110 protein-coding genes, 3 tRNA genes and 1 pseudogene (2 of these 114 only partly in view) are annotated in these 111,821 nt (G+C 57.8%); 60 read left to right on the top strand and 54 right to left on the bottom strand.

Going from position 1 to position 111,821, the window contains the following annotated elements:
• The 4 genes from ACR0C3_RS01715 to ACR0C3_RS01700 form a co-directional block, all read right to left on the bottom strand.
• Positions 1–203 carry the beginning of a DUF4381 domain-containing protein gene (locus tag ACR0C3_RS01715; protein WP_170764212.1) on the bottom strand. Its footprint begins 271 nt before the window's first position, so the window shows 203 of its 474 coding nt (coding positions 1–203); its start codon is at positions 201–203; the stop codon falls past the left edge of the window.
• Positions 200–1,147 carry a DUF58 domain-containing protein gene (locus ACR0C3_RS01710; protein ID WP_480756834.1) on the bottom strand — a complete coding sequence of 316 codons (948 nt, stop codon included), beginning with the start codon at positions 1,145–1,147 and terminating at the stop codon, positions 200–202. Before ACR0C3_RS01710 ends, ACR0C3_RS01715 begins: the two co-directional genes overlap by 4 nt.
• A 20-nt stretch (positions 1,148–1,167) precedes the next feature.
• Positions 1,168–2,145, bottom strand: coding sequence for an AAA family ATPase (locus ACR0C3_RS01705; RefSeq protein ID WP_170641528.1), 978 nt, complete (start codon positions 2,143–2,145; stop codon positions 1,168–1,170).
• Between the two features lie 166 nt (positions 2,146–2,311).
• The gene (locus tag ACR0C3_RS01700; RefSeq protein ID WP_475216082.1) at positions 2,312–3,397 is read right to left on the bottom strand and encodes an AI-2E family transporter; all 1,086 of its coding nucleotides are present in this window, start codon (positions 3,395–3,397) and stop codon (positions 2,312–2,314) included.
• A gap of 139 nt (positions 3,398–3,536) precedes the next feature.
• Between ACR0C3_RS01700 and ACR0C3_RS01695 the strand changes: the two genes are divergently transcribed.
• From ACR0C3_RS01695 to ACR0C3_RS01685, 3 genes are all read left to right on the top strand, one after another.
• The gene (locus ACR0C3_RS01695; protein ID WP_480756833.1) at positions 3,537–4,403 is read left to right on the top strand and encodes a YihY/virulence factor BrkB family protein; all 867 of its coding nucleotides are present in this window, start codon (positions 3,537–3,539) and stop codon (positions 4,401–4,403) included.
• The gene (locus tag ACR0C3_RS01690) at positions 4,400–6,289 is read left to right on the top strand and encodes a cytochrome c3 family protein (RefSeq protein WP_480756832.1); all 1,890 of its coding nucleotides are present in this window, start codon (positions 4,400–4,402) and stop codon (positions 6,287–6,289) included. Before ACR0C3_RS01695 ends, ACR0C3_RS01690 begins: the two co-directional genes overlap by 4 nt.
• Before the next feature lie 152 nt (positions 6,290–6,441).
• A complete protein-coding gene (locus ACR0C3_RS01685) occupies positions 6,442–6,579 on the top strand; it encodes a hypothetical protein (protein ID WP_170373664.1) in 138 nt (45 codons plus the stop codon).
• Here the strand turns inward: ACR0C3_RS01685 and ACR0C3_RS01680 are convergent.
• Positions 6,576–7,298 (bottom strand): RlmE family RNA methyltransferase, encoded by a 723-nt coding sequence (locus tag ACR0C3_RS01680; RefSeq protein WP_170373665.1) that lies wholly within the window; start codon positions 7,296–7,298, stop codon positions 6,576–6,578. The two genes, ACR0C3_RS01685 and ACR0C3_RS01680, sit on opposite strands and share 4 nt — an antisense overlap.
• Positions 7,298–8,410, bottom strand: a complete 1,113-nt coding sequence (locus ACR0C3_RS01675) for a Ppx/GppA phosphatase family protein (protein ID WP_170373666.1) — start codon at positions 8,408–8,410, stop codon at positions 7,298–7,300. The genes ACR0C3_RS01680 and ACR0C3_RS01675 overlap by 1 nt, the downstream gene beginning before the upstream one ends.
• A 180-nt stretch (positions 8,411–8,590) precedes the next feature.
• On the opposite strand from ACR0C3_RS01675, the gene ACR0C3_RS01670 reads away from it, so the two are divergent.
• From ACR0C3_RS01670 to ACR0C3_RS01645, 6 genes are all read left to right on the top strand, one after another.
• Complete coding sequence (locus tag ACR0C3_RS01670; RefSeq protein WP_480756830.1) at positions 8,591–10,477, top strand: PhoX family protein; 1,887 nt, start codon at positions 8,591–8,593, stop codon at positions 10,475–10,477.
• Positions 10,478–10,723: 246 nt separating this feature from the next.
• Entirely contained in the window at positions 10,724–11,020 is a 297-nt protein-coding gene (locus tag ACR0C3_RS01665) for a virulence factor (protein WP_480756829.1), read from the top strand.
• 26 nt (positions 11,021–11,046) lie between these two features.
• Positions 11,047–11,973, top strand: a complete 927-nt coding sequence (locus tag ACR0C3_RS01660) for a methylenetetrahydrofolate reductase (protein WP_170459269.1) — start codon at positions 11,047–11,049, stop codon at positions 11,971–11,973.
• A gap of 9 nt (positions 11,974–11,982) precedes the next feature.
• Complete coding sequence (locus ACR0C3_RS01655) at positions 11,983–13,044, top strand: methyltetrahydrofolate cobalamin methyltransferase (protein WP_480756828.1); 1,062 nt, start codon at positions 11,983–11,985, stop codon at positions 13,042–13,044.
• A 126-nt stretch (positions 13,045–13,170) separates the two neighbouring features.
• Entirely contained in the window at positions 13,171–13,998 is an 828-nt protein-coding gene (locus ACR0C3_RS01650; protein ID WP_480756827.1) for a polyphosphate kinase 2 family protein, read from the top strand.
• 64 nt (positions 13,999–14,062) lie between these two features.
• Positions 14,063–14,136: transfer RNA gene (locus tag ACR0C3_RS01645), tRNA-Gly, on the top strand.
• A gap of 10 nt (positions 14,137–14,146) precedes the next feature.
• Here ACR0C3_RS01645 and ACR0C3_RS01640 read toward each other — a convergent pair.
• Both ACR0C3_RS01640 and ACR0C3_RS01635 read right to left on the bottom strand, forming a co-directional pair.
• A complete protein-coding gene (locus ACR0C3_RS01640; protein WP_480756825.1) occupies positions 14,147–15,067 on the bottom strand; it encodes a class I SAM-dependent methyltransferase in 921 nt (306 codons plus the stop codon).
• The gene (locus tag ACR0C3_RS01635) at positions 15,027–17,072 is read right to left on the bottom strand and encodes an ASKHA domain-containing protein (RefSeq protein ID WP_480756824.1); all 2,046 of its coding nucleotides are present in this window, start codon (positions 17,070–17,072) and stop codon (positions 15,027–15,029) included. Before ACR0C3_RS01635 ends, ACR0C3_RS01640 begins: the two co-directional genes overlap by 41 nt.
• 219 nt (positions 17,073–17,291) lie before the next feature.
• Here ACR0C3_RS01635 and guaB point away from each other — a divergent pair, with 219 nt between their 5' ends.
• The 3 genes and pseudogenes from guaB to ACR0C3_RS01620 all read left to right on the top strand — a co-directional run bounded on the left by guaB (position 17,292) and on the right by ACR0C3_RS01620 (position 22,375).
• Positions 17,292–18,740 carry an IMP dehydrogenase gene (gene guaB, locus ACR0C3_RS01630; RefSeq protein WP_170374314.1) on the top strand — a complete coding sequence of 483 codons (1,449 nt, stop codon included), beginning with the start codon at positions 17,292–17,294 and terminating at the stop codon, positions 18,738–18,740.
• 75 nt (positions 18,741–18,815) lie between these two features.
• Positions 18,816–19,973 carry an RsmB/NOP family class I SAM-dependent RNA methyltransferase gene (locus tag ACR0C3_RS01625; protein ID WP_480756822.1) on the top strand — a complete coding sequence of 386 codons (1,158 nt, stop codon included), beginning with the start codon at positions 18,816–18,818 and terminating at the stop codon, positions 19,971–19,973.
• Positions 19,974–20,083: 110 nt separating this feature from the next.
• Positions 20,084–22,375, top strand: a pseudogene (locus ACR0C3_RS01620) (ATP-binding response regulator).
• A 3-nt stretch (positions 22,376–22,378) separates the two neighbouring features.
• Here ACR0C3_RS01620 and ACR0C3_RS01615 read toward each other — a convergent pair.
• Positions 22,379–22,972, bottom strand: a complete 594-nt coding sequence (locus tag ACR0C3_RS01615; protein WP_480756820.1) for a sulfotransferase family protein — start codon at positions 22,970–22,972, stop codon at positions 22,379–22,381.
• 192 nt (positions 22,973–23,164) lie between these two features.
• Between ACR0C3_RS01615 and recA the strand changes: the two genes are divergently transcribed.
• From recA to ACR0C3_RS01595, 4 genes are all read left to right on the top strand, one after another.
• A complete protein-coding gene (gene recA / locus ACR0C3_RS01610) occupies positions 23,165–24,232 on the top strand; it encodes a recombinase RecA (RefSeq protein ID WP_480756819.1) in 1,068 nt (355 codons plus the stop codon).
• A 178-nt stretch (positions 24,233–24,410) separates the two neighbouring features.
• Positions 24,411–27,083, top strand: a complete 2,673-nt coding sequence (gene alaS / locus ACR0C3_RS01605; RefSeq protein ID WP_480756818.1) for an alanine--tRNA ligase — start codon at positions 24,411–24,413, stop codon at positions 27,081–27,083.
• 1 nt (position 27,084) lies between these two features.
• A complete protein-coding gene (locus ACR0C3_RS01600) occupies positions 27,085–27,372 on the top strand; it encodes a DUF1330 domain-containing protein (RefSeq protein WP_170705000.1) in 288 nt (95 codons plus the stop codon).
• A gap of 339 nt (positions 27,373–27,711) precedes the next feature.
• Positions 27,712–28,335, top strand: coding sequence for a transglutaminase-like cysteine peptidase (locus ACR0C3_RS01595; RefSeq protein WP_480756816.1), 624 nt, complete (start codon positions 27,712–27,714; stop codon positions 28,333–28,335).
• Positions 28,336–28,457: 122 nt separating this feature from the next.
• On the opposite strand, the gene ACR0C3_RS01590 is transcribed toward ACR0C3_RS01595, so the two are convergent.
• From ACR0C3_RS01590 to ACR0C3_RS01565, 6 genes are all read right to left on the bottom strand, one after another.
• Positions 28,458–28,997 carry a hypothetical protein gene (locus ACR0C3_RS01590; protein ID WP_480523704.1) on the bottom strand — a complete coding sequence of 180 codons (540 nt, stop codon included), beginning with the start codon at positions 28,995–28,997 and terminating at the stop codon, positions 28,458–28,460.
• Between the two features lie 289 nt (positions 28,998–29,286).
• The gene (gene typA, locus ACR0C3_RS01585) at positions 29,287–31,104 is read right to left on the bottom strand and encodes a translational GTPase TypA (RefSeq protein WP_170548782.1); all 1,818 of its coding nucleotides are present in this window, start codon (positions 31,102–31,104) and stop codon (positions 29,287–29,289) included.
• A gap of 76 nt (positions 31,105–31,180) precedes the next feature.
• Positions 31,181–31,516, bottom strand: coding sequence for a DMT family transporter (locus ACR0C3_RS01580; RefSeq protein ID WP_170373682.1), 336 nt, complete (start codon positions 31,514–31,516; stop codon positions 31,181–31,183).
• 373 nt (positions 31,517–31,889) lie between these two features.
• A complete protein-coding gene (locus tag ACR0C3_RS01575) occupies positions 31,890–33,047 on the bottom strand; it encodes an HD domain-containing protein (protein ID WP_480756814.1) in 1,158 nt (385 codons plus the stop codon).
• Positions 33,044–33,289 carry a hypothetical protein gene (locus ACR0C3_RS01570; RefSeq protein ID WP_170373684.1) on the bottom strand — a complete coding sequence of 82 codons (246 nt, stop codon included), beginning with the start codon at positions 33,287–33,289 and terminating at the stop codon, positions 33,044–33,046. The genes ACR0C3_RS01575 and ACR0C3_RS01570 overlap by 4 nt, the downstream gene beginning before the upstream one ends.
• Positions 33,289–33,942 carry an alpha/beta hydrolase gene (locus ACR0C3_RS01565; RefSeq protein ID WP_170373685.1) on the bottom strand — a complete coding sequence of 218 codons (654 nt, stop codon included), beginning with the start codon at positions 33,940–33,942 and terminating at the stop codon, positions 33,289–33,291. The genes ACR0C3_RS01570 and ACR0C3_RS01565 overlap by 1 nt, the downstream gene beginning before the upstream one ends.
• A 175-nt stretch (positions 33,943–34,117) precedes the next feature.
• On the opposite strand from ACR0C3_RS01565, the gene iscR reads away from it, so the two are divergent.
• The 10 genes from iscR to ACR0C3_RS01515 all read left to right on the top strand — a co-directional run bounded on the left by iscR (position 34,118) and on the right by ACR0C3_RS01515 (position 42,538).
• Positions 34,118–34,576 (top strand): Fe-S cluster assembly transcriptional regulator IscR, encoded by a 459-nt coding sequence (gene iscR, locus ACR0C3_RS01560; RefSeq protein WP_170373686.1) that lies wholly within the window; start codon positions 34,118–34,120, stop codon positions 34,574–34,576.
• A 51-nt stretch (positions 34,577–34,627) separates the two neighbouring features.
• Complete coding sequence (locus tag ACR0C3_RS01555) at positions 34,628–35,671, top strand: cysteine desulfurase family protein (protein ID WP_170373687.1); 1,044 nt, start codon at positions 34,628–34,630, stop codon at positions 35,669–35,671.
• Positions 35,672–35,689: 18 nt separating this feature from the next.
• Positions 35,690–37,210, top strand: coding sequence for a Fe-S cluster assembly protein SufB (sufB, locus tag ACR0C3_RS01550; protein ID WP_480756813.1), 1,521 nt, complete (start codon positions 35,690–35,692; stop codon positions 37,208–37,210).
• Between the two features lie 26 nt (positions 37,211–37,236).
• Complete coding sequence (locus ACR0C3_RS01545; RefSeq protein ID WP_480756811.1) at positions 37,237–38,016, top strand: FkbM family methyltransferase; 780 nt, start codon at positions 37,237–37,239, stop codon at positions 38,014–38,016.
• 67 nt (positions 38,017–38,083) lie between these two features.
• Positions 38,084–38,839 carry a Fe-S cluster assembly ATPase SufC gene (gene sufC / locus ACR0C3_RS01540; protein WP_170373689.1) on the top strand — a complete coding sequence of 252 codons (756 nt, stop codon included), beginning with the start codon at positions 38,084–38,086 and terminating at the stop codon, positions 38,837–38,839.
• Positions 38,839–40,119 (top strand): Fe-S cluster assembly protein SufD, encoded by a 1,281-nt coding sequence (gene sufD / locus ACR0C3_RS01535; RefSeq protein WP_480756810.1) that lies wholly within the window; start codon positions 38,839–38,841, stop codon positions 40,117–40,119. Before sufC ends, sufD begins: the two co-directional genes overlap by 1 nt.
• 1 nt (position 40,120) lies before the next feature.
• Positions 40,121–40,606: a YIP1 family protein gene (locus ACR0C3_RS01530; RefSeq protein ID WP_170688649.1), complete on the top strand. Its 486-nt coding sequence runs from the start codon at positions 40,121–40,123 to the stop codon at positions 40,604–40,606.
• Positions 40,603–41,163: a Yip1 family protein gene (locus tag ACR0C3_RS01525; protein WP_475216035.1), complete on the top strand. Its 561-nt coding sequence runs from the start codon at positions 40,603–40,605 to the stop codon at positions 41,161–41,163. The genes ACR0C3_RS01530 and ACR0C3_RS01525 overlap by 4 nt, the downstream gene beginning before the upstream one ends.
• 11 nt (positions 41,164–41,174) lie before the next feature.
• Entirely contained in the window at positions 41,175–42,395 is a 1,221-nt protein-coding gene (locus tag ACR0C3_RS01520; protein ID WP_480756808.1) for a cysteine desulfurase, read from the top strand.
• Between the two features lie 66 nt (positions 42,396–42,461).
• Positions 42,462–42,538 (top strand) — tRNA-Arg (locus ACR0C3_RS01515).
• Positions 42,539–42,775: 237 nt separating this feature from the next.
• On the opposite strand, the gene mepK is transcribed toward ACR0C3_RS01515, so the two are convergent.
• The gene (gene mepK / locus ACR0C3_RS01510) at positions 42,776–43,345 is read right to left on the bottom strand and encodes a peptidoglycan L,D-endopeptidase MepK (protein ID WP_170688652.1); all 570 of its coding nucleotides are present in this window, start codon (positions 43,343–43,345) and stop codon (positions 42,776–42,778) included.
• Positions 43,346–43,702: 357 nt separating this feature from the next.
• Here mepK and ACR0C3_RS01505 point away from each other — a divergent pair, with 357 nt between their 5' ends.
• The 4 genes from ACR0C3_RS01505 to ACR0C3_RS01490 are packed head-to-tail and all read left to right on the top strand — an operon-like array spanning position 43,703 to position 47,944.
• Positions 43,703–45,307 carry a L,D-transpeptidase family protein gene (locus ACR0C3_RS01505; RefSeq protein WP_480756806.1) on the top strand — a complete coding sequence of 535 codons (1,605 nt, stop codon included), beginning with the start codon at positions 43,703–43,705 and terminating at the stop codon, positions 45,305–45,307.
• 37 nt (positions 45,308–45,344) lie between these two features.
• Complete coding sequence (gene lpxD / locus ACR0C3_RS01500) at positions 45,345–46,436, top strand: UDP-3-O-(3-hydroxymyristoyl)glucosamine N-acyltransferase (RefSeq protein WP_170717990.1); 1,092 nt, start codon at positions 45,345–45,347, stop codon at positions 46,434–46,436.
• A 32-nt stretch (positions 46,437–46,468) separates the two neighbouring features.
• Positions 46,469–46,726, top strand: a complete 258-nt coding sequence (locus ACR0C3_RS01495) for an acyl carrier protein (protein WP_170373697.1) — start codon at positions 46,469–46,471, stop codon at positions 46,724–46,726.
• Between the two features lie 9 nt (positions 46,727–46,735).
• Positions 46,736–47,944: a beta-ketoacyl-[acyl-carrier-protein] synthase family protein gene (locus tag ACR0C3_RS01490; RefSeq protein ID WP_170479505.1), complete on the top strand. Its 1,209-nt coding sequence runs from the start codon at positions 46,736–46,738 to the stop codon at positions 47,942–47,944.
• 57 nt (positions 47,945–48,001) lie between these two features.
• On the opposite strand, the gene ACR0C3_RS01485 is transcribed toward ACR0C3_RS01490, so the two are convergent.
• Complete coding sequence (locus ACR0C3_RS01485) at positions 48,002–48,607, bottom strand: invasion associated locus B family protein (protein ID WP_170548754.1); 606 nt, start codon at positions 48,605–48,607, stop codon at positions 48,002–48,004.
• 447 nt (positions 48,608–49,054) lie between these two features.
• On the opposite strand from ACR0C3_RS01485, the gene ACR0C3_RS01480 reads away from it, so the two are divergent.
• On the top strand, positions 49,055–50,602 hold the full coding sequence (locus ACR0C3_RS01480) for a helicase HerA-like domain-containing protein (RefSeq protein WP_480756804.1): 1,548 nt from the start codon (positions 49,055–49,057) through the stop codon (positions 50,600–50,602).
• Between the two features lie 32 nt (positions 50,603–50,634).
• Here the strand turns inward: ACR0C3_RS01480 and ACR0C3_RS01475 are convergent, their stop codons facing one another.
• The 7 genes from ACR0C3_RS01475 to ACR0C3_RS01445 form a co-directional block, all read right to left on the bottom strand.
• Positions 50,635–50,892, bottom strand: a complete 258-nt coding sequence (locus ACR0C3_RS01475; protein WP_425082780.1) for a hypothetical protein — start codon at positions 50,890–50,892, stop codon at positions 50,635–50,637.
• Between the two features lie 184 nt (positions 50,893–51,076).
• Positions 51,077–52,390 (bottom strand): branched-chain amino acid ABC transporter permease, encoded by a 1,314-nt coding sequence (locus ACR0C3_RS01470; protein ID WP_480756803.1) that lies wholly within the window; start codon positions 52,388–52,390, stop codon positions 51,077–51,079.
• A complete protein-coding gene (locus ACR0C3_RS01465) occupies positions 52,387–53,397 on the bottom strand; it encodes a branched-chain amino acid ABC transporter permease (RefSeq protein ID WP_480756802.1) in 1,011 nt (336 codons plus the stop codon). The genes ACR0C3_RS01470 and ACR0C3_RS01465 overlap by 4 nt, the downstream gene beginning before the upstream one ends.
• Positions 53,397–53,780: a hypothetical protein gene (locus tag ACR0C3_RS01460; RefSeq protein ID WP_480756801.1), complete on the bottom strand. Its 384-nt coding sequence runs from the start codon at positions 53,778–53,780 to the stop codon at positions 53,397–53,399. The genes ACR0C3_RS01465 and ACR0C3_RS01460 overlap by 1 nt, the downstream gene beginning before the upstream one ends.
• Positions 53,781–53,782: 2 nt before the next feature.
• Positions 53,783–54,613: an ABC transporter ATP-binding protein gene (locus ACR0C3_RS01455; protein WP_480538503.1), complete on the bottom strand. Its 831-nt coding sequence runs from the start codon at positions 54,611–54,613 to the stop codon at positions 53,783–53,785.
• Positions 54,610–55,398 carry an ABC transporter ATP-binding protein gene (locus ACR0C3_RS01450; protein ID WP_480756800.1) on the bottom strand — a complete coding sequence of 263 codons (789 nt, stop codon included), beginning with the start codon at positions 55,396–55,398 and terminating at the stop codon, positions 54,610–54,612. The genes ACR0C3_RS01455 and ACR0C3_RS01450 overlap by 4 nt, the downstream gene beginning before the upstream one ends.
• A 127-nt stretch (positions 55,399–55,525) precedes the next feature.
• Complete coding sequence (locus tag ACR0C3_RS01445; RefSeq protein WP_170458188.1) at positions 55,526–56,707, bottom strand: ABC transporter substrate-binding protein; 1,182 nt, start codon at positions 56,705–56,707, stop codon at positions 55,526–55,528.
• A 151-nt stretch (positions 56,708–56,858) separates the two neighbouring features.
• Between ACR0C3_RS01445 and ACR0C3_RS01440 the strand changes: the two genes are divergently transcribed.
• Together ACR0C3_RS01440 and ACR0C3_RS01435 are read left to right on the top strand one after the other, a co-directional pair.
• Entirely contained in the window at positions 56,859–57,959 is a 1,101-nt protein-coding gene (locus ACR0C3_RS01440; RefSeq protein ID WP_480756798.1) for a PQQ-dependent sugar dehydrogenase, read from the top strand.
• Between the two features lie 101 nt (positions 57,960–58,060).
• Entirely contained in the window at positions 58,061–58,567 is a 507-nt protein-coding gene (locus ACR0C3_RS01435) for a GNAT family N-acetyltransferase (protein WP_480756796.1), read from the top strand.
• 6 nt (positions 58,568–58,573) lie between these two features.
• Here ACR0C3_RS01435 and ACR0C3_RS01430 read toward each other — a convergent pair whose 3' ends face one another.
• Positions 58,574–59,578: a GlxA family transcriptional regulator gene (locus ACR0C3_RS01430; RefSeq protein WP_170548735.1), complete on the bottom strand. Its 1,005-nt coding sequence runs from the start codon at positions 59,576–59,578 to the stop codon at positions 58,574–58,576.
• A gap of 168 nt (positions 59,579–59,746) precedes the next feature.
• Between ACR0C3_RS01430 and ACR0C3_RS01425 the strand changes: the two genes are divergently transcribed.
• Positions 59,747–61,117: a class II 3-deoxy-7-phosphoheptulonate synthase gene (locus tag ACR0C3_RS01425; protein WP_170373710.1), complete on the top strand. Its 1,371-nt coding sequence runs from the start codon at positions 59,747–59,749 to the stop codon at positions 61,115–61,117.
• A 54-nt stretch (positions 61,118–61,171) separates the two neighbouring features.
• On the opposite strand, the gene ACR0C3_RS01420 is transcribed toward ACR0C3_RS01425, so the two are convergent.
• The gene (locus ACR0C3_RS01420) at positions 61,172–61,858 is read right to left on the bottom strand and encodes a PAS domain-containing protein (protein WP_480756795.1); all 687 of its coding nucleotides are present in this window, start codon (positions 61,856–61,858) and stop codon (positions 61,172–61,174) included.
• Positions 61,859–62,100: 242 nt separating this feature from the next.
• On the opposite strand from ACR0C3_RS01420, the gene ACR0C3_RS01415 reads away from it, so the two are divergent.
• The 12 genes from ACR0C3_RS01415 (at position 62,101) to ACR0C3_RS01360 (ending at position 73,830) form a co-directional block, all read left to right on the top strand.
• The gene (locus ACR0C3_RS01415; protein WP_480756793.1) at positions 62,101–62,991 is read left to right on the top strand and encodes a YicC/YloC family endoribonuclease; all 891 of its coding nucleotides are present in this window, start codon (positions 62,101–62,103) and stop codon (positions 62,989–62,991) included.
• Between the two features lie 17 nt (positions 62,992–63,008).
• Positions 63,009–63,650 (top strand): guanylate kinase, encoded by a 642-nt coding sequence (gmk, locus tag ACR0C3_RS01410; RefSeq protein ID WP_170764283.1) that lies wholly within the window; start codon positions 63,009–63,011, stop codon positions 63,648–63,650.
• Positions 63,647–64,171 (top strand): gamma carbonic anhydrase family protein, encoded by a 525-nt coding sequence (locus tag ACR0C3_RS01405; RefSeq protein ID WP_480756791.1) that lies wholly within the window; start codon positions 63,647–63,649, stop codon positions 64,169–64,171. The genes gmk and ACR0C3_RS01405 overlap by 4 nt, the downstream gene beginning before the upstream one ends.
• Before the next feature lie 21 nt (positions 64,172–64,192).
• The gene (locus tag ACR0C3_RS01400) at positions 64,193–65,239 is read left to right on the top strand and encodes a sensor histidine kinase (protein ID WP_480756789.1); all 1,047 of its coding nucleotides are present in this window, start codon (positions 64,193–64,195) and stop codon (positions 65,237–65,239) included.
• Positions 65,240–65,423: 184 nt separating this feature from the next.
• Positions 65,424–66,464: a substrate-binding domain-containing protein gene (locus ACR0C3_RS01395; protein ID WP_170548721.1), complete on the top strand. Its 1,041-nt coding sequence runs from the start codon at positions 65,424–65,426 to the stop codon at positions 66,462–66,464.
• A gap of 85 nt (positions 66,465–66,549) precedes the next feature.
• Complete coding sequence (gene pstC, locus ACR0C3_RS01390) at positions 66,550–68,022, top strand: phosphate ABC transporter permease subunit PstC (RefSeq protein WP_480756788.1); 1,473 nt, start codon at positions 66,550–66,552, stop codon at positions 68,020–68,022.
• Entirely contained in the window at positions 68,019–69,350 is a 1,332-nt protein-coding gene (gene pstA, locus ACR0C3_RS01385; RefSeq protein ID WP_480756786.1) for a phosphate ABC transporter permease PstA, read from the top strand. The genes pstC and pstA overlap by 4 nt, the downstream gene beginning before the upstream one ends.
• Before the next feature lie 13 nt (positions 69,351–69,363).
• Positions 69,364–70,161, top strand: a complete 798-nt coding sequence (pstB, locus tag ACR0C3_RS01380; RefSeq protein ID WP_170373719.1) for a phosphate ABC transporter ATP-binding protein PstB — start codon at positions 69,364–69,366, stop codon at positions 70,159–70,161.
• A 16-nt stretch (positions 70,162–70,177) separates the two neighbouring features.
• Positions 70,178–70,885: a phosphate signaling complex protein PhoU gene (gene phoU, locus ACR0C3_RS01375; protein WP_170373720.1), complete on the top strand. Its 708-nt coding sequence runs from the start codon at positions 70,178–70,180 to the stop codon at positions 70,883–70,885.
• A gap of 12 nt (positions 70,886–70,897) precedes the next feature.
• Entirely contained in the window at positions 70,898–71,587 is a 690-nt protein-coding gene (gene phoB, locus ACR0C3_RS01370) for a phosphate regulon transcriptional regulator PhoB (RefSeq protein ID WP_170458202.1), read from the top strand.
• Positions 71,588–71,712: 125 nt separating this feature from the next.
• A complete protein-coding gene (locus ACR0C3_RS01365; RefSeq protein WP_480756783.1) occupies positions 71,713–72,942 on the top strand; it encodes an acyl-CoA dehydrogenase in 1,230 nt (409 codons plus the stop codon).
• A 120-nt stretch (positions 72,943–73,062) separates the two neighbouring features.
• Positions 73,063–73,830 (top strand): SDR family oxidoreductase, encoded by a 768-nt coding sequence (locus ACR0C3_RS01360; RefSeq protein ID WP_480756781.1) that lies wholly within the window; start codon positions 73,063–73,065, stop codon positions 73,828–73,830.
• Here ACR0C3_RS01360 and ACR0C3_RS01355 read toward each other — a convergent pair.
• The 4 genes from ACR0C3_RS01355 to ACR0C3_RS01340 form a co-directional block, all read right to left on the bottom strand.
• The gene (locus ACR0C3_RS01355; RefSeq protein ID WP_480756933.1) at positions 73,827–74,690 is read right to left on the bottom strand and encodes an acyl-CoA thioesterase; all 864 of its coding nucleotides are present in this window, start codon (positions 74,688–74,690) and stop codon (positions 73,827–73,829) included. The two genes, ACR0C3_RS01360 and ACR0C3_RS01355, sit on opposite strands and share 4 nt — an antisense overlap.
• A gap of 51 nt (positions 74,691–74,741) precedes the next feature.
• Positions 74,742–75,917 (bottom strand): serine hydrolase domain-containing protein, encoded by a 1,176-nt coding sequence (locus tag ACR0C3_RS01350; RefSeq protein ID WP_480756779.1) that lies wholly within the window; start codon positions 75,915–75,917, stop codon positions 74,742–74,744.
• Between the two features lie 66 nt (positions 75,918–75,983).
• Positions 75,984–77,009, bottom strand: a complete 1,026-nt coding sequence (locus tag ACR0C3_RS01345) for a phosphotransferase (protein ID WP_480756778.1) — start codon at positions 77,007–77,009, stop codon at positions 75,984–75,986.
• Positions 77,010–77,011: 2 nt separating this feature from the next.
• Entirely contained in the window at positions 77,012–77,830 is an 819-nt protein-coding gene (locus ACR0C3_RS01340) for an SDR family NAD(P)-dependent oxidoreductase (RefSeq protein ID WP_480756777.1), read from the bottom strand.
• Positions 77,831–77,935: 105 nt separating this feature from the next.
• Here ACR0C3_RS01340 and ACR0C3_RS01335 point away from each other — a divergent pair, with 105 nt between their 5' ends.
• The 3 genes from ACR0C3_RS01335 to ACR0C3_RS01325 all read left to right on the top strand — a co-directional run bounded on the left by ACR0C3_RS01335 (position 77,936) and on the right by ACR0C3_RS01325 (position 80,254).
• Complete coding sequence (locus ACR0C3_RS01335; RefSeq protein WP_480756776.1) at positions 77,936–78,937, top strand: NADPH:quinone oxidoreductase family protein; 1,002 nt, start codon at positions 77,936–77,938, stop codon at positions 78,935–78,937.
• A 115-nt stretch (positions 78,938–79,052) separates the two neighbouring features.
• Positions 79,053–79,502 carry a type II 3-dehydroquinate dehydratase gene (gene aroQ / locus ACR0C3_RS01330; protein ID WP_170466932.1) on the top strand — a complete coding sequence of 150 codons (450 nt, stop codon included), beginning with the start codon at positions 79,053–79,055 and terminating at the stop codon, positions 79,500–79,502.
• Entirely contained in the window at positions 79,499–80,254 is a 756-nt protein-coding gene (locus ACR0C3_RS01325) for a LuxR family transcriptional regulator (protein ID WP_170373729.1), read from the top strand. Before aroQ ends, ACR0C3_RS01325 begins: the two co-directional genes overlap by 4 nt.
• A gap of 362 nt (positions 80,255–80,616) precedes the next feature.
• Here ACR0C3_RS01325 and tsf read toward each other — a convergent pair whose 3' ends face one another.
• The 5 genes from tsf to ACR0C3_RS01300 form a co-directional block, all read right to left on the bottom strand.
• Positions 80,617–81,492: a translation elongation factor Ts gene (gene tsf, locus ACR0C3_RS01320; protein WP_170373730.1), complete on the bottom strand. Its 876-nt coding sequence runs from the start codon at positions 81,490–81,492 to the stop codon at positions 80,617–80,619.
• Between the two features lie 77 nt (positions 81,493–81,569).
• Positions 81,570–82,352, bottom strand: coding sequence for a 30S ribosomal protein S2 (rpsB, locus tag ACR0C3_RS01315; protein ID WP_170373731.1), 783 nt, complete (start codon positions 82,350–82,352; stop codon positions 81,570–81,572).
• Between the two features lie 166 nt (positions 82,353–82,518).
• Positions 82,519–83,373, bottom strand: coding sequence for a lyso-ornithine lipid O-acyltransferase (olsA, locus tag ACR0C3_RS01310; RefSeq protein WP_480756775.1), 855 nt, complete (start codon positions 83,371–83,373; stop codon positions 82,519–82,521).
• Positions 83,360–84,115: an L-ornithine N(alpha)-acyltransferase gene (gene olsB, locus ACR0C3_RS01305; RefSeq protein WP_480756774.1), complete on the bottom strand. Its 756-nt coding sequence runs from the start codon at positions 84,113–84,115 to the stop codon at positions 83,360–83,362. The genes olsA and olsB overlap by 14 nt, the downstream gene beginning before the upstream one ends.
• Positions 84,116–84,215: 100 nt before the next feature.
• On the bottom strand, positions 84,216–84,398 hold the full coding sequence (locus tag ACR0C3_RS01300; protein ID WP_480756773.1) for a DUF3553 domain-containing protein: 183 nt from the start codon (positions 84,396–84,398) through the stop codon (positions 84,216–84,218).
• 40 nt (positions 84,399–84,438) lie between these two features.
• On the opposite strand from ACR0C3_RS01300, the gene ACR0C3_RS01295 reads away from it, so the two are divergent.
• Positions 84,439–85,035 (top strand): histidine phosphotransferase family protein, encoded by a 597-nt coding sequence (locus tag ACR0C3_RS01295; protein ID WP_480756771.1) that lies wholly within the window; start codon positions 84,439–84,441, stop codon positions 85,033–85,035.
• On the opposite strand, the gene ACR0C3_RS01290 is transcribed toward ACR0C3_RS01295, so the two are convergent.
• The 9 genes from ACR0C3_RS01290 to ACR0C3_RS01250 form a co-directional block, all read right to left on the bottom strand.
• Positions 85,032–86,294 (bottom strand): glutamate-5-semialdehyde dehydrogenase, encoded by a 1,263-nt coding sequence (locus ACR0C3_RS01290; RefSeq protein ID WP_480756770.1) that lies wholly within the window; start codon positions 86,292–86,294, stop codon positions 85,032–85,034. The genes ACR0C3_RS01295 and ACR0C3_RS01290 overlap by 4 nt on opposite strands.
• A gap of 21 nt (positions 86,295–86,315) precedes the next feature.
• Positions 86,316–87,422 (bottom strand): glutamate 5-kinase, encoded by a 1,107-nt coding sequence (gene proB, locus ACR0C3_RS01285; RefSeq protein ID WP_480756768.1) that lies wholly within the window; start codon positions 87,420–87,422, stop codon positions 86,316–86,318.
• Positions 87,410–88,444: a GTPase ObgE gene (gene obgE / locus ACR0C3_RS01280; protein WP_170458227.1), complete on the bottom strand. Its 1,035-nt coding sequence runs from the start codon at positions 88,442–88,444 to the stop codon at positions 87,410–87,412. The genes proB and obgE overlap by 13 nt, the downstream gene beginning before the upstream one ends.
• A gap of 37 nt (positions 88,445–88,481) precedes the next feature.
• Positions 88,482–89,018 (bottom strand): GNAT family N-acetyltransferase, encoded by a 537-nt coding sequence (locus ACR0C3_RS01275; protein ID WP_170458229.1) that lies wholly within the window; start codon positions 89,016–89,018, stop codon positions 88,482–88,484.
• A complete protein-coding gene (locus tag ACR0C3_RS01270) occupies positions 89,015–89,623 on the bottom strand; it encodes a LysE family translocator (protein WP_480756766.1) in 609 nt (202 codons plus the stop codon). Before ACR0C3_RS01270 ends, ACR0C3_RS01275 begins: the two co-directional genes overlap by 4 nt.
• A gap of 96 nt (positions 89,624–89,719) precedes the next feature.
• On the bottom strand, positions 89,720–89,989 hold the full coding sequence (gene rpmA / locus ACR0C3_RS01265; RefSeq protein WP_039535512.1) for a 50S ribosomal protein L27: 270 nt from the start codon (positions 89,987–89,989) through the stop codon (positions 89,720–89,722).
• An 11-nt stretch (positions 89,990–90,000) separates the two neighbouring features.
• Positions 90,001–90,612 carry a 50S ribosomal protein L21 gene (locus ACR0C3_RS01260; RefSeq protein WP_480523632.1) on the bottom strand — a complete coding sequence of 204 codons (612 nt, stop codon included), beginning with the start codon at positions 90,610–90,612 and terminating at the stop codon, positions 90,001–90,003.
• A gap of 209 nt (positions 90,613–90,821) precedes the next feature.
• Positions 90,822–91,622, bottom strand: coding sequence for a DUF2059 domain-containing protein (locus tag ACR0C3_RS01255; RefSeq protein ID WP_480756765.1), 801 nt, complete (start codon positions 91,620–91,622; stop codon positions 90,822–90,824).
• Positions 91,622–92,464: a DUF2059 domain-containing protein gene (locus ACR0C3_RS01250; protein ID WP_480756763.1), complete on the bottom strand. Its 843-nt coding sequence runs from the start codon at positions 92,462–92,464 to the stop codon at positions 91,622–91,624. Before ACR0C3_RS01250 ends, ACR0C3_RS01255 begins: the two co-directional genes overlap by 1 nt.
• 123 nt (positions 92,465–92,587) lie before the next feature.
• On the opposite strand from ACR0C3_RS01250, the gene ACR0C3_RS01245 reads away from it, so the two are divergent.
• Positions 92,588–92,677: transfer RNA gene (locus ACR0C3_RS01245), tRNA-Ser, on the top strand.
• Positions 92,678–93,114: 437 nt separating this feature from the next.
• On the opposite strand, the gene ACR0C3_RS01240 is transcribed toward ACR0C3_RS01245, so the two are convergent.
• Entirely contained in the window at positions 93,115–94,386 is a 1,272-nt protein-coding gene (locus ACR0C3_RS01240; RefSeq protein ID WP_480756762.1) for a glycosyltransferase family protein, read from the bottom strand.
• A gap of 1,149 nt (positions 94,387–95,535) precedes the next feature.
• Between ACR0C3_RS01240 and ACR0C3_RS01235 the strand changes: the two genes are divergently transcribed.
• Both ACR0C3_RS01235 and ACR0C3_RS01230 read left to right on the top strand, forming a co-directional pair.
• Positions 95,536–96,090, top strand: a complete 555-nt coding sequence (locus ACR0C3_RS01235) for a hypothetical protein (protein WP_480756761.1) — start codon at positions 95,536–95,538, stop codon at positions 96,088–96,090.
• A gap of 175 nt (positions 96,091–96,265) precedes the next feature.
• Positions 96,266–97,294, top strand: a complete 1,029-nt coding sequence (locus tag ACR0C3_RS01230) for an alcohol dehydrogenase catalytic domain-containing protein (RefSeq protein WP_480756760.1) — start codon at positions 96,266–96,268, stop codon at positions 97,292–97,294.
• A gap of 63 nt (positions 97,295–97,357) precedes the next feature.
• On the opposite strand, the gene rpsI is transcribed toward ACR0C3_RS01230, so the two are convergent.
• From rpsI to ACR0C3_RS01215, 3 genes are all read right to left on the bottom strand, one after another.
• Complete coding sequence (gene rpsI / locus ACR0C3_RS01225; protein ID WP_039535473.1) at positions 97,358–97,843, bottom strand: 30S ribosomal protein S9; 486 nt, start codon at positions 97,841–97,843, stop codon at positions 97,358–97,360.
• 6 nt (positions 97,844–97,849) lie between these two features.
• The gene (gene rplM / locus ACR0C3_RS01220; RefSeq protein ID WP_170373746.1) at positions 97,850–98,308 is read right to left on the bottom strand and encodes a 50S ribosomal protein L13; all 459 of its coding nucleotides are present in this window, start codon (positions 98,306–98,308) and stop codon (positions 97,850–97,852) included.
• Positions 98,309–98,470: 162 nt separating this feature from the next.
• Positions 98,471–99,874, bottom strand: a complete 1,404-nt coding sequence (locus tag ACR0C3_RS01215) for an aminotransferase-like domain-containing protein (protein WP_480756758.1) — start codon at positions 99,872–99,874, stop codon at positions 98,471–98,473.
• Between the two features lie 99 nt (positions 99,875–99,973).
• On the opposite strand from ACR0C3_RS01215, the gene ACR0C3_RS01210 reads away from it, so the two are divergent.
• The gene (locus ACR0C3_RS01210; protein WP_170373748.1) at positions 99,974–100,201 is read left to right on the top strand and encodes a DUF1127 domain-containing protein; all 228 of its coding nucleotides are present in this window, start codon (positions 99,974–99,976) and stop codon (positions 100,199–100,201) included.
• 63 nt (positions 100,202–100,264) lie between these two features.
• Here the strand turns inward: ACR0C3_RS01210 and ACR0C3_RS01205 are convergent, their stop codons facing one another.
• Entirely contained in the window at positions 100,265–100,708 is a 444-nt protein-coding gene (locus ACR0C3_RS01205) for a PaaI family thioesterase (RefSeq protein ID WP_480756757.1), read from the bottom strand.
• 58 nt (positions 100,709–100,766) lie between these two features.
• Between ACR0C3_RS01205 and ACR0C3_RS01200 the strand changes: the two genes are divergently transcribed.
• From ACR0C3_RS01200 to gluQRS, 4 genes are all read left to right on the top strand, one after another.
• A complete protein-coding gene (locus tag ACR0C3_RS01200; protein WP_480756756.1) occupies positions 100,767–101,552 on the top strand; it encodes an enoyl-CoA hydratase in 786 nt (261 codons plus the stop codon).
• 256 nt (positions 101,553–101,808) lie between these two features.
• Positions 101,809–103,149, top strand: a complete 1,341-nt coding sequence (gene trmFO, locus ACR0C3_RS01195) for a methylenetetrahydrofolate--tRNA-(uracil(54)-C(5))-methyltransferase (FADH(2)-oxidizing) TrmFO (protein ID WP_480756755.1) — start codon at positions 101,809–101,811, stop codon at positions 103,147–103,149.
• A gap of 37 nt (positions 103,150–103,186) precedes the next feature.
• Positions 103,187–103,801 (top strand): class I SAM-dependent DNA methyltransferase, encoded by a 615-nt coding sequence (locus tag ACR0C3_RS01190; RefSeq protein ID WP_480756753.1) that lies wholly within the window; start codon positions 103,187–103,189, stop codon positions 103,799–103,801.
• Positions 103,798–104,667, top strand: coding sequence for a tRNA glutamyl-Q(34) synthetase GluQRS (gene gluQRS / locus ACR0C3_RS01185; protein WP_480756751.1), 870 nt, complete (start codon positions 103,798–103,800; stop codon positions 104,665–104,667). Before ACR0C3_RS01190 ends, gluQRS begins: the two co-directional genes overlap by 4 nt.
• A gap of 55 nt (positions 104,668–104,722) precedes the next feature.
• Here gluQRS and hisI read toward each other — a convergent pair whose 3' ends face one another.
• Positions 104,723–105,112 (bottom strand): phosphoribosyl-AMP cyclohydrolase, encoded by a 390-nt coding sequence (gene hisI, locus ACR0C3_RS01180; RefSeq protein ID WP_480756749.1) that lies wholly within the window; start codon positions 105,110–105,112, stop codon positions 104,723–104,725.
• Between the two features lie 48 nt (positions 105,113–105,160).
• On the opposite strand from hisI, the gene ACR0C3_RS01175 reads away from it, so the two are divergent.
• Positions 105,161–105,613 (top strand): iron-sulfur cluster assembly scaffold protein, encoded by a 453-nt coding sequence (locus tag ACR0C3_RS01175; RefSeq protein ID WP_170641649.1) that lies wholly within the window; start codon positions 105,161–105,163, stop codon positions 105,611–105,613.
• A 59-nt stretch (positions 105,614–105,672) separates the two neighbouring features.
• A complete protein-coding gene (locus ACR0C3_RS01170) occupies positions 105,673–106,311 on the top strand; it encodes a MarC family protein (RefSeq protein WP_170458257.1) in 639 nt (212 codons plus the stop codon).
• A 186-nt stretch (positions 106,312–106,497) separates the two neighbouring features.
• Here ACR0C3_RS01170 and ACR0C3_RS01165 read toward each other — a convergent pair whose 3' ends face one another.
• From ACR0C3_RS01165 to ctrA, 4 genes are all read right to left on the bottom strand, one after another.
• Positions 106,498–106,620 carry a hypothetical protein gene (locus tag ACR0C3_RS01165; RefSeq protein WP_256439826.1) on the bottom strand — a complete coding sequence of 41 codons (123 nt, stop codon included), beginning with the start codon at positions 106,618–106,620 and terminating at the stop codon, positions 106,498–106,500.
• 113 nt (positions 106,621–106,733) lie between these two features.
• The gene (gene recG, locus ACR0C3_RS01160; RefSeq protein ID WP_480756747.1) at positions 106,734–108,824 is read right to left on the bottom strand and encodes an ATP-dependent DNA helicase RecG; all 2,091 of its coding nucleotides are present in this window, start codon (positions 108,822–108,824) and stop codon (positions 106,734–106,736) included.
• Positions 108,821–111,073 carry an NAD-dependent DNA ligase LigA gene (gene ligA / locus ACR0C3_RS01155; protein ID WP_480756745.1) on the bottom strand — a complete coding sequence of 751 codons (2,253 nt, stop codon included), beginning with the start codon at positions 111,071–111,073 and terminating at the stop codon, positions 108,821–108,823. The genes recG and ligA overlap by 4 nt, the downstream gene beginning before the upstream one ends.
• Positions 111,074–111,198: 125 nt before the next feature.
• On the bottom strand, positions 111,199–111,821 hold the 3' portion of the coding sequence (ctrA, locus tag ACR0C3_RS01150; RefSeq protein ID WP_480756743.1) for a response regulator transcription factor CtrA. It continues 94 nt past the right edge of the window; the window shows 623 of its 717 coding nt (coding positions 95–717); its start codon lies off the right edge, out of view; its stop codon occupies positions 111,199–111,201.

The following is a 111,821-nucleotide window of genomic DNA, read 5'->3' as shown; positions in this document are numbered from 1 at the left end:
ACCAGAGCAGCACGTCGATAGGCGTTTGCGCGTCTGTGTTTGCGAACGACCGAGAACGCGGCGAATAAGACGATCAGCAGCAGGATTGCCAAAGCAGCCCATCCCCATGTCTGAGGCGTCATAGAAATGGGCGAAGGCTCGGGCGCGGGTTCGAGCATGTTCAGCAAGTCGACCAGAGATTTTCCGGTAGTGTCGATGCTCATCGCCGTGCTCCGCCATGTCCGAACAAGCGCAGCAACTGGTCCAGCGCCGGTTCCGAGGTCGTCAAGGGAACCACAGGGAACCCGTATCGGCGCGACCATTTGTGGAGCTGCGAAAGACGGTCCTCCATGGAGGCGCGGATTTTCGCGGAAAGCTCTGGATCGGAGCTGTCGATTTCGATCTGCGCGTCCCCGTCCGAGACGGTCAGTTTGAGGTCAGGTGCCAAGCTGCGCGATGTCGGATCGGCGACGTTGAACACGATCAGGTCGTTCGACGCGGCAAGACGGCGGAGCAGGGCTTCCGATCGGTCATCCAGCCCGTCGCAGTCCGAGAACAGGCAGATCAACCCGCTGGTTTGGCAGACACGCGCGGCCTCGGTCAGCATATCGTTCAAAGATAGGGTCGGTTCTGGCGTCAGGCCCGCATGCAGGCCAGAGTTGGCCGCCGCTATGGAAGACAACAGTCGCGTCAGGGCGGTTGCGCGGCGTTGAGGGCGATGTTCGGCCACGCTGGTATCGCTGAAGACGAGGCCGCCTACGCGATCTCCCTGACCCAACACGCGATGCGCTGCAATCGCTGCGGCCTCGGCGGCGATGACGGATTTCATGTAGGCGACGGTTCCAAAGAACATCGAAACACGCTGATCGACCAGCAACAGGGCCGGGCGGTCGCGTTCCTCGGTATAGACCCTCACATGGGGGTCTCCGGTTCGGGCGGTAACCTTCCAGTCGATGGTCCGGATGTCGTCACCGGGAAGATAGCCGCGCAGTTCTTCAAAATTCAGGCCACGCCCGCGCAGTCGCGAGGCATGCCGGCCATTCAGGATCGACCGCGCGGGTTGACGGGGCAACAGGCTGAGCGCTCGGGCGCGGGGGCCAAGACGCACAAGCTGGTCGGCATCCACATGGATGCGCGGGTCTTTGGAATATGGCGCAGTCTGACTCATGCGGCCGGTATCCTTAAGGGTCATGGCAACGCAACCAAACGCAACAGCTCGTCGATCACGTCATCTGCTGATTTGCCGGATCCTTGCGCCTCGAAGCTGAGGGTCACGCGATGGCGCAGCACATCATGGGCAATGGCACGGATATCGGCGGGGTCGACATAGTCGCGTTCGTTCATCCACGCGTGAGTGCGTCCGCATTTGTCCAACGCAAGAGAGGCGCGCGGGCTGGCGCCGATCTCGATCCAACTGGCCAATTCGGGGCTGAGTGCCTCGGGCGTGCGGGTGGCCTGCACGATATCGGCCATATAGCGATCCATTGCATCCGAAACGTGGATCTGTCCGATCTCGGAACGGGCATCAAAGATGGCATCCTGCGGGATCGCTGGCGGACGTTCTTTGGGGGCATCTTTGCCTGCGGCGATGTCCTCGCCACGTACGAGGCGGATGACCTCAACCTCATCCTCGACCGGAGGGTAGGTGATCTGCACATGCATCAGAAACCGGTCCATCTGCGCCTCGGGCAGAGGGTAGGTGCCCTCTTGCTCGATCGGGTTTTGGGTGGCCATGACGATGAACAGCGGCTCCATCTTGTGGGTTGTGCCGGAAACTGTGACCTGGCGTTCTTCCATCGCCTCAAGCAGAGCGGCTTGCACTTTGGCGGGTGCACGGTTGATTTCGTCGGCGAGGACGATGTTGGCGAAGATCGGGCCGGGTTCGAATTTGAATTCGCTGCCTTTGTCCGTTTGCTGATAAATCTCGGTCCCGGTCACGTCCGAAGGTAGCAGGTCCGGCGTAAACTGAATACGGCTGAACTGAGCGTCCATGTTCTTGGCCATGGCCTTGACCGCGCGCGTTTTTGCCAGACCCGGTAGCCCTTCGATCAGCAGGTTGCCGTTGGCTAGAAGACCGATCAACAGGCGATCAATCACCTCGGTCTGTCCAATGATCGACTGCGCCATGCGGGATCTGAGATCCATGATCTGATTGAGTGCGCTCATAAAAATATCCCGTTCCGGCCCGAAAGGCAGGCCGTGCAGCCTAGTACCTGCAGGGACCCGGATTCGGGATTTTCAAGTAATGAGAACATGTTATCAGCGCGACACCACGCAGACCAACAGGAATTCTGACTTCCTTATATTTGATTGTTTTTGCGAGGCGGCGAAACTAGCGAGAAACCGCGCCGTTGCTGTCATCCCCAAGCCTGCCATCTAGAGACATCAGGATCGCAACAGGCCTGAGCGCGGGGATATGGCTGAAGACGATCAGGATACAGACGGTTAGGGGGACGCTCAGGAAGGCTCCGATCAGGCCCCAAACGGTGGTCCAGAACATCAGGGCAAGGATGACCAGAAAAGTCGACATGTTCAGCGATCGGCCCAGCAACGCCGGGTCGAGGAAATTGCCGATCAGGAACTGGATGGTGCCGCAGCCCAGAACCACCACCAGAAACGGAGCGATGCTTTCGAATTGTACCAGGGCGATCATCGCGGGGAAGATGACGGCAATAATCGACCCGATCGAAGGGATGAAGTTAAGCGCAAAGGTCAGCACCGCCCATGTCTCGGCATATTCAAGGCCCAGCACGCGAAAGATGCTGTAGCTTATGCCCGCCGTGATCAGGCTGATCAGGGTTTTGACCCCGACATAGCGTTGCAGACTAAATGAGATCGCATCCAGCATGGCCGCGAATTCTCGACCGGTTTGCGGGTTGCCGGCCGCCATCTGGATTTTCTTTCGAAACGCTAAACGCTCGGCCATCAGAAACGCAACATAGAGGCTGATCAGGAAGAACTGGTTCAGCAGCGAGGTCGCGCTGCCCAGAAGGATGCGGGCGACATAGGACATGTCGATGCTGACCAGATTGTCCCGGATAAAACGCGTCACGTCGCTGCCGACTAATCCGGCGACGCGATTCACGGCATTGTCGAATTGCTCCTCATAGGTGCCGACGGTGCGGGCGAACTGGGTGGCCTGACTTCCGAGGATATACATAATCATGAACAAGCCAGCCAGAACGACGGTGACACCAGCTATGTTGGCGAGCCAAACGGGGACACGCGTCAGGGCGGCGATCCGGTCGCTCAGCGCGATGATCAGCACGTTGACCAGCAGAGCCATGGTCAACGGGATCAGGAATGCGGCTCCGGCGTATAATCCCAAAACCACAAGGGTTGCGACAATGCAGGTGTCACGCACCACAGGCAGTGTGGCGCGGGGGACTTCCTTGGTGGTGTTCGGGTCCAGAGGCATGTGCAAACCAGTTTGGCAAAAGGTGCTTGGTACGATCCTGCACAGGGCAATGAGTTTATGCAATGCGCTCAATTATTTATATGATTGATTTTCCGCTTGGGTGGCTTCTACCCGTAGGGTGCGCAGGGTAGAGTTCCCTATGTCCAGTGCTGCGAATCCCATATCAAGCCGTTTGGTAAAGGCGCTTTTCCTGGCCGTTCGGCGCTTTGGCGAGAAGAACGGCTTTATCATGAGCAGCCATGTCGCCATGTCGATGATGATGGCGCTTTTTCCGTTTGTTCTGTTTACCGTGGCGCTGGCGGGCGCCTTGTCTCAGGGCTATGTGAATGACGAGTTGATCGAGCTAATTTTCGGCGCGTGGCCACAGGATGTGGCTGCTCCGATCGTCTCGGAGCTGCGCGCGGTGTTGCAGAACTCCAGCTCGGGCGTGATTACCATTGGCGGTCTGCTGGCGGTCTATTTCGCCTCGAACGGCGTGGCCGCAGTGCGGGCGGCGATGAATCAGGCCTATCATGATCAGGACAGCTGGCCGTTCTGGAAGACGCGGCTGCTGTGCATTGGGCTGGTCATTCTGGGCGGTGCTGCGATCCTGATCATCGCTGCGGTCGAGGTTGTGTTGCCTGTCTATACTCAGCTCGTTTCCGAGCATACGGATGTAGATGTCTCGAACTGGTTGTCGGTGGACCGGCTGCGCTGGACCTTCACGATTGCGGTTCCGGCGGGTACGATCCTGCTGGCGCATCTGATCCTGCCAACCGGGCGCCATCGGGTGACGCAGATCTTGCCCGGCGTCGTTCTGACCCTCGTTCTGCTGGGGGCCGGAGGGTGGGGGTTTTCCATCTATATCGGCCAGTTCGCCAGCTACAGCGCAACCTATGCCGGGTTGGCGGGGGCCATGGCGGCGCTGATTTTCCTGTATCTGTGCGCTGCGATCCTGATCCTCGGGGCCGAGTATAACGGCGCTCTGATGGATATGCAGCGCGACGAAGAAAGCGCCCCGGCATGAGGTGGGTTTTGATCTTTGTTGCATTGGCCGGGGCCGCCAACGCGCAGTCCTATGTCGGTTCGGATCAATGCACTGACTGTCACGTGGACGAGGCCGAGGCCTGGGCAAACTCTCACCACGCGCTGGCCTGGACAGAAGTCGGGGCAGGGAAGATGGTTGCCGATTTTGAGGGCACCCGCTTTGAGCATGATGGTATGTCGGTCCTGTTCGACCATAGCGGCGAGGTCCCAACCGCTCAGGTCACTGAAAAAGACGGAGTGATGACCGAATATGACGTCCACTCGGTCGTCGGTATTGAACCCTTGCAGCAATACCTGTTCGAAACGGAGCCCGGCCGACTGCAGAGCTTTGATGTGGTCTGGGACACGGAAAACGAACGCTGGTTTCACCTCTACCCGGATCAGGATCTGCCCCCGGATGACGGACTGCACTGGACCGGGCCTTACAAGAACTGGAACGCCCGGTGCGCCGAATGCCACGCAACGGGATTTGAAAAGAACTACGACGCGCAAACCCGCAGCTACCAGTCTCGCCAAGCTGAGATCGGTGTCGGGTGTGAGGCCTGCCACGGCCCCGGCTCGGCACATATGGATTGGGTCAATGGCCGTGTACTGCCAGAAGGGGTAGGTGAGGCCGGTTTCGCAATGTCATGGGGCAAAGGCCAGACCGAGGCGGAAATTCAGCAATGCGTAGGGTGCCATTCCCGTCGCGAGGCGCATGAGCAGGGCAACCCTCTGCCCGGAACGCCCTATCACGACGCCTACAATCTCGCGCTTCTGCGACCGGGGGCCTATCACCCCGACGGCCAGATTCTGGATGAGGTCTATGTTTACGGGTCCTTCCTGCAGTCCAAAATGTACGCGCAGGGCGTGGGCTGCATGAACTGCCACGAACCCCATAGCGCGAAGCTGAGGGCGGAGGGCAACGGAGTTTGTACGCAATGCCATTCACCGGCGGGTAATCCGGATTTCCCGACCCTGTCTCGCAAGGAGTATGACACCCCTGATCATCATCACCACCCCGAAGATAGCACAGGCGCGCAATGCAAGACCTGCCACATGATCGAGCGTGTTTATATGGGCGTCGACGGTCGGCGGGATCACAGTTTCCGTGTGCCGCGCCCTGATCTGGGGCTTGGGCAGGATGCCTGCACCGATTGCCACACCGACAAAGACCAGCCATGGGCCGCGGCGCAAATCGAGGGCTGGTTTCCGACTTCAACCCATCGCGGCCCGCATTTCGGTTCGGTGTTCGCTCCAGCGATGGCGGGGCAGGCGGGCAGTCCCGACGGGTTGCTGGCGATTGCCACCGATCCGTCTCAGGCTGGGATCGTGCGCGCAACAGCGGCATATCTGCTGCAACCCTTCGGCTCCCGTCAGGTGGCCGACGCAACAGCAGAATTACTGACGGATGCCGACCCGCTGGTTCGGGCCAACGCTGTGACGTTGCAGCGTCAGGCCTCTCCCCGAGATCAGGTGAAGCGGTTGGAGCCGCTGCTCTCAGACCCGCTGCGCAACGTTCGGATTTCGGCGGCGAAAGAGGTCCTGACAATCCCGCCCGAGGCGATGACCAAGGAACAGCGGGTTCTGGCAGGGCAGGCCACTGCCGAGTGGCAAGGGGCAATCACAAACCGTCTGGATTTCCCTGAAACCCACATGGTGCTAGGCGGTATGGCACTGACCTTTCGCAACGCATCCGCCGCCGAGCGTGCCTTTCGCGAGGTCGTGACCCTCGACCCTCAACGCGCCGAAGCCTGGCCGATGCTGGTGCAGCTGGCACAGATCAATCGCGGGCCGCAAGCTGCGCGTGAAATCGTACAGGAAGGCCTACAGCGCATTCCAAATGATCCGAACCTTCAAGAGCTGTCCCGGCAACTCGGGCCATAAGAACGGCCTTTACGCGCCCGTTTCGCGCCATCATCCCGGCAGATTTGACCGCTAGACCTGTGTCCGAGGGTGTCAGGCCATTAGGTCGTAAAAGGTGTCACATGTCGGAACATGTTTTGAAACAGCCTGCCTCAAGGGGCAGGCAGGTCTCAATGGATCAACGGATCGCGGAGCTTCGGGACCGCAAGCCGATTGATCTAAACCATGGTGAGGGGCTGATGCTGCAAGGTATCGCAGCCGCGTCGCTTCGCGAACAGCGGCTGGCTGGTCAGATCGCGCTCGAGGACTAGGCGCCGCCCCTGAACCCGGTCGCAACCACGAATTTCTCGGAACTGTCCGAACGCGATGCAGGCGGTTTGACGTTTGCAACTTTCTCGAACTTCTGCTTGAGCAGCTTTTGCAGATCGCCCTCGGCGCCACCGGCCAGAACCTTGGCCACAAACGTGCCGCCATCCTCCAGCACGTCAAAGGCAAAATAAGCGGCGGTTTCGCACAATGCCATGATCCGCAAGTGGTCGGTCTGCTTGTGACCCGAAGACGCGGCAGCCATGTCCGACATCACAACGTCAGCCTTGCCGCCCAGCCACTCTTTGACCTTGAGGTCCGCGTCATCTTCCATGAAATCCAGCACATGAGCCGTCGCGCCTGCAACAGGTTCGACCTCCTGCAGGTCAACACCCAGAACGGTGCCAATACGCTTGCCGCTTTTCTCGCCCAGTGCATTTACCCGCTTGACGGCGACCTGCAGCCAGCCACCGGGTGCACAACCCAGATCAACGACGCGCGCGCCGGGAACCAGAAACCGGAATTTGTCGTCCAGTTCTAGGATCTTGAACGCAGCGCGCCCACGATAGCCTTCGGCATTCGCGCGCTTGACATAGGGGTCGTTCAACTGCCGCTCGAGCCACCGGGTCGAGCTGAGCTTGCGCCCACGCGCCGTCTTCACCTTAACCTTCAGGTCGCGCTGTCCGCGGCCTGAGGTGTTTTTTCCACTCGGTGTTTTCGCCATCAGAACGGTCCGTCTTCCAATACGCCGTCCGCGCTCATCTGCGCATAAAGCAACCCTTCACGCAGCCCCCGGTCCGCCACAGACAGGCGGTCGGTGGGCCAGCAACGCAAAAGGGCCTGCAAAATGGCCGAGCCGGACATGATCAGGGCCTGCCGGTCATCCCCAATCCGAGGGTCCCGGCGTCGCCCGTGAGGGCCGAGTTCTAAATACCCGCGTATGACTTTGTCAATCTGATCGCTGGTCATGCGCAAACCGTCCACCTTGGTCCGGTCATAGCGCTTCAGGCCCAGATGCGAGGCGGCTACGGTCGTGACAGTACCGCTTGTACCGACGATCTGAAAACCCGCTCGGGTCTGTTCGTCCTTGTAAGGGGCGAAGTCGGCGAGGTTTTCCTCGAAAAACCAGCTCATGAGCGCAAACCGGGCCGAGTCATCCTCAACGTCATGAAACTGGTCGCGCAGGGTTGCGACGCCCAGCGGGACGCTGATCCAGTCCACGACCTTGGCGGCCGGGAAGGGGCTGTCGGCGGTGTGAAACCCGTTATGCAAACGCATGATCGCCGCAGGCCGATCGCGGCGTGGCACGGAAGAGATGTCGATCCACACCAACTCCGTCGAGCCGCCACCGATATCCACGACCAGCAACTGCTCGGTCTTGGTCGACACCAGAGGCGCGCAGGAGATGACGGCCAGACGGGCCTCTTCTTCGGGCTGGATGATTTCAAGGTTCAGGCCGGTTTCACGCCGTACTTGCCGGATGAAATCGCGTGAGTTCTTGGCGCGCCGACAGGCCTCGGTTGCGACCAAACGCATCCGTTTGACCTTGTTTCGCTTCAGCTTTTGCTGGCAGATTCGCAGCGCCTGAACAGTGCGCGACATGGACGCCCGGGACAGGCGTCCCGTGCGTTCCAAACCCGCGCCCAACTGCACAGATTTGGAGAAACTGTCGACCACATGGAACCCGCTCCCCTTGGGTTGGGCTATCAACATGCGGCAGCTATTTGTCCCCAGATCCAACGCCGCATAGAGTGCATCTGGATCGGGTCTTGCCGGCGCGGGGCTTTCGACCGCCTTCGGGAACGCGCCCGCACCTTTGGGACGCTTGGGCGCCATTCGTAACGCCCTCCGATTTTCGAGTTAAGTTGACCCTAGGCGGGGTCTCGCCGACGCGCAAGTGATTTCAATTTTGAATTTAACGTGAGTGTCACACAGCGTTCATACTGAAATGCAATTCCCGTGCCGATCCCCATTTCGGGATTCTCTTCAAGCTTACAGCCAGATACGGAGACTGCCATGAAAGATGAGCGCACCCTGTCCTTCGATGAATTTGATGAAGTCGTAAATCCGCGCCCCGAGGAATGTGAATTCGACCGCGTGGTCGAGCGCGCCTTGTCGCGACGTGGCTTTCTTGGGGGCGTTCTGGCCATGGGCAGCTTTACTGCAGTAGGCGGCTCGCTTCTGCCCACAGGTGCACGCGCGTCAGCTGATCGGTTCTCGTTCCAGGCGATTCCCGTCTCGACTGCCGATGAGGTGGTCGTACCCGCAGGCTACAAGGCCGAGGTTATGGTGCGCTGGGGGGACCCGCTGTGGTCCGACGCACCTGAATTCGATCCTGCGACCCGTGGCACCGCCGCCAGCCAGGAACGCGCCTTTGGCGACAACACCGACGGTCAGGACGTTTTCTTCCATGACGGTCACGTTCTGCTGGTCGTGAACAACGAGTACACCAACCGCGATATTCTGTGGGGCAACAATCCGGACGCCAAGGCGGCCTCGGACGATGATGTCGCCAAGGGCATGATGGCCCATGGTGTGACCGTGGTCGAGATTGCCAATACCGACGGCAAATGGGGCATCGTCAAGGACAGCCCGTATAACCGCCGCATCACGCCGCAGACCGACATGACCATCACCGGACCGGCCGCGGGCCATGACCTGATGAAAACCGCTGCTGACCCGACCGGCACGACCTCCAAGGGCACCTGGAACAACTGCGGCAACGGCATGACACCGTGGGGCACCTATTTGGCCTGTGAAGAAAACTTCAACGGCTACTTCTCGGCGGAAGACGAAGCCCACGAAGTCAGCGCCGAGCTTAAGCGTTATGGCGTCTCATCCAAGGATTGGGGCTATGGCTGGGCCAAGATCGATGAGCGTTTTGACGTCTCGAAGAACCCCAATGAACCGAACCGCGCCGGTTACGTGGTTGAGATCGACCCTACCGACCCGACCTCGACCCCGCGCAAACTGACCGCTCTGGGCCGTTTCAAACACGAAAATGCCGAATCTGTGGTCAATAATGACGGTCGCGTTGTTGTCTATATGGGCGATGACGAGCGCGGCGAGTTCTTGTACCGCTTCGTGTCGGACGGTGTCTATGCGGCTGGCGTCGATACCAACGCTCTGCTGGAAAACGGAACCCTGTCGGTCGCAAAATTCAACGATGACGGTACCGGTGAATGGCTGGACCTGACGCCTGAAACAACCGGTTTGGCTTCGCAGGCTGAGGTCAGCATCCACACCCGCCAGGGCGCGTCTGCTGTGGGCGCGACCACCATGGACCGCCCCGAATGGGTGGCCGCCAACCCGAACGTGGCCGAGGTTTACTGCTGTCTGACCAACAACAAAAACCGGGGCGTCAAGCCGAATGCCGGTGGGGATGACACCTCGGTCAATGGTCCGAACCCGCGCGAGGCCAACAACTATGGCCAGATCGTACGCTGGCGTCCTGAAGGTGGCGATCATACCGCGTCCGGCTTTGCCTGGGATCTGTATGTGCTGGCGGGCAACCCGAATGTCCATCAGGACACCTATGGCGGGTCGGACAACGTCAATGCCGAGAACATGTTCAACTCACCCGATGGTCTGAAATTCGACAGCAACGGCCTGCTGTGGATCCAGACCGACGGCAACTATGGCAACGAAGGTGATTTCGAAGGTCAGGGCAACAACCAGATGCTGGCAGGTGACCCGGTCACCGGCGAAATCCGTCGCTTCCTGGTCGGCCCGAATGAGTGCGAGATCACCGGCCTCAGCTGGTCGCCGGATCGCCGCACCATGTTCGTGGGCGTCCAGCACCCCGGTGAGGACGGCAACAGCCACTGGCCCGAAGGCGGCGATGCCGTGCCACGCTCGGCCATCATCGCGGTCACGCGTGACGATGGCGGTTTAGTCGGCTAAGGCCGAAAACGCCCCTAAAAACAAGCCCCGGACGGTGTTACCGCCCGGGGTTTTTGCTTGTGTTGAGCCATCCTCATACAAGCGTTGAAAGTTTTGATATCTGGTTTTCTGTGAAACCCGGCTAAAACCACTGTACACCGTCATAGGCAAAAAGGTCGCTTGGAAGGCGCTGGGTGTCGAAAACCGACCTCCTTAGCCCAATATAGACGTTTAGAACCGCCCCATTGGTTAGGAGGAATCACAGCTATGCCTGACGTCACCATCGTGTACTGGCGCGACATTCCCGCTCAGGTCATCGTCGGCAAAGGCCGTCGTGGCGCAAAGCGGCAGTTGGAAGAACGGTTTGAACAGGCCATCGACCGCGCCGCCATGAAGGTGAATGCCAAGGACAGTGATGCCTACGTGGCCGAATGGCGCAAGGCCGAGCCTTTCGCGGTTGAGGGCGACCCGTCCGAGATTGCCGAAGCGCAGGCTGTGCGTCTGGAAACGGAATACGATCAGGACCGCATCAAGGCACTGATCGCGAATGACGGTTGGGCATGAGCCCGAAATCTATATGGGAGGCCGCAATGGCTTTGCTGAACTTCAAGAAACGTGATGCCGCCGAAAACGGCCCTGTAAATCCGACCGTCGAAGCCTTTCTGCAGGGCTACTCGATAGAGGTAATGCCGCGCACCGCTGAAAAGGTCGAAGATTTCCGTGCTTTGCTGCCCGAAGGCACCCGTGTCTATATCGCCCATATCGAGGGCACTCCGATCGAAGACATGGTGAAAACCGCCAAGCGCATCGCCGCCGAGGGTTACCCGGTCATGCCGCACTTCCCCGCGCGTATCATTAAGGATGCCGCGACGCTTGAGAACTGGATCTCGATGTATCAGGGCGAAGCGGGCGTTGATCAGGCGCTGCTGCTGGCCGGTGGTGTGGCGAAGCCCCATGGTGATTTCGACAGCTCGATGCAACTGTTGGAGTCCGGTCTGTTCGACAAAGCCGGTTTCAAGCGCCTGCATGTTGCCGGTCACCCCGAAGGCAACAAGGACATCGACCCGGACGGCTCGACCAAGAATGTTGACGACGCACTGCGCTGGAAACAAAAATTCAGCGAAACCACCGACGCCGAGATGGCGCTGGCCACTCAGTTCGCGTTCGACGCAAAGCCGATCATCGAGTGGGCGAACGGCCTGAAAGAGGCAGGGATCGACATCCCGGTTCATATCGGTATCGCAGGTCCTGCCAAGCTGCAGACCCTGATCAAGTTCGCCATCGCTTGTGGCGTTGGCCCGTCGCTGAAAGTTCTGCAAAAGCGCGCCATGGATGTCTCCAAGCTGCTGCTGCCTTATGAGCCGAATGATGTGATCACCGAGCTGGCCGAATACAAAGCGGCGAACCCGGATTTCAACATCACCAACGTACACTTCTTCCCCCTTGGCGGCATCAAGACCAACGCCAACTGGGCTATCAACAACGGCGGCGCTTCGGCGAAGCCGGTTAACGCTTAAGGAACGGACATGACCCGTACAGTCGTAGAATCAAAAACAAAAACCGCCGTTCTGGGCTTTGACGAACCGTTCTGCGTGATTGGTGAGCGGATCAACCCCACAGGCCGCAAAAAACTGGCCGCTGAGCTTGAGGCGGGCGACTTTTCGACCGTTGAGAAAGACGCGCTGGCTCAGGTCGCTGCAGGCGCGACCGTTTTGGATATCAACGCAGGCGTTGTCTACAACTCGAACCCCAACCCGAACGAGACCGAGCCGCCGCTGATGCGCCAGATCGTTGAACTGGTTCAGGGTTTGGTTGACGTCCCGCTCTGCATCGACTCGTCGGTTCCCGGCGCGCTGGAGGCCGGTCTTGAGGCGGCTGAAGGCCGTCCGCTGCTGAATTCGGTTACCGGCGAAGAAGAGCGTCTGGAACTGGTTCTGCCGCTGGTCAAGAAATACAACGTTCCTGTTGTTGCGATCTCGAACGACGATACCGGCATCTCTGAAGACCCCGATGTGCGTTTCGTCGTGGCCAAGAAGATCGTTGAGCGCGCTGCCGACTTCGGCATCCCGGCGCATGACATCGTTGTTGACCCGCTGGTTATGCCGATCGGCGCGATGGCAACTGCTGGCCAACAGGTCTTCGCTCTGGTCCGTCGTCTGCGTGAGGAACTGGGCGTGAACACCACCTGTGGTGCGTCCAATATCTCGTTCGGTCTGCCGAACCGCCACGGCATCAACAACGCCTTCCTGCCGATGGCGATGGGTGCTGGCATGACCTCTGCGATCATGAACCCGGTTGCTCTGCCAACGACACAGAAGAAAATCGCCGAGAAGAAAGAGGCAGTTGCCGCCGCTGGTATCATCCTGCCTGAAGGCATGGATGATGAGGCCTTCGTTCAGATGTTCGGTCTGGGCTCGACCCAGCCGCGTGCCGGCAAGGAGATGGAGGCCATCCGTGCCGCCAACCTGCTGACCAACAACGACCCGCACGGCGGCGCATGGATCAAGTTCAACAAATCGCCTGAAGAAGCGGCTGCGGCCGGGGGAGCAGGCGGTCGTCGCGGCGGTGGCCGTCGCCGTCGCGCTTGATTTTCTGAGTTATCAGATCAAAGGCCGGGCCCTGCGCCCGGCCTTTTTCGTTTGACCCTGATCAATGCAGTAAACGTGATATCGTAGAGACTGGGGCGGTCCCTTCCGCAACGATCAGGTGCTTTCATGTCCAAACATCACCCTCCAAAACTGGCCGACGCAAATCTGAGTGAGAAGTTGGGCAAGAAGGACTATTTCGACAAGCTGATTGATCTGCAGGCGAAACTGGCGCGTATTCAGCAAGCTTTTCTCTTCCATGGAACCAAGGGCGTAATCGTCTTTGAAGGTTGGGATGCCGCTGGCAAAGGTGGCACGATCCGCCGTATCAGCCAGGCGCTTGATCCGCGCAGTTTCAAAGTCTGGCCAATCGGCGCGCCTCGCAACTACTATCTCAACCGCCACTATCTGCTGCGGTTCTGGGAGCGCCTGCCGCCAGAAGGTGCAATCTCGGCCTTTGACCGCAGTTGGTACGGGCGTGTTCTGGTGGAACGGATCGAGAAATTCACACCGGAGAAACGGTGGCGGGCGGGATATCGAGAGATCAACGATTTCGAGCGCATGCTTGTTGATGACGGCACCCGGATCGTAAAGCTGTTCTTTCATATCTCACAAGACGAACAAATGGCGCGTTTCACAGAACGCCTGCGCAACCCATTGAAGCGCTGGAAGCTAACTTACGAGGATTTCCGCAATCGCGAGCGTTGGGACGAGGCCGAGATCGCCGTCGATGAGATGTTGGCGCGTACATCAACCGATATTGCACCGTGGCACGTTATTCCGGCTAACAACAAAAAATCAGCGAGAATCAAAGCAATGCAGGCCATCGTTGATGCGTTCTCAAAAGACATAGATCTAAACCCACAGCATTTGGACAAACGAACTTTGGACGCGGCGTGCGAGGCTTTGGATGTTGACCAATCACTGATCGACTCCCTGCGGGCGAGGACAGAGTAATCCATAAACCTCACTTAAAGGCGCTTGCAGTTCCTTAGGTGGCGATGGTATCTCAAATTTCGCGGCGGGTATGATGTAATGGTAGCCTGTCAGCTTCCCAAGCTGAACGCGCGGGTTCGATTCCCGCTACCCGCTCCAACTTCAATGTCTATTGTGAACGGCGCGCTTGCAGCAGGTTGATAGCGGCCGGGACACGCGTTCCTTCCGAAGTGAGGTACTCCTCGAACTGTAGCACAACAGTATCGACGATCGCGCGCACATCCTCTTCGGTGCCGTTGAAATGCGCGATCACACGCGCAGCAGGACCCACACGGGTGCAGAGCAGGGCTGCGTCTTCGACCGATAGTGGCCCGTTTAGCACCAGCGAAACCGTCGAGACCTGAACATCCACAAGCCCCGCATCGGTCATCAGACCAGCGACTCTGTCCTTGTCATGGAAGGCGAGCGGCCCAGGGGCATTCCGGTCAACTTTAGGCGGCTGACCCAACCGCGCTGTGGCAGCGATATGCGGGGTTTTGAACCAAGGGTTGTCAGACAGACCGCCCCAAGCGGCAAAGGTCATCTGCGCACCGGGCTTCAGGGCGCGAGCCATGTTGGCGAAGGCGACGGTCGGGTCGGCAAAGAACATGACGCCGAACCTTGAGATCATCGCGTCAATATCGCCCCGCGAAAGCTCTGTGGTCTGAGCGTCGGCGTATTGAAACGAAAGATTGCCCAGACCAGCATTGCTGGCCCGCTGGCGCGCGCGCTCTAGAAACTGTTCCGATATGTCGATGCCGCGCACCGCACCCTCAACCCCAACAAGCTGCGCAGCGGCCAGCGCAGATGCGCCAGTGCCACAGCCGATATCAAGAATCCGCATGCCCCGTGACAGGCCAGATCGTTTCAGGACCAGTTCCAGGACGGGCTGAAACAAGGTGTCCAGCTGATCTTCAAAGGTCAGCCAGCGGGCACCCATTTCAGACTTGCCCCAGAACTCTTCCTGATCACCGTTGATGTTCAGCATCGCAGCCCCCTTTTGAGGGGAACTATGACCTCCGGCGGCGGCGGCGGCCAGTCTTTTCCTCATCGCCGCCACCGGTGTTGAAGGACGGCGCGGGCAGGGTGACGACCTGTGCGAGTTCCGGGAAGGGGTCGGTTTTGTGCGGGATCGCGTTGGCGGCGACGAAGTGGTCCTGGAACTTCGGCTCGATGGCGGTCTCGATCTTGGTGATCTCACGCACGACACGTTCGATCTCGGCGCGCGATCCGATGTTGCACAGGGCAATCCGGGCGCCGGTGCCAGCCGCGTTGCCCGCGCTGGAAACCTTATCGAGCGGCGCATCCGGTATCATGCCCAGAACCATCGCGTGTTTGGTCGAGATATGAGCGCCAAAGGCCCCGGCCAGAACCACACGATCTACGCGGTCGACCTCCATCTCGTCCATCAGCAGGCGCGCACCGGCACAAAGCGCCGATTTCGCCAGTTGGATGGCCCGGATATCACCTTGGGTGACGGTGATCCGAGGGCCACCTTCCGCGCTGGAATCATGGATCAGATAGGCGTGTGTGCGCCCTTCAGGAACGCAGCGGGGCGTGCCGGTTTGCTCGGCCGATCCGATCAGGCCGCTTTCGTCCAGCAGGCCAGCGATGCGCATCTCGGCCACCGCCTCGATGATGCCAGAGCCACAGATGCCGGTGATGCCAGTGGTGGCGATGTCCTGATCAAAGCCGTCCTCATCGGACCATTTCTCGGATCCGATCACGCGGAAGCGGGGTTCCTTGGTGACGGGGTCAATCTCGATCCGCTCAATCGCGCCGGGGGCAGCGCGTTGGCCGGAACTGATCTGCGCGCCTTCGAAGGCAGGGCCTGTGGGCGACGAGCAGGCCAGAACGCGGCTGGTGTTGCCCAGCAGGATTTCGGCATTGGTGCCCACGTCCACGATCAGCACCAGATCTTCGGATTTGCCGGGCTCTTCCGACAGGGCAACGGCGGCACAGTCGGCACCCACGTGACCGGCGATACAGGGCAGGATGTAGATCTGCGCGCGCGGGTTCATCGTGGTCAGGTCCATCTCACGCGCGGGCAGGGACATGCTCTCCGATGTCGCCAGCGCAAACGGAGCTTGCCCCAGTTCGACCGGGTCCAGACCCAGCAGCAGATGGTGCATGACCGGGTTACAAACGAACACCGTCTCAACGATCAGGCTGGCGTCAATGCCCGCTTCTTCAGCGATCGAGGTGGTCAGGTCATTGATCGCCTCACGCACGGCCTTGGTCATCTCCTGATCTCCGCCGGGGTTCATCATGGCGTAGGAAACGCGGCTCATGAGGTCTTCGCCGAAGCGGATCTGGGGGTTCATCAGGCCCGAGGATGCCTTGACCTCACCTGTCTCCAGATCGGTCAGATGCGCCGCAACCGTGGTCGAGCCGAGGTCGATGGCCAAACCATAGAGGCCCCCTTCGTGCAGGCCGGGCCAGATTTCGACGATGCGTGCCACCGGGTCCTTATGACCTTTGTGAACGGCGACAGTGACTTCCCATTTACCTTTGCGCAGAACCGGTTGCAGCTTCGACATCAGGGACAGATCTGCGGTGACGGCCTCGATCTTCCACTGCTCGCGCAGGGCACGTTCCAGACGCTCCAGATCGCCGGTGGGCGAGTGCATGTCGGGTTCCTCGACTACGACGAAATAAAGCCGCGTGGCCGGGTCCATGGTGATGGCGCGCGCCGCTGCGGCCTTACGGACCACCTGACGGTGAACCTGGCTTTCGGGCGGCACATCGATCACCACATCGCCCTGAACAGAGGCCTGACAGCCCAAACGACGGCCGGGCTTCAGGCCGCGTTTGTCGTCATAGCGCTGCTCGACAGCGTTCCATTCGCTCAGCGCGTCTTCCGAGACGGTAACGCCGTGCTTGGGAAACTCGCCATAGCTGGGCGTGATCTGACATTTCGAGCAGATGCCGCGCCCTCCGCAAACCGAATCCAGATCGACGCCCAGCTGTCGGGCGGCGGTCAGAATCGGGGTGCCAACGGGAAAGTGCCCGCGTTTGCCCGAGGGGGTAAAGACGACAAGGGGATCGGTGGTCATGGTCGGCCTGCCTAAATTGTGTTCGCGCGTATGCCGGGGAAGATATGAGTTTATTCACAAAGGGAAAGCCCTGTCAGCGGCACGTTTTGTACAACGAGCGTCGTTTTGTGACGTGCTATTCCTACCCAAGGGCAAACAACTTGGGTTCTGGGGCTTTTCCTTCGGGTCAATCCATGCAATAGGGTCACCGCCAAACGGGCTTTTGCATGGGGTTTGATGATGCAGATTCGTGAGGCACTTACCTTTGACGACGTACTTCTTGTTCCGGGCGCATCTTCAGTGCTGCCGGCAACAGCGGATACGACGACGCGCGTGACGCGTCAGATTTCCATGAACATCCCGCTGCTCAGCTCGGCCATGGATACGGTGACCGAGGCGCGTATGGCCATCGCCATGGCGCAGGCCGGTGGGATCGGTGTGATCCACAAGAACCTATCGGTTGAGGAACAGGCCCGCGAGGTACGCCGGGTGAAACGGTTCGAATCGGGCATCGTTTACAACCCAGTGACGCTGCGCGCCGATCAGACGTTGGCAGACGCGCAGGCGCTGGTGCAGCGCTACAACTTCACGGGTTTCCCGGTTGTGGACGAGCAGGGCCGCGTTGTCGGCATCGTGACCAACCGGGACATGCGATTTGCCACGTCGGACGACACGCCGATCAAGGCCATGATGACCTCGGACAATTTGGCGATGCTGCAAGAGCCTGCCGATCTGGAAGAGGCCAAATCCCTGATGCGCGCCCGTCGGATCGAAAAGCTTCTGGTCGTTGATGGCGAGGGCAAGCTGACCGGTCTGCTGACCCTGAAAGACACTGAACAAGCCGTTCTGAACCCGACGGCCTGCAAGGACCACCTGGGCCGTCTGCGCGTCGCCGCCGCGACCTCGGTCGGGGATGCAGGGTTTGAGCGCTCGGAACTGTTGGTCGACTCGGGGGTCGATATTATCGTCGTCGATACCGCTCACGGCCATTCCGAAGGTGTTCTGGAGGCAGTCAAGCGCGCCAAAACGCTTTCGAACGAAGTTCAGATCATTGCAGGTAACGTCGCAACGGCTGACGCCACCAAAGCGCTGATTGATGCGGGCGCGGATGCGATCAAGGTTGGTATCGGGCCGGGCTCGATCTGTACCACTCGGATGGTGGCCGGTGTCGGGGTACCTCAGCTGACGGCGATCATGGACTGCGCCTCAGCTGCCGGAGATGTGCCGGTGATCGCGGATGGTGGTATCAAGTTTTCGGGCGATTTCGCCAAGGCCATCGCGGCGGGTGCGTCCTGCGCCATGGTCGGCTCGATGATCGCGGGTACGGATGAAAGCCCGGGTGAGGTGATCCTGTATCAGGGCCGCTCTTTCAAATCCTATCGCGGCATGGGCAGCTTGGGTGCAATGGCGCGCGGTTCGGCGGATCGCTATTTCCAGAAGGATGCCGCCAATGACAAGCTGGTGCCGGAGGGGATCGAAGGTCAGGTGCCCTATAAAGGCTCTGCAGGAGCGGTTGTTCACCAGCTGGTCGGCGGTTTGCGCGCGGCCATGGGCTATACCGGCTGTGCCACAGTCGAAGAGATGCGCAAGAACTGCAATTTCGTCAAAATCACCGGGGCGGGTCTGAAGGAAAGCCACGTGCATGACGTGCAGATCACGCGCGAAAGCCCGAACTACCGGGTTATGTGATCTGGTGATCTGTTGTAGGCGGCGCCCCGACGCGGGCGCCGTTTTGCGTTCTTGGAAAACCCGACGGAGGGAAAGATGACCCCGGCAGCCCGTGTTCAGGCCTCAATCGAGATCCTTGACCAAATTCTGGACGGCGCGCCCGTTGAAAAAGCCCTGACTGGGTGGGCGCGGCGCAGCCGGTTCGCTGGCTCCAAGGATCGCGCAGCGGTGCGGGATCACGTTTTTACGGCCTTGCGCTGCAAACGGTCCTTTTCCGCGCTTGGAGGTGCTGAGACGGGTCGCGGCCTGATGATCGGAGCGATGCGTGCTGCAGGGCAGGCGCCTGACACTCTGTTCACCGGCGAACGCCACGCGCCTGCGCCGATTGAAGCCTCTGAGCAGGGTCGCGGTTTCGTGTCACTGGCCGAGCAGTTTGATATTCCAGACTGGCTCTGGCCCCGGTTTTCGGCGTCTTTGGGCGATGCAGCCACGGAGGCCGCGGCGGCGCTGCAAAACCGCGCTCCGGTGCATCTGCGGGTCAATTTGCGCAAGACAGACGTGGAAGGCGCGGCTCGTGCTTTGGAGGCTGACGGGATAAAAACTGAACTCCATCCCGCCTGCGAGACGGCTCTGACCGTCGTTGAAGGAGCACGCAAGGTTGCGCAAAGCCGGGCTTACTTGGACGGTCTGGTCGAGTTGCAGGATGCGGCCAGTCAGGCGGTTGTGGCGGCTTTGCCCCTTAAACCCGGTTTGCGCGTTCTTGACTATTGCGCCGGTGGTGGTGGAAAATCGCTGGCGCTCGCAGCCCATAAGGGGGTCGAGGTGTTTGCGCATGACATCAACCCGAAGCGCATGCAGGACCTGCCGAACCGTGCTGACCGCGCGGGCGCAAAAGTAATCTGCGTTGAGACCGCGGAACTGGCCAGTTTCGCGCCTTTCGACATCGCGCTTGTTGATGCACCTTGCTCGGGCAGCGGCTCGTGGAGGCGCGCTCCAGCCGGAAAATGGGCTCTGACCGAAGAGCGTTTGATCGAATTGAGCAAGTTACAACGCACGATCCTGGGTGAGGTCGCGCAACTGGTTCATCCCGAGGGTCTTCTTGCGTATGCGACCTGCTCGATGCTTCAGGACGAAAACGCACAGGTTGTCGAAAGCTTTGTGTCGGAGAACCCCGATTGGACAGTGACGCTAGAGCGGAATTGGCGTGTCACCGATGGCGTTGATGGGTTTTTCACGGCGCATCTGACAAAATAGCAGCCCACCGCAAACAACTACAGGTAGTTTTCTTAGCCCCTTAGCTCTGTTAAGCGGGCATTAACCATTTTGGATCGTTATTGCTCTCAAAAAAGCTACCCGGGTCGTTCATGTCCGATTCTACATTTTCGTTCTCCGATCCCCGCTCGCGCAGAACGCCGTCTGCTGCACGTGTTTTGGCGCTGGTTGGACTGGCCGCACTTTTATACGCTGCGCCATATACGGGCCGGGTGCCTGCGGACTGGACGCAGGGTATGATCGTCGTAGGAGTATCGGTCCTTTTTGCGACACTCTGGATTCTGGTCAGGGGTCTCTTTGCCGACAAGGCTGCGCAGCAAACTCTTGATGTGCTGGCAACTTTTGTGGACCAGGACGATTGCGCAAGCCTTATCGCCGATGCTGAAGGAACGGTTCTCGTCGCCAACCGGATCGCGCGCGAACAGTTGAAAGCCAGCCCGGAGGCCAAGCTGACCGAGGTTCTGCGTTCGGTTTTCGCCAACCCATCGAGCTTGCTTTTGAGGTTGCAGACGCTGGCACAGGCAAAAGGCTCGGCGGATGAGGACATCATCACCGGCGGCGAGATCATTCCGGTTTCGGTGGTCCGATTGGGGAACGACCTGTTCTGCTGGCGGTTCAAGCTTGGCCACCAAGGGCAATGGGACAAGATCGCTCTTCCCGTGCTGACCATCGGCCGGGGCGGATGCCTGCTACACAGCAATTCCGCCGCAAAGGCGTTTTTTGGTTCGGCACCGGGTTCGATCGACAAGATCTTTCAGAACGGTTTGCCACAAAATGGTCAGATCTGCTCGGTCCTTGCCCATGAAGGGGAAACGCGCGTCGTGGTCACGGGCGTTTCGGCATCCGGGGCTGTGCGGCACCTCGTTTTGATGCCGGTTTCTCAGCCTGTCCAACCTCAGCATGGATCCTCACTTGCCGAACTGCCCGTCCCGATCCTTTGCATGACGCCTGAGGGGATCATACTGCAGGCAAACCAAATGGCGCGGGCGCTTTTGGGTAATCTTAATCTGAACGAGACCAATATCGATCAGATCCTGCAGGGGCTGAACCATCCGATTCTGGAGTGGCTGGCGCAAACGGCATCGGGCGAAGAGGTCGCTCGATCTGAATTCCAGCGACTGACCCGCGATGACAAAGAGCTGTTTGTCCAGGTCACTCTGGACCGGGTTCAGATCGACGGGAAAACCCACCTTATCGCGGTTCTGAACGACGCGACGGAGCTAAAAACACTTGAGGCGCAATTTGTTCAGGGACAGAAGATGCAGGCTGTCGGCCAGTTGGCTGGAGGCGTTGCACATGATTTCAACAACCTTTTGACCGCGATATCAGGTCATTGCGATCTGCTGCTACTGCGCCATGATCAAAACGATCCCAACTATGGTGACTTGGTTCAGATCAATCAGAACGCCAATCGCGCGGCGGCTCTGGTCAGCCAGCTACTGGCCTTTTCGCGCAAGCAGACCTTGCGGCCCGAGGTTCTGGACGTGCGTGACACTATCTCGGACCTCATCCATCTGTTGAATCGATTGGTCGGTGAGAAAGTTCAACTGACCCTGAGCCATGATCCTGTCCTCAAGCCTGTGCGTGCAGACAAACGGCAGTTGGAGCAAGTGTTGATGAACCTCGTCGTCAATGCGCGCGATGCAATGCCGGAGGGCGGTGAGATTCGCATCGAAACCGAGGTGCTGAGCCTGACCGAGCCTTTACGCCGCGACCGAGCCACCGTTCACCCCGGCGACTACATGACCGTCAAGGTGATCGACAGTGGGGTAGGAATTCCCGCCGACAAACTGCAAAAAGTGTTCGAGCCGTTCTACACGACCAAACGCACGGGCGAGGGCACGGGGCTAGGTCTTTCGACCGTTTATGGGATCGTCAAATAGACGGGTGGCTTCATCTTTGTCGACAGCGCTGCCGGTCGCGGCACCGAGTTTTCACTGCTCTTGCCGGTTTGCGTCGAAGCGAAACCCGTCGAGGTGCAGCCCGAAGATGTGCCAGACTCCAAAACGGCGCGCCAGGGCGAAGGCGTGGTGCTACTGGTCGAAGACGAAGCGCCGGTACGCGCCTTCGCGACCCGCGCGTTGCGCCTGAAAGGCTACACGGTGCTTGAGGCCGAATCCGCCGAGGATGCCCTGACCTTGCTGGAAGATGCCAACCTGAACGTGGATGTGTTCGTGACCGATGTGGTCATGCCCGGAATGGACGGACCGACTTGGGTTGCCAAGGCCATGGAGACGCGGCCGGATGTCCGAGTCGTGTTTGTCTCGGGTTATACCGAGGGCGCGTTCGGCGAGTCGGGTCCTCAGGTTCCGAATTCGACCTTTTTGCCCAAGCCCTTCTCTTTGACGCAACTGACCGAAGCGGTTTTTCAGCAGATGAACTAACGCCTATTGCGCTGCCTCATAGACCGCAAAATCGGCCTTAGAATGCTTGCGGAATGCCGCTTCGGCTTCAGAAGACAGAGTTGTCTCTGCGGGTGGCGAGACGTTCTCGCGCTCTAGTGTGAAATCGAAATTCAAACGGCTTTGCAGGAAGTCGACAATGCTGTCCTGATGGTCGTATTTGAAAACATGGCTGGCCCCGACGCCATTGTTGCGGGTGCGGAAGAACTCGCTCTGACTACCGACATCCGCAAATTCGGGCCGAGGGGTCTGCATATAGGCCTGCACAAAGGCGTCAAAGCTGAGATCCCGCGTCGAATGCGGATGCCCGATGCGATCTTCGCGCCGACGAAACCTGTACCAGCTGCCCAGCCAGTCGATGGGTTCGCGGACCACGGCCATAATCTCCATCTCGGTGTCGTACATTTTGCGGAACATGTTCTGAATAAAACGGTCATATCGGCGCACCGGCGCATGTTTAAGCTCCGGCGGGTGGGTGATCACAATATCCGCGCGAGCACGCAACGCGGAGTGATATGCGGTGCTGCCGGTTTTGGGAACAGATAAAAACGCAAGGCGTTCCTTATAGAAAACAAGCATTTAGTGTTCCCATGTCGATGATAGTTCGGAAGACAGATTGGCGTAAACGGATCTTTAACACAATTGCCCAAGAGTAGGATCTGTAAGTTTTAGTTGAAATGTTCTCTTTTTGGTCCCATAAGGAACAAGAGGCGAACAAAGCAGCGATTGCCGCCCGGCAAAGGGTGTGACAAAAGGGAAGGCGACAGGACAATGGCGGATCTTCTGACGATGAGCGACAAGAAAAACGCGGACAAGCAAAAAGCGCTCGATAGCGCGCTGGCCCAGATCGAACGGCAATTCGGTAAAGGCTCGATCATGAAGCTGGGCGAGGATGCCAAGCAGGATATCGAGGCGAGCTCGACCGGGTCTCTGGGTTTGGATATCGCGCTGGGAATCGGCGGTCTGCCGATGGGCCGGATTGTTGAGATTTACGGGCCTGAAAGCTCGGGTAAGACAACGCTGACCCTGCATTGTATTGCTGAACAGCAAAAGCGTGGCGGCGTTTGTGCATTTGTCGACGCAGAACATGCGCTGGACCCGCAATATGCCCGTAAGCTGGGCGTTGACCTGGATGAACTGCTGATCTCGCAGCCTGACACCGGCGAACAGGCGCTGGAAATCACCGACACGCTGGTCCGGTCTGGCGCGGTGAACATGGTCGTGGTCGACTCAGTGGCGGCGCTGACGCCGAAATCCGAATTGGAAGGCGACATGGGCGACAGCAACGTCGGCGTTCAGGCCCGTCTGATGAGTCAGGCGATGCGCAAACTGACCGGCTCGATCAGCCGTTCGAATTGCATGGTGATCTTCATCAACCAGATTCGGATGAAGATCGGCGTGATGTTTGGCAGCCCGGAAACCACTACCGGTGGTAATGCGCTGAAGTTCTACAGCTCTGTTCGTCTGGACATTCGCCGTATCGGCGCGATCAAGGATCGGGATGAGGTGGTCGGCAACCAGACCCGCGTCAAAGTCGTTAAAAACAAGGTGGCCCCTCCATTCAAACAGGTGGAATTCGACATCATGTACGGTGAAGGCATCTCGAAAATGGGTGAGCTGCTGGATCTAGGCGTCAAAGCCGGTGTGGTCGAGAAGTCGGGTTCGTGGTTCAGCTACGGGGATGAGCGGATCGGGCAGGGACGTGAGAATGCCAAGCAGTATCTGCGCGATCACTCTCGGGTCGCGTGGGATATCGAGGACAAGATCCGCGCGGCCCATGGTCTGGACTTCGACATGCCTCCCGGCGCGGCCGAGGATGACGATATCCTCGAAGCCTAAGGAAAGCGCGAGAGGGAACGCCAGAAATCTCCAGGCGCTCCGACGGTGCTGAGAATACCTTAAACAGGGCGGTCCATCGGGCCGCCTTGTTTCGTTTGGAAGGTCAATGCTGTGGACACTCTGCGGGCACGGCGATAAACCTGCGCAGACCATTCTGATTGCGCGCTGAGAGAGCCCCATGCCAACGTTGAACGACATCCGATCGACCTTTCTGAACTACTTTGCCAAGCAGGGGCACGAAGTGGTGGCGTCCAGCCCTCTGGTGCCGCGCAATGATCCGACTTTGATGTTCGTGAATTCGGGCATGGTGCAGTTCAAGAACCTGTTCACCGGTGTGGAAACGCGCGACTACCAGCGCGCGACTACCGCGCAGAAATGTGTGCGGGCGGGCGGCAAGCATAACGACCTCGACAATGTGGGTTATACGGCACGCCACCATACTTTCTTTGAGATGCTGGGGAACTTCTCCTTCGGTGACTATTTCAAGCACGACGCGATTCCCTTCGCGTGGGAGCTGATCACCAAGGAATTCGGCATCGACAAAAACCGTCTGCTGACCACGGTCTATCACACCGACGACGAAGCCTTTGAAATCTGGAAGAAAGTCGGCGTTCCCGAAGATCGAATCATCCGCATCGCGACCAGCGACAATTTCTGGCAGATGGGTCCGACCGGACCCTGCGGGCCTTGCACCGAAATTTTCTTTGACCATGGCGATCACATCTGGGGCGGCCCTCCGGGATCGGCCGAGGAAGATGGCGACCGATTCATCGAAATTTGGAACATCGTTTTCATGCAGAACGAGCAGTTCGAGGACGGCTCAATGGTGGAACTCGATATGCAGTCGATCGACACCGGCATGGGGCTGGAGCGGATCGGTGCGCTGCTACAAGGCAGCCATGACAACTACGACACCGACCTGTTCAAAACGCTGATCGAGGCTTCTGCGGACGCGACAGGCGTTGATCCTTACGGAGATCAGAACGTCCATCACCGCGTGATCGCGGACCACCTACGTTCAACGTCGTTCCTGATTGCCGACGGCGTGATGCCCAGCAATGACGGGCGCGGCTATGTACTGCGCCGGATCATGCGCCGGGCAATGCGTCACGCTCATTTGCTGGGGGCCAAGGATCCGGTCATGCACCGTCTGGTCCCCTCGCTCGTACAACTGATGGGCACTCAATATTCGGAACTAGGGCAGGCGCAGGCGTTGATCGAAGAGACTCTGCTGCTGGAAGAAACGCGGTTCAAACAAACGCTGGATCGCGGCCTGAAACTGTTGGATGACGAGGTAGCCAGCCTGCCCGAAGGCGCGGCCCTGTCCGGAGATGCGGCGTTCAAGCTCTATGACACCTATGGGTTCCCACTCGATTTGACCCAGGATGCCCTGCGGGAAAAAGGCCGAACTGTCGATACCGACGGGTTCGATGCGGCCATGGCAGAACAGAAAGCCAAAGCCCGCGCGGCATGGGCCGGGTCGGGCGAGGCTGCGGATCAGGCGGTCTGGTTTGACGTGGCTGACAGCGCTGGCGCAACCGATTTCCTAGGCTACGACACCGAAAAGGCTGAGGCTCAGGTCGCGGCGCTGATCGTCGATGGCGCTCTGGTCGACAGGATCGAACAGGGCGGCACTGGCTGGGTCGTTGTGAACCAAACCCCGTTCTATGGCGAGGCTGGTGGTCAGGTCGGCGACAGTGGAGAGCTGCGCCGTCTCGATGCGCGCGAAGATGTTTCCCGCGTTGAAGACACCAAGAAATTCGCCGATGGCAAAGTCTACGCACACAAGGTGACTGTGGACCACGGCACCCTATCCAAAGGTGACGCGGTTGAGCTGGAGGTGGATCACGCGCGCCGTTCGGCCATTCGTGCCAACCACTCGGCCACGCACCTTTTGCATGAGGCCCTGCGCGAGACTCTGGGCGACCACGTGGCACAGCGGGGTTCGCTGAATGCCTCGGATCGTTTGCGGTTCGATTTCAGCCATTCCAAAGCCTTGACGCTGGAGGAAATCCAAAAGGTCGAGAGTGAGGTGAACGACTTCATCCGCCAGAACTCGAGCGTTGAAACCCGGATCATGACGCCGGGCGACGCGCGTGAGCTGGGCGCTCAGGCTTTGTTTGGCGAGAAATATGGCGACGAGGTTCGTGTTGTTTCGATGGGCAAGGCTCCAACTGGCAAGGGCCAGGATGGCGAGACCTGGTCCATTGAACTTTGCGGTGGCACGCATGTCCGTCAGACCGGCGATATCGGTACGTTTGTTGTGCTTGGCGACAGTGCAAGCAGTGCGGGTGTCCGGCGGATTGAGGCGCTGACGGGCGATGAAGCCTTCCGCTATCTGTCCGCTCAGGATCACCGTTTGGCACAGGTCGCGTTGGAGCTAAAAGCGCAGCCGGATGATGTGGTGGCCCGCGTGAAATCACTTTTGGATGAGCGGAAAGCCCTGCAAAACGAAGTTGCTCAACTGCGCCGGGATCTCGCTATGGCCGGAGGGGCCGGGCAGGGCGGCGGCGCGGAAGCGACCGAAGTCAACGGCGTCAAGTTTCTGGCCCAGACACTCAGCGGTGTGTCCGGCAAAGATCTTCCTGCATTGATCGACGAACACAAAAGCCGACTGGGATCTGGCGCGGTTCTGTTGATCGCGGACACAGGCGGCAAAGCGGCTGTCGCGGCTGGGGTCACCGCGGATCTGACCGATACGGTTTCGGCCGTTGATCTGGTCAAAGCCGCAGTGGTTGAGCTGGGCGGCAAGGGCGGCGGTGGTCGCCCGGATATGGCCCAAGGTGGCGGCAAGGACGCGACCAACGCAGTTGCGGCGATCAAGGCCGCCGAACAGGTTTTGGAGGGGTAAGATGGCTGCTCTTTGGATTGCGCATGTCACGGTGACTGACACCGAAGCTTATGGAAAATACGCTGAGCTGGCGGGGCCTGCGATCGCTGCGCATGGCGGAGAATTCATTGCGCGTGCGGCGCGTTACGTTCAGCTAGAAGGGAAGGAGCGTCCGCGCAATGTGGTCGCACGTTTCCCCTCAGTCGAGGCCGCGGTCGAGTGCTATAACTCCGCCGCATACCAAGAAGCGCTCGATCATGCCCGCGGGGCAAGCGAGCGCGAATTGGTCGTTGTTGAAATCACCGACTGAGAATCAGCTGTTTCAGCCGGGTCGGTTTGGCGGTCTGGGCGAATATCAGCACAAGAATCGCTGCGCGGCCTCCATTTCTTTCTTGGAGGCCGTGTTCGCCTTTAAAGTATATTAAAAACAATATATTGCAGCTATTCAACATTCTGACCCAGTCATAAATGTGGCGGATTGCCCTCAATTCTTGCCCGAAATTGCCGCGGATTGTGACGAATTTCCGCCTTTTTTACCCCTGATCCTCAACATTGATTGCGTCACCAAAGCCAGTTGCGGTTAAAGTCGGAAAACTTCGACACCCTGATTGGCCGGACTCACGCGGGCAACTTGGATTGAGGAACGGGTATGAAATATTCGGCAGTAGGTTTTTCGGCGGGTCTTCGGTCGGTCGCCAAATTTTCAGGGCGCTCCGTTGGGATTTGCGCTTTGGTCCTGACGTCGTTCTTCACCGCCTCTGCGGCACAGGCGTCCGAGGGGGCGTTCATCACTGCGATTTCAACCTCTCCGCCACCGTCTGGAGCACAACAACTTTGCCGTCAGTACAGCTGGGCCTGTTCAGGCCAACGAGCGGCGTCGTTGACGAGCAAGCAGGAAATGCAGATCGTCAAGAAAGTGAACTTGCAAGTCAACGCGTCCACCCGTGCAATTACAGACCAATCTCAATACCGACAGCGTGAGTTTTGGGCCTTGCCGACGACACGGGGCGGTGATTGCGAAGACTTTGCCTTGTTGAAAAAGCGCAATCTGATCAAAGCGGGAATTGATCCCAGCAAGCTTTTGATTGCCACGGTACTGGATACGCGTCGGAACGCGCACGCTGTGTTGGTCTACCGATCAGCTCAGGGTGATCTGGTTCTGGACAACTTGACCAACAGCATCAAACCGTGGAAAGCGACCCGGTATCTGTTTCTGAGGATGCAAGATCCAAAGCAGCCGCGCCGTTGGGTTGGGGTTTACGGGAATAGTTGACGCAATCTACAATCTGAAGAGGTAAGGGCGCCAGCTTGGGCGCCCTTTTTGATTCTCGCAGTGCACAACAAACCTGCAGCTGGAATTATGTTCTAAGCAGGATCAGAAACCTCAGAACTTTGTTATGTGACGTCTCCGCCTTTGCCGTCGTCGCCGCCTTTGCCGTCGTCGCCGCCTTTGCCGTCGTCGCCGCCTTTGCCGTCGTCGCCGCCTTTACCGTCGTCGCCGCCTTTACCGTCGTCGCCACCTTTGCCGTCGTCGCCGCCTTTGCCGTCGTCGCCGCCATTGTCATCGGGACCGCCGTCGTCACCCGGAGGATTTCCAGACGGACCACCCGTAGTACCGGGATTGCCATCAGGTTTGCCATCTCCGGATCTTTGATCAGCGAACCCTGTGGATGCGGTCGGCAAGTCCGAAAGCAACGCGGCCAGTTGCGGGCATTCCGCACCCGTACGGGCCAGGAAGTTGCCGAAATCGGCGCGACGCTGAATGTAGCGGATCATACCCGATGTGACGGCGTCACATTCGCAGAGGATCTCGGGCGAGCTTGCAGCCTGACGTGCCGTTGAGACGGTACATGCGGCTTGTGCGGCTGTAACGCCTACCATTTGAACGGCAACAGCTGCGGCGATTACTTTTAGTTTGCTGGAATGGATGCCCATGATGGAACTCCTCGGTACTCGTTAATCTCTGCGTCGAACTTATGCACCAAAACCAAATAGGCTTGTATGAACGACGTCACACTTTGGACAAGATTACACCTTTTTAAGGTCGAACTTGCAAGTTGCCGCCCACTTGGCGAGATTGCCAAAAGACCGGAAAAATATCAAAAATCATGTAAAACCAATAAGAAAGGCCAGCCGATGGCTGGCCTTTCCTAGAATGCCATTTTTTAGGATTGAGGAAATAATGTCACAAAAATGGCATTGTTTCCCAATCGAGAACGGCGATTTATCCGGCTTTCGCCATCCGTTTCCGCTCATGCGGATCAAGGAATCGCTTGCGAAGACGGATCGCGTTGGGCGTCACCTCGACCAGTTCGTCGTCATCAATATAGGCGATGGCTTCTTCAAGCGAGAACTGGATGTGGGGTGTCAGACGCACCGCGTCGTCCGAGCCGCTGGCCCGCACGTTGGTCAGCTTCTTGCCTTTCAGCGGGTTCACTTCCAGATCGTTGTCGCGGGAATGTTCACCAATCACCATGCCCTGATAGACATCGGTCTGAGGTCCAACGAACATGCGGCCACGCTCTTCGAGGTTCCACAGAGCGTAAGCAACGGCCTGGCCATTCTCCATCGAGATCAGAACGCCTGCGCGACGGCCTGGGATCTGACCTTTATGTGGGGCCCAGCCATGGAACACGCGGTTCAGAACGCCGGTCCCGCGGGTATCGGTCAGGAACTCTCCATGATAGCCGATCAGGCCACGGGACGGCACATGCGCGATGATCCGGGTCTTGCCGGCGCCGGCGGGGCGCATCTCGACCAGTTCGCCCTTACGTGCACCGGTGATCTTTTCGATGACTGCGCCCGAGTATTCGTCATCCACGTCGATCGTGACTTCTTCGACGGGCTCCAGCCGTTGACCGTCTTCCTCGCGGAACAGAACCTGCGGGCGAGAGATGCTGAGTTCGAACCCTTCGCGGCGCATGTTCTCGATCAGAACACCCATCTGCAATTCGCCACGACCGGCCACTTCGAACGCCTCGCCGCCCGGGGTGTCGGTGATACGGATCGCAACGTTGGATTCCGCCTCTTTCATCAGGCGGTCACGGATGACTCGGGATTGCACCTTTTTGCCGTCACGACCAGCTAGAGGCGAGTCGTTGATGCCGAAAGTCACGGTGATGGTTGGCGGGTCGATGGGCTGAGCGGGCAGGGCCTCTTCAACCTGCGGTGCGACCAGCGAGTCCGCGACGGTGGCTTTGCTCATACCTGCGATGGTCACGATGTCACCGGCCTCGGCCACATCGATCGGTTGTTGCGCCAAACCACGGAAGGCCAGGATTTTCGATGCGCGGAAGTTCTCGATTAGCGAGCCATCGCGGCTGAGCGCCTTGAGGCTGTCGCCTGCTTTCAGAGTACCGCTTTCCACACGGCCCGTAAGAATACGACCGATGAACGGATCGCTGCCCAAGGTAGTAGCCAGCATGCGGAACGGCTCGTCCTTCTTTTCGGCCTGTTTGGGGGCAGGTACGTGATCGACGACCAGATCAAACAGCGCGGTCAGGTCCTTGCGCGGCCCGTCCAACTCCATATCCGCCCAGCCCGAACGGCCCGAGGCATACATGGCAGGGAAGTCTAGCTGATCGTCATCTGCGCCGAGGTTTGCGAAGAGATCGAAGCACTCATCCAGCGCACGGTCGGGTTCGGCATCGGGTTTGTCGACCTTGTTCAGGACCACAATGGGGCGTAGGCCCAGTGCCAGTGCTTTGGAAGTCACGAATTTGGTCTGAGGCATCGGACCTTCAGCCGCGTCAACCAGCAGGACAACACCGTCCACCATGCTGAGGATACGCTCAACCTCGCCGCCGAAATCGGCGTGGCCGGGGGTGTCGACGATATTGATGCGCGTGCCTTTCCATTCGACCGAGGTCGCTTTGGCCAGAATGGTAATGCCGCGCTCGCGTTCCAGATCGTTGCTGTCCATGGCGCGTTCCGCCACGGCCTGATTTTCCCGGAACGCGCCGGATTGTTTGAGCAGCTCATCCACCAGGGTCGTTTTACCGTGGTCCACGTGAGCGATGATTGCGATATTGCGCAGGTCCATGAGAGGTCAGCCTTTGAACGGGAAGTTGCCCGGCGCATAGCGCGGCTTGACGCAATATACCAGCCCAAACCGGCGTTCAGTGACCTGCGGTCTTTGAAAACAGATGAATGATCAGGATTCCGGCCAATATCAGGGCCAGCCCCAGAACCGCCCAAAGGTCGAGCTTTTGCCCAAACACCACAAAGCCGATGATTGCGATGAAAAAAATCCCAAGCCCGGACCAGATCGCATAGACGATGCCCACTGGCATGTATTTCAACGTCAATCCCAACAGGTAGAACGCCACTCCGTAAGCAACTACGACCAGAACCGAAGGCCAGAAGCGCGAGAATTGCTGACTGGCCTGCAAGGCCGTTGTGCCTACGGTTTCGGCAAAGACGGCCATCAGCAGGATCAGGTAGGCTTTGGGCATGATCTCAACCTTTTGCATGCAAATCACGCGCGAATTCTCAACATGAAACAGGCCGCCCCGGCAAGCACATTCGGTTGCTTGGGTGCGTGACACCACAAGATAAAGGTCGGGTATACCTGACTACGATCTGATCACAATTTATGCAAATAACAGAACAGTATTTGTTGATTTGTTTTCGAGTTTTTCAATGACTGTGTTTATTAAATACGTCGTTTTTGCTTCGACTCTTATTGCGGCGCTAGGGTGGCTTGCAGACGGGGGGTCCGTCAGTTCTGATGCAGCCCAAATGTTAGTTGGTTTCTTTGTTTTGTAGTTTTGGCGTTAATCAAGATCCAAGCAGGGAAAAGGGCCTTATTGGCCCTTTTTCTTTTGCCTAGCCCCTCGCTGAAACCGTGAAGTAATCTGCCAAATACGGTTGCAACCAATCCCAAAGACCGGGCGCACCGCGTTCGATGGCGGGCCGGACCCGCGCTTCGATCTGAGGGTAGGTCACGGCATAGTCCACCCACGAGCCGCCGCCCGTTTCAAGATTGGCAATTGGGGTTTGAAACCGGTCAACAGCCTTGGCGAACCGCGCATCTACCGAGTTGGCGCTCTCAAACTCATGCCAGAGATCCGAAAACGCCTGCGTTTGATCCTGAGGCAATAGTCCGAACAGGCGTCGCGCTGCGGCCTCTTCCTTTTCGGCTTGGGCGGCGTGATCGACCTGACCGTGGATCGGGTGATCTCCCGCGTCGATCTCGACAATATCGTGAAGCAGCAGCATGTACAGGACGCGGTTCAACTGGACCTCAGCGTGGGAATGTTCGGCCAGAACCCACGCGTACAGCATGATGTGCCACGAGTGCTCGGCCGAGTTTTCGAACCGATCGACCGCCATCAGGCGCGAAGCGCGCATGACGGATTTCAACTGATCTGCCTCAACCAGAAAAGCCAGCCGTTGGGTAAAGCTGTTGTCCTCGGTCGGCGCATCCGCCAATAACGCAACTGCGTGCTCATAGGCCTGAGGCAGCGCCTCACTCAGATAAGCCGCGCGCCCGGTCGCGAGGTTCTCACGGGCGATCTCCATATGGTCGGGCCGTTTAGGCGATGCGTACAGCACCTGAAACAGGGGCTGACACCGGTCGAGCATCTTGGCGAACTTGGCGTCAGGCGTCTGATCGGCTTCGAATTCGTTCCATAGGTCCAGAAAACTCTGGGTCTGGTCCGGCGGCAACAGACCGAACAAATCCAAAGCCGCGGCGTGTTCGGCCTTGGCGACGCTCTGCCAATCGGTCTCGAGATGGATTGGATGGTCGCCCACAATGATCTCGACCAGATCATGCAGCAACAACATGCGGATGACCCGATCAATTGACACATCCGGCCCGGCCAGAGGCCCCATGACCAGCGCCCAAAGCGCCAGATGCCAGCTATGTTCTGCGGAATTCTCAGGCCGGGATTGATCCAGCAGGGTGTTTGCCCGATCCACCGTCTTCAACCTGTCCGCCTGTTTCAAAAACGCGATTTGCGCGGACAGTCGATCATTCATTGTTTTTCAATCGCTTTCAGCTTGGAGCGGTGATCTGTCAGGCGTTTGATCACGAATTGGCGGGCTTGACGTTCGGACAGGCGCACGCGGATCTCGGTCAGAAAGGCCTCTTCCAGAGATTGGGAGGAGGCCGCCAGCAGGTTGCCGACCTCCATGTAAAACCGGTCATCGCCGGTTTCGTCCATGACCTTCAATGTATCCTCGGCCAATTTGGCAGCGAGGGTATTGATGGTGTCTGTCATCAGCGCGTGTTCTCGGTCAGGCGGCGTTTCACATAGTCGCTGACATCAGTGATGAGCGTGTCCATGTGCTGATCCTGGAAGAAGTGATCGGCGCCTTCGACCTCATTGTGCGTGATGGTGATGCCCTTCTGCTCATGCAGCTTGTTGACCAGCGCAGTTGTATCCGCCGGAGGCGCCACGCGGTCGGACGAGCCGTTGATGATCAGGCCCGAAGACGGGCAGGGCGCGAGGAACGAGAAGTCGTACATATTCGCCGGGGGCGACACACTGATGAAACCGGTGATTTCCGGGCGGCGCATCAACAACTGCATTCCGATCCAAGCACCGAAAGAGAAGCCAGCAACCCAGCAATGCTTGGAGTTGTTGTTCATCGACTGCAGGTAATCCAGCGCCGATGCCGCATCGCTCAACTCGCCTACGCCTTGATCATATTCGCCCTGGCTGCGGCCCACGCCGCGGAAGTTGAAGCGCAACACGGTGAAGCCCATGTTGTAGAACGCGTAGTGCAGATTATAGACCACCTTGTTGTTCATGGTCCCGCCGAACTGAGGATGCGGGTGAAGCACGATGGCGATCGGTGCGTCTTTTTCCTTTTGCGGGTGGTAGCGGCCTTCCAGGCGGCCTTCGGGTCCGGGAAAAATCACCTCGGGCATGTGTGCTTTGGTCCTGTCTTTATCTTGGGCGCCGGGAAATACTTGACTGTATTCGTTGGGCACCTTAGAACGGTTCTAAATGTGATATCCTGCGCAACGCGCTGTCAGTCGGAGATACGCACTGGCGGCGGCGGCGTCAATGATTTCGCGTCCAACTTGCCGAAGGGAAATGACAATGAAGCTGTCGACAAAGGGCCGGTATGCCATGGTGGCGCTGGCGGACATTGCGCTGCAGCCCTCGGACAAGATCGTGACACTGGGTGAAATTTCGGAACGGCAGGATATCTCGCTGCCGTATCTTGAGCAGTTGTTCGTCAAACTGCGCCGGGCCGAGCTGGTGACCTCGACCCGAGGTCCGGGTGGTGGGTATCGCCTCGCACGGCAGCCGTCGGAGATCCGCGTTGTCGAGATTTTGTCTGCCGTAGATGAGACGGTGGATGCAATGGCCAAGGGGGCCGGGGCCTCGGGTGCGTCCTCGGGCAGCCGGGCGCAATCCCTGACGAACCGGCTTTGGGAAAGCCTCAGCGCACATGTCTATGTGTTCCTGCATCAGACCCGCCTGTCTGACGTGATCAAGAATGACCTCGCGCCCTGTCCCGCGGTTCCGAACCTGTTTGCCGTTGTGGATGAGTGATCCGTAGCCTCTGAGTACAAGTTTCAGAAATATCTGGGAAAAGATGACTCCATGAATCGTGTTTATCTCGATCATAACGCCACCACGCCTTTGCGGCCCGAAGCGCGGGACGCGATGATCGCGGCAATGGATGTCTGCGGGAACCCATCGTCGGTCCATGCCGAGGGGCGCGCGGCGAAGGCTTTGATCGAACGCGCACGGGCGCAGGTTGCATCGGCTTTTGGGGCTGATGGTGCGGATATCGTATTTACCTCAGGCTCGACCGAGGGGGCCGCTTTGGCTTTGGCGGGTCGAAATCTGCACGGTGCATCAATTGAGCATGACGCGGTAAGAGCATGGATTGCCGAGGATATCTTGGTTTCTTCGGACGGGATGGCCACTGTGAGCGATCCAGCGAATGCGACGCTGCAGGTTGCCAACTCGGAAACGGGTATCGTGCAGACACTGCCCAAGGGGCTGTCGGTGACTGATGCGACCCAGGCGTTTGGCAAGCTGCCGATTGCGTTCAATTGGATGGACGTTCAGATGGCGCTAGTGTCTGCGCATAAACTGGGCGGGCCGAAAGGGATCGGAGCTGTCGTTATGAAACGCGGCACGGACCTGCCTGCTCAGATCAAGGGCGGCGGGCAAGAGATGGGCCGGCGCTCTGGAACCGAAAATGTCATTGGGATCGTGGGGTTCGGGGCCGCTGCTGAAGCAGCAGCCCAAGATCTCGCCAATGGTGTTTGGGAGCAGGTCGAAGAATTTAGAAATATTCTAGAAAACGCCCTTGAGGCTGGTGAAAGATCACCTATTTTTGTCGGGAAAGACCAGACACGCCTGCCGAACACGTCATGTTTCGCATCGCCCGGTTGGAAGGGTGAAACGCAGGTCATGCAGATGGACCTGTCTGGTTTTGCGGTCAGTGCGGGCTCGGCCTGCTCAAGCGGAAAGGTCCGCGCCAGCGCTGTTCTGACTGCGATGGGATTTGATGAGGGGACAGCAGCCAGCGCAATCCGCGTGTCGCTGGGACCTCGGACTACCAAGGAAGATGTGCTGCGTTTCGCCGAAACGTGGCTTGAGAAAGAGAAAAAGCATCGCGCGCGGGCCGCGTGATCTGACGGAGGGTAAACAATGGCCGCTTTGGACCAGACCCAGGTAAAAGAGGGTGTCGATCAGGAAACCGTGGATGCGGTACGCGAGGTCAGCACTTATAAATACGGCTGGGAAACCGAGATCGAGATGGAATACGCGCCCAAAGGCGTGAATCCAGATATCGTTCGACTGATCTCGGAGAAGAACGAAGAGCCCGAATGGATGACCGAATGGCGTCTGTCGGCCTTCGAACGCTGGACCAAGATGGAAGAGCCTAAATGGGCCATGGTCAACTACCCTGAGATCAACTTTCAGGACCAGTATTACTATGCCCGTCCGAAATCCATGGAAGAGAAACCCAAATCTCTGGATGAGGTTGACCCCAAACTTTTGGCGACTTACGAAAAGCTCGGTATCCCTCTGAAAGAACAGATGATTCTGGCTGGCGTTGAAGGCGCAGAGGATATGCCCGCCGAAGGCCGCAAAGTGGCCGTCGACGCCGTGTTTGACTCGGTTTCTGTGGGCACGACCTTCCAAGCCGAGCTGAAGAAGGCCGGCGTTATCTTCTGCTCGATCTCGGAAGCGATCAAAGAGCATCCTGAACTGGTGAAGAAATATCTGGGCACCGTGGTTCCGGTGTCGGACAACTTCTATGCCACGCTGAACTCGGCTGTGTTCTCGGATGGCTCGTTCGTCTACATCCCGCCAGGCGTCCGCTGCCCGATGGAGCTGAGCACATATTTCCGCATTAACGCGGAAAACACCGGCCAGTTTGAGCGTACTTTGATCATCGCTGACAAGGGCTCTTACGTATCTTACCTGGAAGGATGCACCGCACCTCAGCGCGACACCGCGCAGCTGCACGCGGCCGTGGTCGAGATCATCGTCGAAGAAGACGCTGAGGTGAAATACTCGACCGTTCAGAACTGGTTCCCCGGAGACGAGAACGGCAAAGGCGGTATCTATAACTTCGTGACCAAGCGTGCTGATTGCCGTGGAGATCGCTCCAAGGTGATGTGGACGCAGGTTGAGACCGGCTCGGCCGTGACGTGGAAGTACCCGTCCTGCATCCTGCGCGGCGAGGAAAGCCAGGGTGAGTTCTACTCGATCGCGATTGCCAACAACTATCAGCAGGCCGATACCGGCACCAAGATGGTTCACCTCGGCAAGAACACCAAATCGCGCATCGTTTCTAAGGGCATCAGCGCGGGTAAGGCACAGAACACCTATCGTGGACTGGTCTCGATGCACCCGAAAGCCAAAGACAGCCGCAACTACACCCAGTGTGACAGCTTGCTGATTGGCGACAAATGCGGCGCTCATACAGTGCCGTATATCGAGGTTAAGAACAACTCGAGCCGCGTCGAGCATGAGGCAACGACCTCGAAAGTGGACGACGACCAGCTGTTTTACTGCCGTCAACGTGGAATGGACGAGGAAGAGGCCGTGGCGCTGGTCGTCAACGGGTTCTGCAAAGACGTGCTGCAGGCGCTGCCGATGGAATTTGCGATGGAGGCCCAGCAGTTGGTGGCAATCTCGCTTGAAGGGTCGGTTGGCTAACCAATTCTTGCGGGACGAGAGGGTCGTTGAAGTTGGAAACACCTGCGGAAATAAAAAGATGGATCAAGAAATCCCGGCGTTCTGGGGTTTTTCGAGCCGCCCAAGCACAGGTGGTGCGCGCTCGTGTTCATGACCGCAACGTATTCTTCTCTGTCGCCAACCCGCTCGATGCGATTCAAAAATACCACTTCGCGGGCTCGTTCTACGAGGTTGAAGAACTAAGAATGATATCGGAGCATTTTCCGGTGGGCGGACGGTTCCTGGACATTGGGGCCAACGTCGGAAACCACAGTCTGTACTTGGCGTTGTTCTTACATGCTTCACTCGTTGTTCCGGTTGAGCCCAACCCAGTGGCTGCGGAACTTTTGGTGAGCAATCTGCACCTGAACGGGGTTGAGAACAAGGTTGATTTCAACTGGGTCGGGGTCGGTGTTTCCAACGAAACGCGATCAGATCTAAGTTTGCATTGGAAACCGCAAAACCTTGGCGGGGCTAAACTGATTGACCAGCAAGGCTCAATACAGGTTGTTCCCGCGGCAAGCTTGATTGAGGGTCGCTCGTTCGACTTCATCAAGATTGACGTTGAAGGAATGGAAATTGCCGTTTTGGAAAGCCTCCTACCAGAATTGGCTGAGAGTCGTCCAGTTCTGTTTGTTGAGGTGGACAATTCAAACGCCGAGGCCTTCAAAACACTCATTGCGGCCCATGGGTATGAAATCGCAGATCAATACAGGCGCTACAGACGAAATGAAAACTACCTGATCAGACCTGTACCAAAGGCACCGGAGATCGCTCAATCCGCCTAACAACGGACCAAAATTGGAAATTCTAACAATGCGACAGTCTATAATGCTGGCGCGAAACGAGGAAAACATGCTGGAAATCAAGAACCTGCACGTACAGCTTGAAGAAGAAGACAAGCAAATTCTCAAAGGTGTGGACCTGACGGTTGAGGCTGGCAAGGTGCATGCGATCATGGGGCCGAACGGTTCGGGCAAGTCGACGCTCAGCTATGTGCTGTCGGGGCGCGATGGCTATGAGGTTACCGAAGGCTCGGCCACTCTGGACGGTGAAGACCTGTTGGAGATGGAGCCGGAAGAGCGCGCCGCAGCTGGTGTGTTCCTCGCGTTCCAATACCCGGTTGAGATCCCGGGCGTCGGCAACATGACTTTTCTGCGCACCGCAGTGAACGCGCAGCGCAAGGCGCGCGGGGAGGAGGAACTGTCGGCCGCTGACTTCCTGAAACTCGTTCGCGAAAAGGCGAAGTCGCTGAAGATCGACGCGGATATGCTGAAGCGTCCGGTCAATGTCGGCTTCTCGGGCGGTGAGAAAAAGCGCAATGAAATCCTACAGATGGCGATGCTGGAACCCAAAATGTGCATTCTCGACGAGACCGACTCGGGCCTCGACGTGGATGCGATGAAGCTGGTCTCCGAAGGCGTGAACGCGCTGCGGGATGAGGGGCGTGGTTTCCTGGTCATCACCCACTACCAGCGCCTGCTGGACCACATCAAACCTGATGTTGTTCACATCATGGCCGATGGCCGCATCGTAAAATCGGGTGGTCCTGAGCTGGCACTGGAAGTTGAAAACAACGGTTACTCCGACATTCTTGCCGAGGTGAACTGATGGCCTTTCCGCAAGCAAAACAGACCGCAACCGAAGAGCGTCTGGCCTCACTGACGATGCCTGATCCCGGCTGTACCAAGGCCGCGCGCCAAGGGGCTTTGGCCCGGGTACGTGAAATGGGTCTTCCAAGCCGTCGCGATGAATACTGGAAATACACGCGTCCGGATACTCTAGTCTCGACCGATGCGCCCAAGGCTGCCATTTTCGACTCGGGCGAGCCGATGGTGTTCAACGATGTCGATCGGCTGCAGATCGTGTTCGTCGATGGTGTGTTCGATGCCGAAGCCTCGGACGATCTGAGCTTAGAAGGTGTCAAGATCGACCGGCTGGAGGATATCTGCTGCAAGGATATCCACTGGGCCAAGGATCTTTACGGCAAGCTCGAGGAGCGTGGTCAAAACCCTGTTCAGCGTCCTCTGGCTGCTTTGAACACCGCATTCGCGACCGACGGCGTTGCCATACATGTAACCGGCAAACCGTCGAAGCCGATCAATCTGGTGTACCGTCACGAGGCGGAAGACTCGGACGCGATCCTGCACCACGTAATCCGTGTTGAAAGCGATGCTGAGGCCACGATCCTCGAGAATGGTCCGGCCGCGTCGCGCTTCAACAAATGCATGGAGATCGACATCGCCGACAACGGGACCTTGCACCATGTCCGGGCACAGGGCCGCGATCATGAACGCAGGGCCGCGACCCATATGTTCACACGTCTTGGTCAGGAATCGACCTACAAATCGTTCACTTTGACGGCTAACGGCGTACTGACTCGCAACGAGCAGGTGGTTGAACTTACCGGTGACGATGCGGTTGCCCATGTGGCCGGTGCTTGCGTCGGGGACGGTGATTTTCACCACGACGACACCGTTTTTGTCACCCATGACGCGGTAAATTGCGAAAGCCGTCAGGTGTTCAAGAAGGTCCTGCGCAACGGCGCGACGGGCGTGTTCCAAGGCAAGATCCTTGTGAAGGAAGGCGCGCAGAAGACCGATGGCTACCAGATCAGCCAGTCGCTTTTGCTGGACGATGACAGCCAGTTCCTCGCCAAACCCGAGCTTGAAATCTACGCCGATGACGTTGCCTGTTCGCACGGGTCGACCTCGGGCGCGATTGATGAGACCGCCTTGTTCTACCTGCGCTCGCGCGGAGTCCCGACGAAGGACGCCACCAATATGCTGACGCTGGCTTTTCTTGCCGAGGCGGTGGATGAGATCGAGGACGAGACACTGGCCGAAGAGATCGTGACCCGTCTGGAAGGCTGGCTTTCGCGTCACAGTTAATATGCCGGTCTCATCAGATATCGTTGCCACATACCGGGGGCCGGGGCGCGTTGTGCGCCGACTTCTGGATATGGGGCCGCGCGAAGACCGGGCGCTGATCTTCGTCATGGGTTTCTGCGTGGTGGCGTTCATCGCGCAAATGCCCAGCTTAGCCCGCCGCGCGCATCTTGAGCAGGTCGAGTTGAACATGCTTCTGGGTGGAGCGCTTTTGGGCTCGGTCTTCATCCTGCCGCTGTTCTTCTACACGCTGGCTTTGGTGTCTCATTGGGTCGCGCGACTGGTGGGCGGGCAGGGCAGTGCCTATGGCGCCAGACTGGCATTGTTCTGGGCGCTCTTGTCCTCGGCGCCTTTGGTTTTGCTAAACGGACTGGTCGCTGGGTTCATAGGCCCTGGTCCGACTCAAACTTTGGTCGGATTGATTTGGGTTGCCGTTTTTGTCTGGTTCTGGTTATCCGGATTGCGACAAGCACAAAGGTCGGCTGAATGACTATACCCCCCCTGGGCCCGCTGGCGAGCCTGACGCTCAGAAAACCTGCCGAAGCGGCGCGACAGATTTTGGCCCTCAACCCAGGGCGAGAGGTTCTGTGGTTGGCATTCTTTCTGGCCGTTGTCCTCAATTGCATCGCGCAGATGGGCATAGATCTGTCCATCGCCGCATCGGGTGGCCCGACCGTATCCCAATCGATCCCGGTTGTGCTGATCCGATCCGCCGGAACGATGTTGTTCAGCATTCTGGCCTTTCTCTATGTCGGGCGTTTTCTGGGCGGAACGGGGCGTTTTGAAGATCTGATGATCCTGACGATCTGGCTGCAGTTTCTGCAAATTGCAGCACTGGTCGCGACCCTCGCGCTGAGCTTGATCGCGGTAGCTTTTATGGCCCCTCTGATCCTGGCAACGGCCATCTACAGCCTCTACATAACGCTTCATTTTCTGAATGAGGCGCACAAGTTTGGATCTCTGGGCAAATCCTTTGGTGTCATTTTGTTGACGGCGTTGCTGGCGGTACCTTTTGTCCTATTTCTCAACCCGTTGGGTCCTGTCTAGAAAGATCTCTCATGTATGATGTGCAGAAAATCCGGTCTGATTTCCCGATCCTGTCGCGGCAGGTGAACGGCAAACCCCTGACATATCTGGACAATGGCGCGTCGGCGCAGAAACCTCAGGTCGTGATTGATGCCGTTACGCGCGCCTATGCCGAGGAATACTCCAACGTGCATCGCGGGCTTCACTACCTCTCGAACCTCGCGACCGAGAAATATGAGTCCGTGCGCGGCACCGTTGCGCGCTTTCTAGGTGTTGCGGATGAGGATGAGATTGTTCTGAACTCCGGCACGACCGAGGGGATCAATCTGGTCGCCTATGGCTGGGCCATGCCGCGGCTTGAAGCGGGGGATGAGATCGTCCTCAGCGTGATGGAGCATCACGCCAACATCGTGCCCTGGCATTTCCTGCGTGAGCGTCAGGGCGTGGTCCTGAAATGGGTCGATGTTGATGCGGATGGCGGGCTTGATCCGCAGGCCGTGATTGACGCGATCGGCCCCAAATCCAAACTGGTCGCGGTCACGCAGTGTTCGAACGTTTTGGGCACCGTGGTCGACGTGAAGGCCATCACCGAAGGCGCGCATATCAAGGGCGTGCCGGTCTTGGTTGATGGTAGTCAGGGTGCGGTTCACATGCCGGTTAACGTGCAGGATATCGGCTGCGATTTCTATGCCATTACCGGGCACAAACTCTATGGCCCATCCGGTTCCGGTGCGATCTATATCAAATCCGAGCGAATGGCCGAAATGCGCCCCTTCATTGGCGGTGGTGACATGATCAAAGAGGTCAGCAAGGATCAGGTCATCTACAATGATCCGCCAATGAAGTTTGAGGCCGGTACGCCGGGCATCGTACAAACCATCGGTCTCGGGGTGGCTCTGGACTACATGATGGATCTGGGGATGGCGAACATTGCCAACCATGAAGCGGGTCTTCGCGACTATGCCATGCAGCGTCTGACTGGTCTGAACTGGCTACAGGTTCAGGGCACGCGGCCGGACAAGGCCGCGATCTTCAGCTTCACGCTGGATGGGGCAGGGCATGCACATGATGTCTCGACGATTCTGGACAAGAAAGGCGTTGCGGTTCGCGCCGGTCACCATTGCGCTGGTCCTTTGATGGATCACCTTGGGGTGACGGCCACCTGTCGCGCCAGCTTTGGCCTCTATAACACCACGGATGAGGTCGACACCCTGATCGACGCGCTTGAACTGGCGCATGATCTCTTTGCCTAAATCTCGGCCGAGCCGATCCGTTTTCCAGTTGCACCCGGCTCGGAACAAGGTTAGCTAACGGCCAAGGCACCTGTAGCTCAGCTGGATAGAGCGCTGCCCTCCGAAGGCAGAGGCCAGAGGTTCGAATCCTCTCAGGTGCGCCACTTCTCACAGTCTTGATGATTTGTTCAGTCCGACCGTCGTGGTCGTTGCATCCGCTAGATGTTTGATTTGGAAAATATCTTTAGCCTGAACAAGCTAGAGAATCGTTGGGGGATTGGCTCTGCAACGACCAAAGGGCGCCAATTGCAGCAGCCCGTTCCAGCAAAATTCGAGTTTTGCAACAACACTTAGGCAGACCTAGTGGCCTGCCATATACATCTCAGTAAACGACAGTACGCTTAGCCGCGCCAACTGCGAACGACGCCGCAATCCATGTGGACGAAGTTCGAACGGTAGTATTGTCCAACACCGCCAGCACGACAGGACATGGCCGCTTTGGCCATCTGTGAAACCGAACGGGATGCGAGGCGCAGGTCAGCCGCTTGTCCCTGCATATGGAGCGAGTTCCGCGCCACCCGGCGCGATTTCGACCTCAACATCGCGTTGGTTTGCGGCGAGCGATACCCCGACAGGAGCATATAGGGCTCATCGGCGTCCAGAAGGTTGTGAGACGCCGCCATGATGTCGATTGTGCGCAAATCCATCGCTTTCGACTGATCGGTGCGCCAGTCGCGCATGAAGTGGTTCACTTCTTTCACGGCGTCTTTGATGTATCTGCCGTCGACCCAGTAAACCATATCAATCCGCTCACCCGTGCGACCGGAATACATGCGGATACGGCGAATATCACCACCACCACGAAGGAAACCTGCTGCGTTGGAATAGGTCGGTGCTGCCGCCACGGCAGTTGCCGCGAATGCGCCCAGAAGGGCACGACGGGTAATACCCGAAGTACTGCTCTTGGTCATTTTTGTTTCGTCCCGTACTGTTCCTGCCTGCGCACGATGTTACGCGCGCTGTATTAATATTTTCCCATCCCAGATGGCGAATGTATGGCACAGTTGGAATCGTCGGCCAAGAAGTCTTTGGAATGCACCTTTGTTAGGGGGAATTTTCGGCAGTTTTTTGCGCAGGTGATGCAAATGAGTCATTTTATTGAGCAACTGAGTGTTTTCGGCATCGGGTAGATGCAAACGCGCATCAGGGTGCAAGAGAAGAAAAAAGGTAAGGTATTTGTGAATAGACAAGCCCAATGGCTGAAAACCATATATAAAATAAAGCTTCGGCAGACATCGCATAAGTTATTGAAGAACCAAGGCCATCCCATGCTCTCAGTGTTACGGACCAGTACCAGTTTTGTTTTCACCGCTTGTTTTTTGGCGACGGCATCTATGGCGAACACGTCATCAGGCGAGGGTTCGAACACGGCATTTCGGATGGCGGTTGCTGAGAATACCTCGCCTTCTGATCAGATAGCTGAATTTTACCGCAGCAATAGCTTTGTCCCTTTGTGGGTCGGCGATACAGCAGAACACGCCAAACGCCGTACGGCGTTGATCAAAGCCCTATCCGAGATGGAGCGCCATGGATTGCCTGCAGCATTTGACGTGCAGGCCCTGGTTGATCAGATGGCTGAGGCGCGATCAGTTCGCGATTTGGGCACGGTCGAGGCTGAGCTGTCCCGCGTCTTCCTGACCTATGCAAATGACATCTATTCTGGCGCCTTGCGGCCAGCCAGTATTGACGACGGCCTTGTGCGCGAGGTTAAACGCCGTGATGCAAACCAGCATCTTGAGGCACTCAATACCCAAGGTGCGGCGTATTTTGAAACTCTGATCCCGCAGACCGCCCAATATCGCGCCTTGATGAAGCAAAAGATCGCGTTGGAGAACCTGATCCGCCAGGGCGGGTGGGGGCCGACTGTTCCGGTCTCTAAACTGGAATACGGCGATACCGGTCCGAATGTAGTCAAACTGCGCAACCGGCTAGTTGCGATGGGTTACCTTAAACCCACTGCCAGCCCGGAATTTGATGATGCCCTGCTTGGGGCCGTTCAGGCATTCCAAAAAGCACATGGACTCGAATCGGACGGTGTGGTCGGACAAGGTACAATCACCGAGCTGAACCGACCGGCATCGGACCGGTTGAAAGCCGTCTATGTTGCCTTGGAGCGGGAACGTTGGCTGCCGCGCGATCGGGGCGAGCGGCATATTCTGGTCAATCAGGCCGACTTCTCGGCAAAGATCGTGGACGACGGGCTGGTCACGTTCGAGACCCGCGCCGTGATCGGCAAGAACGTGCATGATCGCCGCAGCCCCGAATTCTCGGATGAGATGGAGCATATGGTGATCAATCCCAGCTGGTATGTACCACGCTCGATCATCACCAAGGAATACCTGCCGAAACTGAAATCGAACCCGAACGCGGTGGGCCATATCCAGATCACGGACCGCAGTGGTCGCCAGGTCAATCGAGGAGCAGTCGACTTCACCCAGTTTACCGCACGCAACTTCCCGTTCGCGATGCGTCAGCCGCCCAGCAAAAGCAATGCGCTAGGGCTGGTGAAGTTCATGTTCCCTAACAAGTACAACATCTATCTACATGATACGCCTCAGAAATCTCTGTTTGCGCGTGAAGTGCGGGCGTTCTCGCACGGGTGCATCCGACTGGCGCAACCTTTCGAGTTCGCCTATGCGCTGCTGGCCAAACAGGAGGAAGACCCCAAGGCGTTCTTCCACCGAGTGTTGAATACCGGCAAGGAAACGACGGTGAAGTTGGACAAGAAAGTACCTGTCCACCTGATCTACCGCACCGCCTATATTGGCCCGAAAGGTGAGGTTCAGTATCGCCGCGACGTCTATAACCGCGATGCCAAAATTTGGGACGCGCTGCAAAAGGCAGGGGTGGCCCTGCCGGACGTTCAGGGGTAAGCACTCAGGGTAAATCCTGCCCAAGAGGACGCCCGCTATGCAGTTCACCATCCAACAGATCGCCGACAGCCTTGGGGCCGAGTGTCAGGGTGAAACAGACCTGACAATTCTGCGGGCCGCTGAACCGGGTGATGCCGGACCAACCGATCTGGCGATGGCAATGTCCCCCAAATATGCCGAAACGCTTTCGAACGGTGAGGCCCGCGCGGCAATGCTGTGGGAAGGCGCGGATTGGCAAGCAATGGGCCTGCGCGCTGCGATCTTTGTTACGCGCCCCCGAATGGCGATGGCTGGTATCACGACAATGCTGGACCGGGGGCAGGGCGTTGAGCCAGGTGTCCACCCCTCGGCTGTGATCGACCCGACGGCTGAAATTGCTGAGGATGTCTCGATCGGTCCGTTGGCCGTTATCGGCGCGCGGGCGAAGATTGGCTCGGGATCGGTGATCGGTCCGCACTGTACAATCGGAATGGACGTGGTGTTGGGTGAGCAAGCCCATCTGCGCGAAATGGTCAGCATCGGTGCGCGTGCGCAAATCGGAGACCGCTTCATCGCCCAACCCGGCGCGCGTATCGGTTCCGACGGGTTCAGCTTTGTTACTCCTGAGATTTCAGGTGTTGAAAACGCGCGCAAGACGTTGGGCGATCAAGGCGATGCAAAAGCGCAAAGCTGGCTGCGTATCCATTCTCTGGGCGCGGTGGAAATCGGCGATGATGTCGAGGTAGGTTCCAACTGTACGATCGACAATGGTACGATCCGAAACACGCGGATTGGCGATGGTTCGAAGCTCGATAACCTTGTGCATGTGGGGCACAACGCGCGCATAGGGCGCGATTGTCTGCTGTGCGGTCAAAGTGGATTGTCCGGCTCAGTCGATGTGGGAAACAACGTGGTTCTTGGCGGTCAAACCGGCGTGGCTGACAATATCTTCATTGGCGATGGCGTGATCGCGGGGGGCGCCACCAAGATCCTGTCCAACGTACCAGCCGGACGTGTGGTCATGGGCTATCCGGGCGTCAAGATGGAAACCCATACCGAGATCTACAAGGCTCAACGCCGCTTGCCGCGCATGGCTCGCGACGTCGAGGCATTGAAAAAGGCTGTTTTCAAACAGTCTCCGAGCGATTAAATCATCCTCAGATTGATAGCCAGGGGATCAACATGAGCATCAGCGACCGCGTCATCGCAATCATTGCAGAGCAGGCCGTTCTGGAGCCATCGGATGTCACACCCGACAGCACACTTGCAGATCTGGGCATCGACAGCTTGGGTTTGGTCGAAAGCATCTTTGCCATCGAGGAAGAGTTCGACATCTCGGTTCCCTTCAACGCCAATGAGCCCGAGGCGAATGATTTCGACATCTCGAACGTGGCCGCGATCATTGCGGGCATCGAACAGCTTGTGTCGGAAAAGGTCTGACCCGAAACAATGAAACGGGTTGTCATTACCGGGGCGGGCACCATCAACTCGCTGGGTCATTCGGTCCCCGACACGCTCGAGGCCATGCGCGAAGGGCGTTGCGGTATCTCGGATCTTGAATTCCGCGATGTTGACCGTCTGGCGATTAAGATCGGCGGTCAGGTACGGGGGTTCGAGGCCGAAGGGCGCTTTAACCGACAGCAGATGTCTCTCTACGATCGGTTCACGCAGTTCACCCTGACAGCCGCGAAAGAGGCGATCGACCAGTCGGGCATTCAGTTCCACGGCGAGCTCGCGGCACGATCCGGCGTGGTTCTGGGCACGGCGGGCGGAGGTGTCTCGACCTGGGATGACAATTACCGCTCGGTCTATGAGGACGGTAAGAACCGGGTGCATCCCTTTGTTGTGCCCAAGCTGATGAACAACGCGGCGGCCAGCCATGTCTCAATGGAGCATAACCTGAAAGGCCCCAGCTTTACGGTTTCGACGGCTTGTGCATCCTCGAACCATGCAATGGCGCAAGCGTTTCAGATGGTGCGCAGCGGTGCCGCCCCTGCGATGATCACGGGTGGTTCCGAATCCATGCTGTGTTTCGGCGGTGTGAAGGCCTGGGAAGGTCTGCGCGTGATGTCCAAGGATGCCTGCCGCCCCTTCAGCGCCAACCGCAACGGGATGGTGCAGGGCGAGGGTGCTGGTGTCTTTGTGTTCGAGGAATACGAACATGCCCGCGCGCGGGGCGCAGATATCCTGTGCGAGGTTGTTGGCTTCGCCATGTCTTCGGACGCCTCGGATATCGTGATGCCCAGCAAGCAGGGGGCCGCACGAGCGATGGCGGGCGCGTTGGCGGATGCCAAGCTGAACGCCAGCGATGTGTGCTATATCAATGCGCATGGCACAGGCACTGCGGCGAATGACAAAACAGAATGCGCCGCCGTGGCGGATGTGTTTGGACCGCATGCGGATGATCTGATGATCTCATCGACGAAATCCATGCACGGTCACCTGATCGGAGGCACCGGAGCGGTGGAGCTTTTGGCCTGCATCATGGCGCTGCGGGACGGCGTTATCGCGCCCACCATCGGTTATGAAGAACCTGACCCGGAATGTGCGCTGGACGTGGTGCCAAACGTCGCGCGTGAAGCCAAGGTCGACGTGGCGCTCAGCAATGCGTTTGCGTTTGGCGGGTTGAATGCGGTCTTAGCGCTCAAAAGCGTCTGAGCTGCAAAGAAAACCGCCGCCACAAAGCTGCCGCGGCGATCTCTATTCGCAGCTGACTTAGTTGACGTTAACGGCCAGCCCGTCAAAGCCCGAAGTGAAGCCCGACAGGGACATTTCCATTGTTATAACCTGATCGGGGAAGCGCGCGGGAACCAGCGAAAAGGTCGCTTTGCTGCCCGCTTTCATCGCGTCAATGTCACCCTGGCTGAGGCCCAGCTGCGCGACACAGCCAACAGGCAGACAATGGTGGTAGTTGTAGAGCTTGCGCGGTGCACCGTCGATCGACAAGGCCAATTGCGCTTGTAGCAGGGTCTCCAACGGTACGATCACATTGGCCCATGCAACAGCCGCTCCGCCTTCGGGCAGCTTGCCGATGGACACTTCTGCAATCGGATCACCCTGAGGGCCGTTCAGAACCTGAACGATTGCACAAGGATCTTCGCCTTCCGGTGCCTTGATGCAGGAGACATCCCAATCGCCGGATTCTTCTTTGACAAATTGCTCACCCACACGTGGGCCGGATTGGCCCAAATCGAGGCCCGCGCCCGCATCGGCCCCAGTGCCTTCAGTGGTCGTGCCTTCGGAAGTCGTTTCCTGCGCGCTAACCGCTCCACACATCAGAACGGCTGCCAGAGTATTAAACGAGAGGAGTTTCTTGAACATGAATGCCTCGGTTTGCTGTTTGTTTTGCCTCATCTAGCATCCTTCGCTGCGGCTGTCAGTCGTTAACCGAATGGCTGAGATCAATGTGAGCGTTTTCTTGGGCCAAACCCCGCTCAAGAACCAATACAGGCAAAAGAAAAGAGGGCTGGTGGAGCAGCCCTCTTCCCAAAATTTTTCTCCCCGTCGGACTGGCCGACTTAGTTATGCGCAGACGTTACGAAAGGGGGGAGCAGGGGTCAACCGCTAACAGAAAAATTTAATGCACTAATCAGCACAGTTTTAATCGCCCACTTCCGTGAAAAAAGCCGTGCCCGAAGGCACGGCCAGTCGACAGGGAGGAAGTGTCTCCTTCGCAACCCGAGGCCACAAAGGGAACGAATAGACTATGGCAGCCAAAGGTTAAGTTTGTATGCTGGTTGCGGATCAGTGAAAAAAGGCTGCAATTACATGGGTAAAGAGATTTTTCTGGGCGGTGCGGGCGATGGATACGCAACTCCGCAGGGTCTGACGCTGAAATATGCGAACCGCCACGGGCTGATCGCGGGGGCTACGGGGACGGGCAAGACGGTCACTCTCCAGATCCTGGCCGAAGGTTTTTCGCAAGCGGGCGTGCCTGTTTTCCTGTCGGACGTCAAAGGAGACCTGTCCGGCTTGGCTCTGGCAGGCAGCGAAACCCATAGGTTGCATCAAGCGTTTACCGAACGCGCCGAACGGATTGGCTTTACTGATTTCTCCTACGCCGCATGCCCGGTCACGTTCTGGGACCTGTTCGGTGAACAGGGGCACCCGGTCCGTACCACCGTAACCGAAATGGGCCCTCTGCTGTTGTCGCGCCTTATGGAGCTAAGCGAGGCACAGGAGGGGATTCTCAACATCGCGTTCCGGGTAGCTGATGAAGAAGGGATGCCTCTGCTGGATCTCAAGGACCTGCAGGCGCTTCTTGTGTGGATTGGTGAGAACAGGGCGCAGCTGTCTCTGCGCTATGGCAATGTCTCAACGGCCTCTATAGGAGCCATTCAACGCCGTCTTTTGGTGTTGGAAAACCAAGGCGGCACTAAATTGTTTGGAGAACCCGCTCTGGATCTGGCCGATCTGATGCGAACGGATGAAAACGGGCAGGGGATGGTGAACATACTGGCCTCGGACAAGCTGATGGGTGCGCCTCGGCTTTATGCCACGTTCCTGTTGTGGCTACTAAGCGAACTGTTCGAAGAACTGCCCGAGGTCGGCGATCCGGAGAAGCCCAAGCTGGTCTTCTTTTTCGACGAAGCGCACCTTCTGTTTGATGATGCGCCCAAGATTCTGGTCGACAAGGTCGAGCAGGTCGCGCGCCTGATCCGTTCCAAAGGGGTTGGGGTTTACTTCATTACGCAGAACCCCGCCGATATTCCCGAAGACATTTTGGGACAGTTGGGCAACCGGGTACAACACGCGCTGCGCGCCTTCACCGCGCGTGACCGCAAGAATCTGCGTATGGCGGCGGAAACCTATCGCGAGAATCCCGCCTTCGACACCGAGGCCGCGATCCGAGAGGTGGGCGTTGGTGAGGCCGTAACCTCAATGCTGCAGAAGAAAGGCGTGCCGGGGATTGTCGAGCGGACGTTGATTCGCCCTCCCGGGTCGCAGCTTGGGCCGATTTCAGGATCTGAGCGCCAGGGTATCCTGCAAGCCTCACCCATGGCGACCAAATATGACACGCCGGTCGATCGCAAATCGGCCTTTGAGATCCTGCAAGCCCGCGCTGAAGCTGCCGCCCAAGAGGCCGAGGCCGCGGAGGCGGAAGAGATCATCGAACAACAATCCCCGATGGAGCGCGAATACGGCTCGGCGCGCCGGTATTCAGGTAACCGGGTTGGGCGTTCAACGTCTCGGGTGGTGCGTAAGAAAGACACATTTGCAACGGCGATGAGTGAGGCCGTCATCAAAGAGCTGAAGGGAACAACCGGCCGCCGCATCGTGCGGGGTATTCTGGGCGGGTTGTTCCGAAATCGATGATCGGAGGCGCCCAGCACAGGGCGCCAACCGGCTTACTTCAGGCGGCGCTGGCCTTCCTGACGGCAATAGGCGTCAGCTTGTTTAACCGACATCTTTGTGGCCGGGAAATCAATTGCTCGGTCCCAGGTCACACGATCATGTCGGTAAAGCTGACAGGTCACGACGCCCTGCGGAGTGTTAACCTGAACAGGAGTGGTCTCAAGGTCTTCGGGCGACGGAATACAAGCCGTCAGCGCAGCCAGAACCGGCAGCATGACTACGGCTTTGGTGATCAGTGTTTTCTTGGTCACGTCGGATACTCTCATCAATTGAGTGCGAATGATCGTAGAGATCGGTCGGGTTTCTTCTGAGCATAGGCCGGACCCCAAAAGTCCGAACAACGAGCGGTAGTCTCGTGTACGCGGAAACCTCTTTAGAAATCAAGAAGCCGCGCCGGATGAGAGGCGCCGCTTCTGTATTGTGATCGTGATGCGTCTATTTCTCGGGGATCAGCCCTCGGGGGCTGAATCTGAGGACAATCAGCAAGACCAGTCCCATGGTGAACAACCGCATATGCGCAGCGCTTTCGATCAGATGTGCCTTCAGCGCGCTGCCATCGGGCATGCCCGAGGTAATCAGGTTCATCAGCCAAAGGCCCATCGGTTCGACCTGGACCCACAGGAACCAAATCAGGAACGCACCCAGCACGGCGCCAAAATTGTTGCCCGACCCACCGACAATTACCATCACCCAGACAAGGAAGGTGAACCGCAGTGGGTTGTAGGTACCTGGCGTCAGCTGACCGTCCAGCGTCGTCATCATCGCGCCCGCGATACCGCAAATGGCAGAGCCAAGTACAAAGATCTGCAGGTGGCGGCGGGTGACATCTTTACCCATCGCCTCAGCCGCGACCTCATTGTCGCGAATGGCGCGCATCATCCGGCCCCAAGGGCTTTTGAGCGCCATCTGCGCCATCCACAGCAGCACGAGCAGAACGATCAGGAACAGCAGCGAATAGCCCAGCTTGACCGAAAGGGTCGAGGCGATCACCGGATCAAGCCCCAGCCAATCCGCCCGCGCAAGGAACGAGGGGTCTTGCTGCAGCTCAACCTCATAGCCCACCACGGGCGAGGGGCGCGGGATGCCATAGACGTTCTTGACACCACGGGCCAGCCAGTCCTCGTTCTTCATGACGGCAATGATGATCTCGGCAATACCAAGGGTCGCAATCGCCAGATAGTCCGAGCGCAAACCCAGAGCAGTCTTGCCGATCAGCCATGCGGCCCCTGCGGCCAGTAACCCTCCGGCAGGCCAGGCAAGCAAGACCGGCAGGTTCAGACCGCCAATATTGCCGGCAACGGCCGGATCAATTGCCTCGATCGCCGCGACGTTCGGGTCAAAGATCGCGCGGTAAACAAAGAAACCGACGATGAGGATTCCGACGATAGCCAGCGTCCGTGCGCGTCCTTTGGGCATCTTCTGCGCAACCATGACGGTTGCAACAACTGTCGCGGCCCCCAAAAGAAGCGCCAGAATGACGCCATAGCCGCCCTCGGACCATGCTCCGGGCGTTGGTGGGGTCGAGATCAGGACAACCGCCAGCCCGCCCAAAGCCACAAAGCCCATGACGCCGACGTTGAAGAGGCCCGCAAAGCCCCATTGCAGGTTCACACCGATCGACATGATGGCCGAAATCAACCCCATGTTCAGGATCAGGATCGCGGCGTTCCAGCTTTGGGTGAAGCCGGTCAAAAGGATCAGCGCGCCAACTGTGACGAAAAGCAGGGCGTTCTTGGTAACCTCGCTCATACCGATTTTCCTTTGAACAGGCCCGTGGGCTTAAACAGAAGCACGATCAGCAGGATGGCAAAGCTGACGGCGAATTTGTAATCGGTAGAGAGGAACTGAACCAATCCCGACGGTTCCAGATTTTCCGGAGCCAGATAGGTCAGCACCTTCTTCCAGGCGTATGTGATGGTCACCTCGGAAAAAGCGATGATGAACCCACCCGCGATGGCGCCGAGAGGGTTGCCCAAGCCTCCGACAATGGCCGAGGCAAAGATCGGCAGCAGAAGCTGGAAATAGACAAAGGGCTTGAAGCTCTTATCGAGGCCATAAAGCACGCCCGCCGTGGTCGCCAGTGCAGCCACGATGATCCAGGTGATCATCACCACGCGTTCGGGGTTGATGCCAGACAGCAGCGCCAAATCCTCGTTATCCGAATAGGCACGCATCGACTTACCGGTGCGGGTTTTGTTCAAAAACCAGAACAGGGCGGCCACGGCGATCACCGCCACAACGACCGTGATGGCCTGAGAGGTCTTGATCGCGAGCCCTTCGTTCAGCCCGGTCCAGGCCTTGAAGTCCCGCGCCTTGATCAGAAACCGCGCACCGTCCGAGAACCTCTGATCGTCCGGCCCGATGATGAAGCGGACGATGCCGTTCATGATGAACATCACGCCCATGGACACGATCACCAGAATAACCGGTTTGGCCTTTTGTTCACGGTAGAAGCGATAGACCAGCCGGTCGGTGATCAGCACCAGAATGATACAGCCCAGAATGGCGAAGGGCAGGGCAAGCAGAGCCGTCGGCAACGGCCCGAAACTGACCCCTGCGGCCTGCAAGCCCCATGTAACCAGAACGGCGATCATCGCGCCAAAGGCCATGGTGTCGCCATGGGCAAAGTTCGAAAACCGCAGGATGCCGTAGATCAGCGTCACCCCCAAAGCGCCCAGCGCCAGCTGGCTGCCATAGGCGATTGCGGGAACAAGAACGAAGTTGGAAAGCGCCACAAGGGCGTTGAGGAAGTCCATTAGTTGTTCACCTCACAGCTACCAAGGCCAGTCAGGCTTATACCTTTTCCCACAAAGGCGTGGGTCGCGTAAGCGACAATCCCATCAGCGAACAAGCTGAAGGTGTAAGAAGCTGAGCGATCAGAATCCCAGCCATGTGCTGTCATCAGGTCGTCAGTCACTTGCTGGGCTTTCAGTAAAGGCAATTCATCGCCTCCGAGGTCAAGACGAAGCTCGTTGTCGGGCAAGAGTACAAACGTGAAATCAACGCCGTGACCCGTCTTGGTTGACTGGCAGGCATTGATATTGGCACACGCGTATTCCAGCTTACACTTCGTGACTTTTTGTGCGGCGGACGCACCGGTAACGGCAGACAGAACTGCTGCGATAAACAGAACTTTCATCCTCAGCCCCCCAAGAAACTCTTACGCACTTCGGGATCGGCCAGCAGTTCCTTGCCCGTGCCGGTATAGGCGTTCCGCCCCTGAACCAGCACGTATCCCTTGTCTGCGATCTCCAGAGCCTGACGGGCGTTCTGTTCGACCATCAGGATTGGCAAACCGGTGCGCGAGACCTCGATGATCCGGTCAAACAGCTCATCCATCACGATGGGCGATACACCGGCAGTCGGCTCATCCAGCATCAGCACTTTCGGCTGAGTCATCAGCGCGCGGCCTACGGCGACCTGCTGGCGCTGACCGCCCGACAGTTCTCCAGCCGCCTGATGGCGTTTGTCGCGTAGGATCGGGAACAGATCATAGACCTGCTCCATCGTATCCGAAAAATCATCCCGGCGGATAAAGGCACCCATCTCAAGGTTCTCTTCCACCGTCATCGAGGTAAAGATATTCGAGGTCTGCGGCACAAAACCCATACCACGCATTACCCGATCCTGCGGCGTAAGCGCGGTGATATCCTCGCCGTCCAACCGAACCGCGCCCGAGCGCACATCCAGCATGCCGAATACGGCCTTCATCGCAGTGGACTTGCCCGCACCATTGGGTCCGACGATGACCGCAATCTCGCCCCGGTCGACGGCGATGGTGCAGTCGTGCAGAATGTCCGGCCCTTTGCCGTAGCCACCCGTCATCGTGTCGCCGATCAGAAATGGCCCACCATCGACCTTTTGTGTCGCGCCGCTTTTGCGATGTGCCGGGGTCATGGTGCCGACGCCATGCGTGTTCGTGATCGACGCGTCCTTGTTGCCTTTGTCGTCATGATAAGGATTATCGCTCACGCCCCGACCTCCAGCTTGTCTTTGTTTTTCAGGCCGGTGCCCAGATAGGCCTCGATCACGTGTTCATTGGCTTTGATCTCGTCCAGGGTTCCCTCGGCCAGCACCTTGCCCTCGGCCATACAGATGACCGGGTCGCAGATTTTGCCGATGAAATCCATGTCATGCTCGATGACGACGAAAGTATAGCCACGTTCCTTGTTCAGACGCAGGATCGTGTCGCCAATGGTCATCAGCAGGGTACGGTTCACACCCGCGCCAACCTCATCCAGAAACACGATCTTGGCGTCGACCATCATGGTGCGACCAAGCTCCAGCAACTTCTTCTGTCCACCCGAGACCTGACCCGCCTTATGGTCGGCCAAATGCTCGATTGTCAGGAACTCCAGTACCTCATCAGCCTTGGCCCGAAGCGCGCGTTCCTCATCAGCAATCCGTTTGCGACCGAACCATGTGTTCCAAAGCGATTCCCCGGATTGCGCGCCGGGCACCATCATCAGGTTCTCGCGGCAGGTCATTGACGAGAACTCATGCGCGATCTGGAAGGTACGCAGCAGGCCCTTGTGAAACAGCTCATGCGGGGGCAGGCCGGTGATATCCTCACCATCCATCACCACCTTGCCGCTGGTTGGAGGCAAGACACCCGCGATCACATTGAACAAAGTGGTTTTTCCGGCCCCGTTCGGTCCGATCAGACCGGTGATCGAGCCCTTTTGGATTTCCAGCGATGCCCCGTCCACCGCATGAAACCCGCCGAAATGCTTATGCACGTCTTCGACGACGATCATCTTTTCCCCTAGCCGCCGTTTTCCGGCGTTGTTGCCACATCCCTGTACGAATGGTGCGGGCTTTTGTCATTGAAACAGCCCGGACACAAGGCCCGGGCTGCTTGTTTTTATGACTGTTAACCTTGGATCAACGGAAGTTGACGGTTTTGTTCTCGCCGTCGGTGACTTCGATCTCACGGTAGGAACCCGCGCTTTCACCGGGGCCAATCAGCTCAACACCGGAGGCACCGACATAGTCGATCTCCTGACCGGCAGCGAGCAGTTCTAGGCCCTTGGCCAGCTCACCCGGATAGATCTTCTCACCAGGCTCATTGGCGACATCCATGATCTTGGAACCATAGTCCGCCGGGTTGGTGGAACCTGCGGCCTGCATGGCCAGCATGAACAGGGCAGCAGCGTCATAGGATTCAGGGGAATAGGGCGACGAGCCGTCGAAACCTGCAGCTTCGGCCATAGCAAAGTACTTTTCAGCACCTTCACCACCCGAACCAGCGATCTGACCGAACGAGCCGTTTAGGTCCGGACCGACATTGGCAGGCAGCGAGTCACCAATCATGCCGCCGGGCAGACCGAACGTATCAAACGCGCCGCTGTCCAGAGCCGACTGGATGATGCCCAGACCGCCTTGGTCGAGATAGCCCGCAACGACCAGAATGTCGCCACCGGCCGAGGCCAGCGCGCCAACTTCAGCTGAGTAGTCGGCCTTGCCGTCTTCGTGTGCTGCGACGATGGTCACTTCGCCACCCGAAGCCTCGAACGAGGACTGGATCGCATCCGCCAGACCCTTGCCGTAGTCATTGTTGGTATAGGTCAGAGCGATCGAGCTGATGCCGCGATCGTTCAGGATGTCGGCCATCACTTGACCTTCACGCGCATCCGACGGCGCGGTGCGGAAGAACAGGCCATTGTCTTCCATGGTCGACAGACCGGGCGAGGTGGCCGACGGCGAGATCATCACCATGCCGTTCGGGATCGCGACGTTCTGCAGGATCGCGCCGGTGACGCCCGAGCAGTCACCGCCGATGATGCCAGCTACGCCGTCAGCGATCATGCGCTCGCCGTTCGACGTGGACAGGCCGTTGTCGATGCAGCCGGTGTCTGCACGAGTTGCGGTCACGGTTGCTCCGTCCAGCAGCTTGCCGGATTCGGTGACTTCGGCCATCGCCATCTCGGCGCCCGAACCCATGGCAGGTGCCAGCGATTCAATCGGGCCGGTGAAGCCGAACAGAACGCCCAGCTTGACGTCTTCGGCCATTGCGGTACCCGCCAGCAGAGCGGAGGCTGCAGTTGCAGTCAGCAGCTTTTTCATATGGTTACTCCCTATTGTGAACGTATTCGTTCTGCGCATGACCCTAGGCAAGCAATCCGGAAAAGAAAAGTCCTAACGCAATCGTGTTTTTACGCTCCATAATCCTATTTGTTCTCATGGTGATAACGCTGTCAGTCCGAAAGGAAGCCCCATGACGCCCAGACCCTTTGCGATTCTTGCCTTGATGATCAGCGCAGGTCTCGCCTGCGCTGAGGAGCTTGAGACATCCCAAGGCCCGGTTCAGATCGAGCCGTTGATCGAGGGACTGGATACGCCCTGGGCCGTAGGCATCCTGCCCGATGGATCGTTTTTGGTGACCGAACGGGATGGCGATGTGCTTTATGTGTCGGACGGGAAATCTCAAAAAGTGAAGGGGGTTCCGAAAGTGGCCGCCAGAGGGCAGGGCGGCTTGCTGGACGTGACCATCGCGAGGGATTTCCCACAGACGCGCGAGCTTTTTCTGACCTTCTCGAAACCTCAGAGCACTGGGGCTGGCACCGCACTGGCCGTCGCGCGCCTGTCAGAGAACGGCAAACGCCTGACCAACACGCGCATCCTGTTCGAGGCCACGCCCGGAGGGTCGGGCGGGCGTCACTTTGGCTCTCGGGTGGTCGAGGCCGCGGACGGCAGTTTGTTTGTCACCATCGGGGATCGGGGGGATCAACCGGAGGCTCAGAACCGCTCAAACCCTATCGGGTCGATTATCCGCATCAACCGCGATGGCTCGGTTCCTGCAGACAACCCGTTTGTCGGGCAGGCGGATATTCGGCCCGAGATCTGGTCCTACGGGCACCGCAACCCTCAGGGTGCCGATCTGGACGCGCAAGGGCGTCTTTGGACATCCGAGCATGGCGCGCGCGGAGGGGACGAGGTTAACCTCGTGCAACCGGGGCTAAATTACGGTTGGCCCGTCATTTCCTATGGCAAGCACTACTCGGGCAAGACGATAGGCGAAGGCACTGCCAAAGAAGGGATGGAACAGCCGCGCCACTATTGGGACCCCTCCATCGCGCCCTCGGGCTTGATGGTCTATTCCGGTGCGCTCTGGCCGGAATGGAGGGGCGACATCTTCGTGGGATCGCTCAAGTTTGACTATATCGCGCGGCTGGAGGGCAACTCACTGCGCGAGGTCGAGCAGATCAAAGGTCCCGAAACAGAACGCGTCCGGGACATCGTTGAGGCCCCAGACGGGTCGATCTGGTTCATTTCCGTAGGCAATGGCGCAGTTTTCCGGCTTTCCCCGGATCGGTAGATCTGTACTCGCCCTCCTTGACTGTTGCCGCGAAACCGAGCTTGATCCTGTGCCAAGAAACCATCTGAGGGTGCGGTCCATTGTGCGACTTTTCGATTGAAATGTGTGACACGCTGCCAGATCAGGATGAGTTGAACGGCATCCTGTCCCAATATTATGCGTTGATCGTAGAGCGCATGACGGCCATGGGGTTTAACATCGATCCGGCTGCGCCGCAAAGCGCGCTGGCCGAGTTTTGGGCACACTCAGAAGACTATCTGCCGCCAAACGGTTGCCTGGTTCTGGCGCGAGACAGCGCGGGCAAGATCATCGGCTGTGGCATGATGAAACGCCTGAATCAGGACACCGGCGAATTGAAACGCGTGTTCGTGACCGAAGCCGCCCGCGGCACAGGTGCGGGGCGTGCCATGATACAAGCCCGAGAAGACGCAGCCCGCACGTTGGGGTTAAAGCGCCTTGTAGCTGACACGCTTACTCCGAATGTCGAAATGAGGGACCTGTATCCGAAACTGGGATTTGTCGAAATGTCCGAACCCATTGAGACGACGACCTATCTGGATCAGCCCATGCTCAGGCCCCATCTGCACTATTTTGCAAAAACTCTTTAGCCCGCGTCAGACGGACAGCCGCCCCGATTGAGCCCCACGCTCACGGTAAGGCGTGGTGTTGTAATGCGCCCGGTAGCATTTCGAGAAATGGCTCGGAGAGGCAAATCCGCAGGCCAGAGCTACGTTGATCACGCTCATATCCGTCTGCATCAGCAGGTTGCGGGCTTTGTGCAACCGCAACTCCATGTAGTACCGCTTGGGTGAGCGGCTCAGGTAGCGACGGAACAGACGCTCCAGTTGACGGGTCGACATGCCGACATCCTTGGCCAGAATCGAAGGCGAGATCGGCTCTTCAATGTTCTTTTCCATCATCAGAATGACCTGGCTCAGCTTTGGATGCCGGACCCCAATTCGGGTGGGCGTAGACAAGCGCTGTGTGTCCTGATCTGTGCGGATCGAAGAATAGATCATCTGATCGGCCACCGCGCTGGCCAGACCCTCGCCATAGTCATTCGCGATCAGCTTCAGCATAAGATCGATGGATGAGGTGCCCCCCGCGGTGGTCATCCGGTTGCCGTCGACCTGAAACACGGATTTGGTCAGTTCCACATTGTCGAACTCTTCAATGAAGCTGTCCGAGTTCTCCCAGTGGATCGTCGCACGCTTACCCTCCAGCAGCCCCGCCTTGGCAAGCGAATAGGCTGCCGTACACAAACCACCGATCCGCAGCCCCTTGCGGGCCTCGCGCCGCATCCAGTTCAGAATCTTTTTGGTGGTTGCGGTTTTTACCTCGACCCCGCCGCAGATCAGAACGATGTCATCACGCTGCAGCTCAATCAGGTCCTGATCCAGCTTGAAAGTCGTGCCTGCCGAGCAGGTAATTGTATCGCCACCTTCACCGATCAAAGACCACGTATAGACAGGCTTATCAGCCATACGATTGGCAATGCGCAGGCTGTCCAGAGCCGACGCAAAGGACAAAAGCGAAAATCCATCCAATAAGACGAATACAAAATTGATCGGCTTGTCGACGTTACCGTCGACTTTGACAACTTGGCGTTGTTCTTGCATGGGTTTTTGTCCTTGATTCGGTGGCCGATGCGCCTTGGGCGCGCATGATTTGACAGATACCATGATCAAAGCTTGTTTACGACGTCAAGAGCCGCAAATCGGATATGGTCTCTCTTCCCGGCTTTTTGTATAGAGACCACCTGAATACTATCAGCGGAGATCAAGGCTATGACCGAATGGCAAAAATCGAACTGGCGCAACAAGCCCCGGGTTCAGATGCCAGACTATACCGACGCGGCCGCGCTGGCCAAAGTCGAGGCGCAGCTTTCGCAGTATCCCCCGCTGGTCTTTGCCGGTGAGGCGCGGCGTCTCAAGCAACATCTGGGTGCCGCCGGTCGCGGCGAGGCTTTCCTGTTGCAGGGCGGGGATTGTGCTGAAAGCTTTGAACAATTCAGCGCGGATGCGATCCGTGACACGTTCAAAGTGATGCTGCAAATGGCGATGGTTTTGACCTATGGCGCCAAGGTGCCGGTGGTCAAAGTGGGCCGTATGGCTGGGCAGTTTGCCAAACCGCGTAGCGCACCGACCGAGGTTGTGGATGGCGTTGAGCTGCCCAGCTACCGTGGCGACATCATCAACGAGCTGGACTTCACGCCCGAGGCGCGGATTCCGAATCCGTCCAAGATGCTGCAGGCCTACACACAGGCCGCCGCCACGCTGAACCTGCTGCGCGCGTTCTCGACCGGTGGTTTCGCCGACATGAGCCGTGTGCATTCTTGGACGCTGGGCTTCACGGATGAACAGGACGTTCAGAAATACTCCGAGATCGCCGACCGCATTCAGGACACGATCGACTTCATGGGCGCGGCGGGCATCACGGCTGAGACAACGCATGAGTTCTCGACCGTTGAGTTCTACACCAGCCACGAAGGGCTGCTGCTGGAATATGAAGAGGCGCTGACCCGTCTGGATTCGACTTCGGGCAACTGGCTGGCAGGTTCCGGTCACATGATCTGGATCGGCGACCGCACCCGTCAGCCCGACGGCGCGCATGTGGAATTCTGCCGTGGCGTTCAGAACCCGATCGGTCTGAAATGTGGCCCGACCACAACGGCCGAAGACCTCAAGGTTCTGATGTCCAAGCTGAACCCCGAAAACGAAGAGGGTCGTCTGACCCTGATCGCCCGCTTCGGTGCAGGCAAGGCAGGTGAGCATCTGCCGCGTCTGGTCAAAGCGGTCAAGGAAGAGGGCGCCAAGGTCACTTGGGTCTGCGACCCGATGCACGGCAATACGATCAAATCGGCCACCGGGTACAAAACTCGCCCGTTCGATTCGGTCCTGCGCGAAGTGCGCGACTTCTTTGGCGTGCATCAGGCCGAAGGCACCATCCCCGGTGGTGTGCATTTCGAGATGACCGGTCTGGACGTCACCGAATGCACCGGCGGCGTGCGTGCCGTGACCGAAGAGGACCTCTCGGACCGGTACCACACGGCGTGCGACCCGCGTTTGAACGCGTCGCAATCGTTGGAACTGGCCTTCCTGGTCGCCGAAGAACTGACCAACCTGCGCCGCGACCGCACCAAGCGCGAAGCAAGCTAAGGTTCAATCAATCAAAGAAAACGGCGGGTCCTTAGCCCGCCGTTTTTCTTTGGATCAGTCGTCGCGCGATGCAACCAGCCTGAGGTGCCCTTTGGGGCGTTTGAACTCTGCCTTGCCCTCGGCAAAGCCCTCAGCAAAACCGTCCGTGACTTCCAGCTTTGGCTTGGCCGGCGCCTGAACCTCGCTCACCGGTTTGATCCGGCTGTCTTGGATCGAGAAGCGGCGCGGGGTCGCTCCGATCGCGCCGTCACTGACCATGACGCCCATAACGCGGCTGACATCCCCCAGATCGCTTTTCAGCGGCAAAAGCAGCATACGCGCCTGCATCCGGGCGCGCCCGAACGCGCCCCTGGACACCATATCCAATTCGGCAATTGCGGGGTTGGCAAAGACCTGCTCTAGAGCATTCGTGGCTGCCTTACGCGCCTCGGGATCGAAAAACGCGGTCAGAGGCATGCCCCGCACTTCCATCCCGGCCAGCTTGTTCAGGTGGCTGCCCGCAAGGCGAAACCGGGCCAGACCGGAGGCAATCCGCTCGAGAATGAAGGTGTATTCCAGAATATTCTCAAGCCCGCGCGGATCAATCTGCGACCGCATGGGCACGCCATTCCCGTCAAGCAACGCGGTCCAGTAGGCCTCGGCCTGACGGATCGGTGAGAGGCTGCGCCCGCTGTCAAAGCGATCCATTGCGACAATCTTTCCAAGTTTGGACTTCGAGCCAGTCCCGAAAAAGGTTCCCATTTTCATTACCCTAGCGCCTAATCACCGTCATTTTCATAAAATGCAACATATCGGAGGCATTTTCGGCCGAACGACCGAGCTAGAGACATGATTGACACGGGTTGAGTCAATTTTGGAGTAATTCTTTAACGAATGGTTAACTTCTGTCGGACAGAGGCGGTCTCAGCAAACTCTTGCCCTGCACCGGGCAATGGCATTAGGTGCGGCAGACACGAAGACTGACAGCGATGGAAAGGGCAGTGATGATCAAATCCATGACCGGGTTCGCCTCGGGCAAGGGAGAGTTCGGCCCCCATAGCTGGACATGGGAACTGCGCAGCGTGAACGGCAAGGGGCTGGACATGCGCATTCGCGTCCCCGACTGGCTGACGGGCCTTGAGGCCGCGTTGCGGGCCGTTCTGTCCAAATCGCTGAGCCGAGGCAATGTGACCCTGTCGTTGCGGATCAGCCGGGACGAATCCCAGCCGGATCTGGCCTTGAATATGGTTGCCATGACGGCGGCCTTGGATGCCTTGCAACAGACACAGGCCATGGCCGAGGCAAGGGGGATTGCACTGGCCCCCTCCAAAGCAAGTGATCTGCTAACCCTTAAAGGCATGCTGGATGCAGGTGCCGAGGCCGACGATCCGGCGCCGCTGGTAGCGCAGATGACCACCGAATTCACTCCACTTTTGGCGGCGTTTCTCGACATGCGTCAGACAGAAGGCGAGGCTCTGGCCGCGATCCTGGCGTCTCAGCTAGATCAGGTTGCGGCATTGACGTCGAAGGCCGCCGAACTGGCCGAACAGCGCAAGGACAAGATGGCCGAGGCGCTGCGCGAAAACCTCGCCCGCGTGCTGGACAACGCCCAAGGGGTCGAACCTGAGAGAGTGGCGCAAGAACTCGCCCTGATCGCCGTCAAGGCCGATATAACCGAAGAAATCGACCGTCTCAGCGCCCATGTCACCGCCGCGCGGGACCTTCTGGCGCAGGATGGCGCGGTTGGTCGCAAGTTGGATTTCCTTATGCAGGAGTTCAACCGGGAGGCCAACACTCTCTGCTCCAAGGCGCAAAGCGCCGATCTGACCTCGGTCGGGTTGGAGTTGAAAGCGGTGATCGACCAGATGCGCGAGCAGGCACAAAACGTTGAATAACAATAGGAAGAACTGACATGGCAGATCGCCGCGGCCTCCTTATCATCCTGTCATCCCCTTCGGGCGCGGGTAAGTCCACCTTGGCCCGAAGGCTGATGGCCTGGGATACTGACCTTGAATTCTCGATCTCGGCCACAACCCGCGAACCACGTCCGGGTGAAGAACATGGCCGCGAATACTACTTCTTGTCGGAAGACGAGTTCAAACAGCAGGTGGCCGATGGGCAAATGCTGGAACACGCGCATGTCTTCGGCAACTTCTATGGCTCACCCGCCGGCCCGGTGCGCGAGTCCATCGAATCCGGCAAGGATGTGCTGTTCGACGTGGACTGGCAGGGCGAGGTGCAGATCCGCAACTCGGACCTCGGCAAACACGCGCTGTCGATCTTCATCCTGCCGCCTTCGATCCCAGAATTACGCCGCCGGTTGGAAAGCCGGGCTCAGGACAGCGCCGATGTCATCGGCAAGCGCATGTTGAAAAGCTGGGATGAGATCAGCCACTGGGGCTATTACGACTATGTGCTGGTGAATGACGATCTGGCTTCGACAGAGGAAAAGCTGAAGACCATCGTCAGCGCCGAACGGATGCGTCGCATACAGCAACCGAAACTGCAAAACCACGTCCGCACCCTGCAGATGGAATTCGAGGAGCAGTCATGACGATCTACGCACTTGGAGATCACACGCCCCAAATCCACGAAGACACCTGGGTCGCGCCGGACGCCAATCTGATCGGCAAAGTGGTATTGGAAGAGGGCGCCTCGGTCTGGTTTGGCTGCACGATCCGGGCGGAACACGAAGAAATCCGCGTCTGTGCGGGCAGTAATGTTCAAGAGCACTGCGTCATGCATGTCGACCCTGGTTTTCCGCTGACCATCGAGGCGAACTGCACGATCGGGCACAAGGTCATGCTGCATGGCTGCACGATCGGTGAGAACTCTCTCATCGGGATGGGGGCCATCATTCTGAACGGGGCAAAGATCGGCAAGAACTGCCTGATCGGGGCAGGGGCGCTGATCACGGAAAACAAAGAGATCCCCGACAACTCGCTGGTCATGGGGTCTCCGGGCAAAGTGGTGCGGCACTTGGATGAGGCCGCAGCCCAGCGGAACACGCTCAGTGCGCTGCATTACCAGCAGAACATGCGCAAATTCAGGGACACCCTGAAACCGTTGGCTTAAGCGGCAGGAAACCAATCGGACATGGCTGAAAACCTTCTAGAAGAATATGTATCGGCCATTCCGATGCCCGCGCTTCTGGTCGACCAGACCGAACGGATCATCGCCGCCAATACCGACGCCAAAACCCTGCTAAGCCAGAACATCACAGGCCGCCACTTTGCGACGATCCTCAGGCAGCCTCAGGTTATTGAAGCGATTGAACAAAGCCTCCGCAGCAAGGGTCCGGCCAAAACGCGGCACCTTTCAAATGATGGCGCGCAGGATACGACCTTCGAGGTGATTTGCCGCTATATGAACGGGATCGGCGCGGTGTCGGGCGGAGCGGTGCTGACGATCTTTCAGGACATCACGCATCTGGAACAAGCCAGCCAGATGCGTCGCGATTTCGTCGCCAATGTCAGTCATGAACTCCGCACCCCTCTGACCGCCCTTATGGGCTTCATCGAAACCCTGCGGGGTCCGGCCCGAGATGACGACGCCGCGCGTGAGCGATTTTTACAGATCATGACGGATGAGGCAAACCGCATGAACCGCCTTGTCGGCGATCTGCTGTCGCTCAACCGGGTCGAAAGCGAGGAACGCGTACGCCCGAAAGAGGAAGTGGAACTGACGGGCCTGCTGCATTCCACGCTGAACTCAATGCGCCCTCTGGCGGATGACGCAGAGGTGGTGCTGACGCTTGATGCGCCTGAGGATCCGGTGACTATGACCGGCGACAGCGATCAGTTGCGTCAGGTGTTTACCAATCTGGTCGAGAACGGCATCAAATATGGCGGCAGCGGCGGCAGTGTCGAGTTGCGCGTGACCACCTCAGAGAGGGATACGGCCATGCGTGGCCCGGCAGTCCGGGTGCAGATCATCGATCGAGGGCCTGGCATTGATTCCGTTCACCTGCCGCGACTCACCGAGCGGTTCTATCGCGCCGACAGTCACAGATCGCGCCAATTGGGCGGAACCGGGCTTGGACTCGCGATTGTGAAGCATATCGTCAACCGTCACCGCGGGCGTCTTCGGGTTGAAAGCGATTTAGGAAAAGGCACTGTTTTTACGGTGATTTTACCGCGCTAGAGAGCGGGTTTCCGCAAAGCCGACATGGCCGTGCCAAAAGATGTATGACAGCAAGACGCAAGAAAAACCCGTCTTGTCATAAAACTGTTACGTACCTGTCACAAAAGCCTTACGCACGGGGCCTAGTGGTTCGCGCAAGATCATCATGGGGGTGATCAAAAACCCAATTCTCAAGGAGACTGAAATGTCCTTTGTAAAACTGTCGGCTTCTGCGCTGGCAATTGCTGCCGTTTCGGCAACCACTGCTGCAGCTCGTGACAACGTTCAGGTTGCTGGTTCGTCAACCGTTCTGCCTTACGCTTCGATCGTCGCAGAACTGTTTGGCGAGAACACCGACTTCCCGACACCGGTTGTTGAATCGGGTGGTTCGTCGGCCGGCCTGAAACGTTTCTGCGAAGGCGTTGGCGAAAACACCATCGACGTTGCAAACGCGTCGCGCGCTATCCGCGAGAAAGAAATCAAAGCCTGTGCCGAAAACGGCGTGACCGACATCATGGAAGTCCGTATCGGCTATGACGGCATCGTCTTTGCAAGCCAGCAGTCTGGCCCTGCCTTCAACGCGTTTGAGCCTTCGGACATCTTCAACGCTCTGGGCGCGAAGGTTCTGAAAGATGGCGAGATCGTCGACAATCCTTACAACACATGGGCCGAGTTCAACGGCGACCTGCCTGACGTTGAAATCGCGGGCTTCATCCCCGGTACCAAGCACGGCACCCGTGAAGTGTTCGAAGAGAAAGTTCTGCTGATTGGCTGTGAAGCAACTGGCGCCATGGAAGCGATGATCGCTGGCGGCATGAGCGAAGATGACGCGGAAGATGCATGCTTGGCTGTTCGTACCGATGGCAAATCGGTCGACATCGACGGTGACTACACCGAGACCCTGGCCCGTATCGACACCAACCCGAACGGCATCGGCGTCTTCGGTCTGGCGTTCTACGAGAACAACACCGACAAGCTTAAAGTTGCGACCATGTCGGGTATCGCACCATCGACCGAGACCATCTCGACCGGTGAATACCCTGTATCGCGTCCGCTGTTCTTCTACGTGAAGAAAGCTCATATCGGCGTGATCCCCGGCCTGAAAGAATACGCTCAGTTCTTCGTCGCTGACGAAATCGCTGGCCCCTCGAGCCCGCTGGCCAACTATGGTCTGGTCGCCGACCCTGAGCTGGCAAAAACTCAGGAAGCGATCAACAACGAAGTGACCATGGGTTCGGGCAGCTAAGCCGATCTATGGATGAATGTTTGGGGCGGCGGAATTCGCCGTCCCTTTCTGCGACTTTGGCCCAGTCAAGAATAGTGGGGATATGATGCCGATATTTTGGCTTGTTCTGATCGTTTTGGCGATCGCTGTGCTCGGCTATGTTCTGGGACGGGCCCGCGCAATTCAAAGCGCAGGAGGCGAACCGCGAGACTTGCATTCGCTGCCAGCATATTACGGCGCAAATGTTCTTTTGAAGACGATTGTCCCAGCCTTTGGCCTTCTCATTATCTGGCTGTTGGTTCAGCCGTTGTATGTGAATTCCAAGGTATCTGGCATGATCCCGGATACAAGCGTCAAAGAGGGTTCTTCCCTAAGTTTGGTCATGGCCGAGGTGCGTCGCACGGCAAGCGGACTTCAAGCCGCCGTGTCGCAGGGGAATATGACCGAAGCAACCGCTAGTGACCCCCAAGCCGATCTGACCGAAGTGACTCAGAATCTTAAAGATGCGGGTCAGGTGGTTACATCCGATATCACCCAACCGGTGCTGAACGCGGCACAGAGCCATCGCGCGTTAAATGCAACCGGATATGGAATCATGACCGTCGTGGTTCTGGTGGTGGCGCTGATTGGCGCCGGGGCAGGCTGGATGCAAACCAACGCGGACTATCGCGCCCGCAACGTTGTTGAGCAGGGTGTGCGCTTTTTGCTCCTAGCGGCGGCCTCGATTGCTATTCTGACCACCGTTGGCATTGTTCTGTCACTGGTTTTCAATACGTGGGAGTTTTTCAAGCTTTACCCCGCGCCAGAGTTCTTTTTTGGCCTGACCTGGTCGCCCAGCTTTTCGGGCCGGGGCGGGTTGTCGGAACTTGGGATCATCCCGCTGCTTTGGGGCACGCTCTATATCTCTATCGTTGCTCTGCTGGTGGCTGTGCCGATTGGGCTGTTTGCCGCGATCTACCTCAGCGAATATGCGTCGCCCGCCGTGCGCTCTGTTGCCAAGCCGTTGCTGGAGGTTCTCGCTGGTATCCCAACCATCGTCTACGGCTTGTTCGCTCTGCTGACGGTCGGTCCTCTTTTGTTGGACGTCTTTGGTGATAACGGATTGGGCTGGATGAAGGCGGGTACGGCCGTGATGACAGCCGGTCTGGTGATGGGCATCATGCTGATCCCCTTTGTGTCGTCGCTGTCCGACGATATCATCAACGCCGTGCCACAAGCGATGCGCGACGGGTCCTATGGCCTGGGTGCGACGCAGTCCGAAACCATCCGCCAGGTGGTTCTGCCTGCCGCGCTACCGGGAATCGTGGGTGCGATCCTGCTGGCAGCCTCACGTGCTATTGGTGAGACCATGATCGTGGTTCTGGGGGCAGGGGCAGCCGCTCGGCTTAGCCTGAACCCGTTTGAGGCGATGACAACCGTCACCGCAAAAATCGTAAGCCAGCTGACCGGCGACGCAGACTTTGCCTCGCCAGAAGCGCTGGTTGCCTTTGCGCTTGGCATGACACTGTTCGTTGTCACGCTGGGCCTGAACGTCTTTGCCCTTTACATCGTGCGCAAGTACCGGGAGCAGTACGAATGACCGACGCAAGCATGCAAAACCCAGAAACGGGTCGCCACGCTGTTTCCCTGACTGCGTACGATGCGCGGACCCGAAAACGCGCAAAGGCAGAAAAACGCTTCCGTGCCTATGGTATCGTTGCCATCGCGACCGGGCTGTTCTTCCTGATCGTCCTGTTCGCCTCGATCCTGTCCGAGGGTATTCCGGCCTTCACCCGGACCGTCGTCAGCGTTGATTTCACCCTGACCCAGCAAGAGCAGGAAGAGGCCGAAGGCACGCTGTTCAAAACCAAAGCCTATTCGGACCTATTCATCGCGGCACTGAACAAAGAGCTCGATGAAAGCGGTCTCCAAGTCGATTTCGACGAGGCGGCAATTGAGCGTCTGCTGGGTAAAGTTGGCGGAACCATTCGAACATTCTACACAGAAAACCCGGACAAACTGGGCGAGCCTATCGAGTTTGATCTGGCGGCCTCAAGCCGCGTTGATGGATACTTTAAGGGTCGCGTGTCGCGCGACACCATACAGGATAGTCGTTTCCTCCAGAAAAGCGATCTGGATCTGGTCGATGCACTTAAGGAAGCGGGTATCATCAAACAGGTCTTCAACTGGCCGTTCATCACCGGGGCAGACTCGGGCGTGGACAACCCTGGCGGTGCCGGCATCGGTGCTTCGGTTGTCGGATCGTTCTTCATGATGCTGGTGGTTCTGGCGCTTTCGCTGCCAATTGGCGTAGCCGCGTCGATCTATCTGGAAGAATTCGCGCCGCAAAATAGGTTCACCGATCTGATTGAGGTCAATATCTCGAACCTGGCTGCGGTTCCTTCGATCGTGTTTGGTATCCTTGGTCTGGCTGTCTTCATTCAGTTCATGCACTTGCCGCAATCGGCCCCGCTGGTCGGTGGTCTGGTGCTGACCTTGATGACCTTGCCGACGATCATCATCTCGACTCGGGCGTCGCTGAAAGCAGTTCCGCCGTCGATCCGTGATGCCGCGCTTGGGGTGGGGGCTTCCAAAATGCAGGCGGTGTTCCATCACGTTCTGCCGCTAGCCGCGCCCGGTATCCTGACCGGCACAATCATTGGTCTGGCGCAGGCGCTGGGGGAAACCGCTCCGCTGTTGCTGATCGGGATGGTGGGCTTTGTTGCCCGTGGTTACCCAGACGGATTCCTTGCCGGGTTCACCGAACCAAACTCAGCTATGCCCGCGCAAATCTACACTTGGGCTGCGCGCGCAGATGTTGGGTTCTACGAAAAAGCTTGGGGCGGGATCATCATCCTTTTGATTTTCCTGCTGACAATGAACATCATCGCAATCATTCTGCGCCGCCGCTTTGAACGCCGCTGGTAAGAAGGGCAGACCCATGAACGACATGTCACGAGTGGAGAGACAAGTGGATACCAATGAAATCAAGCTGGAGTGCCGGGACTGCCAAGTCTTTTACGGTGACACTCACGCCATCAAAGATGTGAATGTCGATATCGAAGACAAGACTGTCACAGCCTTCATCGGTCCTTCGGGCTGCGGTAAATCCACGTTCCTGCGCTGTTTGAACAGGATGAACGACACAATTGATGTTGCGCGGGTTGAAGGCAGCTTTAAACTGGACGGCGAAGACATCTACGACAAACGCGTTGATCCGGTTCAACTGCGCGCCAAGGTCGGGATGGTGTTCCAGAAACCCAACCCGTTCCCGAAGTCGATCTATGACAATGTGGCCTATGGCCCGCGAATCCACGGTCTTGCCAAGAACAAAGCGGAACTGGATGAGATCGTCGAGAAATCCTTGCGTCGCGGTGCGATCTGGGAAGAGGTCAAGGATCGTCTGGACGCTCCGGGCACCGGCTTGTCTGGCGGTCAGCAGCAGCGCTTGTGCATTGCCCGCGCCGTGGCGACAGAACCGGAAGTTCTGCTGATGGACGAGCCTTGCTCGGCGCTGGACCCGATTGCGACTGCCCAGGTCGAAGAGTTGATTGACGAACTGCGCGCTCAGTATTCGGTGGTCATCGTGACCCACTCGATGCAGCAGGCCGCGCGTGTCAGCCAGAAAACGGCCTTTTTCCACTTGGGTAACCTCGTCGAGTTCGGCGAAACAGGACAGATTTTCACCAACCCGGTGGACCCGCGCACCGAAAGCTACATCACTGGCCGGATCGGCTGAGCACAGGTATTCCGACATGAACGATTCAGAACAACATATCGCCTCTGTCTTCGACCGCGATCTCGAAGCGATCCAGGCACATATCATGAAGATGGGCGGTCTGGTCGAAGCCGCGATCATGGGCGCCGCCCGCTCGCTAGAAACGCGGGACGAGGAACTCGCCCAGCAGGTGCGCCAGGGCGACAAAGCCATCGACGCGCTCGAGGACATCATCAACGAGGAAACCGCCCGCCTGATCGCCTTACGCGCACCAACGGCAAGTGACCTGCGGTTGGTGCTGTCGGTGCTGAAGGTCTCGGCCAACCTGGAACGGATTGGCGACTATTCCAAGAATATCGCCAAGCGGACCACTGTGCTGGTGAACTCGGGCGAGATCAACGGCAGTGCCTCGGCGCTGCGCCGGATGGCGCGCGAGGTTGAGGTCATGCTGCGCGACGCGCTGGATGCCTATATTCAACGGGATGCCGAACTGGCCGCCGATGTCATCGACCGCGATGAGGAGGTGGACCAGATGTATAACGGCCTGTTCCGCGAATTCCTGACCTTCATGGCCGAGGATCCGCGTAGCATTTCCTCCTGCATGCACCTGCATTTCATCGCAAAGAACATCGAGCGTATGGGCGACCACGTGACCGCCATTGCCGAGCAGGTCGTGTATCTGGTCACCGGCGAGCGCCCGACCGAGTCGCGCCCCAAGGCCGACACAACGTCGCAAACCGTCTAGGAGACGCCTCTCATGTCTGCAGATCAACCAACGGTTCTGGTGGTCGAAGATGAGCTCGCCCAGCGTGAAGTGCTGGCCTATAACCTCGAGGCCGAAGGCTTTCGCGTCTCGAAGGCGGCCAGCGGTGACGAGGCGCTGTTGCTGGTGGACGAGGACAGCCCGGATATCATCGTTCTGGACTGGATGATGCCCAATCTCAGCGGGATCGAGGTCTGCCGACGCCTGAAAACACGGCCAGACACCCGTTCTATTCCGATCATCATGCTCTCGGCACGTTCGGAAGAGGTCGACAAGGTGCGCGGTCTTGAGACCGGCGCGGATGACTATGTGGTCAAGCCGTACTCAGTCGTGGAACTCATGGCTCGGGTGCGGACCCAACTGCGCCGCGTGCGTCCGGCCACCGTGGGTATTCGCCTGGAATTCGACGATATCGTACTGGATTCCGAAACCCATAAGGTCAGCCGTGGCAGCCATTCGCTGAAACTGGGGCCGACCGAATTCCGCCTTCTCAGCACTTTCATGGAAAAACCCGGCCGAGTCTGGAGCCGTGAGCAATTGCTGGACCGTGTCTGGGGCCGCGACATCTATGTAGACACAAGGACGGTCGATGTGCATATCGGCCGTTTGCGCAAAGCGCTGACCCAGCATGGCGGCAATGATCCAGTGCGGACCGTGCGCGGGGCAGGGTACGCCTTGGGGTAAAAAGGGAATGGGGTTCCGGCCCCCTACCTATGACATTTACTCATAATCGGGTGTCAAACTCTTGCTGTTTTTCCGCGAAGTGCCACGTTACTGTGCAGCAACTTCAGACAGAGCGGAGATACCCGATGAACGCCCCTGCCACCAAACCGACTTTGCGCGCAAAAGATGCGCCGGATCTGGGTAAGTTTGCCTGGGACGATCCGTTCCGTCTGTCCGACCAGCTGTCCGAAGACGAGCGCATGATCGCAGATAGCGCGCGCGCGTACGCGCAGGAAAAGCTGCAGCCGCGCGTTACCGCCGCATTCCAGAAGGAAGAAACCGACCCCGAGATCTTCCGTGAAATGGGCGAAATGGGCCTTCTGGGCACCACGATACCCGAGGAATATGGCGGTCTTGGCAGCGGCTACGTGTCCTACGGCTTGGTCGCGCGCGAGGTTGAGCGCGTGGACTCGGGCTATCGCTCGATGATGTCGGTGCAAAGCTCGCTGGTGATGTACCCAATCTATGCCTACGGTTCCGAGGAACAGCGCCGCAAATACCTCCCAAAACTGGCTTCGGGCGAATGGATCGGCTGTTTCGGCTTGACCGAAGCGGATGCAGGGTCGGACCCGGCTGGCATGAAAACACGGGCCGAAAAGATCGACGGTGGGTACCGCCTGACCGGCACCAAGATGTGGATCTCGAACGCGCCAATTGCGGATGTCTTCGTGGTCTGGGCCAAGTCGGACGCGCATGACGGTAAGATCCGCGGGTTCGTTTTGGACAAGGGTCAGCCGGGTCTTTCTGCACCGAAGATCGAAAACAAACTCAGCCTGCGGGCCTCGATTACCGGAGAGATCGTGCTGGATGGCATCGAGGTGGGCGAGGGCGCTTTGCTACCTCATGTGCAAGGTCTAAAAGGCCCGTTCGGCTGTCTGAACCGCGCGCGCTATGGGATCAGCTGGGGCGTGATGGGTGCAGCCGAACATTGCTGGCATGCAGCGCTGCAATACGGTTTGGACCGTAAGCAGTTCAACAAACCGCTGGCGCAAACGCAGCTATACCAACGCAAACTGGCCGACATGCAGACCGAGATCGCTTTGGCTCTACAAGCAAGCCTGCGCGTCGGTCGCCTGATGGATCAGGCCGAAGCAGCGCCCGAGATGGTCTCAATCGTCAAACGCAACAACTGCGGCAAAGCGCTGGACATCGCGCGCATGGCCCGTGACATGCACGGCGGCAACGGTATCTCGCTGGAGTTCCAGGTTATCCGCCACATGGTCAATCTGGAGACTGTGAACACCTACGAGGGCACTCATGACGTTCACGCTCTTATCCTTGGGCGTGCGCAAACTGGGCTGCAGGCTTTTTTCTAGGTCTTAAAGGCGGTTAGGTGTAGGTTTTGATCTAGGGCGACACTAATCTGTAATACGTGTAATTGGTATTATGGTAAATATTTTGACTGCTAATCAAACCTAACCACCAAGGATAACGATTTGGAACTCAGCGGAAAGACAGTTGTCATAACCGGTGCAGCTGGCGGTATTGGCAAAGGTCTCGCCGAGAGGTTCTGTGCAGATGGCGCCACCGTTGTCTGTTCCGACATCGACGAAGCAAATGCGCAAGCCTTGGCGGACGAGATCGGCGGGCACGCGCTTCCGTGCGACGTCGCCAGCGAAGCGCAGATCAAAGCGCTTATCGAGCATGTCGAGGACGAGATTGCTCCGATCGATCTGTTTTGTGCAAATGCCGGAATTCTGACACTCGGCGGTTTGGACGTGCCAGATGAAGACTGGAACCGCATTTGGGACATCAACGTGATGTCTCATGTCTGGTTGGCGCGTCACCTTGTTCCACGGTTCGTCGAGCGCGGCCGTGGCTACATCATGATCACGGCGTCGGCTGCCGGGCTTTTGAACCAACCCGGCGCGGTGCCGTATGGCGTCACCAAACACGCGGCCATCGGTTTTGCAGAATGGTTGGCGTTGACCTACGGCCATAAAGGTTTGAAGGTTTCGGCACTATGCCCACAAGCTGTCAGATCCGAGATGACACGCGGTCATGAAACCTCGGTAGCGGCTATTGACGGAATGCTCGAGCCGGAGGATGTCGCACAGGCCTGTGTGGAAGGTATTCGAGCCGAGCAATTCCTGATCCTGCCGCATCCCGAAGTCCTTCAATACATACGTCACAAAACGGCCGACTATGACCGATGGCTGCTCGGCATGAATAAATTAAATCAACAGTTTATAGGCGACCCTTAGCCATTTGGTCGCCGCATCAATCCCTCTTGCGCAACTGACGCCACCAGAACGCCATCCTCGGAATAGATGGAGCCGCGATTGAAAGACCGCCCCTGCCCCGTCCACGGTGATTCCATCACATAGAGATGCCAGTTTTCAAAACGCACCGGCGCATGAAACCACAGCGCGTGATCTAGGCTTGCCGCGTTTACCTGACCCGTGAACCAGCTCAGCCCATGGGGCCGCATGCCGGAGCTCATCAGGCTCATGTCTGAGGCATAGGCCAGTATCAGATGCTGTGTACGGGCATCAGTTGACGCCGCTCCGGGCATTCGGAACCAGATCTTGTTCTGATCGTCGGAAATTTCAGGTCGAAATGGGTCCAGATGATCCACTTCGCGCACTTCGATTGGCCGCTCGCGCAAAAGCTCTTTTTTCATCTTTTCGGGGACTTGGTCCACATACTTGTGGCGCAGTTCGCTGCGCGATGGATGGGTTTCTGGGCTCTCAGAGAACGGCATCGGATGCTGATGAGACCACCCCTCATCCTCAACATGAAAGGATGCAGACATATTGAGGATCTGCTTACCATGTTGAATCGCAACCACGCGCCGCGTGGTGAAAGAACCGCCGTCTCTGGCACGATCCACTTGATAAACAACGGGAATACTGGGGTCTCCCGGACGAATGAAATAAGCATGCAAGGAATGGCAGAGCCTGTCATCAACCGTTCTGTAAGCCGCTGCTAGCGCCTGCGCGATGACCTGACCGCCAAAGATACGCGTCGGTGTCTCACCGCCGGACCCAGTACCCCTGAACAGGTCAACCTCAAGCCGTTCAATGTTCAGAAGGTCCAGAAGAATACGCTCAGCTTCGGTCATGGGTTGCTCGATCTTGTTCATTTGGGGGGTGAGGTACCAACACCCGCGCCATCAATCAATCACCGCACCCAAGACCAGAGCTTTAAGTTCCGCGCGGGACGGATAAGAGCTGGACGGCGACAATTGAGTGAAGAACACAGCCGTCAAATCCAAGGACCGGTCAATCCAGAAATAGGTCGAGGCCATACCGCCCCAGCTGAAGTCCCCGACAGATCCCGGCACTCCGGTACGACCCGGGTTCAGCACGACAGAGCCGCCCAATCCAAACCCCATACCTTCCATCGGTTGTTCCGCAAAACTACTGGGGCCCATTGAGGCAATATCGCCGGGTAAGTGATTGATCATCATGAAATCTACTGTCTTCGGACCCAATAGCCGTTCGCCACCGGCCTGCCCTCGGTTCCGCAGCATTTCAGCAAACCGGCTATAGTCATCTATCGTTCCGACCAGGCCGCCACCGCCCGAGAATGTAGTGGTGGATTCGAACGGAGAAGATCCCGCTTGATCCACCAGCCTGAGCGTATCCTCGGACTGTTCGGCCGAGTTTAGATCCATCGCATCGCCGGCCAGAGGCGTATAGAGCGAAGCAAATCTATCGCCAGCATGTTTCGGGACCGAAAAGCTGGTCTCTTGCATGCCGAGCGGCTCAAAGATCTCCTGTTGGAAGAACTGGTCCAACGTCTTTCCTGAGACGACCTCAACAACGCGACCTAGGACGTCGGTGCTGACCGAATACTCCCACCGGCTGCCCGGTTGAAACGCCAGAGGCAGAGCGGCGAGATCACTTACTCTATCCTTCAGAAGCCCCTGATTGGGCTTGAAGATCATATCCCGCTCGTCCATCGCCGATGGTAGGAGGCCGGGATTAAATGGGTAGCTGAACCCGCTCGTGTGGGTCAGTAGCTGATGCAGAGTCGGCGGCGGCGCAGCTTCGGTCTGATCCAACCGTTCGGCATTTGGAACCAACGCCTGAGGCGCGGCAAATTCGGGTAGATACTCGGACAATGGCGCGCCAAGGTGGATCAATCCGCGCTCGACCAGCATCATCACCGCAACTGAGGTAATCGGTTTGGTCATCGAGTAGATACGGACCAGCGTGTCACGCTCGAAAGGCAGTTCGGATTCGACGTTGCGCTGGCCGCAGGCGTGGAAGAAGACCTCCTGCCCTTTGTGTTTCAGAAGAAGCGAGCTGCCGGGATATTTTCGTTGATCTACATAGAGTTGCATCCACGGGCGAATGCGATCCAACCTGTTTTTATCCCACGCAACCGGCATTCCAAAGTTCCCTCTGCCCTAGGCGTCCAAAGCCGACAAACCATGCTGCGCAAACAGCGACACGTAGTCACCGAACAGTTTCGCCCGGCCCGGGTCCGAGGCGTTGCCGTCCAGCGCGCGTTTGTAGACGCCCTGCAGAATGGCGGCCATTCGAAAGAAGTTAAAGGCCAGATAGAAGCCAAAATACCTGATTTCCGGCAGCCCACGCCGCGCGCAATATTGTTCGATATAGTCTCTATCACTGGGCAATCCGAGGGTTTTGCGGTCAATCCCAGCCAGCCCCCGCCCTTCTGGACCCGGAGGCAGCTGCCATTGCATGATCACTGCGGCGAGGTCGGCGTAAGGATGGCCGATCGTCGACAACTCCCAATCCAGCACGCCGATGCACCGCGTGCCGCTGCGTTCAAACATCAAGTTGTCGATCCGATAATCGCCATGCACAAGACTGCGCTGACCATCGTCTTCGGGCAAAGCCCCCTCCAACCCCGCGATCAGCGCATCCATCTGAGCGATCTTGTTTGTCTCAGAGGCGCGGTACTGCTTTGTCCAGCGCGCGATCTGACGTTCGAAATAATTCCCGCTGGGGCCATAGTCGGCGAGGCCCGCTGCGTCGATATCGACGGAATGCAGCGCGGCCAGTACCCGGTTCATTTCGTCCATGACGGCGGTGCGCGTCTCGTTGCTTTCACCGGTCAAGGTTGGTTCCAGGAAAACACGGCCCTCCAGGTGTTCCATCACGTAGAAAGCGGACCCTATGACTGACGTATCTTCGCATAGAAGAAACATCTCAGGCACAGGGACATCGCTGCCTGCAAGCGCCTGTTGCACGCGAAATTCGCGCTCCACTGCATGCGCAGATTTCAGAAGCTTTCCCATTGGCTTACGACGCAGAACGTAAGTGTGATCCGGCGTCTCAAGTGCGAAAGTCGGGTTGGATTGCCCGGTATCGAACTTGCGGGCCTTCAGAGGGCCGCGATACCCCGAGAGGTTTGCGGCAAGGTAGGTATCGACGGCGTCCAGATCCAATGGGCTTTTCGTATTCATCGTCAAAACGCTTCGGCAAAGATGTTGCCCGCAGTAACCACGTTGATGCCTCCGGACACGGGGATGACGGCTCCGGTCACGTAGCTGCCCCCTCGCCCACACAAAAACAACATGCAGCCCGCGATGTCATCGTCACGCCCAACTCGGCCCAGAGGAACCGATTTGCCCACCTTCTCGCGCGTCGTCTCATCCGCAGTTGCAAAAGCGGTCATGCGTGAGACGAACGGGCCGGGCGCCAGAGCGTTGACGGTGACGTGGTAAGGCGACAGTTCCTTGGCCAGGATTTTGGTTAGATGCAGGACGGCCGCCTTGGAGGCCGAATAGCTGTATGCCCCGTCCCCCATGGGAACCTCACCCATGACCGAGCCGACATTGACCACCCGCGCCGGGTCTTCGGCGGTGCCGGACTTCATAAGCAAGGGCAGTAGTTTCTGCGTCAGCTCAAATACACCCGCGACGTTGACGGACATCACTTTGTCCCATGCGTCATGAGGGAACTGACCTAAAGGCGCACCCCAGGACACACCCGAATTATTCATCAAAATATCAAGGCGTTCTGTCCGTTTATTGATCTTGGCAACGACTTCGTCGATTCCGTCTTTACTGCCCAGATCCCCGGCAAACCCCTCGGCACTGCCGGTGGCATCCAACGCGTTCAGCTCCGCCGCGACGGCTTCGCAGGCGTCACCTTTGCGGGAGGCGATCAGCACATGCGCTCCGGCCCGAACAAGCGCTTCGGCGGCCATGCGGCCAATTCCGGTGGCACCGCCCGTGACCAGAGCCACCTTTCCATCCAAAGAAAACAGGGTTTCCGGGGTCATGCCACACTCCTCGCTTGTCGTAGGGGAAAGAGGGTGCGCCGTTGACAGCGCGCGATCCCGCCCCAAAATTCCATCTGCAAGAATAACAGGAACAATGAGGGCAACATGCAAGCATTACTCAGCGTCGCAGCGGGTGGACCGGAGACTCTGGAACTGACCACCCTGCCCGATCCGACCCCGGGCCGCGGAGAGATTCTGGTTGGAATAAAGGCCGCCGGGGTGAACTTTCCCGATACGCTGATGATCCGCGACCTCTATCAGATGAAGCCACCGCGGCCCTTCGCCCCTGGTGGTGAAATCGCAGGTGAGGTGCTTGCGCTTGGCGACGGCGTAGAGGGGTTCGCGATCGGAGATCGCGTTCTGGCGCTGACCGGTCATGGCGGCTTTGCCACGCATCTTGCGATCAAAGCCAAGGACGCAATCAAGTTTTCCGATACCATGCCCTTTGATGAGGCGGCGTGTTTTATCTTCACCTATGGCACCTCCTACCATGCCTTGAAGGATCGAGCGGCCCTCCAACCGGGTGAGACGCTGTTGGTTCTGGGGGCCGCGGGTGGTGTCGGATCGGCGGCGATCGAGTTGGGCAAAGCCATGGGCGCGCGAGTCATCGCTGCGGTTTCCACGCCAGACAAAGCTGAATTCTGCCGCTCGATCGGTGCGGCTGAGACGATCCTGTACCCCAAGGATCCTGACAAAGACGCGCAAAAGGCGTTCTCGAAAGATATCAAGGCATTGGCGGGCGCCGGCGGTGTCGACGTTATTTATGATGCGGTTGGCGGAGCCTATGCTGAACCCGCCTTGCGCAGCATTGCGTGGAAGGGTCGATATCTGGTTGTCGGGTTTCCGGCTGGCATCCCCAGCGTACCGCTCAATCTTGCGCTACTTAAAGGATGCCAGATCGTCGGCGTCTTCTGGGGTGCCTCCGTCTTTCGGGAACCTGACGCTCATGCCGAAAACCTAAGCGAATTGTTTAACTTATACGCCGCAGGTAAAGTCAAACCCCGCATCGCGGCGCGCTTCCCCCTTTCCGAGGGCGCGGTGGCAATCGAACTGCTTTCTCAGCGCTCCGTTCTCGGAAAGGTTGTGGTCACAATGGACGATACCTAACTGGAACGGGTTGCATCAAAGGCATCTTTGTCAGCCCACTCGCCTCATTGGAGCATTGTCCGGTAGACATCCCCACCAAATGCCGTTTAAGAAACGAATATGGGGACGGAGATTTATGAATAAAATTCTTGTGTTGAATGGCCCGAACCTCAATCTTTTGGGCACCCGACAGCCTGAGGTCTACGGCAGCACCACCTTGAAAATGGTGGAGGAGCAATGCGTTGCTCATGGCACGTCTATCGGGCTTGAGGTTTCGACATTTCAATCCAATCACGAAGGTGCGCTGATTGATGCCATCCATCAGGCCCGTGGCACGCAGAACGGTTTGGTTCTGAACGCAGGCGCTTATACCCATACGTCGATTGCCCTGATGGATGCGATTGCCTCGGTAGAGCTGCCTTTGGTCGAGGTTCACTTGTCGAACATCCACGCGCGGGAAAGCTTCCGCCACAAGTCCTACATCGCGTCGGTTGCCCTTGGGCAGATCTGCGGTTTTGGTGCGCAGAGCTATGTTTTGGCGCTGGATGCCTTGGCAGCTCATCTAAAATCAGGGGACGTTGCATGAAGCTGAAGGAATATCTTCGCTTTGTCAGCTATGCCAGAACCCTGGAAGAGCTTTGGGATGCCCATTGCCGACAGATGGCCATATACGGGTTTGACCGGCTAATTTATGGCTACACTCAATATCGTACTGCCACGTCCTTGGGCGACCCTGAGGATTTTGTCATCCTCAGCAATCATCGGCGTGAATATGTTGACGGCTTTCTCGGTGACAGCAGGTATTCCAACGCTCCGATGCTGCAATGGGCTTTGAACAACGATGGCGCGGCAAGCTGGGGGTTGATTCAGGATTTGGCCTCGAACGGGGAACTCACGCCCGAGCAGCAAAAGGTTGTGGATTTCAACAAGTCGCACAACGTGCTTGCTGGATATACTGTCAGCTTCAACTCGGTCTCGGTGCGGTCCAAGGGTGCGATCTCGCTATCGGCAGAAGAAAACCGCAACCAGGACGAGATTGACGACATGTGGGAAGAGCATGGCGAGGATATCCTTCTTATGAACAACATCGCTCATCTCAAGATCCTGACGCTGCCCTATACACCTCCGAATCGGTCGCTAACCAAACGCCAGCGAGAGGCGCTGCAATGGGTCGGTGACGGCAAAACGACTCAGGATATAGCCCTGCTGATGGGGCTGACGGCGGCGACAGTGGAAAAACACCTGAGGCTGGCACGCGAATCGCTTTCAGTCGAAACGACAGCCCAGGCCGTTCTGAAAGCCGCCCTACACAACCAGATGTATGTGATGGAAGCCTGACCACAAGAGATTGACGCCAAACCGCGTCAATTTACCTTAGGTAAGGAAATCATGACTTCCCATCTTCACGGGAAAATTGCAGATTGATACCGTTCCGTGAGTGGTGGCTTTAGCCAAGGAACATTCGATTGGATCTTTGCAATACCAGAGCTCTCCAATCACTCTGACTTTTGGAGCGCCTATTCGTCCGCGTACCGACGTCGGAATTTTGGAGGGTCCCGACCATCCCCATCATGCGGGGCCCTCCATTCACCTTCTGCTTGAACAGACAAATCCATCTCTGGCACAAAAAAACCGGCCACGTTCGACGTGACCGGTTCTGAATGTCGTTAGGCCCCGCAACCGGGGCCTAGAGCAAAGGCTTAGCCTTGTGCCGCTTTAGCAACTTCTGCAGCGAAGTCTTCTTTTTCGACCACGATGCCTTCGCCAACTTCCAGACGGATGAAGCCGGTGATGGTTGCGCCTGCTTCTTTGGCCGCTGCTTCAACGGTCAGGTCAGGGTTAACAACGAAGGACTGGTTCAACAGAGTCGATTCAGCCACGAATTTCTTCATGCGACCTTCGATCATCTTCTCGATCACCTGCTCCGGCTTGCCGGACTCGCGGGCGATGTCCATCTGAACCTGCTTTTCTTTCTCGACAACAGCCGGATCCATGTCGGCCTCGGACAGAGCTGCCGGGTTCACAGCAGCGATGTGCATCGCAACCTGCTTGCCGATTGCTTCGTCGCCACCGGTCAGAGCAACCAGAACGCCGATTTTGCCCATGCCGTTGGTGGCTGCGTTGTGAACGTAGGACACAACGGTATCGCCCGACAGTTTCGACATGCGGCGCACAGACATGTTTTCGCCAATGGTGGCGATCTTGTCAGTGATAGTGTCCGCAACGGATTTGCCGCCCAGATCAGCAGCCAGCAGAGCTTCGACATTGTCGACGCCTTCAGCAGCGTAGGTGATCTTGCCGACCATTTCCTGGAACTCAGCGTTCTTCGCAACGAAGTCGGTTTCCGAGTTCACTTCGACAGCAACACCGTTGCCACCGTTGACGTGAACAGCAACCAGACCTTCTGCTGCGGTACGGCCCGATTTCTTGGCCGCTTTGGCCAGGCCCTTGGTGCGCAGCCAGTCAACGGCCTCGTCCATGTTGCCGCCGGTTTCGGTCAGGGCTTTTTTCGCGTCCATCATGCCTGCGCCGGTTGCGTCGCGCAGTTCTTTAACCATTGCTGCTGTGATTGCCATCTTTTGGCTCTCCTCAATTCAAACGGAATTGGGGCAGGTCATACCCTGCCCCATGTGTCATTTACGTGACGGGCAGCTTACGCTTCGGCCGGAGCTTCAGCGGCTTCTTCTGCAACGACTTCTTCAACCGGTGCTTCTTCGAAGGCACCCAGGTCAACGCCTGCAGCACCCATCTGAGCGGTCATACCGTCCAGAGCGGCACGAGCCGCCAGGTCACAGTACAGCGAGATCGCGCGGGCTGCGTCGTCGTTGCCAGGGATGATGTAGTCAACGCCGTCGGGCGAGCAGTTGGTGTCGACAACAGCCACAACCGGGATACCCAGTTTGTTGGCTTCTGCGATGGCCAGTGCTTCTTTTTTGACGTCGATGACGAACAGCAGGTCAGGAACGCCGCCCATCTCACGGATACCGCCCAGCGAAGCCTGCAGCTTCTGCTGGTCACGCTCCATGCCCAGACGCTCTTTCTTGGTCAGGCCTTCTGCGCCCGATTCCATGGCTTCGTCGATCTGGTTCAGACGGTTGATCGACTGGGAAACGGTTTTCCAGTTGGTCAGAGTGCCGCCCAGCCAGCGGTGGTTCATGTAGTACTGAGCCGACTTTTCAGCCGCTTCAGCGATCGGGCCAGCAGCCTGACGCTTGGTACCAACGAACAGAACGCGGCCACCTTTTGCGACGGTGTCACGAACAGCCTGCAGAGCCTGATCCAGCATCGGAACAGTCTGGGTCAGGTCCATGATGTGGATGCCATTGCGCGAGCCGTAGATGAACGGGCCCATGCGGGGATTCCAACGCTGTGTCTGGTGACCAAAGTGAACGCCAGCTTCCAGCAGCTGACGCATGGAGAACTCGGGAAGAGCCATGCTATTTTCCTTTTCCGGTTTACGCCTTGGCGGGGGTGAAAGAAGCGGATGCTCCAACCGGCGGTCTTGATGAGGATGTCTCCCTCAAAAAGCCCAAACCCCGCCTGCGGGTTTGAATGGCGCGCGTATACGGCAGGTTGGGATGCAGCGCAAGGGCCTATCGCCCTTATTTTTCAAGCCGCGCCAAGCTGTGCGCGTGACGGACAGCCTCTTCGCAATGCGCGGCCAGCGCCTTGCGGTTTTCAAAGTCGCTGACCTTGGCAGGTGCATGATAAATCAGCTCGACCGCCCCCTGCCTGCGCGCGCCGAGCGTCTTCAGCAAATGCGGGCCGAAATCCATGTCGCCCCACCAACCGTAAAACCGGTCCGGTTCACCCACAGGAGCGTGAAACACCACCGAGACCGGCTGCACATACATGAAATCTCTCAACTCATCCGCGAAGAACGCGGCAAAGAGCGTTGTTTTAAATTGCAAAACCCTGAGGCCGTCGGTCGAGGTTCCCTCAGGAAAAAACAGCAGCTTATGCCCCGCTTTCAGGCGGGTTTCGAACACCTGCGTTTGTTCTCTTGCCTTCTTCCGGTCCCGTTCGATAAAAACCGTTCCGGTCGCGCGCGCCAACCAGCCGATACCGGGCCAATTCGCCACTTCGGCCTTGGAAACGAAATACACCCTTTTGCGCGCGTTCAGCGCAAAAATATCCAGCCAGGAGGTGTGGTTGGCCACCACTGCACCACGCTCAGCCATCAGATCTCCGGAAGTGCGAAAACCTATGCCCAGAATGCGAAAGGCGTTGCGGCAAACAAATTGGGTGATGAACGGAGTTATTGGTCGGCGAATACCGAATAAGGGGAGTTCGATCAGGCGTATCGCCAGCAAGATGATCAAGCCACCAAAGACCAGCAGCGCCAACGGCACACCGCGCAAGAAAACCAATACCCACCCCAGAACGCCAAGGTGAATCGCATCCGGCGCGTCTTCACTGTTCCAAAGCGGATCACTCACGGGATTAGGCTCCGCCATAGATGCGCTTTTGCCGCTCGTTCATCCGAGCGGTATCTAGGATCAAGCAGACATCTGTGGTGTTAAAGCTGTGGTCGATAAAGGCCCCCTCGCCCACGAAACCGCCCAAACGCAGATAGGCTTTGATCAGCGCAGGCACCTGCACCATGGCCACCCGGCGGTCGAGGTCTTCGGGTGCCACGAGGTTCATGGATTGAAACACATCTGGCTGCGCGCGCACCCGCAGATCTTCGGGCGCCAGGTGGTTGTGATGCAGCATCGACAAGGGCTGGGCGAGCGCTGTGACATCGGTGCCGTGAAAGCTGGCAACACCGAACAAAACCTCGATCTCACGCTCGTTGACATAGGCCGCCAAACCGTTCCACAGGTGATACATGGCCGTGCCGCCGCGATAGTCCGGATGCAGGCAAGACCGGCCAAGCTCCAGTAGCTTGCGACCGCTTTGCTTCAGAACGGTCAGATCATACTCATCTTCGGAGTAAAACTGGCCCAACTCTGCTGCACGTTCGCCCGGTAACAGCCTGTAAACGCCGACAGTTTCCCCAGTTTGATCATCTATCGCCAACATGTGATCGAAATACGGATCGAACTTGTCCTGCTCCAGTCCTGCATCGTGATCAACCATCTCTCCGCTACCACCTAATTCGCGTACAAACACGTCGTAGCGCAGGCGCTGCGCGGCGCGCAGGTCCTGTTCGGTTTCAGCGAGTCGGATGGTGAAAGAAGGGCCTGAATCCGGCATATCGTTCCTTGAAGTTGCCTCCGGCTGATACCGCAGCTGTTCCCCCAAAGGCAATACGGGTCCCATCTGGCGTCTGGCGTTAACCTTTCCTAAACCAGTTTCACGGATCAAGGACCGGCATCAAGGCGATACGCGTACCGTCGATTACCACTTTCCCCTGCTCGCGGAAGTTCACGGTAATCTTGCCCCCGATATTGGACTGCACCTGTCCAACGCCCCAATCGGGGAAATCGGGGTGGCGGACAAACATGCCCGGTGCAAGAATGGCATTGAGGTCTGTCATTGGGGCTCCGGTCCGGTGGCAGATACAGCAGGAGGTACGCATGGGCGCCACAGACGTCAACCTGGCCGAGCTGATTGGCTCGCGCATTTGTCACGATGTGATCAGCCCGATCGGGGCCATCACCAACGGGCTGGAGTTGTTGGATATGGTCGGCGCGGTGCAAGGCCCCGAGATGGAGCTGATCTCGGGCAGTGTCGGCAGTGCTGGCGCGCGCATTCGGTTTTTTCGCGTGGCCTTTGGCTCGGCCAGCGACCAGCCATTGGGGCGCAGCGAGGTCGCCGAGTTGCTAAAAGACGTGGAACGAGCAGGTCGTGTGTGGGTCAACTGGAACCTGACCGAGGCTGTGCCACGCAATCAGGTCAAACTGGCCTTTCTGGCCCTTATGTGCTGCGAGAGCGCGATGCCGTTTGGTGGGCAGGTCGATATCTCGACCTCTGACACCAGTTGGCAGGTGACTGGGACGGCCGATAAACTCAACATTGACAATGACTTGTGGAAGAATGCTGCCACGGGCAACTTCGCCAACAAACTCACCCCTGCGCAGGTTCAGTTTGCCTTGCTGCCGGAAACGGCGGCGGCCATGGGGCGGCGGGTTGCGGTCGAGACCGGCACAACCCGCGTCACCCTGAGGTTCTAGGCTCGGGTCGTACCGTTCCCGCGCACCAGATATTGAAAACTGGTCAGTTGTGCTGCACCGACAGGACCACGTGCATGCATTTTGCCCGTGGCAATGCCGATCTCAGCGCCCATTCCGAACTCACCGCCATCCGCAAACTGCGTTGAGGCGTTGTGCATCAGGATAGCGCTGTCCAGCCGTTCAAAGAAGCGGTCAGCCGCCGCGTCATCCTCGGTCATGATGCAATCGGTGTGGTTCGAGCCATATTGCTGGATATGCGCAATGGCGGCGTCGATGTCGGCAACAGGTTTGGCAGCAATGATGCTGTCCAGAAACTCTTTGCCCCAATCCTCAGAGGTGGCTTGGGTGGTTCCATCGACGGCCAGAACACCTTCGGCATGAACCTCGACCCCTGCGGCCAAAAGCGCGGCAATCACGTCGCGCCCGAGGGTTTCGGCCACACCCTGATGGATCAACAGACACTCTGCCGCGCCACAAATACCGGTACGCCGGGTCTTGGCGTTCAGCACCACGTCCAAGGTCTTTTGCGGGTCGGCGGCCTTGTCGATGTAGATATGCACGATGCCTTCTAGATGGGCGAAGACCGGTACACGCGCCTCACGCTGAACCAGCCCTACCAGCCCTTTGCCGCCACGCGGAACAATGACGTCGACATAGTCGGTCATGGTCAGCAATTCCTGCACCGCCGCGCGGTCGCGAGTCGGCACGAGTTGAATAGAATCCTCAGGCAAGTTCGCGGCCTTCAAACCCTCGACCAGGCAGGCGTGAATGGCGGTGGAGGAATGAAAGCTCTCAGACCCACCTCGCAGAATTACGGCGTTGCCAGACTTCAGGCATAACGCCCCCGCATCCGCCGTCACATTGGGCCGGCTTTCGTAAATCACCCCAATGACACCCAACGGCGTGCGCACCCGCTGAATGTTGAGGCCCGAGGGCATGTCCCATTCGGTCATCACCTCGCCGACCGGATCGGTTTGATCAGCCACCGTGCGTAGGCCATCGACCATACCCTGAATACGGTCCTCATCCAGCATCAGACGGTCCATCATGGCAGGGCTCAGGCCCTTTTCGCGTCCGAACTCCAGATCTTTCTTGTTGGCTTCGATGATCTGAGCGCGATTGGCCCAGACGGCCTCAGCCGCTGCGATCAGGGCTGCATGTTTACGCTCCGCCGAGGCAAAGGCCAGCTCGCGCGCGGCAGCTTTGGCGCGTTTACCCAGATCGGCCATCAGAGCGGGAATATTGTCGAGATCCTTCATAATCTAAGCCTTTCTGCGCCCTTATAGCGCCAAATCGTCCCTGTGGATCAGCGCTGCACGACCAGGGTAGCCCAGCGTTGCCTCAATCTCTGAGGATTTTCGTCCTTTGATTGCGTCAGCCTCTTGCGCGGTATAGCGGCTGATGCCCTGCGCCAGTCGACGCTCTTGCAGATCAAGAATGGCAACCGGATCGCCGCGTCCGAAATCACCGGTCACTTCGACGATACCCGCAGGCAACAGGCTTTTGCCATTTGAAAGCGCCTTTGCGGCGCCGTCGTCGATCGTGATCTCTCCGCGCGGTTTCATCGCCGAGATCCAGCGCTTGCGCGCTGCATGCGGATCAAGCGTTGCAGTGAACCACGTGCTGTTCGCGCCATTCTCAAGCGATTGCAAAGGATTGAGCTTCGAACCTTCGGTGATCGCCATATCGCAACCTGCGGCCGTGGCCATTTTGGCAGCCATTAGCTTGGTCTTCATGCCACCCTTTGAGAGGCCTGAACCGGCGTCTCCGGCCATCGACTCAATCTCGGGCGTGATTTGGTCGATCGTGTCGTAGCGCGTGGCCGAGGCATCCTCGTTCGGATTGCCGGTATAAAACCCGTCCACATCCGACAGAAGGATCAACTGGTCCGCACCAACGGTTACCGCGATCTGTGCTGCCAGCCGATCATTGTCGCCGTATCGGATTTCATCCGTGGCGACTGTATCGTTCTCGTTTACGATAGGCACCACGCCAAGGCCCAAAAGCGTCTCAAGTGTCGCGCGCGAGTTCAGATAGCGGCGACGATCCTCGCTATCCTCGAGCGTCACCAGCACTTGGGCCGTGGTGATCTGATGCGGGGTCAGCGCCTCTTCATAGGCACGCGCCAGACGGATCTGACCAACAGCAGCTGCAGCCTGTGACTGCTCCAGAGCCAACGCCGCTGCGGGCAGGCCCAAAACACCGCGCCCCAAAGCGATCGAGCCAGAAGACACCAGAATCACGTCCGTGCCCTGCCCTTTCAGCCAGGCCACATCCTGAGCCAGTGATTTCAGCCAATCTGAGCGTAGCTGTCCCGTGTTCCGATCCACCAACAAAGCAGACCCGATCTTGACCACCAGCCGACGGGCTGCGGTCAGGGTTGCCACGGCGCGGCCTCCTCGGCGGGTTTCTGGCGCAGGCGGTTTTCGTCGATCTGAGCACGTAGGGCGCGCAGCACCTCGGTCACGCCCAGATGCGCGACGCCGGACATGGTCATGACGGGGCCGCCAACGGCCTCTTCCAGCTCGGCCTTGGCCAGATCACGTTCTTCGTCATCCAGCGCGTCGACCTTGTTCAGCACCGTGATCCGAGGTTTCTCGGCCAGTTCTCCTCCATAAGCCTCAAGCTCATGGATGATGGTGCGGTAGTCATCCGCCACGGTTTCCGAAGTGCCATCGACCAGATGCAGCAACACGGCACAGCGTTCAACGTGACCGAGAAAGCGGTCACCGATCCCGCGCCCTTCATGAGCCCCTTCAATCAGGCCGGGAATGTCGGCCACTACAAATTCCACATTGTCTACGCCGACCACGCCCAGATTGGGGTGCAGCGTGGTAAACGGATAGTCTGCAATCTTGGGCCGCGCGTTCGAAGTTGCGGCCAGAAAGGTCGATTTGCCTGCATTGGGCATGCCCAACAGGCCAACATCCGCAATCAGTTTCAGCCGCAGCCAGATGGTGCGGTCAATACCCGCCTGCCCCGGATTGGCCCGACGTGGTGCCTGGTTGGTGGCCGATTTGAAGTGGAGGTTGCCAAAACCACCATTGCCACCTTTGGCCAACAGAACCCGCTGCCCGACCTCGGTCAGGTCGCAGATCACGGTCTCTTCGTCCTCATCAAGGATCTCAGTCCCGACGGGAACGCGCAGGATGATGTCGTCACCATCCTTACCGGTACGCTGCTGACCGCGGCCCGGTTGTCCGTTCTTGGCAAAGAAGTGCTGCTGATAGCGGAAGTCGATCAGGGTGTTCAGCCCGTCCACGACCTCGGCCCAGACAGAGCCGCCCTTGCCGCCGTCCCCGCCATCAGGGCCGCCGTATTCAATGTACTTTTCGCGTCGGAAGCTGACGCAGCCGCCACCTCCGGCCCCGGACCGGATGTAGACCTTTGCTAGATCGAGAAATTTCATGAGTGTCCCCTACTGCAAAGGCCCCATCGGCCACAAGTCAGAGTTTCTTTGTATAGGTCCAGGTGGGCACATTCGCGTCGCGCGCCACCGAATAGCTTTCTGCATCGCCCAGATACTGGAACCCGCAATGGGTCAGTACCCGCGCCGAGGCTGGGTTGTCCTGAAACACGCTGGCGAACATATTGGCGTTCTCAAGCGGATTGGCACCGACCAGGGCCTCAACTGCCATCGAGGCAATGCCCGTGTTCCAATAGACAGGCGCGACCCAATAGCCAACCTCGGACTGGTTGCGATCGAGCCGCTGCAGAGAGATCAGGCCAATCAGCTCGGGTCCGCCGTCCTTGGTGGCATCCATCGCCCAGACGTCCTCATCCCGGTCTTCCGCCATCGAGCGAGTCACGAAAGCCTCAATCGAGCCCGGCGGCAGCGGGTGCGGGATCGATGTGGTCATACGCGCCACACGCTCATCGCCTGCATAGTGTTCGATAAGCCCCATATCCGACCGGCGCAGAGGGCGCAGGTCGAACCGCTCGGTTTCGATGACCGGCTGATTTATGATTGCTTCAAGTTTCATGAGTGCGTTCCTCCTCCGAACAACACAAAAAGTACGGACGCAACAGTCAGACTGGCGAGCGTCCACATCAGATATTTTTCCGCAGGCCGACCTTCAACCACATGGGCGATCCGGTCCCCTGCAAATGTCCAGATCGGGTGCAAAACCATCTGGCAGAACAACAAACAAAGAGCGATCGTGAGTGTCGCCTCAAAACTGGACGTCCCCGCCGCAACAAACCCCGTGAACCCTGCAATGATCATCGCCCAGGCCTTGGGGTTCAGCGGATGCACGATGAGCCCGGACATAAAGCCCGGTGCTTTCCCATCCGCCGCTGCACGAGACAGCCTGAGATTGGCAATCTTCCAAGCCAGCCAGCAAATATAGGCGGCAGAAGCGTATTTCAGCACCTCAAACGCCAGCGGAGCCTGATCGGCAACCCGCATCAGACCAAAGCCCACGGGCCAAATGATCAACTGCTTGCCCAAAACGACCCCGGCCACAAAGGGCAAAGCGGCGCGAAAGCCATAGCGCGCACCTGTTCCCATCAGAACCATGTTGGCCGGTCCCGGCGTGCCGACCTGTGAGGCGGCAAAGATGAGAAAGCTAGTGGTTGCGACGGGCATTGTTGTTCTGGATCACGACTGCGTTAAAACGAAAAAGGGACCGGCATTTTCTGCCGGTCCCCCATGAATTTTTTATTAAACCTTCTGGGTTTCGGCTTACTCTGCGGCCTCCGCCACTGGCAGGACCGAAATGAAGGTGCGGTTTTTGAGTCCCTTATGGAACTTTACGGCGCCATCGGTGGTTGCAAAGATTGTGTGGTCTTTGCCCATGCCTACGCCTTCGCCCGGCCAGAACTTGGTGCCGCGCTGACGTACGATGATGTTGCCTGCGATGGCCGCCTGGCCACCATACAGTTTCACGCCAAGGCGGCGACCAGCTGAGTCGCGACCGTTACGGGAGGAACCGCCAGCTTTTTTATGTGCCATTCTCTCTCTCCTTAGCCTTGAGCCAGCTCTTTGGCTTGCTCAACCCATTCGGGTTTCACTTTGATGGTGTCGATAGCAGCAATCTGCTCGTCCGACAAGGCGGCCAGAGCGGCAAAGCTCTCGATACCGGCTTCAACCAGCTTTTTGGCAGCGGCAGGGCCAACACCGTTCAGCTTGGTCAGATCGTCAGCGGCAGCAGCGGCGGGTGCCTCTGCTTTGGCTTCTGCTTTCTTGGCAGGCTTTACAGCAGGTGCCGCTTCGCCAGCCGGAGCAGATCCGGTTGCAGCTTTGATGCCCGACTTGTCAGCGCCCGACGACAGGATGTCGGTGATTTTGACCAGTGTCAGCTTCTGACGGTGGCCAACGGTGCGCTTCGAGCTGTGCTTACGACGGCGCTTAACGAATTTGATGACCTTGTCACCTTTGATCTGTTCGATCACTTCGGCCTGTACGCCTGCGCCTTCAACGAAAGGTGCACCAACAACCGGAGCGTCGCCGCCCAGCATCAGAACATCGTTGAATTGAACTTTTTCACCTGCGTCGGCAGCCAGTTTTTCAACGCGGAGCACGTCGCCCGCCTGAACCTTGTACTGCTTGCCGCCAGTCTTGAGGACCGCAAACATGCGTCTTTCCTTTTCTAACCCGCGTTCTGTGGTCCCCTACCGGGCGTTTTTGGCTTGAAAGCCACCTCGAACAGCGCGCCCTGTTTGGGCTGTGTGGAAGACCCCGCGAAGTTTCGAAGGGTCATATAATAACGACACCCGGCGCGGAGAACCGGCCGGGATGCGCGCTTATCCACATAATGAAAGGCAAAGTCAACACCCAAGACTGGTCAGAGATCAGAGGATTGCCAAACCTGCGCCACCGCCGCGCCCAGACGGTACGAAATCCCATCAAACATCTCGTCAAACCCTTTGAAAAGGGCCGCGTTCAAGGCCTGCCCGGTCTCGGTTCTGGAAAACGCAATATTCTCGCGCATCTCGACCTCGTTCAGCGGCTGATAGGCCAGAAGCAGAAAGGAGTACAACCATGTGGTCGTTTCGGCCGTCACCGTGTCTTTCTGCGCCAGCAACCCATCCAGAACCTCTTCGTATTCGGCTAAACTGTCGCCGTAGAGCCCCAGGAAAAAGTTGTAATCCGCACTCAGCGAGCCTTGGACGTTCTGGTCAATCAGGTCATTTGCACGGATGTATTCTTCGACCAGTTCGAACCGCGGCGAGTCGGGTTCCGTGCCCTCATAGGCCTCATTCGCCATCTCTTCGATCGCCTCATCGGCAAAGGCTTTGCGGGCCGAGTTCTCCAGCGTTACGATCGTCTGCCCCAGATCGCTTTCGAAGAAAACGATTGCCTGGTCCATCTGCTCTTTCGTCATTCCCTCGGCGAAGGCTTCGGTCAGACGGGACTTCATCCAGGAGTGATTGTAGATCTCCTCAACCTCATCGTGAAAGAGAGGGCCTCCGTCACCGTCCAACAGGCTCTCTTCGAGTTCCTGCTGATGAACCATGCCTTCTTCGATCAGAATTCCCACAACCTGATCCAGCTTCATGGCATGCGCTAGCCGATTGGCCCGTTCATTCGCGACAGCTGGCAGCGCCCAAAGCAATGTCACCGCAAAGGCTAGTGCCAGACGCATCAGATATCCTGAGCCGGATGAAGGTCTGCCATCCGGACAGCCAGAACCTCAAACCGCATGGCCATGATTTCATATTGGATAGCGTTCAGAAGCTCATAGACCTCTTGCATCAATGGCTGTTCAAGCGCCTCGGCATAGGCCTCGACCTCCGCGTCCGAGAAATCCTGATAGGTATAGGCCGCCCCTGCCAGCGCCGAAAGTTGCAGTGCCTGGCGCATCCCGGCCTCATTCTGCCTCAGCATCAACCGCAGCTCATCCGCGTCCAACTGCAGGTCAATCACGCCAGACGCGCTGGCCGCCAGAAGAAACCGCAATTGGATCTCCTGCAAAGCGCGCAACGAAGTCCCGCTGGCATCAATCGCATTGTTCATCCGCTTGAGCTGCTCCACCCGGGGCGAGCCATCCTGCACAAGACCGGCCACGATTTCCTGCCCCTCCTGCTGTTTGGCCTCTTCGTCGTCATTCAGATGCGCAGCGTTTTCGACCTCGACCAGCCTTTGACCGAGATCCGAGGCATAAAACTCAACCGCATGAGCCAACGCCTCATCGCTCAACGTCTCTTCGAGAATCGAGACCGCCGTTTCATGCATAAGCTGGGTATCGAAAACCTCTTCGGTAAGGCGGGTCCAGTCTGATCCGAACCCATCAGGATCAATGCCCAGCATTTCAGGGGCAGAGCCGGACGCCAGCGCGATACTCTCCAGCGCCACATCAAACCCGGTGGTATTGAGGAAGGCTTCGATCCGGTCGCGGTTGGCCGCAACCGAAGAAACAGGGATCCAAACAAGCGCGACAAGCAGCGCGAGCAATGGGACAACAGAACGCTCAACTCGATTTTTCATGCCTATCAGCCTAGGTGTTTTGTTGCGGCAGGCAATGGAAAATCCAAGGAATGTGAATTCTGGGAATTTTCTGCTTGCACCCCTGCGCGTTCCTCACTAAATCCCCCCCTCACAGACCCCCGCGGAGAGGTGCCGGAGTGGTCGAACGGGGCGGTCTCGAAAACCGTTGTGGGTGCAAGCCCACCCAGGGTTCGAATCCCTGTCTCTCCGCCAGAAACCATTCATTTTACTTTCTTTCCCCAAGTTCGGCCCTATGCGCCAAAATAGGTGTCAACGTGGAAACGGTGATTTTTCGCCCTGTTTTTCGCGCCTATCAACCGATTTTGATGCGGTTTTGGCTGGGTTATCAGGGGCATGGATTGCACCGGCTCGGCGGCTTTGCCCAAGCTCAAGACCCTGAGGCACGGCAACACCCCCGGCCCGCTTGGTCCTGATTTTGCTGCGATCCTAACACGCCCAATTTACGGCAGTACTGGGTTTCAGCAGTATCCCTCGCGGTTCACTAGTTATCGAGCCGTTAGGGTTTCAAGGCTCTTATACCGTCCACCTGGGTACCGGCGACAATCCAGTACATGACATAGGTGGCCTGAAAAATATGAACAGTTGAGTTGGATGGATTTTCCGTTCCCGACCGATACCTTCCTGGTGGGTCACTTGAATGCTTCTTCGAGGGCTCTCGCAAAGGTGGTTTGAGATGATTTCAGGTCGTGATTGCGATGGATTACCTCCGCGTTGGCCTCTGCGTGCGATCGTAGACTCTCGACCCCCGAAAGCGATTCGAGGAAGCTACTGACCTGTTCTATGTAATCGTCATTGAGTAGATCATATGAGGTATAGTCTTCACTAACCCAACCGGTTTCCTCCTCAAAATAGTGTCGATCGCGGACCCCTTTCATCTGATACAGCCAAAGATTCGCATCCTTTTCCCGAAAGAACTCTTCGTATCCAAGCGCGTCCGAAATGATCGGGATGCTATAGGAACGTATTGCTTCAAGCAGGCTGTAGGAGTGTAGGCCAATTGCTGGCATAGCAAAGATGTGAGCCTGATCCTTGAGGGCTTTCATCTTCTCAAAGGGCACAAACGTGTCGTACCAGGTGATTTGCCGCAAAAGCTCGGGTGAAAACCGGTGTTTGATTTCGTCGTCAATGGAAGAAACGATTGTCAGCTCAAAACGATCTTGCCAGTTTCCAAGATTTTCGAGCGCCGACAGCAATAGATGCCCACCTCTTTTGAAAAACGATGCCGGTTGATTGTGTAGGGAATTCGTGAATAGAATCCGTATCTTTTGATCGGGCGAAAACTTTTGATCAAGCTCGTCTTGCGTCATGGACGGCGCTTCTATTCCAAGTGGAATATATATGCATTTCCTGCAAATGTCCGGATAATCATGGAAAACACGATGAAAAATATCCACTGATGACTTCAGGTGACTGAAGATAAGGATGCAAGTGTCCTGCCTGAAACTATCCGCCAACATGGAGATAACTTTGTGCTGCAACTCTATTGGAATGCTGCGTGTTCCCGTCGGGCGTATCGGGGTGAAAAGTGTAGGAAAACTCTCAAAATGAAAAACATAGGGGCGATTTCGTAGAACTGGAGGACTAGTATGATCAAAGGTGACCACGGCCGGAAAATCGTCAAAATCCGCCAAACACTCACCAAAATAATATGAAAACTGCCCATAATATGATGCCAGGCCGTATTGCTCGAGGTGAGAGTGCAAGCGTTTCTTCTGCCTTCCCAATTCAGTCAAAGGCTCCATGCGCTTTCTTATTAGTCTTTTGACTCTTCCTGGTACTACTGCATCTATCTTTACTGTGTTGAACCTTTTGGCGTCCTTGATAAACGAGCACACCAGCGGGTGTGCGCCATTTCGGTATCTGTAGAAATCGTTGTGCCAGAATGTGCCTAAGTTGATCATTGACGCCTGTGTTTTATTGGCCGGTTACGTGTCCTTCAAGGCCGCGCGCGACTGAATGTTCTATCTCAACTTTCCGCTATGTGGAACCAAGAGTAAAGGCAGCTTCGTCCGCTCAGCGGCTACATAAGGGTCTAAATTTAATGGTAGTTTTGAGGCGTGGCGGCCTTCTGGAGTCAAGACACTGACACTTACGCCTAGCACTTCGATTGCCTGCAACGCATTTTCTTGCGCCTCTGCCTTGGCCTCCGCCCTCACGTGTTCACCTGATCTATTTGATCAATGCCGACGCGGACCTGCGCCTTGACCTCGCGGGCGGCGTTGCGAGCATCAGAAAACCCAATTTCAGGAAGGGACCGAGGCGCGTCTTCCGCAACTTGCCCGCCAATGGTCTGGCGTAACGAACCATCCTGCTTTTGGCGTTCTCAGGTTTGATCCGTAGATTGGACGGCCAACACTGCCCACCGCATGAAAGAAGGGTTAGTCTTTTTCGCCGGGATGAGTGAGTTTCCGAGCCTTGGCTGATGATAGCTCATTGACTTTTTTGGGCACCGAAAAGACTCTCCGCCATAAATTCCAATTGGCTTCTTTGCTTTCTCAGGCCGACAGGTCTATCTTTTCGCGCAAAGAGAGGGGCTGGCCAAGACCCCCTCATCCAGCCCCCCTCACACCGCCCCTCACATTCAACCACAAAGTGAGAGATCAGTGCCCCTTTTGGCCCAATAGGCCTATTCAAACAAAAGACGTTACTCGTTAATTTGGGGACCGAACCCGAGCGCGACCCCCACAATGCCTCTTTTACCCCGTCTGACGGCAGTGTCGGTCATTTTGGGGTCAAAGGCAGTGAAGTCCTTCACATAAGACCAAAAATTCGACCGAACAGTAAAGTGCGAGCATCGTCGCAGGTTTCGCTCGGCACCACGTTCTCTTACAACGCTTATACCTCAAACGCCGGGCTCAACGCGGTAATGCGATATCATCAAAATTCAATGCAAAGCGCAAAGCGGTGGGCGCTTTGTCGCCGGATCAAGTCGCCCAATCAGCGTAGCTTGGCCCAAACCCGTATTCTGCTGAGAAATCACAAGAATTCCCCTTTGAGTCGTCCTAGATTTGGATCATCCCAGCGGCACAAATTTCCAAAGGAGACACATAATGTCGCGTACTCTTCTTATCATCATCGTCCTCGTCGGTCTTGGCGCAGGCGGGTATTTCTATCTCAACCAACCTGAACCGACGCCGGCCGAAAGACTTGAAGCCGCAGCCGAGGATGCGAGCGATGCCGTCAGCGAAGCGGCCTCGGCCGTGCAGGACGCCGCAAGCGAAGCGCTGGAATCGGCCACGGAACAAGCCAGCGAAGCGGCGTCATCTCTGACCGAACAGGCCTCTGAGGCCGCGTCATCTGTGGCGGATCAGGCCACTGAGGCAGCCAATTCGATCGCAGATCAGGCCTCCGAGGCTGCAGACCAAGCCGGTGATCAGGTTGCCTCTCTAGCGAACCAAGGTCAGGAGTTGTTCAACTCTTGGGTTGAAGAGGGCTTGCTGACAGCTCAGAACTTCGACTATGACGCCATGGTCGACTCTGTCCAGAACAGCGAGATGGCACAGGGTGTCAAAGATCAGGTGATCAAGATCCTGGATGAGATCAAAGCCTCGCCCGAGGCTGTTCTGACCAAGCTTCAGGACCTGCAAAATGCGATGAGCCAATAAGGATCAGGCTGTCCACGGGCGGCCTTATCCACATGCCGTGACGTTAGATCGCGGCTGAATTGACGCGGCGCGGGGCTTTTGTTTGGCTTGACCCAACAAGAACCCCGCGCCGCTTTTCTTTGCCATCAGGCTTAAGTCTGATCCGGTGACCCTGGCGCCACTCAAGGACTGACCAATGACCGACTTGCCCTCTACCATGCGCGCCGTTGTCCTGAAACATGACGGCTATTCCGGCACCATGACAGGCCCCATGATCAAAGACGCGTCTGAGTGGTTGGCAGACGCCGAATTGCCCGTCCCTACCCCCGGCCCCGGACAGGTTTTGATCCGGCTCCGCACCGCTTCGGTCAATCCGTCAGACATTCACTTCATCAAAGGCGAATACGGCCAACCCCGCGTCAAAGGTGCCGCTGCGGGCTTTGAAGGGTGCGGAGATGTTGTGGAAACGGGCAAGGGTGCGGAAGGTCTACAAGGCCTGCGCGTCGCCTTTGTTGCCGCCGGATCAGGAGCGTGGGCCGAATATGTCGTGACCCAGATGCAAATGTGCATCCCTCTGCGCCCCGACATCTCGGACGATGACGGGGCTGCGCAGATCGTCAATCCGCTGACAGCGATGGCCATGGTCGATATGGCCAAGGTAGACGGCGATGCGTTTGTTGTTTCAGCCGCAACCAGCCAGTTGGGCAAGCTGATGTGCAGCCTTGGGCGGGATCTGGGCTTGAAACCCATCGCCATGGTGCGGCGCGCTGAGGCTGCTCCGATGCTGAAAGAGCTTGGGGCTGCGGAAGTTCTGGTCACAACGGACCCTGACGTTGCGCACCAATTTGCCGAACTGAGCGCCAAGTTGAAGCCCCGCGTCTTTCTCGACGCTGTTATGGACCCTCTGTCCGAGCAGATATTCTGCGCCATGCCCAATCGCGCGCGCTGGATTTGTTATGGCAAACTCGGCAGCGACGCCCCGACCCTGACCCAAACCGGGCAACTGATCTTCATGGGCAAACGGATCGATGGATTCTGGCTAACAAACTGGATGATGACCACCCCTCCGGCCGACCAGATGCGCGTTGTGACCGAGGTTCAAGCGCGTTTCGCGGACGGTCGTTGGAAAACGGATGTATCAGAGCGTCTGACACTGGGCGATCTGATCACCAACCTAGCGGACGCTTTGAAAACGAGCGAAGGGAAGGTGATGATCACGCCCTAACCCTTTGAAAAGAATAAAGGGCCCGCGATTGCGAGCCCTTTTGAAATTCGTTGTTCGCAGCGATTAACGCTTCGAGAACTGGAACGAACGACGCGCTTTGCGCTTACCGTATTTCTTACGTTCCACAACGCGGCTGTCGCGGGTCAGGAAGCCAGCGGCTTTCAGAGCGCCACGCAGCGACGGATCGTAAAGTTGCAGCGCTTTCGAGATGCCGTGCTTGACCGCACCGGCCTGACCGGTCAGGCCACCGCCTTTGACGGTTGCAACAACGTCGAATTCACCTTCCACACCGGCAACCTGGAACGGCTGGCGCAGGATCAGCTGCAGAACCGGACGCGCGAAGTACTTGTCCTGGTCTTTGCCGTTCACGGTGACTTTGCCGGAACCCGGCTTGATCCAAACGCGGGCAACAGCGTCTTTACGCTTGCCGGTGGCGTAGGAGCGGCCCAGCTCATCACGTACGGGTTCACGTACGATGACTTCTTCGGCCACGGTTTCAACGCCTGCGACGGCGCTCAGCTCTTCGAGAGTATTGATCTGATCAGCCATCGGTCATTAGCTCCGGGTGTTTTTCTTGTTCATGGACTTAACGTCCAGAACTTCGGGCGCTTGCGCCTCGTGGGGATGCTCGGCACCGGCATAAACGCGCAGGTTGGTCATTTGCTGACGCGCCAGACGGTTGCCCGGCAACATGCGCTTAACGGCCTGAACGACAACGCGCTCAGGATGTGCACCTTCCAGGATCTGCTGTTTGGTGCGCGACTTGATGCCGCCCGGGTGGCCAGTGTGCCAGTAGAAGTTCTCTTCACGCTTCTTGCCGGTCATCTGGATTTTGTCAGCGTTGATCACGATGACGTTGTCGCCCATGTCCATGTTCGGGGTGAACGACGCTTTGTGCTTGCCACGCAGGCGCATGGCGACGATCGAAGCAAGACGGCCCAGAACAACGCCCTCGGCGTCGATCAGGATCCACTTCTTGTCGATGTCTGCAGGTGTTGCAGAAAAGGTTTTCATGGCAGGATAGTCCTGTTTGATGTGAAAGACCGCCCCAAGATAGAGCGGTCCGAATTCGATGGTGGGGGTTTAGACCTGCTTAGAATGCACGTCAACACACGCAATCAAGTTTTTATATTACGTTTTCAATAGTTTATAAAATAGGTATTATTTTACCCCACCTCAAACACTGATTTGCTCAGGTGGATTGTCCAACAAAGCTCGCAGACGGAGCATCGCGTCCTCGAACCGCTGCAGCGAGACATGCCCGTTCATCGCAATGCGCACAGCGTTCGGGGCGCGCCCGTCGCGCAGCGCGAACTCATCCGCGGATCGCAGTTGAATTCCTTCTCGCTCGGCCGCACGGCTGAACGCAGCAGCCCGCCAACCCGACGGCAAATGCAGCCAAACAAACGGCACATCAGGCGCCCAGTTTAGATCGAAGCCGCCCAAGGCATTCACGGTCACCCGCACATACTCTCCCATCCGAGAGCGCACATCTCGCGCGATTTGGCGCGTGCGAGGGTCAGAGAGCAGTAGCCGGGTCAGTTCAGCCAGTGGCTGCGCCAGCCCAAAGTACCCATATTCGGCTGAGCGGCGCAGATCCACGCTCCGGTCTCTGGGCGCAATGGCAAAACCGACGCGCAAGGACGGTGTCAGCACTTTCGAGATCGAAGACACGTGCCATCCCCGCTCAGGGGCCAACGCGCGAAAACTTGGTTCCTTCGCGTCTCCCATCCGGTAGCAGTCGTCCTCGACAATCTGCACATCGTATTTCCGTGCAATTTCCACGATTTCCTTGCGCCGCTCCAAAGGGGTGTGCAGCCCGGTCGGGTTCTGAACCTCGGGCGAGACACAGACCGCCTGCGCTGGCGTCTGGCGCAAGACATGCTCCATCGCTGCCGGGTCAATGCCCCACTTGTCCATTCGGATGCCAACCACATCGGCCCGCATCAACTCTGCCGCGCGACGGAACCCGGCATAGGAGAGGTCTTCGACCATAACGATCGGTTTGGGCCCTTGCAGAATGGTCTGGAACACAAGGCAAAGGCCGTTCTGACCTCCGTGTGTCAGTACAATGTCGTCGTCGCTCAATTTGCCAAGCGGCAGGTCCGACAACCATTCAACAACCGCCTGACGCATAGGTTTATACGCATCGCGTGTCGGATAATTCATGAACAAAGCCGGATCAGACTGCGCGACTTTCTGTAGACACTCGCGGATCAAAGACACCTGCCCCATATCCGCAAGCCTCGGGCTGAACAGGCTGACGTGATTGGCATTCTGAGCCTCAGCCAGATGAAGCTGCCGAGACCAGACATCGTCCAGAATCGGAGATTTCGGAGGGGCGACGAATGTACCACGTCCGACCTCAGCTTGTAGCAAGCCCTCTTCGGTCAAAATCGTATAGGCCCGCGCGACGGTTCCCGGAGTGATCTGCAGGCGATACGCAAGTTCGCGCACAGGAGGCAGTTTGGCCCCGATATCTAACGCCTTACTTTCAATCGCTTTTCGTATTGTATCAGCCACCAGGGTGTACTTAGGTCCTTTGGATTTCGGCAGCGTCTCCGGCCAAATTGTATCCATTACAATTCTTCCTTTGCTTTTGACACAATTGCGAATGTATCAAACACATGTACCGAACACTGCTACTTTGTGTCAATACAATTTGAAAGGAATACTGAGATGACACGCACAATGCACACGCCCGCCCTTACACTGCTGAACGCCAGCCCCCGGCTGCCGCTGATCGCTGTGCTGGCCGTGCAGTTTGCGGCGGCGGTCACTCAATGGGAACGCCGTCGTCGCAGTCGCGTCAATCTGGGAAAGCTGGATGACAGGTTGCTCAAGGATGTGGGCCTGACCCGTCTGCAGGCCGACCGCGAAATCAAGCGCTATTTCTGGCAGCTTTAACCTATCCCCAGTCCCAAATTCATTTGGGACCTCTTCCCTGGCCGGGGTTCGCCCCGGCCCTTTTTATCCGAATTTTGCAGCCAAAGACCCGTCAGGCGGGATGGAATAGGTCATACTGGCCCGCGCAACCGGCTGATCTGAACCGACCGAGTAAATCAACACATCGCCAACCGCCAGAGTGCGCCCAAGTTTCAGCAGGCGACATTCCGCGACCAGATCTTTGCCCCCTTCAGGTTTGCGCAAAAAGTCCAGAGAGCTATTGGTCGTCACCGCCAAGGACTGACGCCCCTTGCGCGCCAGCACCATGGCATAGACGCAAACATCTGCCAGACCGAACATCGACGGCCCTGAAACTGTACCACCGGGGCGTAAATGACGGTCCTCGACCACAAGGCGCATGGTGATCGTCTCCTCGGTCAGGTCCTCAACCACGAAATCGCGATGAACCTGCGGGAATACCTCTTTAAGGTACTGCGACAGCTCGTCTTTGCTTAACGCCAATCCCATGCTTCCCCTCCTTAACTTCTCGCCCTAGAGTTGGCCCAACAGCCAGCGGGAGGGCAAGATGGCAATTTTGGAACGTAACGACACAGGTGCCATCGCGCGGCTGCACATGAACGCACCTGAAAGGCTGAACGCGCTGAGCGACGAGATGCTGGCCGCGTTGCAGGCCGAGTTCGATGCGCTGCGCGAGGACCGCTCAATCCGGGCCGTTGTCCTGTCCGGCGAAGGCAAGGCCTTCTGCGCCGGGCATGATCTGAAACAGATGACGGCAGGTCGTCAGTCCGAGGATGGCGGCAAGGCCTATTTCCAGGACCTCTTTAACCGTTGTGCGCAAATGATGATGTCGATTCAGTCCCTGCCCCAACCCGTTATTGCGCAGGTCCATGGCATTGCGACAGCTGCGGGTTGTCAATTGGTCGCCACCTGTGATCTAGCCGTCGCCGCCGAAGGCACGCGCTTTGGGGTGAACGGAGTGAATATCGGCCTGTTCTGCTCAACCCCCATGGTCGCACTCAGCCGCAATATCCCCAGAAAGCAGGCATTTGAGATGCTGACCACCGGAGGTTTCCTCTCAGCCGAACGCGCACAGGAACTGGGGTTGATCAATCGGGTTGTCCCTGAATCTCAACTCAACGACCAAACCCTCGCATTGGCCGAACAGATCGCAGGCAAGCTGGGCGTCGCCGTCAAAATCGGAAAAGAGGCGTTTTATCAACAGCTTCAGATGCCGCTGGATCAAGCCTATGCCTATACCGGAGAGGTAATGGTGCAGAATATGCTGCATCGCGATACCGAAGAAGGCATTTCCGCGTTTATCGAAAAACGCCCCCCGAATTGGTCTCAATAAGACAATTATTCCGAACATTTTTCACTACTGTCATCATTTTTGCACTTTTCAAAAGGGCAACACTGTGGCAATGCTGGGACGAGGCTAAGGCCTCAGCTGCACTTTTGGGTCGCCGTGGGCGGAAGGTCCCTCCAAGCTGGTTTCTCTCACTGGCGTTGACATTCCCGCAGCGGCGACCCCAAGACCCCCCTAAAATCTGAAGCATTTGACAGTTGCTCAGTTGCGCCTGCTTGGGCTCTGCCCTATGTGGCTGCGCATGACACAAGCATTGCATATCGTGGGCGGCGGCATGGCCGGGTCCGAGGCCGCATGGCAGGCGGCGGAAATGGGCGTGGATGTTGTGATCCACGAAATGCGCCCCACAGTGGCTACCTTTGCGCACCAGACCGGCAATCTGGCCGAGATGGTGTGTTCCAACTCGTTCCGCTCGGACGATGATGAGCAAAACGCCGTGGGCCTGCTGCATTGGGAGATGCGCGCCGCAAATGGCTTGATCATGACGACGGCTGATGCCCACCGCTTGCCCGCAGGTGGGGCGCTGGCCGTCGACCGCGACCCGTTTGCCGAGGCGGTCACGGATAAACTGCGCGCGCATCCCCGGATCACGGTGACGGATGAAGAGGTTACCACTCTTCCCGACGACGGTCAGTGGATCGTTGCCACCGGTCCCCTGACCTCGGCCAAGCTGGGTGAAGCCATTCAAGCCGAAACCGGTTCAGACGCGCTGGCGTTCTTTGATGCCATCGCGCCGATTGTCTATGCCGACAGCATCGACATGAGCAAAGCCTGGATGCAATCCCGCTACGACAAAGGCGAGACCGAGGAAGAGCGCACCGCCTATCTGAACTGCCCCATGGATCGCGATCAGTACGAGGCTTTCATCGACGCCCTTCTGGCCGCCGATAAAACCGAGTTCCACGAAGGCGAAACCGCCGGCTACTTTGATGGCTGCCTGCCGATCGAAGTGATGTCTGAACGGGGTCGCGAGACCCTGCGCCACGGGCCGATGAAGCCCGTCGGCTTGACCAACCCCCATCAGCCGGACGTAAAGCCTCATGCCGTTGTGCAGCTGCGCCGCGACAACGCTCTTGGCACGCTGTTCAACATCGTGGGGTTCCAAACCAAAATGAAATATGGCGCCCAGACCGAGGTGTTCCGCATGATCCCCGGTCTGGAGAACGCCAGTTTCGCACGCCTTGGCGGGATACACCGCAATACGTTCATCAACTCTCCGACCCTGCTGGACGCGCAGATGCGGTTGAAATCAAAGCCCAATATCCGCTTCGCGGGTCAGATCACCGGTGTCGAAGGCTATGTCGAAAGCGCGGCTATGGGGCTTTTGGCAGGTCGACTGGCGGCAGCTGAAATTCTCGGCCGCGCCCTGCCCGAGGTACCGCAGGACAGCGCCATGGGCGCATTGATCCATCACATCACCGGCGGCGCGGAGGCCAAGACGTTCCAGCCCATGAACGTCAATTTCGGCCTGTTCCGCCCTGTAGATGGCCTGAAAGGTGGCCGCCGGGGACGCAAAGACCGCTACAAAGCCTATACCGACCGCGCCAAGGCTGAATGGACGGAGTGGCTCGCGCAAAGCTGACTGGACGATAGACGATCCAACGGCTTAACATGCGGTTATGAGTGACAAGTTTTTCAAGGACACATACGGATCGAAATCTCCGCAGGACACCCAAGCGCATTACCAGAAATGGGCCGCAACCTATGAGGATTCTGTGGCGGAACAGGGATATGCCACCCCGGGTCGAGTTGCCAAAGCGCTGTGGTCCAAGAGGCCTGAGGCACAAACGCCCATTCTCGACTATGGCTGTGGAACGGGGTTGTCCGGTGTTGCGCTGCGCTCAGTCGGGTTTGAAGTGATCGACGGAATGGACCCCACGCCCAATATGCTTGAGGAGGCCAAAGCCAAAAACGTCTATCGATCGCTGATCGGCTTTGACATCTCTGATTCCGAACCCATTGAACACGGCGCTTACTCAACCATTTCAGCCATCGGAGTGATCGGTGCCGGAGCAGCACCACCTGAAACTCTGGACCTCCTCATGCATGCGCTGCCCAAGGGTGGTCTATTGGCATTCTCTTATAATGATCATGCACTTGCGGACTACTCTTACACCTCACGCCTGAACGACTGGCTGGACATGGGGGCCGCGCGCCTGTTGTTTAAGGAATACGGGCCTCATCTGCCCGGAATGAACATGAAATCTGACGTGTACGTACTCGAAAAGACGTGACTTTTACGACCCGCTTCGCGCCTTCTCCAACAGGCCCCTTGCATCTTGGTCACGCCTATTCGGCGATGCTGGCCAGTGACATGGCTGCCTCAGAAGGCGGCACATTCCTGCTGCGGATCGAGGATATCGACCAATCCCGCGCGCGTCCGCAGTGGGAAGATCAGATTTATGCAGATCTCGATTGGCTGGGCCTCCGCTGGCCGACTCCCGTCCTGAGGCAATCCGAGCGCATCCAAATCTATGAACAGGCCCTCGATACCCTGTGGTCGAAAGGTCTTTTGTACCCCTGCACCTGCAATCGCAAGGATATCGCCGCGGCGGCCAGCGCCCCTCAGGAAGGGGCACCTCTGCACGGGCCCGATGGGATCATCTACCCCGGTACCTGTCGGCACAAAGCCAGCCGAAACAGAAAAGAACGACCTAAAGACACACCGCTGAGACTTGATATGGCTATGGCGGCACAATCCGTTCTGTCACATCAGAGCAGTTTTCTCGAGCTAGGCACTGGACCAAATGGGGAAACCGGACGGATTTCCTTCGACAAGGCCGATTTGGAAACAACGATTGGTGACGTTGTCCTTTCCCGCCGAGGTATGGGCACCTCTTACCATCTGTCTGTCGTCCTCGACGATGCGGCGCAGGGGATCACCCACGTCATTCGCGGTCGGGACCTGTTTGAGGCAACGCGTATCCACATCCTCCTGCAGGCTCTGCTGGGCCTACCCACGCCCGAATACTTGCATCACCGCTTGATCCGCGACCCGAACGGCAAACGCCTCGCCAAACGAGACGACGCTCGCGCCATCGCAAAATACAGGGTCGAAGGCGCAACCCCTCAGGACATCCGCGCCATGGTCGGCCTTTGACCCCGCTTTGTCGTTTCAAAAATACTCAAACCGAAGGTAGCGACATCTGCGCCACTCACTCGATCGGTTTCATCAACTCGACTTCTTCACCGTCGCGCACGGACGTGTAGAAGCACGTCCGGCGGTTGGTGTGACACGCCGCGCCGGTCTGACGGATCACGACCAAGATGCAATCCCGGTCGCAATCAAAGCGGAAATCGACCAGTTCCTGAATATGCCCGGACGTCTCGCCCTTAATCCAGAACGCCTGGCGCGAGCGCGACCAGTAGGTTACGCGCCGCGTCTCCAACGTGCGCTCAACCGCTTGCTGGTTCATCCAGGCCATCATCAACACCTCACCCGAGGCGTGATCCTGCGCAATTGCGGGGATCAACCCGGCTTCGTTATATTTCAGATCAGATGGATCGAACGTGACTATGTCAGACATGACAAAAACCTTTTGCATCCCGAGGACTGACCACTATGTATGGGGAACACGGAACGAGGGAAAGCCATGAGCGGCGAGAACGACCTGATAAAGCTGTACTCCGGGCGCATTCTGGCGCTGGCGGCTGATATCCCGCATCTGGATCGGCTGGATCAACCCGATGCGACGGTCAAGAAACGCTCGCCCCTTTGCGGGTCGACCGTAACTGTCGACGTGACGATGAAAGATGGGCGCGTCAGCGATTTCGGACAAGACGTCAAAGCCTGCGCCCTCGGTCAAGCGGCCGCTTCGGTAGTTGGCGACGCGGTGGTTGGTGCCACGCGTGCGCAAGTTGAAACCGCCCGAGATCAGCTGAAGGCCATGCTGAAAAAGGACGGCCCTGCCCCGGATGCCCCGTTTGACGGGCTTGAGGTTCTGATACCCGCCCGTGAATATAAAAACCGCCATGCCTCGATCATGCTGGCGCTTGAGGCAACGGCCGAGGCAATGGAACAGGCCGAACAGTCGAACTGCGCCTAAGCTTGGTGTTTTGGCCTAAACCTGTTTAATTTCACCCAAACTTCGGTGGAGGAATGGGCTTGAACAACCTGCTCGAACACTTCGTGACGTTGTGGGTTGTCATTGACCCGATCGGCACAATTCCTGTTTTCATCGCGGTCACTGCAGGCCTCGAAGCCGCTGCACGGCGCAAAACGGCGATGCTCGCGTCGTTGATCAGTGCTGGCGTGCTGCTGTTCTTCCTCGTCTTTGGACAATTGCTGATCGAGGCGTTAGATATCGGGTTGAACTCGTTCCAAGTCGCCGGAGGGATCATCCTGTTCCTGTTCGCGCTGACAATGATCTTTGGCGAAAGCAAGCAGGAGATCGAACAACGCGCCGCCGAAGACGACAAGGAAGATAAGGTCCATAAGCACAACCCAGCGATCTTCCCTCTTGCTGTACCATCCCTGGCCTCACCCGGTGCGATGCTGGCGATCGTGATCCTGACCGACAACCACCGCTACAGCGCTGCCGACCAGGGGATTACTGCGCTGGTCATGTTGTCGGTCGTGCTTATCGCCTTTGTTCTAATGCTTTTGGCGGAGCCGATCATTCGCCTGATCGGCCATTCCGGCGCGGCAATCATCAGCCGTGTGATGGGGATGATCCTGGCCTCGGTCGCTGTGAACTCCGTTCTCTCGGCCATGTTGGAGATCATCAAAACCGGCCAGCTATAAAAAAAACCGCCGCTCCTTCCGGGCGGGAAGGGCGGCGGCAGGCAATGCGTTTCTCGCGTGGGGTCCGGGATACCGCGCGGGGCCGAGGCATGGCCCCTCAAGGGGTTTGGGACAGGCAGGTCACCCTTGAATTCACTGGGGATGACAAGCGCGGGCAATTCGGCACGAGATCGCAGGCAAAAAGGGTTAGAAACCAACCGGAAGGTGAAGAGCCACCATCAGCATAACGACCAGAGACGCAACACCCGCAGCATCCTGCAGGATGGTCGAGTGCGAGCGCGTGATTACGGTCTTGATCTGGGTCAGCATGGGTCACCTCCGAGTCAGGGATTTAATCCTTTGTTGACCTTTTGTTCTCATATTTCCCCGAGTCGGTAAAGAACTTTTTGAGAACATTTGCGAACTTTATGTATACTTCGTTACTAACCCACTGAAATCAAACGGATCGCTTGATCCTGTTTCATCAGCCAAAGCAGAACACGCGCAGCTTTGCCTCTATCTGTGGTCAATTTGGGATCGGTATTCAGCAAGGCTCGTGCATCAGTTTGGGCAACGGCCATCAATCCGGCCTGCCGTTCCAGATCCGCAATGCGAAACTTGGGCAGGCCCGACTGGGCCGTGCCAATCAGATCGCCCGCACCACGCATCTGTAGGTCAGTCTCAGAAATGCGAAAGCCGTCCTCGGTCTCACGCAGAACCTCCAACCGTTTGCGGCCACCCTCACTGAGAGGCGCCTGATACATCAGCAAACAGGTCGAATCCGCATCCCCTCGGCCAACGCGTCCGCGTAATTGGTGCAGTTGAGCCAGACCGAAAATCTCAGCCCGTTCGATCACCATGATCGAGGCATTGGGGACGTTCACGCCCACCTCGATCACGGTCGTCGCTACCAGAACCTTGGTTCCACCTGTCTGGAACGCGGTCATGGCGGCATCTTTTTCGGCAGGCGGCATTTGACCGTGGACCAGACCAACGGTGCCCTCTCCCAAGATAGCGCGCAGGCGCTTGAACCGCTCTTCCGCCGCCGTTAGGTCGGACACCTCGGACTCATCGACAAGCGGACAGACCCAGTAACACTGCCGCCCTTCCTCAATGGCGCGGCGCAGATGGGCGACGACTTCTTCCATCCGCCCTGTGCTGACAATCGCGGTCTTGATCGGTTTTCGCCCCGGCGGCTTTTCATCCAGAACCGAGACATCCATATCGCCATATTGCGCCAGGGCTAGACTGCGCGGGATCGGCGTGGCCGTCATGACCAAAACATCAGCACCCTGCCCTTTTTCCGACAGCTCCATCCGCTGGCGCACGCCAAAGCGATGCTGTTCGTCGACAATCGCCAGACGCAAGGCCTTGAACGCCACATCATTTTGGAACACCGCATGGGTGCCCACAAGTATCTGGATATCGCCAGCCTCCAAAGCGGCAAGCTTAGCCCGCCGCTCTGCCCCCTTGTCGCGTCCGGTCAGGATTTCCAACACAACGCCGGCCTCTTCCGCCAAGGGACGCAACCCCTCAAGATGCTGGCGTGCCAGAATCTCGGTCGGAGCCATCATGACCCCCTGCCCCCCGGCCTCCACCGCGACCAGCAGAGCCATGAACGCCACCAGCGTTTTGCCTGCGCCCACGTCACCCTGAAGCAACCGGTTCATGCGCGATTCCGAGGCCATATCGCCCACGATTTCATCTATCGCCCGTGTCTGCGCACCAGTTGGCCGATAAGGCAGGCTCGCCAGAACCTTCGATTGCAACTTGCCCGAGCCAACACTGACAATCCCGCGTGCTTTGCGTTCCCGTTGCCGCGCCAGAGCCAGCGTCAACTGATGCGCCAGCAGCTCATCATAGGCCAAACGCTCGCGCGCCGGGGCGAATGAAGCTACGTCATCCGCGCCTTGAGGGTTGTGTGCGGCCTGAATTGCCGCGTGCCATGAGGGCCAGTTTTGACTGCTGATCTGCGCCGGATCAGCCCATTCGGCCAAGACCGGTGCGCGCGTCAAAGCGCTGCGGACGGCCTTGAACATGGTCTTCTGCGTGATCCCCTGCGTCAGATGATAGACCGGCTCAAACTCCGGTATTTCCGAGGCTTGATCTACGGGCAGCATATGATCGGGATGCACCATCTGCGCCATGCCGTCGAACAGCTCCAACTTGCCCGAGATCACACGGCGCGATCCTTCCGGCAGGACTTTCTTCAGGTAGTCGCCACGCGCGTGAAAGAACACCAATTGGAAATCGGCCTGACTGTCCTCGACATGGACCCGATACGCACCGCCCTTGTTCCGAGATGGGCGATGCGGGCCGACCGTCACCTCAACCGTCAAAGTCGACGGCAGATCAACCCCTTGGATCGTGTCACGCCTGCGTCGATCAATCACGGCATAGGGCAAGCCAAATAGAACGTCTCGCGGGCTTTCCATCCCGGCCTGCGCCATCGCCTGAGCGGTCTTCGGGCCGACGCCCTCCAAGGTTTCGACCCCAGCAAACAGGGGAAACAAGGACTCTGGTCGTCCGCTCATGCGCCTTCAATCAGCTGCAACCAGCCATCCTCATCTAGGGTTTCGATCCCCAGCTCTGCCGCCTTTTTGGCCTTCGAACCAGCGCCCGGCCCCGCAACCAAAATATCGGTTTTCTTACTGACCGACCCAGAGACTTTGGCCCCCAACGCCTCGGCCCGAGCCTTGGCTTCGGCGCGTGTCATCTTTTCCAGCGTGCCGGTGAAAACCACGGTCTTGCCCGCCACAGGGCTTTCTGAGGCTGGCGCATCAGGTGGCACAACGGTCAAATGCGCCTTGAGCGCATCAAAGGCCTGTCGCTCCTCTACATTGGCGAAGGCGTCGGACAGAGCCAAACCAACCGTCGCGCCGATCCCGTCAACCGCAATCAGATCCGTCCACGCGGCCGAGGCCTCCTCGGGCACGGACAATTCCGCGATGGCGGCGGTGCGGCTTTCCTTGATCCGCGCCCGACGCCCGTCAGAGGCAGCGGCCAACCGTTCAGCCTCCTCCGCTTGATCCGCGGCGCGATACGCAAGCGCCGCCGGTCTCGCGGTATCGACCGCTTGGGACATTGCCTCCCAGTCGCGGTAGTGCAGCGCAAGATCTCGTGCGACGACCTCACCTACATGGCGGATGCCAAGGCCAAACAGCAAGCGAGCAAAGGGAATGGTCCGCTTCTCATCAATGGCCGCAAACAGATTGCTGGCCGAGGTGTCCCCCCATCCTTCGCGATTTTTCAAACGAGACAGAGCGCTTGAGTCCCGGTCTTGCAGATCGAAAATATCAGCAGGCGTTTTGATCGGCAGGACCGGGTCTTCATAGAACATCTCGATCTGTTTTGCGCCCAAGCCTTCGATATCGAATGCCTTGCGAGACACGAAATGTTTCAACTTCTCAACAGCTTGCGCAGGGCAGATCATACCGCCCGTACAGCGCCGCACCGCGTCACCTTCTTCGCGCACCGCCGCACTTCCACATTTCCCACACCTATGCGGGAATTCATAAGGAACCGCATCTTCGGGCCGTTTCGAAAGGTCGACATCCGCGATCTTGGGGATCACATCCCCGGCGCGGTAGACCTGTACCCAATCCCCCTCTCGGATGTCCTTGCCATCCCGGATGGTGCCACCCTTGGCGTCGCGCCCCGCAATGTAGTCTTCGTTGTGCAGCGTTGCATTCGACACGACAACTCCGCCAACCGTGACCGGATGCAAACGTGCAACAGGGCTGAGCGCGCCGGTGCGACCGACCTGAATGTCAATCGCTTCAAGCCGGGTCCAGGCCAGTTCGGCAGGGAATTTATGCGCGATGGCCCATCTGGGTGTCGTCGATCGAAACCCGAGACGGGCTTGCAGGCCGAGGTCATCCACTTTGTAGACCACTCCGTCGATATCATAACCCAGCGTCGCGCGCTGTTCTTCGATCGACCGGTAATGCGCCAACATCTCCTGAGTTGTCTGGCACAAACGCGTCAGCTGATTGGTCGAGAACCCATAGCTTTTCAGTCGCTCAATCGCCCCATCTTGCGTCTCCGCCAGAGGGGCCGACAGCTCTCCCCACGCGTAGGCAAAGAACTTCAGCGGTCGCGCGCGGGTGATTTCGGCATCCAGCTGTCGCAACGAACCGGCAGCAGCATTTCTGGGGTTGGCAAAGGGTTTGCCGCCAGCCTCAGCCTGACGTTCGTTGAGCGTTTCGAAATCTGCGTGAGACATGTAGACCTCACCGCGCACCTCCAGAATATCTGGGGCGCCTTCGATTGTATGTGGGATATCCGAGATCGTTCTGGCATTCGCCGTCACATTCTCTCCCACTTCTCCATCGCCCCGTGTGGCGGCTTGGACCAGTTTCCCCTGCTCATACCGCAGGGACAATGACAGCCCATCGATCTTGGGCTCAGCCGTATAGGTCAAAGGCGCATCTGCAGGCAGCCCGAGATACTTGCGAATCGAGCGGTCGAAATCCGCAACATCCTCATCATCAAACGCATTGCCCAATGACATCATGCGCTGTGCATGCGTGACCTTGGAGAACCCGTCCGCTGGCCGCGCGCCCACCTGATCACTTGGACTGTCAGAGCGTTTTAGATGCGGAAACTTCTCTTCTATTTCGACATTTCGCCGTTTTAGCGCATCGTATTCGGCATCCGAAATCTCGGGCGCGTCTTCCCCGTGATACAGCCTGTTGGCCCGCAACAGCAGGTCTGCAAGGTGCGCGAGTTCGGCGCGTGCCTCATCCTCTGTCAGGTCTGCTATCGAGATGGAATTGCTCATGGCCTCGCCCTGTCACTTTATTCTGGACCTCAGTGATAGGGCGAGGTCATGGCTAGGTCCAGACGTGCTGAGCCGTGAGTGGAAATGCCACCCTCTGGACCATGGGTGGCAAGTGTCTTCGGACGTCAGGCGTTGACTGCCATCCGCGTCTCATCAAGCGAGTTGCTTTGCGGGTCCCGCAACACGTAGCCGCGCCCCCATACGGTTTCGATGTAGTTGTCACCGCCCGTTGCGTTGCTGAGCTTCTTGCGCAGCTTGCAAATAAACACGTCGATGATCTTCAATTCAGGTTCGTCCATGCCGCCATAGAGGTGGTTGAGGAACATCTCTTTCGTAAGGGTTGTGCCCCTTCGCAGGCTCAACAGTTCGAGCATCTGGTATTCCTTGCCGGTCAGATGCACCGTCTGACCATCAACCTCGACGGTTTTCGCATCCAGATTGACCGCCACCCGACCGGTATGAATCACTGATTGCGAATGGCCTTTAGAGCGTCGAATGATGGCGTGGATACGGGCCACCAGTTCCTCGCGGTGGAACGGTTTGGTCAGATAATCGTCTGCCCCAAACCCGAAGCCCTTAATTTTGCTTTCGGTATCATCAGCGCCGGACAGGATCAAAATCGGCGTTTCCACCCGAGCGATACGCAGTTGGCGCAAAACCTCATGGCCGTTCATATCCGGCAGGTTCAGGTCCAAGAGAATGAGATCGTAATCATAGAGTTTCGCCAGGTCGATCCCTTCTTCCCCAA

The sequence above is a fragment of the Ruegeria sp. CK3 genome (assembly GCF_056536565.1).
This window is presented reverse-complemented; position numbering and strand designations above follow the sequence as displayed.

Bases quoted from the DNA above. Each gene is read 5' to 3' on its own strand.
- ACR0C3_RS01710 (WP_480756834.1), bottom strand. From the start codon at position 1,147: ATGAGTCAGACTGCGCCATATTCCAAAGACCCGCGCATCCATGTGGAT.
- ACR0C3_RS01705 (WP_170641528.1), bottom strand. From the start codon at position 2,145: ATGAGCGCACTCAATCAGATCATGGATCTCAGATCCCGCATGGCGCAG.
- ACR0C3_RS01700 (WP_475216082.1), bottom strand. From the start codon at position 3,397: ATGCCTCTGGACCCGAACACCACCAAGGAAGTCCCCCGCGCCACACTG.
- ACR0C3_RS01695 (WP_480756833.1), top strand. From the start codon at position 3,537: ATGTCCAGTGCTGCGAATCCCATATCAAGCCGTTTGGTAAAGGCGCTT.
- ACR0C3_RS01690 (WP_480756832.1), top strand. From the start codon at position 4,400: ATGAGGTGGGTTTTGATCTTTGTTGCATTGGCCGGGGCCGCCAACGCG.
- ACR0C3_RS01685 (WP_170373664.1), top strand. From the start codon at position 6,442: ATGGATCAACGGATCGCGGAGCTTCGGGACCGCAAGCCGATTGATCTA.
- ACR0C3_RS01680 (WP_170373665.1), bottom strand. From the start codon at position 7,298: ATGGCGAAAACACCGAGTGGAAAAAACACCTCAGGCCGCGGACAGCGC.
- ACR0C3_RS01675 (WP_170373666.1), bottom strand. From the start codon at position 8,410: ATGGCGCCCAAGCGTCCCAAAGGTGCGGGCGCGTTCCCGAAGGCGGTC.
- ACR0C3_RS01670 (WP_480756830.1), top strand. From the start codon at position 8,591: ATGAAAGATGAGCGCACCCTGTCCTTCGATGAATTTGATGAAGTCGTA.
- ACR0C3_RS01665 (WP_480756829.1), top strand. From the start codon at position 10,724: ATGCCTGACGTCACCATCGTGTACTGGCGCGACATTCCCGCTCAGGTC.
- ACR0C3_RS01660 (WP_170459269.1), top strand. From the start codon at position 11,047: ATGGCTTTGCTGAACTTCAAGAAACGTGATGCCGCCGAAAACGGCCCT.
- ACR0C3_RS01655 (WP_480756828.1), top strand. From the start codon at position 11,983: ATGACCCGTACAGTCGTAGAATCAAAAACAAAAACCGCCGTTCTGGGC.
- ACR0C3_RS01650 (WP_480756827.1), top strand. From the start codon at position 13,171: ATGTCCAAACATCACCCTCCAAAACTGGCCGACGCAAATCTGAGTGAG.
- ACR0C3_RS01640 (WP_480756825.1), bottom strand. From the start codon at position 15,067: ATGAGGAAAAGACTGGCCGCCGCCGCCGCCGGAGGTCATAGTTCCCCT.
- ACR0C3_RS01635 (WP_480756824.1), bottom strand. From the start codon at position 17,072: ATGACCACCGATCCCCTTGTCGTCTTTACCCCCTCGGGCAAACGCGGG.
- guaB (WP_170374314.1), top strand. From the start codon at position 17,292: ATGCAGATTCGTGAGGCACTTACCTTTGACGACGTACTTCTTGTTCCG.
- ACR0C3_RS01625 (WP_480756822.1), top strand. From the start codon at position 18,816: ATGACCCCGGCAGCCCGTGTTCAGGCCTCAATCGAGATCCTTGACCAA.
- ACR0C3_RS01615 (WP_480756820.1), bottom strand. From the start codon at position 22,972: ATGCTTGTTTTCTATAAGGAACGCCTTGCGTTTTTATCTGTTCCCAAA.
- recA (WP_480756819.1), top strand. From the start codon at position 23,165: ATGGCGGATCTTCTGACGATGAGCGACAAGAAAAACGCGGACAAGCAA.
- alaS (WP_480756818.1), top strand. From the start codon at position 24,411: ATGCCAACGTTGAACGACATCCGATCGACCTTTCTGAACTACTTTGCC.
- ACR0C3_RS01600 (WP_170705000.1), top strand. From the start codon at position 27,085: ATGGCTGCTCTTTGGATTGCGCATGTCACGGTGACTGACACCGAAGCT.
- ACR0C3_RS01595 (WP_480756816.1), top strand. From the start codon at position 27,712: ATGAAATATTCGGCAGTAGGTTTTTCGGCGGGTCTTCGGTCGGTCGCC.
- ACR0C3_RS01590 (WP_480523704.1), bottom strand. From the start codon at position 28,997: ATGGGCATCCATTCCAGCAAACTAAAAGTAATCGCCGCAGCTGTTGCC.
- typA (WP_170548782.1), bottom strand. From the start codon at position 31,104: ATGGACCTGCGCAATATCGCAATCATCGCTCACGTGGACCACGGTAAA.
- ACR0C3_RS01580 (WP_170373682.1), bottom strand. From the start codon at position 31,516: ATGCCCAAAGCCTACCTGATCCTGCTGATGGCCGTCTTTGCCGAAACC.
- ACR0C3_RS01575 (WP_480756814.1), bottom strand. From the start codon at position 33,047: ATGAATGATCGACTGTCCGCGCAAATCGCGTTTTTGAAACAGGCGGAC.
- ACR0C3_RS01570 (WP_170373684.1), bottom strand. From the start codon at position 33,289: ATGACAGACACCATCAATACCCTCGCTGCCAAATTGGCCGAGGATACA.
- ACR0C3_RS01565 (WP_170373685.1), bottom strand. From the start codon at position 33,942: ATGCCCGAGGTGATTTTTCCCGGACCCGAAGGCCGCCTGGAAGGCCGC.
- iscR (WP_170373686.1), top strand. From the start codon at position 34,118: ATGAAGCTGTCGACAAAGGGCCGGTATGCCATGGTGGCGCTGGCGGAC.
- ACR0C3_RS01555 (WP_170373687.1), top strand. From the start codon at position 34,628: ATGAATCGTGTTTATCTCGATCATAACGCCACCACGCCTTTGCGGCCC.
- sufB (WP_480756813.1), top strand. From the start codon at position 35,690: ATGGCCGCTTTGGACCAGACCCAGGTAAAAGAGGGTGTCGATCAGGAA.
- sufC (WP_170373689.1), top strand. From the start codon at position 38,084: ATGCTGGAAATCAAGAACCTGCACGTACAGCTTGAAGAAGAAGACAAG.
- sufD (WP_480756810.1), top strand. From the start codon at position 38,839: ATGGCCTTTCCGCAAGCAAAACAGACCGCAACCGAAGAGCGTCTGGCC.
- ACR0C3_RS01530 (WP_170688649.1), top strand. From the start codon at position 40,121: ATGCCGGTCTCATCAGATATCGTTGCCACATACCGGGGGCCGGGGCGC.
- ACR0C3_RS01525 (WP_475216035.1), top strand. From the start codon at position 40,603: ATGACTATACCCCCCCTGGGCCCGCTGGCGAGCCTGACGCTCAGAAAA.
- ACR0C3_RS01520 (WP_480756808.1), top strand. From the start codon at position 41,175: ATGTATGATGTGCAGAAAATCCGGTCTGATTTCCCGATCCTGTCGCGG.
- mepK (WP_170688652.1), bottom strand. From the start codon at position 43,345: ATGACCAAGAGCAGTACTTCGGGTATTACCCGTCGTGCCCTTCTGGGC.
- ACR0C3_RS01505 (WP_480756806.1), top strand. From the start codon at position 43,703: ATGCTCTCAGTGTTACGGACCAGTACCAGTTTTGTTTTCACCGCTTGT.
- lpxD (WP_170717990.1), top strand. From the start codon at position 45,345: ATGCAGTTCACCATCCAACAGATCGCCGACAGCCTTGGGGCCGAGTGT.
- ACR0C3_RS01495 (WP_170373697.1), top strand. From the start codon at position 46,469: ATGAGCATCAGCGACCGCGTCATCGCAATCATTGCAGAGCAGGCCGTT.
- ACR0C3_RS01490 (WP_170479505.1), top strand. From the start codon at position 46,736: ATGAAACGGGTTGTCATTACCGGGGCGGGCACCATCAACTCGCTGGGT.
- ACR0C3_RS01485 (WP_170548754.1), bottom strand. From the start codon at position 48,607: ATGTTCAAGAAACTCCTCTCGTTTAATACTCTGGCAGCCGTTCTGATG.
- ACR0C3_RS01480 (WP_480756804.1), top strand. From the start codon at position 49,055: ATGGGTAAAGAGATTTTTCTGGGCGGTGCGGGCGATGGATACGCAACT.
- ACR0C3_RS01470 (WP_480756803.1), bottom strand. From the start codon at position 52,390: ATGAGCGAGGTTACCAAGAACGCCCTGCTTTTCGTCACAGTTGGCGCG.
- ACR0C3_RS01465 (WP_480756802.1), bottom strand. From the start codon at position 53,397: ATGGACTTCCTCAACGCCCTTGTGGCGCTTTCCAACTTCGTTCTTGTT.
- ACR0C3_RS01460 (WP_480756801.1), bottom strand. From the start codon at position 53,780: ATGAAAGTTCTGTTTATCGCAGCAGTTCTGTCTGCCGTTACCGGTGCG.
- ACR0C3_RS01450 (WP_480756800.1), bottom strand. From the start codon at position 55,398: ATGATCGTCGTCGAAGACGTGCATAAGCATTTCGGCGGGTTTCATGCG.
- ACR0C3_RS01445 (WP_170458188.1), bottom strand. From the start codon at position 56,707: ATGAAAAAGCTGCTGACTGCAACTGCAGCCTCCGCTCTGCTGGCGGGT.
- ACR0C3_RS01440 (WP_480756798.1), top strand. From the start codon at position 56,859: ATGACGCCCAGACCCTTTGCGATTCTTGCCTTGATGATCAGCGCAGGT.
- ACR0C3_RS01435 (WP_480756796.1), top strand. From the start codon at position 58,061: ATGTGTGACACGCTGCCAGATCAGGATGAGTTGAACGGCATCCTGTCC.
- ACR0C3_RS01430 (WP_170548735.1), bottom strand. From the start codon at position 59,578: ATGCAAGAACAACGCCAAGTTGTCAAAGTCGACGGTAACGTCGACAAG.
- ACR0C3_RS01425 (WP_170373710.1), top strand. From the start codon at position 59,747: ATGACCGAATGGCAAAAATCGAACTGGCGCAACAAGCCCCGGGTTCAG.
- ACR0C3_RS01420 (WP_480756795.1), bottom strand. From the start codon at position 61,858: ATGGGAACCTTTTTCGGGACTGGCTCGAAGTCCAAACTTGGAAAGATT.
- ACR0C3_RS01415 (WP_480756793.1), top strand. From the start codon at position 62,101: ATGATCAAATCCATGACCGGGTTCGCCTCGGGCAAGGGAGAGTTCGGC.
- gmk (WP_170764283.1), top strand. From the start codon at position 63,009: ATGGCAGATCGCCGCGGCCTCCTTATCATCCTGTCATCCCCTTCGGGC.
- ACR0C3_RS01405 (WP_480756791.1), top strand. From the start codon at position 63,647: ATGACGATCTACGCACTTGGAGATCACACGCCCCAAATCCACGAAGAC.
- ACR0C3_RS01400 (WP_480756789.1), top strand. From the start codon at position 64,193: ATGGCTGAAAACCTTCTAGAAGAATATGTATCGGCCATTCCGATGCCC.
- ACR0C3_RS01395 (WP_170548721.1), top strand. From the start codon at position 65,424: ATGTCCTTTGTAAAACTGTCGGCTTCTGCGCTGGCAATTGCTGCCGTT.
- pstC (WP_480756788.1), top strand. From the start codon at position 66,550: ATGCCGATATTTTGGCTTGTTCTGATCGTTTTGGCGATCGCTGTGCTC.
- pstA (WP_480756786.1), top strand. From the start codon at position 68,019: ATGACCGACGCAAGCATGCAAAACCCAGAAACGGGTCGCCACGCTGTT.
- pstB (WP_170373719.1), top strand. From the start codon at position 69,364: ATGAACGACATGTCACGAGTGGAGAGACAAGTGGATACCAATGAAATC.
- phoU (WP_170373720.1), top strand. From the start codon at position 70,178: ATGAACGATTCAGAACAACATATCGCCTCTGTCTTCGACCGCGATCTC.
- phoB (WP_170458202.1), top strand. From the start codon at position 70,898: ATGTCTGCAGATCAACCAACGGTTCTGGTGGTCGAAGATGAGCTCGCC.
- ACR0C3_RS01365 (WP_480756783.1), top strand. From the start codon at position 71,713: ATGAACGCCCCTGCCACCAAACCGACTTTGCGCGCAAAAGATGCGCCG.
- ACR0C3_RS01355 (WP_480756933.1), bottom strand. From the start codon at position 74,690: ATGACCGAAGCTGAGCGTATTCTTCTGGACCTTCTGAACATTGAACGG.
- ACR0C3_RS01350 (WP_480756779.1), bottom strand. From the start codon at position 75,917: ATGCAACTCTATGTAGATCAACGAAAATATCCCGGCAGCTCGCTTCTT.
- ACR0C3_RS01345 (WP_480756778.1), bottom strand. From the start codon at position 77,009: ATGAATACGAAAAGCCCATTGGATCTGGACGCCGTCGATACCTACCTT.
- ACR0C3_RS01340 (WP_480756777.1), bottom strand. From the start codon at position 77,830: ATGACCCCGGAAACCCTGTTTTCTTTGGATGGAAAGGTGGCTCTGGTC.
- ACR0C3_RS01335 (WP_480756776.1), top strand. From the start codon at position 77,936: ATGCAAGCATTACTCAGCGTCGCAGCGGGTGGACCGGAGACTCTGGAA.
- aroQ (WP_170466932.1), top strand. From the start codon at position 79,053: ATGAATAAAATTCTTGTGTTGAATGGCCCGAACCTCAATCTTTTGGGC.
- ACR0C3_RS01325 (WP_170373729.1), top strand. From the start codon at position 79,499: ATGAAGCTGAAGGAATATCTTCGCTTTGTCAGCTATGCCAGAACCCTG.
- tsf (WP_170373730.1), bottom strand. From the start codon at position 81,492: ATGGCAATCACAGCAGCAATGGTTAAAGAACTGCGCGACGCAACCGGC.
- rpsB (WP_170373731.1), bottom strand. From the start codon at position 82,352: ATGGCTCTTCCCGAGTTCTCCATGCGTCAGCTGCTGGAAGCTGGCGTT.
- olsA (WP_480756775.1), bottom strand. From the start codon at position 83,373: ATGGCGGAGCCTAATCCCGTGAGTGATCCGCTTTGGAACAGTGAAGAC.
- olsB (WP_480756774.1), bottom strand. From the start codon at position 84,115: ATGCCGGATTCAGGCCCTTCTTTCACCATCCGACTCGCTGAAACCGAA.
- ACR0C3_RS01300 (WP_480756773.1), bottom strand. From the start codon at position 84,398: ATGACAGACCTCAATGCCATTCTTGCACCGGGCATGTTTGTCCGCCAC.
- ACR0C3_RS01295 (WP_480756771.1), top strand. From the start codon at position 84,439: ATGGGCGCCACAGACGTCAACCTGGCCGAGCTGATTGGCTCGCGCATT.
- ACR0C3_RS01290 (WP_480756770.1), bottom strand. From the start codon at position 86,294: ATGAAGGATCTCGACAATATTCCCGCTCTGATGGCCGATCTGGGTAAA.
- obgE (WP_170458227.1), bottom strand. From the start codon at position 88,444: ATGAAATTTCTCGATCTAGCAAAGGTCTACATCCGGTCCGGGGCCGGA.
- ACR0C3_RS01275 (WP_170458229.1), bottom strand. From the start codon at position 89,018: ATGAAACTTGAAGCAATCATAAATCAGCCGGTCATCGAAACCGAGCGG.
- ACR0C3_RS01270 (WP_480756766.1), bottom strand. From the start codon at position 89,623: ATGCCCGTCGCAACCACTAGCTTTCTCATCTTTGCCGCCTCACAGGTC.
- rpmA (WP_039535512.1), bottom strand. From the start codon at position 89,989: ATGGCACATAAAAAAGCTGGCGGTTCCTCCCGTAACGGTCGCGACTCA.
- ACR0C3_RS01260 (WP_480523632.1), bottom strand. From the start codon at position 90,612: ATGTTTGCGGTCCTCAAGACTGGCGGCAAGCAGTACAAGGTTCAGGCG.
- ACR0C3_RS01255 (WP_480756765.1), bottom strand. From the start codon at position 91,622: ATGCGTCTGGCACTAGCCTTTGCGGTGACATTGCTTTGGGCGCTGCCA.
- ACR0C3_RS01250 (WP_480756763.1), bottom strand. From the start codon at position 92,464: ATGAAAAATCGAGTTGAGCGTTCTGTTGTCCCATTGCTCGCGCTGCTT.
- ACR0C3_RS01240 (WP_480756762.1), bottom strand. From the start codon at position 94,386: ATGATCAACTTAGGCACATTCTGGCACAACGATTTCTACAGATACCGA.
- ACR0C3_RS01235 (WP_480756761.1), top strand. From the start codon at position 95,536: ATGTCGCGTACTCTTCTTATCATCATCGTCCTCGTCGGTCTTGGCGCA.
- ACR0C3_RS01230 (WP_480756760.1), top strand. From the start codon at position 96,266: ATGACCGACTTGCCCTCTACCATGCGCGCCGTTGTCCTGAAACATGAC.
- rpsI (WP_039535473.1), bottom strand. From the start codon at position 97,843: ATGGCTGATCAGATCAATACTCTCGAAGAGCTGAGCGCCGTCGCAGGC.
- rplM (WP_170373746.1), bottom strand. From the start codon at position 98,308: ATGAAAACCTTTTCTGCAACACCTGCAGACATCGACAAGAAGTGGATC.
- ACR0C3_RS01215 (WP_480756758.1), bottom strand. From the start codon at position 99,874: ATGGATACAATTTGGCCGGAGACGCTGCCGAAATCCAAAGGACCTAAG.
- ACR0C3_RS01210 (WP_170373748.1), top strand. From the start codon at position 99,974: ATGACACGCACAATGCACACGCCCGCCCTTACACTGCTGAACGCCAGC.
- ACR0C3_RS01205 (WP_480756757.1), bottom strand. From the start codon at position 100,708: ATGGGATTGGCGTTAAGCAAAGACGAGCTGTCGCAGTACCTTAAAGAG.
- ACR0C3_RS01200 (WP_480756756.1), top strand. From the start codon at position 100,767: ATGGCAATTTTGGAACGTAACGACACAGGTGCCATCGCGCGGCTGCAC.
- trmFO (WP_480756755.1), top strand. From the start codon at position 101,809: ATGACACAAGCATTGCATATCGTGGGCGGCGGCATGGCCGGGTCCGAG.
- ACR0C3_RS01190 (WP_480756753.1), top strand. From the start codon at position 103,187: ATGAGTGACAAGTTTTTCAAGGACACATACGGATCGAAATCTCCGCAG.
- hisI (WP_480756749.1), bottom strand. From the start codon at position 105,112: ATGCAAAAGGTTTTTGTCATGTCTGACATAGTCACGTTCGATCCATCT.
- ACR0C3_RS01175 (WP_170641649.1), top strand. From the start codon at position 105,161: ATGAGCGGCGAGAACGACCTGATAAAGCTGTACTCCGGGCGCATTCTG.
- ACR0C3_RS01165 (WP_256439826.1), bottom strand. From the start codon at position 106,620: ATGCTGACCCAGATCAAGACCGTAATCACGCGCTCGCACTCGACCATC.
- recG (WP_480756747.1), bottom strand. From the start codon at position 108,824: ATGAGCGGACGACCAGAGTCCTTGTTTCCCCTGTTTGCTGGGGTCGAA.
- ligA (WP_480756745.1), bottom strand. From the start codon at position 111,073: ATGAGCAATTCCATCTCGATAGCAGACCTGACAGAGGATGAGGCACGC.